Below are 115,343 nucleotides of genomic sequence, written 5' to 3' on the forward strand. Positions count from 1 at the left end.
TTGGCCGCAGGTTCGAGTCCTGCCGGGGGCGCATCTCTCCGCCCTCCCCTTGGGGAGGGCTTTTCGCTGGTCGGTCCAGGGTCGGCACCCAGAAGTCCCGGAGGTCCTCGACGACGAAGTCGGCGAGCTGCCCGTCCGTCAACGGCGGCAGGATCTCGGCCGGTGGCCGGCCGTGCGGGACGAGTCCGAACTCGCGCAGCCCACGCCGCGTCACCGGAGTGACGGGACGGTGCGTCAGCTCCCTGTGTCCCGCGACGCCTTCACCGACCCGCTGACGGAACCGGCCCCGGCCGCCTGACGCCCGGCCGGGCGCCCACCGGCGCCCGGCGCGGCAGGCGCGGCAGGCGGGGGCGGGCAGCGGCGGGCGGGCGTCAGCCGACCGGTTCCCCGTACAGGACCAGGTTGTCCGCGTAGGCGTGCGCGTCGGGGTCGAAGTCGCCGGCGCAGGTGACCAGGGCCAGACGCGGGGTGCCGCCGGAGGTGAACAGGCCGCTGGGCAGGGCGCTCTTGGGGTGGGTGCGGCGGGCCACGATGCGGTAGGTGTGACGGGTGCCGTCGGCCGCCGTGACCTGCGCGCGCGTGCCCATGGGTACGTCGTGGAGGGCTTCCAGGGGGCCCGCGCCCTCGTCGGCCGAGTCGAGGTGGCCGGCCAGCAGGACGGTGCCGTGCGCGGCGCCGGGCGGTGCGCCGAGGGCCCACCAGCCCAGGCGGTCGGGCGACTTCGGTACGGCCATGGCGCCGTCCGGGTCGGCGGTGACCGGGTCGACCGGTGTGCTGCGCAGATGCCCGGGGATCGTGAGGGACACGGGCGGGGAGTGCGCCGCCGCCCTCGCCGCGCCGGAGGTGGCGGCCGGCGTGGCGGCGGCCGGCCCCGGCAGGGTCCCCACGTCGGGTGCCCGCCCCGGGACCGGGAAGAACGGGAAGAGGTACGCCACGACGGCCGTGGCGACGGCCGCGAGCCCGGTCCGGACCAGTACGCGGTCCGGACCGGGCCCATGACGCGGTGACGCGCCCATCGGTGTCAGCGGCTGTCGTTGCGGCGCATGCGGGAGGCGGCCCAGAAGGCGCCCCCGGCCACCAGGACACCGCCGACCGCCACGGCGGGCACGGCGAGGGCCACCGGCACGCCGGCGGCCATGGACGTCGCGGCGACCTGGCCGCCGTTGCCGGCGTGGATGGCCTTCGGCGCGGCGGCGGCGTGGCACTCCCCGCCGCGCACCATGTCCAGGTGCATGGCGACGACCGGGCGGGCGGCCTTGGCGGCGGCGGTCACCTCGGCGTTCTTGCCGTGGGTGATCTGGTTGTCGATCCGGGCCAGGGTCTGCTCGTGGGCGGCGGCCTGGGCGTGGAGCCACGCCGTGTCGTAGGCCTTCGAGCCCGCCTTGGACATGACGTCCGCGAGCATGTCCTGCTGCTCCTTGGAGGGCGCGGCGGGCAGGTCGACGCCCTGCTTGTCCGCGAGGGCCCGGGTGTCCGCGTCGAGCTTGGTGTGGTCGCGGACGAGCACCTTGCCCACGTGCTTCACGCAGGAGGTGGTCGCGTTCTTCTGGGCGTCCTTGCCCGCCGCGATCTCCGTCAGGTTGCCCTGGTGGGAGGCGCGCAGGAACGCCGCGTCGGTGGGGAGGGACGTGGTGGCGCCGTCGGCGGGCGCCGAGGCGAGGGCGGGACCGGCGGCTATGCCGGTCAGGGCCAGGCAGGCGAAGGCCGTGGCGGCCCAGCGGTGGGTGCGGGTCACGTTTGGTCGTCCGTTTCTCGTCGGTCGGTACGCGAACCCCCACGCATGGGGGTCATGTGACCATCCGGACACGCCGGGGCGCCGCGCGCCACTTCCCGTACTGCAAACGGCTCACGCCAGGTCAGGTGAGCGAAGCGGTGACGAGCAGGGCGAAGGACGCCGTGATCAGCGTCGTGCGGAGCAGGCGGAAGGCGTTCCAGCGGGACTCGAACGCCTTCCTCACCGCGCCGGGCTCACCGTCCCGCGAGGCGGCGAGCGCGTTGTTGAGCGGGATGTTCCCGGCGACCGTGACCAGGTGGTTCAGCGCCGCGCACACCAGACCGGCGAGTATCAGCCACCGTCGGCCGCCGGACGCGGCCGTGGCGGGCAGGGCGAGCGCCAGGGCGGGGAAGAGCACCGCGCCCGCGAAGACGGTGAGGAACACCGCGCGGGGCACGTACTCGTTGACGCGCCGCATGACCGTCACGAACTCCTCGTCCGTCAGCCGGGCCAGCGCGGGCATGACGCCGGTCAGGAAGATCAGCATGAATCCCGCGTACAGGCCGGTGGAGAGGACCGCGAGGGCGAGCAGCAGCGTCGGCATACGGCCATGATGGCAGGTACACGACCAGGCAACCCCGGCTGCGGGCGGCCCGTGGAGGCGCCCGTGGAGGCGCCCGCGGACGGCGGGCGAACGGTGCGCGGCCGGTGTGCGGCCGATGTGCGGAGCGGCCGGGGGTCGGCCGGTGCGCGGACGGTGCGCGGACGGTGCGCGGACGGTGTGCGGACGGTGTGCGGAGCGGCCGGTGCGCGGCCGGTGCGCGGAGCGGCCGGTGGTCGGCCGGTGGTCGGCCGGTGGCCCGTGAACGGCCGGTGCGCGGTGACCGGCGGACGGCCCGCGGGCGGTGGGGGGTGGGTGGCGGGCGGACGTGGGGCGCGCGGGCGGTCACGTCCGGGACGCGCACGGATCGCGCGCGGCTCCCGCACGGATCGCGCGGCTCGCGGCGGGGCACGGGCGCGGGCCGGCGGGGGTGCCGGGGAGCCGGGAGCGGTGCGGCGGACCGGGCTCGTCCGGGGGCGGCGCGAGCCGGCCGGTGAGGCCCGGCGCAGGACTTGGCTTGGACTCGCCAACCGAGGAACACACCCTTGTCACCGTACGCAGTCGCATGCGTACATGGAGTTGCGTCTGTTCCCAGGGGATGGCGGGGGTGGTCAGCCGTGACGAACGTCCCGGGCTCCGTGCTCGGCCGAGCGGCATTAAGAGAGGCGAGACCGGTGCGTGCCGTGCCACAGCAGGCACCGCGCCCGGCGGGGCAGCCGGTGCGGGGGGTGAGACAGATCTGCGCGACGCTCGCCGCGCTCACCGAGTCCGCCCGCCATGAGCTGCTGACCTTCGACGACCCGGCCGCGTGCCTGGGCCTGCCGATCCCCGAGCCCTTCCTGGAGCTCGCCGGCACGTGTGTGCGCACGGCGACGCAGCGGGTGACCACGGTGCGTCAGATCGTGCCCCGGCACGCACTGTCCAGGGTCGCCGCCGCCGACGTCGCCGGGGCGGCGCACCTCCCGGGCCGGGCCAGGCTGACGCAGTCCATCCCCTTCAAGATGATCGTGGTGGACCGTGCGGTCGCGGTCGTCCCCCTCGACCTCGAACTGCTCTACAACGGGCTGCTGCTGATCCGCGACCCGGTCGTGGTGCAGGCCATGGTGCGGGCCCACCACGCCTGGTGGGAGACCGGCGACGAGGTCCCGGCGCGCCCGGCGCCCCCGGGGGCGTTGCCCACGCACCTGAGGCCGGTGCTGGAGGCCCTGCTGGCGGGGCTCACCGACGAGACGGCCGCCGCGCGGTTGGGCATATCGGGGCGCACGTACAGCCGTCGGGTGGGTGAGCTGCTCGCGGCCCTGGGCACGACGAGCCGCTTCCGGGCGGGAGCGGAAGCGGCTCGTCGCGGCTGGCTCTGAGGCCGGGCCCGGCGCCGGCGGCTAGGACACGATGTCCTTGCGGGCGAAGCCGCGGAAGGCGAGCGCGAACAGAATCAGGGCGTACGTCACGGACACCGCCGAGCCCTTGAGCATGCCGCTCCACTCCAGTTGCGGCTGGAGGGCGTCGGCCCATGCGAACTGCCAGTGCGCGGGCAGGACGTCGCGCCAGGAGCCGAGCGCCGTCACCGCGTCCAGGACGTTCCCGATGATCGTCAGGCCGACCGCACCGCCGACCGCTCCGAGCGGCGCGTCGGTCCTGGTCGACAACCAGAAGGCGAGGCCCGCCGTGACCAGTTGGGAGACGAAGATGAACGCGACGACCAGCGCGAGGCGCGGCACGCTGTCCGCCGGGGCGAGGGAGCCGCCCGTGGGCAGGCGCAGCGGTCCCCAGCCGTAGGCCACCGTCCCCGCGGCGAGGGCCACCAGCGGCAGCAGCAGCATCGCCGCCGCGCTGAACCCGAGCGCCACGGCCAGCTTGGACCACAGCAGCCGGGCCCGCGGCACGGGGGCGGCCAGCAGATAGCGGAGGGACGACCAACTGGCCTCGGACGCCACGGTGTCGCCACAGAACAGCGCCACCGGCACCACCAGCAGGAAGCCGGCCGACACGAACAGGCAGGTCGCGGCGAAGTTGGCGCCGGACGCGGTCGCCGTGTCCATCAGGGTGATCCGGTCGTTGCCGCGCCCGTCGGGGGTGCCACCGATCGCGAAGGCCGCGATCAGCACCAAGGGCAGAGCGGCCAGGATCGCCCCCATGACGAGGGTGCGGCGCCGCTTGAGCTGGCGTACGGCTTCGACACGCAGCGGCAGGGTGCGCCCGGCCCGGTAGCCGGGCGCGGACTGGACCGCTGCTTCCACCGGGGCGCTCATGCGGATCCTCCTCCGATCAGGGTGAGGAACGCGTCCTCGAGGCGGCGGTGCGGGCCGACACCGGTCAACGGCACGTCTAGCCGGACGAGTTCCGCGATCAGGCCGGAGGCGGTCGCGCCGTCCAGGCGTACCAGCAGACCGCCGTCGGCGGGCTCCACCGAGGCGACGCCGGGCATGGCGCCCAGCTTGTCGATCAGCGGTCCGGGCACCTCACCGGCCGTCGTGACGAGCAGCGTGTCGCCCGAGCCGGTGATCTCGGCGACCGGTCCGGCCTGCACGAGCCGGCCCCGGTCCATCACGACCAGGTGCGTACAGGACTGCTCGACCTCGGACAGGAGGTGGCTGGAGACGATGACGGTACGGCCTCCGGCCGCGTACCGGATCATCACGTCCCGCATCTCGCGGATCTGCGGCGGGTCGAGTCCGTTGGTCGGCTCGTCGAGGATGAGGAGGTCCGGGAGGCCGAGCATCGCCTGGGCGATGGCCAGCCGCTGCCGCATGCCCTGCGAGTAGGTCCGGACGGCGCGGGCCAGGGCGTCGCCGAGGCCGGCGATCTCCAGGGCCTCGTCGAGGTGCGCGTCGTCGGCGGGGCGGCCGGTGGCCCGCCAGTACAGCTCCAGGTTCTCCCGGCCGGACAGGTGCGGCAGGAAGCCGGCACCCTCGACGAAGGCCCCGACCCGCGACAGCACCGGCGCGCCCGGCCGGATCGCGTGGCCGAAGACACGGATCTCACCGTCGTCGGGGGTGATCAGGCCCATGAGCATGCGCAGCGTGGTGGTCTTGCCGGCACCGTTCGGTCCGAGGAGCCCGAGAACCTGGCCCTTCTCGACCCGGAAGGACAGGTCGCGCACCGCGTACCGGTCGGCGGACCGGGCATACCGCTTGGTCAGTCCGCTGATGGTGAGCGGTACGCCGGCGAGCGCCGGGTCCGGCGGGGGCGCCGTGGTGCGGCGCCGGGCGGTGAGCAGCAGGGCCGCGGCGATCAGCACCCCGGCGGCCGGCATGCCCCACACCCACCAGGGCAGCCCGGCGGCCTCGGTGCGCACGGCGGGCGCCGTCGGTACGGACAGCGCGCCGGTCACGCCGACGGTGTAGGACGCCGGGGTGGCCGGGGAGGCGTAGCCCAGGTCGGTCGCGGCGAGGACCAGGCGCAGCCGGTGCCCGGCCTCGACCTCGTGGTCGACGGCCGGCAGCGTCAGCTCGACCACCTTGCCCTCCTTGGCGCCCTCGACCCGGACCGGGGTGACCAGTTGGGCGGGCAGCACCTGGCGGCGGCCGTCGGGGCCGACGTCGTACACCTTGGCGAACAGGACCGCCTCGCCGGTGTCGGAGGCGACGGTCACACGGACCGTGGGCGAGCCGGTGACACGCAGCGGCTCGGTGAGGGGCGGGGACTCGAAGCGGGCGTGCTGCCCGGGGAAGTCGAGCGACAGTCCGACGCCGAGGGACGACAGCTGGGACAGGCCGCCGCCGACGCCCGGGACGGCGGAGATGGCGGGCGGGGTGGCCCCCGGGGGGTTGCGGAAGGTCTGCGGCCCGCCGGCGAGGGGGACGGTGCGGAGACCGGCCCGGAGGCCGGGGTAGCCGGCGCCGGTCGCGCCGCGCAGCCGGGCCTGCCCGTCGGTGGTGTCGACGCCGCCGGTGCGGCTGACGCGGAAGGCGGGGCCGGTGTCGGCGCCGGTGTCGCCCTTGAGGTACCGGTCGAACCAGGCGCCGATCCGTGCCTGGACGCGTGCGGTCTCCCGGTCGCCGCCGTCGTGCCCGCCGGCGATCCAGTCGACGGCGACGGGGGCGCCGTTGGCGCGGACGGCCTTGGCGATGGCGTCGGCGTGCGGCAGCGGGAAGAGGGAGTCGGTCTGCCCCTGGACGACGAGGGTGGGCACCTTGATGCGGTCGCCGACGGCGGACGGGCTGCGCTCCGCGAGCAGCGCGCGGGCGGCGGCGTCCGGCTTCCCGGCGACCCCCACCCGCTCGTACATGGCGCACAGCACGTCCTGGAACCGCCCGCACGCGACGGTGGGCGCGTCGGACGCCGCCGCCGGGGCGCCGCCCCTCGCCGGGGCGCCCGGCTTCCGGGCCTGGGCGTCCGCCGCTCGCGCCTCGTCCTGGCCGGGGGCGCGGCCCGGGGGCTGCTCGTTCTCGACGGGTGCGCGGTCGCGGGGCTGGTCCGACGACGCCGCCGTGCCGGTGGTGAAGAAGATGCCGGCCCACAGTTTCTTGTAGACCCCGTCCGGGAAGAGCGCGTCCGCCAGGTTCCAGTAGGTGATCTGCGGGGCGATGGCGTCCACCCGGCGGTCGTACCCGGCCGCCGACAGGGCGACCGCCCCACCGTACGACACGCCCGAGATGCCCACCCGCGGGTCGCCGTCCCCGTCCAGCCGGACCTCGGGGCGCCCGGCGAGCCAGTCGATGAGCCGGGAGACGTCCTTGACCTCGTGGTCCGGGTCGTTGAGCCCGATGCGTCCCGTCGAGGCACCGAAGCCTCGGGCGGACCAGGTCAGGACCGCGTACCCGTCACGTGCCAGCTGCTCGGCCTGGGCGCGCACGTCCTCCTTGCTGCCGCCGAAGCCGTGCCCGAGGAGCACGGCGGGGCGGCGGACGCCGTCGGGGCCGGCGGTGAAGAAGGAGGTGTCGATCCTCGCTCCAGGCATCTCCAGCACTCTGTCCTGGCGGCGCGTGGCGGGCCCGTGGTCGGAGGCCACGGCCGTCCATGTGCCGGCGCCCGCGAGCAGCACCACGGTCGCGGCCGCGGCGGCCGTCCAGCGGCGGGGGATTCGGATCTGCATGTCCCGACCCTAAGCGCCGCACCGCCGCCGCTCGGCTGCCGCACGGCGGAACTCGGGGGCCTTCCTGAGGTGTACGCCCCGCCCCCGCCGTACAGCATCCGCGGTACCCGGCGGGGCAGTGCGGGATGGGCCGGCACCGGGGGCGCCGTCGCGCTGGCACTCGGGCGCGCCGGCGCCGGCCCGCGCGCGATCGGGACGGTCGACGCGCCGACCACGGGCCGACCCGGAGAGGCGGCGCGCATCCGCTGCCCGGCGTGGGCCGGCGCCGGGTCGGATGACCCGGTCATGCCGGCCGCGCAACGGGACGCGTGCGCGGCCGAGACACAGGGCGCCGGCGTCGACCGGCGCCTCGTGGTCTGCGGCGGCGCCCCGCACGCCTTCCACCACCCGCCCGTCGACCGGACCGTGGTGCCCGGGGTGGGCACCACCCCCGGCACGCGGAACGGGCCCGGCGCGACGTCGTCGGCCTGCTCGCCGAGGGCCTGCCGCCGACGGAGTGACCGGCCGGCCGGCGCGCGTGCCGTTCCAGGGTCTGTCTTTCGGATCAGGCCGGATCAGGGAGCGGGGTCTGGCGCGTGCGATCGCAAGGCGGAGGAGGGAGCCAACGCGGAGCGTTGGCGACCGACGACAACGCGGCGAGCGTGCGTGCCAGGCCCCGCGAGCCCGGCATGATCCGAAAGACAGGCCCTAGGCGCCCGGCGGGACGAGGTGCCCGAGGAGGTCCGTGCCGGCCGGGTACGGGCGCTCCTCGGGCAGCAGCCGGGCCGCCGCGCCGAGGTCGCCCTCCCGCACCAGGGCATGGGCCTCGCGCGCGAGCGGGGTCACGTCCCGTATGGAGACCGTCCACTCGTCGGCGTACCGCGCGGACGCCTCGCCCGCGAGGCCCAGCTGGAGCGAGCGGTGCGGCAGCGGCGCCAGGCGCAGGTCGCGCTCGGGGTCCCACTGGACGCGGGCCGGGGACTGCCGCAACTGCCGCTTCCAGGCGTCCTGGTCGGGGTGGAAACCGGCCACGTAGTGCGAGAGGCAGGCGTGGCGCAGCGCCCACGCGAAGCCCTCGCGGGTGATCTCGACGGCCAGGACGGTCTCCTGATCCGGCTTGGTGGCCCAGCCGCAGCGGTACATCATCCACAGGAAGCTCGGCTTGATCCAGGTCATCCGGTCCCGCTTCCAGGCGGCCGGGAAGCGGCCCGTGCGGGCGGCGGGGCCGCCGATCCCGGGCGGGTACGCCTGGTAGACGGTCACCGTGTCGTCGGTGTACAGGGCCCGGATGCGGTACTTCGGTTCGTCGGCGTGCATGCCGGACAGGATCGACGGCCGGCCCCGGTCGGAGCCAGCCGTTTTCTCCGCCTCCCTCCGCCCGCCTCCCCGCCTCCCGGCCCCCGGCGGGCGGGGCCGCGGGCGGGCGGCGAGGGATGTCAGTGGTTGCGGGGGAAGCCCAGGTCCACGCCGGCCGGGGCCTCGGAGGGGTCGGGCCAGCGGGTGGTGACAACCTTGCCGCGGGTGTAGAAGTGCACGCCGTCGTTGCCGTAGATGTGGTGGTCGCCGAAGAGGGAGTCCTTCCAGCCGCCGAAGGAGTGGTAGCCGACGGGGACCGGGATCGGGACGTTCACGCCGACCATGCCCGCCTGGACCTCCAGCTGGAAGCGGCGGGCGGCGCCGCCGTCACGGGTGAAGATGGCGGTGCCGTTGCCGAACGGCGAGTCGTTGATGAGGCGGACGCCCTCCTCGTAGGTGTCCGCGCGCAGCACGCACAGCACCGGTCCGAAGATCTCGTCGCGGTACGCGTCGGAGTCCGTGGACACCTTGTCGAGCAGCGACAGCCCGATCCAGTGGCCGTTCTCGTACCCGTCGACGGTGTGGCCGGTGCCGTCGAGGACGACCTCCGCGCCCTGGGCGGCGGCGCCGGTGACGTACGAGGCGACCTTGTCGCGGTGGGCGGCGGTGATCAGCGGGCCCATCTCGGAGGCCGGGTCGTCGCCGGGACCGATCTTGATCTTCTCGGCGCGCTCGCGGATCTTCTCCACCAGCTCGTCGCCGATGGCACCGACCGCGACGACGGCCGAGATCGCCATGCAGCGCTCGCCCGCCGAGCCGTACGCCGCCGAGACCGCCGCGTCGGCGGCCGCGTCGAGGTCGGCGTCGGGGAGGACCAGCATGTGGTTCTTGGCGCCGCCGAGGGCCTGGACGCGCTTGCCGTTCGCCGAGGCGGTGGTGTGGATGTACCGGGCGATGGGCGTCGAGCCGACGAAGGAGACGGCCGCGACGTCCGGGTGCTCAAGCAGGGCGTCGACCGCGACCTTGTCGCCGTGGACGACGTTGAGGACGCCGTCGGGCAGACCGGCCTGGGAGGCCAGCTCGGCGAGCAGGTTGGCGGCGGACGGGTCCTTCTCGCTGGGCTTGAGGACGAAGGTGTTGCCGCAGGCGATGGCCAGCGGGAACATCCACATCGGCACCATCGCCGGGAAGTTGAACGGCGTGATGCCGGCGACCACGCCGAGCGGCTGGCGGATGGCGGCGACGTCGACCCGGCTGGAGACCTGGGTGGACAGTTCGCCCTTGAGCTGGACGGTGATCCCGCACGCCAGCTCCACGATCTCCAGGCCGCGCGCGACCTCGCCGAGCGCGTCGGAGTGGACCTTGCCGTGCTCGGCGGTGATCAGCGCGGCGATCTCGTCGCGGTGGGCGTCGAGCAGCGCGCGGTAGGCGAACAGCACGCCGGTGCGCTGGGCCAGCGAGGACGTGCCCCAGGTCGCGTACGCGGCCTTGGCGGCGGCGACGGCGGCGTCGACCTCCTCGGCGGAGGCCAGGGCGACCCGCGTGGTGACGGCGCCGGTCGCGGGGTCGGTGACCGGGCCCCAGTTGCCCGACGCGCCTTCGACGGTCTTGCCACCGATCCAGTGGTTGACGGTCTTCGTCATGACGAAAAACTCCTTCACAGATGGCGGCGCCGGGCTGCGACGTGCCGGTCGTACTCCTCGCGGGCCTTGACCGCCGACGTGCGGGTCGCCGTCTCGGCCACGGGCACATCCCACCATGCCTCGGAGGCGGGCGCGCCCGACACTGTGTCTGCCGTTTCGGTCTCCACGTAGACACATGTGGGAACGGTCGCCGCACGGGCATCGGCGAGGGCTTCTCGCAGGTCACGGACGGTGTGGGCGCGCAGGACGCGCATGCCGAGGCTGGCGGCGTTGGCGGCCAGGTCGACCGGGAGCGGGTCGCCGGTGTACGTGGTGTCGGCGGCCCGGTAGCGGTAGGCGGTGCCGTACCGTTCGGCGCCGACGGCTTCCGAGAGGCCGCCGATCGAGGCGTATCCGTGGTTCTGGAGGACGACGACCTTGATGGGGACGTGCTCCTGGACGGCGGTGACGATCTCGGTGGGGTTCATCAGGTACGTGCCGTCGCCGACGAGGGCCCAGACGGGGCGGCCGGGCGCGGCGAGGGCGGTGCCGATGGCGGCGGGGATCTCGTAGCCCATGCAGGAGTACCCGTACTCGACGTGGTACTGGTCGCGGGAGCGGGTCCGCCAGAGCCGATGGAGGTCGCCGGGGAGCGATCCGGCGGCGTTGATCAGGATGTCGTCCGCGGTGACCAGGGTGTCGAGCACCCCGAGGACCTGCGCCTGGGTGGGCCGGGCGTTCTCGTCGGCGGGGGTGTACGCGGCGGTGACGCGGGCGTCCCAGCCGGCCCTGAGCCGCGCGTACTCGGCCGCGTACGGCGCGGGGACGGTGTGGCCGGTGAGGGCCTCGGCGAGCTGCTCCAGCCCCTCGCGGGCGTCGGCGACGAGTGGGAGGGCGGCCATCTTGTGGGCGTCGAACCCGGTGATGTTGAGGTTCACGAAGCGGACGCCGGGGTGGGCGAACAGCGTGGAGGACGCGGTGGTGAAGTCGGTGTACCGGGTGCCGACGCCGAGGACCAGGTCGGCGGTGCGGGCGAGGCGGTTGGCGGTGGAGGTGCCGGTGTGGCCGATGCCGCCGACGTCGGCGGGGTGGTCGTACCGCAGGGAGCCCTTGCCGGCCTGGGTGGACGCCACGGGGATGCCGGTCGCGGCGGCGAACGCGTCCAGCGCGGCTTCGGCGGCGCTGTGGTGGACGCCGCCGCCGGCCACGACCAGGGGCCGCCGGGCCGCCCTGACGGCCCGCACGGCGGCGTCGAGTTCGGCCGTGTCGGGGCGGGGGCGGCGCACCCGCCAGACCCGTTCGGCGAAGAACTCCTCCGGCCAGTCGTACGCCTCCGCCTGCACGTCCTGCGGCAGGGCGAGGGTGACCGCGCCGGTGGCGGCCGGGTCGGAGAGGACCCGCATGGCGGCGAGGGCGGCGGGGACCAGCGCCTCGGGGCGGGTGATCCGGTCGAAGTAGGCCGACACGGGGCGCAGCGTGTCGTTGACGGACACGTCCCCCGCCCAGGGCACTTCGAGCTGCTGGAGGACCGGGTCGGCGGGCCGGGTGGCGAAGGTGTCGCCGGGCAGCAGCAGCACCGGGAGGCGGTTGACGGTGGCCAGGGCGGCGCCGGTGACGAGGTTGGTGGCGCCGGGGCCGATGGAGGTGGTGACGGCGTGGGCGGACAGGCGGTTCGACTGGCGGGCGTGGCCGACGGCGGCGTGGACCATGGCCTGCTCGTTGCGGCCCTGGAGAAAGGGCATCACGGGCGGTCCGGGCGGTGTTCCCGGCGGGGGCGCGGTGGCGTGCTCCACGAGGGCCTGGCCGATGCCCGCGACGTTGCCGTGGCCGAAGATGCCCCAGGTGGCGGCGACCAGCCGGTGACGCCGTCCGTCGCGTTCGGTGAACTGGCGGGCCAGGAAGGCGACGAGCGCCTGGGCGGTGGTGAGCCGTCGGGTGCTCATCGGTATCCCTCCGTGCGGTGGCCGGGGTGGAAGCGGATCTTCCATTCGCGTTCCCGGCCCGGCCCCGCCATGACGTTGAGGTAGTACATGGCGTGGCCGGGCTGGGCGATGGACGGGCCGTGCCAGCCGTCCGGTACGAGGACGGCGTCACCGCCGCGGACCTCGGCGAGGAGGTCGGCGCCGCCGGGGCGGGAGGGCGAGACGCGCTGGTAGCCCAGCCCGTCGCCGTCGATCTCGAAGTAGTAGATCTCCTCCAGTTCCGCCTCCTTCCCGGGCAGGTGCTCGTCGTGCTTGTGGGGCGGGTAGGAGGACCAGTTCCCGCCGGGCGTGACGACCTCGACGGCGATGAGCCGGTCGCACGCGAAGGTGTCGGCGGCGGCGAAGTTGCGCACCTCGCGGGCGCATCGGCCGCTGCCGCGCGCCTCGACCGGTACCTCCGGCGCGGGGCCGTAGCGGGCGGGGAGTCGTCGCTCGCACTTCGCTCCTGCCAGGGCGAAGCGGCCTCCCGCGCCGGAGGCGATCTGGGCGTGGGCGTCACGCGGTAGGTAGGCGAAGTCGGTGACGCCGCCGAACACGCCGTCGCGGCCCAGCAGTTCGATGCCCAGGCCGTCGACCAGAACCGTACAGCCGCCGGTGAGGGGAAGCAGGATCCACTCGCTGTCGCCGGTCGTGAGGTGGTGGGTTCCGCCGGGGCCGAGGTCCAGGACGCGCAGGGAGCAGTGGGTCCAGCCGGCCCGCTCCGGGTCGATGTCGAGGGCGTAGGGACCGCGGGCGGCCCCGCCCCTCGGTACGTGCAGCTGCTGGTCGGTCATGATCCTCTCCGTACCCTCCTGGAACGCCCCTCGCTCCTCAGAGCAGGCTCACGGCGGTGTCGACGGCGGCGGCGACGTCGCCGTCCGCCGGATAGAGCAGGGACCGGCCCACCACCAGGCCCTGGACGGTCGGCAGCCGCAGGGCCCCGCGCCACTTCTCGTACGCCGCGTCCTGGTCGGGCCCGACGTCGCCGCCGAGGAGGACGGCGGGCAGGGTCGTGGTCTCCATGACCCGCGCCATGTCGTCGGGGTGGTCGGTGACGGGGACCTTGAGCCAGGTGTACGCGGAGGTGCCGGCCAGCCCGGAGGCGATGGCCAACGACGTGGTCACCGCCTCGGGGCTCAGGTCGTTGCGGACGCGGCCGCCGGCCGGGTCGCGGCGGGAGAGGAACGGCTCGACGAAGACCGGGAGCCGCCGCTCGGCCATGGCGTCGATGGTGCGGGCGGCGGTGGTGAGGGTGGTGAGGGAACCGGGGTCGGTGGGGTCGATGCGCAGCAGCAGTTTGCCGGCGTCGAAGCCGAGCCGGGCGAGGTCCTCGGGGCGGTGGCCGGTGAAGCGGTCGTCGAGCTCGAAGGCGGCTCCCGCGAGGCCGCCGCGGTTCATCGAGCCCATGACGACCTTGTCCTCCAGGGCGCCGAGGAGCAGCAGGTCGTCGAGGATGTCGGCGGTGGCGAGGACGCCGTCGACGCCGGGGCGGGAGAGCGCGAGGCAGAGCCGCTCCAGCAGGTCGAGGCGGTTGGCCATGGCGAGCGGCCGGTCGCCCACGGCCAGCGCGCCGCGGGCCGGGTGGTCGGCGGCGACGATCATCAGCCGTCCGGAGGCGCCGAGCAGCGCCCGGCGCGCGCGGCGGGCGGCGGCCTCGGCGACGGCCTCCGGGTGGCGGGTGCGCACCGCGACGAGGTGCGCGAGGTCGACGGTCACGGCCGCGCGCCGTCCAGGAGGGCCGCCACCTCGTCCGGGAACGGCATGGCGGACGAGCAGGCGAGGCGGGAGGCGACGATCGCGCCGGCCGCGTTGGCGTACCGCACGGCCCGCTCCAGGTCCCACCCGGCCAGCAGCCCGTGGCACAGGGCTCCCCCGAACGCGTCGCCCGCGCCCAGGCCATTGACCACCTGCACCGGGACGGGCGGTACGCCGGCGGTGTCGCCGTCGGCCGTCATGGCGAGGACCCCCTCGGGGCCCTGCTTGACGACGGCGAGGCGGACACCCGTGTCGAGGAGGGCTCGGGCGGCGGCGTGCGGGTCGCGTTCCCCGGTGGCGATCTCGCACTCGTCGACGTTGCCGACGGCGACCGTGGCGTGCCGCAGCGCTGCGGCGTAGTGGGGCCGGGCCTCGTCGGCGCCGGACCAGAACATCGGCCGCCAGTCGAGGTCGAAGACCGTGACCCGCCCGTCCGGCCCGGCGGCGTACGCGGCGGGGTGGCTGCCCGGGCGCGCGGCGGGGCGCGGGCCGGTGGGGTCGCCCCCGTCGGTGCGGGCGCCCCCGCCCGAGGCGGCGGACCGGGGGCCTGCGGACCGGGCGGCGAGGGCGGCGAGTGTGGCGGCGCGGCTGGGTTCGGCGGACAGGCCCGTGCCGGTCATCCAGAAGACCCGGGCGCTCGCGACGGCCGCCAGGTCGAGCTCGTGCTCGTGGATCTCCAGGTCGGGGGCCTTGGGCTGCCGGTAGAAGTAGAGCGGGAAGTCGTCGGGCGGGAAGATCTCGCAGAACGTGAGCGGGGTGGGGTACGCCTCGACCGGTGTCACCCACCGGTCGTCCACGCCGAACGCGCGCAGCTCGCGGCGCAGGTACGCGCCGAACGGGTCCGCGCCGGTGCGGGTGATCAGCGCGGTGCGCCGGCCGAGCCGGGCCGCCGCGACCGCCACGTTGGAGGGCGAGCCGCCGAGGAACTTGCCGAACGTCTCGGCCTCGGCGAGCGGGACGCCGGTCCGCAGCGGGTAGAGGTCCACCCCGATGCGCCCCATGGTGATGAGGTCGTACGGATCGGTCGTCATCCGGTTCCCCTTCGCGTCGGCGCCGGGGTCAGGTCTAGCCGCCCCTGGGACAACCTGTCAACATTTTGTCCGGACATTCGGACCAAGCCTTGACGCTCCTGTCCGGCCCCCTCCAAGCTGGCCTCCATGACACCGCCGCCCTTCTCGCCGCCGCTGTCCCGCCTCCGGATCGGTTCCGCCCCCGACTCCTGGGGCGTGTGGTTCCCCGACGATCCGCGGCAGGTCCCCTGGCAGCGCTTCCTCGACGAGGTGTCCCGGGCGGGGTACGAGTGGATCGAGCTCGGCCCGTACGGCTATCTCCCCACCGACCCGGCCCGGCTCACCGAGGAGACGGCCCGCCGCGGGCTGAGGGTCTCCGCGGGCACGGTGTTCACCGGCCTGCACCACGGCGAGGCGGTCTGGGAGAAGACCTGGGCGCACGTCGCGGACAACGCCGCCCTCGCCCGCGCCATGGGCGCCGGGCACCTCGTGGTCATCCCGTCCTTCTGGCGCGACGACAGGACCGGCCGGGTGCTGGAGGACCGGAACCTGACGGCGGACCAGTGGCGCGACCTGACCCGCCTGACCGAGCGCCTCGGCCGGGAGGTGCGCGACCGCTTCGGCCTGCGCATCGTCGTCCACCCGCACGCCGACACCCACATCGACGGCGAGGAGAACGTCAGCCGGTTCCTCGACGCCACCGACCCCGACCTGGTCGCCCTCTGCCTGGACACCGGGCACTACGCGTACTGCGGCGGCGACAGCGTCGCACTGATCGAGAGGTACGGCGAGCGCATCGGCTACCTCCACCTCAAGCAGGTCGACCCCGGGATCCTGGCCGAGGTGGTCGCCCAGGGCATCCCGTTCGGGCCGGCGGTGGCCCGGGGCGTGATGTGCGAGCCGCCGGCCGGCGTCCCCGCCCTGGAGCCGGTACTGGCCGCCGCCCAGGCCCTGGACGTCGACCTCTTCGCCATCGTCGAGCAGGACATGTACCCCTGCCCACCGGACCGCCCCTTCCCCATCGCCCGGCGCACCCGCCGCTTCCTGCGCTCCTGCGGGGCCTGAGCACCCCTCGGCACCCCGCGGGCACCCGGGCACCGCCGTCCGCTTCGGGCCACAGTGATCCGTTTCGTGTCACACATGTCTCCATTACGCGGGCCTTCCGTCACAGGCGATCAACAGGCCCTTCCGCTCGTCACTGTGCGTCGTTCAACGGACACAGGCTGAGTGATCGCCAAGCGTCCGCGCCCCGGCTCCGCCGACGGTCCCCCCGGACCGCGCCGTGGCGCGCGCAGGGAGGTGCCACAGATGACGGACAGGACACTCTGGTCCTACAAGGAGATCGCCGCGCACATCCGGGTACAGCCGGACACCGTCCGCTCGTACCGGAAGCACGGCCTGCTCCCCCCACCCGACCACGTGGAGAAGGGAAAGCCCTACTGGCACCCGGACACCATCCGCGCCTGGGTGGCCAACCGGCCCGGCAACCGGTCCCGGGGGACCTGAGGTCCCCGCGGAACCGCGACCCGGCGTTCCCGGCCCCGCACCTCCCCGGTGCGGGGCCGGCCGCGCGACGCGCTTGCCCGCCGCCGCGACGGGCCCGGAGGATCACCGCATGAGCGACTTCTCCGTCAAGCCGACCCTCACCGGCGACCGCGTGGTGCTGCGACCGCCCACCGAGCAGGACGCCGACGTGGTCGCCGGAATCCTCGAGGACCCCGAGGTGCTGGCCTTCACCGGCACCCCGGCCGGCACGCCGCCACCCTCCCTGGACTTCCTCCGCACCTGGTACGGCACGCGCGCCGCCCAGAACGACCGGCTGGACCTCGCGCTGGTCGACCGGGCCTCCGGGGAGATGGTGGGCGAGCTGGTCCTCAACGAGTGGGACGAGCACAACCGCAGCTGCAACTTCCGCACCCTCATCGGACCGCGCGGGCGCGACCGGGGCCTGGGGACCGAGGCGATCAGGCTGCTCCTCGCCCACGGCTTCGGGCGGCTGGGCCTGAACCGGATCTCGCTGAGCGTCTACGCCTTCAATCCGCGCGCGATCCGGGTCTACGAGAAGGTGGGCTTCGTCCGGGAGGGCGTGGAGCGGGAGGCCCTGCTGCACGAGGGCCGGTGGATCGACGCGCTGACCATGTCGGTCCTGGCCCGGGAGTGGGCCGTCCACCGGGGCCGTCCCGGAACGAACGCCTTCCCCCGCACGCTCCCCGGAACAACGCCCTCCCCGGTGTCCTGACGACCGGCGCCACGCCTGCGACCCCACTGGCATTTATACCCCCTAGGGGTATAGAGTGAGGCGCATCAGGACGCCACGCCGTTCCCGCGAACCACGTGCGCCCCTGCCGCACCAGACTCCGACCACGCTTGCGATCGACGAGGAGAACACCATGACCGCCGAGACGAGGACCGACCTCCCCCAGGCGACCGGCTCCTGCTGCTCCCCCACCGGCTCCTGCCACGACGGCGCGGCCGAGGCGCCGGCCGGCGGGGTCACCACCGTCTACGAGGTCAAGGGCATGACCTGCGGCCACTGCGAGGGCGCCGTCTCCGAGGAGATCTCCGCCATCGCCGGGGTCACCTCGGTCGCGGCGGTCGCCGCCACCGGGCTGGTCACCGTCACCTCGGAGGCCGACCTGGACGAGGCCGCGGTGCGCGCGGCCGTCGACGAGGCGGGCTACGAGCTCGTCGGCCGGGCCTGACGCGCCGCGACGGGACCGCCGCCGGCCGACCGGGCCCTCACCGCCCCTGATCGGGCCACCCCCGGCCGGGCCGGACCGCACCGTGACACGGGGGGCCGGACCGGCCGTGGCCGTTTCCTCCCCGTTCGGCGGTGACTGTCCGTCCCCGGTCCCGTATCTCCACGTGATTTCACCTTCACGTGACTCACAGGACCTTCACAACGAGATCTAGATCACAGATATTTGGGGGTAACCATTTGGACGCCTCGCGAGTCTGAATGGGCGATGCCAAGAACGTCTTGGGGGACGTTCATGGGATGTCTTGGGGGACGTCCCAGGCAAGCGTTGGCCGGGGCACGTGCACCGGGGAGCTTTGAGCGGCCCTCCCGTACGTACCCCGGCAGATCGCATCGCGAGCTTCTGCCGGAATCCGGCAGACGCCCGGACCCGGATCCCGTGGGGGGAATCCGTTCCGGGGATATGGGGAGCGCCCCGCTCGCCGACCCGTGGGGGGATCGGCGGCGGGGCGCTCTCGTACGCGTTCGGGGGCGCCGGACGGGCGCCCTCACGGCATCGCGTCAGCGGCCCTCGACCGGGACGAAGTCGCGCAGGACCTCGCCCGTGTAGATCTGGCGCGGGCGGCCGATACGGGAACCCGGCTCCTTGATCATCTCGTGCCACTGGGCGATCCAGCCCGGCAGCCGGCCCAGCGCGAACAGCACCGTGAACATCTCGGTCGGGAAGCCCATCGCCCGGTAGATCAGACCGGTGTAGAAGTCCACGTTCGGGTAGAGGTTGCGCGAGACGAAGTAGTCGTCGGCGAGCGCGTGCTCCTCCAGCTTCAGCGCGATGTCCAGCAGCTCGTCGGACTTGCCGAGCGCCGAGAGGACGTCGTGCGCCGCCGCCTTGATGATCTTCGCCCGGGGGTCGAAGTTCTTGTAGACGCGGTGGCCGAAGCCCATCAGGCGGACGCCGTCCTCCTTGTTCTTCACCTTGCGGATGAAGGAGTCGACGTCGCCGCCGGTGGCCTGGATGCCCTGGAGCATCTCCAGCACCGACTGGTTGGCGCCACCGTGCAGCGGGCCCCACAGGGCCGAGATGCCGGCGGAGATCGAGGCGAACATGTTCGCCTGCGACGAGCCGACCAGGCGCACGGTGGACGTGGAGCAGTTCTGCTCGTGGTCCGCGTGCAGGATGAGCAGCTTGTCGAGGGCGGAGACCACGACCGGGTCCAGCTCGTACTCCTGCGCGGGGACCGAGAAGGTCATGCGCAGGAAGTTCTCCACGTAGGACAGGTCGTTGCGCGGGTAGACGAACGGGTGACCGATCGACTTCTTGTACGCGTACGCCGCGATCGTGGGCAGCTTCGCCAGCAGCCGGATCGTCGAGAGGTGACGCTGCTTCTCGTCGAACGGGTTGTGGCTGTCCTGGTAGAACGTCGACAGCGCGCTGACCACGGAGGACAGCATCGCCATCGGGTGCGCGTCGCGCGGGAAGCCGTCGAAGAACCGCTTGACGTCCTCGTGCAGCAGCGTGTGCTGCGTGATCTCGTTGCGGAAGGCCGCCAGCTCGTCGACCTTGGGCAGCTCACCGTTGATCAGCAGGTACGCCACCTCGAGGAAGGTGGAGCGCTCGGCCAGCTGCTCGATGGGGTAGCCGCGGTACCGCAGGATGCCCTGCTCGCCGTCCAGGTAGGTGATCGCGGATTTGTAGGCGGCGGTGTTGCCGTATCCACTGTCCAGGGTCACCAGACCGGTCTGGGCTCGGAGCTTCCCGATGTCGAAGCCCTTGTCACCGACGGTGCTCTCGACCACCGGGTAGGTGTATTCACCGTCCGCGTACCGCAGTACTACAGAGTTGTCGCTCACGTCATCCCTCACCGACGTAGTGCCTCTTCTTCGAGGTGCCCTGACTGTCTCTACCATCCCCCACTTGGCCCAGCAGAGTGCACTCGGGGTCGACCATTCGGCCAATTGGCGGCACTCAGTGCCGTCAACCTGCTCATCCTGCCCCCTTCGCCCCGGTTGCGAAAGTCCGGATGATCCCTAGGTGATGTTTCCCACCCGTACCTCACCTTTCAGCCGATACCGCAGTGAGGTAAAGCGCCGCCCCGAGGACACCGTGCGGACCGCCTGCCCGATGGCCTTGCGCGAGCCGACGAGGACGACCAGCTTCTTCGCCCGCGTGACCGCCGTGTAGAGCAGGTTCCGCTGGAGCATCATCCACGCGCCCGTGGTGACCGGGATCACCACGGCCGGATACTCGCTGCCCTGGGAGCGGTGGATGGTGACGGCGTACGCGTGGGCCAGCTCGTCCAGCTCGTCGAAGTCGTACGTCACCTCCTCGTCCTCGTCCGTCAGCACGGTGAGCCGCTGCTCGTCCACGTCCAGTGACGTGACCACCCCGACCGTTCCGTTGAAGACCCCGTTCGCACCCTTCTCGTAATTGTTGCGAATCTGCGTGACCTTGTCGCCGACGCGGAACACCCGGCCGCCGAACCTCTTCTCCGGCACATCCGGCCGCGACGGGGTGACCGCCTGCTGGAGCAGGCCGTTGAGCGTGCCCGCCCCGGCCGGGCCCCGGTGCATCGGCGCCAGGACCTGCACGTCCCGCCGGGGGTCGAGGCCGAACTTCGCCGGGACGCGGCGGGCCGCGACGTCCACCGTCAGCCGGCCGGCCTCCTCGGTGTCCTCCGTGGCGAACAGGAAGAAGTCGGGCAGCCCGGAAGTGAGCGGCTGCTGACCGGAGTTGATCCGGTGGGCGTTGGTGACCACACCCGACTGCCGGGCCTGCCGGAAGATCCGTGTGAGCCGCACCGACGGCACCGGGCCGTCCGGCGCCAGCAGGTCGCTCAGCACCTCCCCCGCACCCACGCTGGGCAGCTGGTCCACGTCCCCCACCAGCAGCAGGTGTGCGCCCGGCGCCACCGCCTTCACCAGCTTGTTGGCCAGCAGCAGGTCCAGCATGGACGCCTCGTCGACGACGACCAGGTCGGCGTCGAGCGGCCGGTCCCGGTCGTACGCCGCGTCCCCGCCCGGCTTCAGCTCCAGCAGCCGGTGCACGGTGGACGCCTCCGCGCCGGTCAGTTCCGCCAGCCGCTTGGCGGCGCGGCCGGTGGGAGCCGCGAGGATCACCTTGGCCCCCTTCGCCCGGGCCAGCTCCACGATCGACCGGACCGTGAACGACTTGCCGCACCCGGGGCCGCCCGTCAGCACCGCCACCCTCTCGGTGAGGGCGAGCCGCACGGCCTGCTCCTGCTCGGGCGCCAGCTCCGCCCCCGTACGGCCGGCGAGCCACGCCAGCGCCCTGTCCCACGCCACGTCCCGGAAGGCCGGCATCCGGTCCTCCTCGGCCCGCAGCAGCCGCCGGAGCTGCCCGGCCAGGGAGAGCTCGGCGCGGTGGAACGGGACCAGGTAGACGGCCGTCAGGGGCTGCCCCTCCGGGCCCGGCACCTGCTCACGGACGACCCCCTCCTCCTCGGCCGCCAGAGCCGCCAGGCAGTCGATCACCAGCCCGGTGTCGACCTGGAGCAGCTTCACCGCGTCGGAGATCAGCCGCTCCTCGGGCAGGAAGCAGTGCCCCTGGTCGGCCGACTGCGACAGGGCGTACTGCAAACCGGCCTTCACCCGCTCCGGGCTGTCGTGCGGGATGCCCACCGCCCGGGCGATCCGGTCGGCGGTGAGGAACCCGATGCCCCACACGTCGGCGGCCAGCCGGTAGGGCTGGTTCCGCACCACGGAGATCGAGGCGTCCCCGTACTTCTTGTAGATCCGCACCGCGATGGAGGTGGAGACGCCGACACCCTGGAGGAAGACCATGACCTCCTTGATCGCCTTCTGCTCCTCCCACGCGGCGCCGATCATCCTCGTCCGCTTCGGCCCGAGCCCCGGCACCTCGATGAGCCGCTTCGGCTCCCGCTCGATCACGTCGAGCGTCCCGACGCCGAAGTGCTCGACGATCCGGTCGGCGATGCGCGGCCCGATGCCCTTGATCAGGCCGGAGCCCAGATAGCGCCGGATGCCCTGGACGGTGGCGGGCAGGACGGTCGTGTAGTTCTCCACGGTGAACTGCCTGCCGTACTGCGGGTGCGACCCCCAGCGCCCCTCCATCCGCAGCGACTCCCCCGGCTGCGCGCCGAGCAGCGAACCGACCACCGTGAGCAGCTCCCCGCCACCGCGCCCGGTGTCGACCCGGGCCACCGTGTAGCCGTTCTCCTCGTTGGCGTACGTGATCCGCTCGAGGACCCCTTCGAGCACTGCCGGACTGGACATGCCCCGACGCTACCCCGCCCCTCCGACAGCCCGGCGGCCCTGTGGACGATCCCCCCGCTCACGGCCCGTCGCCCCCGGCCCGCGTCCCGGCCCGGCCAGGGCGGTGGCAGAGGGGCGGGAGGACGACGAAGGGGCCCGGTCCGTGGACCGGGCCCCGAGCGTTCCCCCCACAGGGCTTCGTGAATCCCCCCGGATCCCCCCCGGGAAGCCCTGATGACACGTAGGACACGCGTCGTGCCGGAAGGGTTGTACGGAAGCGGGGCGAATTCTCAGAGGGCGTGCCGGACGTAGCGCCTCGCCGTCTCCTCCAGGACCTCCAGCCCGTCGCGGGCCCACAGCCCGTCGTTGAAGAGCTCCACCTCGATCGGGCCCGTGTAGCCGGCCGCGTCGACGCGTTCGCGCCAGGCGCGGAGGTCGATGGAGCCGTCGCCGAGCTGCCCGCGGCCGGTGAGGACGCCGGCCGGGAGGGGGGTGGTCCAGTCGGCGAGCTGGAAGGAGTGGATGCGGCCCTGGGCGCCGGCGCGGGCGGTGGCCGCCGGGGCGCGGTCGTCCCACCAGATGTGGTACGTGTCGACGACGACGCCCACCTGGGAGGCGGGGAAGGGCTCCGCCAGCGCGAGGGCCTGGTCCAGGGTGGAGACCGCGCAGCGGTCGGCCGCGTACATGGGGTGCAGGGGCTCGATCGCGAGGCGGACGCCCCGGGAGGCGGCGTAGGGGGCGAGTTCGGTGAGCGCGTCGGCGATGAGGGACCGGGCCGCGGGCAGGTCCTTGCCGCCGGGCGGGAGGCCGCCGGAGACCAGGACCAGGGTGTCCGTGCCGAGCGCCGCCGCCTCGTCGACGGCCGCGCGGTTGTCGTCCAGGCCGCCGGCGGTGGTGAAGAAGCCGCCCCGGCACAGGGTGGTGACGGTCAGTCCGGCGTTCCGGACGAGCTCGGCGGTGGCCTCCAGGCCGTACGCGGCGACCGGTTCGCGCCACAGGCCGATCCCGGGGACGCCGAGGCGCACGCAGGCGTCGACGAGTTCGGGCAGCGAGAGCTGCTTGACGGTCATCTGGTTGATGCTGAAACGGGCCAGATCGTTCACTGTTCGACTCCGTACACCGACAGCAGGGACTTCATGCGGGACTCCGCCAGTCCCGGGTCGGGGAACAGGCCCAGCCCGTCGGCCAGTTCGTACGCCCGCGCGAGGTGCGGGAGCGATCGGGCCGACTGGAGGCCGCCGACCATGGTGAAGTGGTCCTGGTGGCCCGCCAGCCAGGCCAGGAGGACCACACCCGTCTTGTAGAAGCGGGTGGGCGCCTGGAAGAGGTGGCGGGACAGGGCGACGGTCGGGTCGAGGAGGGCGCGGAAGCCCTCCTTGTCGCCGGTGTCGAGGACCCGTACCGCCTCGGCCGCCAGCGGGCCGAGCGGGTCGAAGATGCCCAGCAGGGCGTGGCTGAAGCCGTGGTCGTCGCCCTCGATCAGCTCGGGGTAGTGGAAGTCGTCGCCGGTGTAGCAGCGCACGCCCTCGGGAAGGCGGCGGCGCAGCTCGACCTCGCGGCGGGCGTCCAGCAGGGAGACCTTGATGCCGTCGACCTTGTCCGGGTGCTCGGCGATGACCTTCAGGAACGTGTCGGTGGCGGTGTCCAGGTCGGCGGAGCCCCAGTAGCCCTCCAGCGCCGGGTCGAACATGGGCCCGAGCCAGTGGAGGACGACGGGCTCGCCCGCCTGGCGCAGGAGGTGGCTGTAGAGGGTCACGTAGTCGTCGGGGGACCGCGCGGCCGCCGCGAGGGCGCGGGAAGCCATGAGAACGGGCTGGGCGCCGCAGTCCTCGACGAGGGCCAGCTGCTCCTCGTACGCCGCGCGGACGGCGGCCAGGTCCGCCGGGGCGGTGAGCTGGTCCGTGCCCACCCCGGCCGCGATCCGGCCGCCGGCCGCCTTCGCCTCGGCGGCCGAGCGGCGGATCAGTTCGGCCGCGCCCGCCCAGTCCAGGCCCATGCCCCGCTGGGCGGTGTCCATGGCCTCGGCGACGCCCAGCCCGTGGGCCCACAGGTGGCGGCGGAAGGCGAGGGTGGCGTCCCAGTCGAGGGCCGCCGGGGAGTCGGGGGTGACGTCCGCGTACGGGTCGGCCACCACGTGGGCGGCGGAGAAGACCGTACGGGAGGCGAGGGGCGCGCCGCCGGGACCGCCGGGGCCGCCTGCGCCGCCGCCGAAGGCCGCCGGTTCGGTGCGCGGTTCGTACGTGCCGTGCGGGAGCCGGATCGTCACAGCGACAGCTCCGGGACGTCGAAGCGGCGGCCCTCCGCCGAGGACTTGAGGCCCAGCTCGGCTAGCTGCACGCCCCGCGCGCCGGCCAGCAGGTCCCAGTGGTACGGCTCGTCCAGCGCGACGTGGCGCAGGAACAACTCCCACTGGGCCTTGAAGCCGTTGTCGAACGCGGCGTTGTCGGGGACCTCCTGCCACTGGTCGCGGAACGCCTCGGTGACGGGGATGTCGGGGTTCCAGACGGGCTTGGGGGTGGCGGACCGGTGCTGGACGCGGCAGCCGCGCAGTCCGGCGACGGCCGAGCCGTGGGTCCCGTCGACCTGGAACTCGACCAGCTCGTCGCGGTGGACGCGGACCGCCCAGGAGGAGTTGATCTGTGCGACGGCGCCGCCCTCCAGCTGGAAGATGCCGTACGCGGCGTCGTCGGCGGTGGCGGCGTAGGGCTTGCCGTCCTCGTCCCAGCGCTGCGGGATGTGGGTGGTGACGTGCGCGGTGACACCGGTGACCCGGCCGAAGAGCTCGTGGAGCACGTACTCCCAGTGCGGGAACATGTCGACGACGATGCCGCCGCCGTCCTCCGCGCGGTAGTTCCAGGAGGGGCGCTGGGCCTCCTGCCAGTCGCCCTCGAAGACCCAGTACCCGAACTCGCCGCGCACGGAGAGGATCTCGCCGAAGAAGCCGCCGTCGATGAGGCGCTTCAGCTTGACCAGGCCCGGCAGGAAGATCTTGTCCTGGACGACGCCGTGCTTGATGCCCGCGGCGCGGGCGAGGCGGGCGAGCTCCAGGGCCCCGGCGGTGTCGGTGGCCGTGGGCTTCTCGGTGTAGACGTGCTTTCCGGCGGCGATCGCCCGGGTGAGGGCGTCGGCGCGGGCGGAGGTCACCTGGGCGTCGAAGTAGATCTCCGTGGACTCGTCGGCGAGGACGGCGTCGAGGTCGGTGGACCATTCGGTCAGCCCGTGGCGGTCGGCGAGTTCGCGCAGGGCGTGCTCGCGGCGGCCGACCAGGACGGGCTCGGGCCACAGGACCCGGCCGTCGCCGAGGTCCAGGCCGCCCTGGTCGCGGATGGCGAGGATCGACCGCACCAGGTGCTGCCGGTAACCCATGCGCCCCGTGACGCCGTTCATGGCGATCCGCACGGTTCTGCGTGTCACGAAGGTCCTCCAAGTGTGGTCGCGAAGTCGCCGGCCGGCACGGGAGTCATGCCCGCGTACCGTCGTAGCAAGCGCTTTCTATCGGTGATGACGCTAGCCTGCCGACAGCGGCCGGTACAAGGGCCCGGCCCGACTCTCCTCGGAGGAACGCGATGACAGTCACCCTGGCCGATGTGGCGGCGCGCGCCCGGGTGTCCCCGGCCACCGTCTCCCGCGTCCTCAACGGCAACTACCCGGTCGCGGCCTCCACCCGCGAGCGGGTGCTGCGCGCGGTCGACGAACTGGACTACGTGCTCAACGGCCCCGCCAGCGCGCTCGCCGCCGCCACCTCCGACCTGGTGGGCGTCCTCGTGAACGACATCGCCGACCCGTTCTTCGGGATCATGGCCGGGGCGGCGCAGCACGCGATCGGGGACGGCGCGCCGGGCCGGGCGGGCGGCGAGAAGCTCGCCGTCGTCTGCAACACCGGCGGCTCCCCCGAGCGCGAACTGACCTACCTCACGCTGCTCCAGCGCCAGCGCGCCGCCGCCGTGGTCCTGACCGGCGGGGCGGTCGAGGACGCGGACCACATCGCGGCGACGGCCGCGAAGCTGGCCAGGCTGGCGGACGCCGGCACACGGGTGGTGCTCTGCGGGCGCCCGCCGGTGCCCGCCGCCGGCGAGGCGGTCACCGCCGCGCTGACGTTCGACAACCGGGGCGGCGGGAAGCGGCTGACGGAGCACCTGCTGACGCTGGGCCACCGGCGGATCGGGTACATCGCCGGCCCGGCCGAGCGCACCACCACCCGCCACCGTCTGGAGGGCCATCGCGCCGCGATGGAGGCGGCCGGGCTGGGCGGCCGGGGCCTGGACCGGCTCACCGTGCACGGGCGTTACGACCGCCGCTCCGGGTACGACGCGACGCTGGAGCTGCTGCGGCGGGAACCGCGCCTGACCGCGGTGGTCGCGGCCAACGACACGGTCGCGCTGGGAGCCTGCGCCGCGCTGCGGGACCAGGGGCTGCGCATCCCGGACGACATCTCCGTGGCGGGCTTCGACGACCTGCCGTTCTCCGTCGACGCGGTGCCCGCGCTCACCACCGTACGGCTGCCGCTGTACGAGGCGGGGGCGCGGGCCGGGCGGCTGGCGACCGGCACGGAGGCCCCGCCGCCGGGCGGCATCGCCACGATCGGCGGCGAGCTGATGGTCCGCGCGTCCACCGGCCGGCCGGCCTCCTGACCGGCGCCCCGCCGCCCGCCGCTCGTACGGGGTGGCCCGGCGCGGCAATGACGGGGCGCCCGCGGGGTACGTTCCCCCGGGAACGCGCCCCGGGCCCACGCGGCGCCCGCACCGCACGAAGGAGCTCCAGACCGTGAAGTACGCCTTCTCCACCCTCGGCGTCCCCGGGATGCCGGTCCCCGACGTCGTCCGCCTCGCCGCCGAGAGCGGCTACCAGGGCGTGGAGCTGCGCGCCCACCCCGAGGAGCCGGTGCACCCGGGGCTCGTGGGCCACGAGCGGCGGGCCGTGGCCGAGGAGTTCGCGCGGGCGGGCGTCGAGATCCTCACGGTCGCCGGGTACGCCCGGGTGGCGGAGGCCGGTGACGACGAGCCCGTGTACGAGGAGCTGCACCGGCTCCTGTACCTCGCGGCCGACCTGGGCGCACGGCACGTGCGGGTGTTCCCGGGCGGCGGCGAGCAGGACCCGGCGGATGCGGACGCCACGGCGGCCCGGCGGCTGGGAGCGGCGGCGGAGGTCGCGGCGGACCTCGGCGTGCGGATCCTGCTGGAGACCCATGACTCGCACCGCACCGGCGCGGACGTGGCCAGGATCGTGGGCGCGGTCGGCCACAAGCACGTGGGCGCGCTGTGGGACGTGATGCACCCGTGGACGGCCGGTGAGGCTCCGTCGGCGACGCACGCGGTGCTGGCGCCGTACCTGGGATACGTCCAGGTCAAGGACATCGCGTCGGCGGAGGACACCGCGCCGCTGCCCCTGGGCGCCGGGACGCTGCCGCTGGCGGAGTGCCTGGCGCTGGTGGGCGGCGGGGACGGCGATGCGTGGGTCTGCTGGGAGTACGAGAAGCGGTGGTATCCGCGGGCCGCCGAACTGCCGCCCCTGCTGGCCGCGGGTCGCGAGCACCTGGCCGCGCTCGCCTGACCGACCGCCAGGCGGTGGGACGCCCCGGCGAGGGGGCGCCCGCCGGGGGTGACGCGGCGAGGCGTCCGGCGAAGGCGTCTGCCTGTCGTGGCGTTCGGGCGGGCTCCGGGCGACACGTCGCCGGAGGGGCCCGGACACGGGCGGCGGGGTGTGACCCTGTGCCGGAACCGGCCGGGGACCGTCCCGGCTCCGCCCGAAAGGGGTGCCCTCCCATGGTGTCCAGACGCGGTCTCGTACGAGCCGGCGGCCTGACCGCCGTCGCGTTGACGCTGGGCGGCCCCCAGCGGCTCGCCCTCGCGGTGACGAGGGAGCCTCCTCCGTCCGGGGACCACATCCCGGCCACGGAGCTGGGGAGCGCGGCGGCCTGTACGGTCCCTTCCGGCCACGACCCGGAGGTGATCAAGGTCGTGTACCGGGTGGGCGTCGAACTGGGCGTCAACGACAAGGTGATGCTCGCCGGCTTCGAGGCCGGGTGGGTCGAGTCGCACATGAACAACCTCGACTGCGGCCACCTCGACTCGGTCGGGGTCTTCCAGCAGCGCCCGAGCCAGGGCTGGGGCACCCGCGAACAGTGCATGGACGTGACGCACGCGTCCCACTCGTTCTTCGACCGGGCCGTCGAGACCGACCGCGCGCACCCGGAGTGGACGGCCGGTCAGGTGGCCCAGGGCGTCCAGCGGTCGGCCTTCCCCGAGCGGTACGACCAGGCGGAGGCCAAGGCCCGCGCGCTCCTCGACGAGGCACGGTCGGGCGCCGGCGGCCCGGCGACGGCGGCTCCCGGGACGGCATCCCCCGCGACCCCGGCCACGACCGTTCCCCCGGCCCCTCCCACGACAGCCACCCCCGCGCCGGGGGCACCGGAGACATGGGCCGACGCCCTGCGGGAGGCGTGGCCGCCCGCAGGCGACGCCATCGCCGCCCGGGCAGCGGACTGACTCCCCGGTGGCCCCGGCGGCGGCCCGCCTCCCGGCCCCTTTCCCGGCGCGGGCGTGCTCAGGTCCTTGACCTGGCAGTTACTTTCCGGCTATGCGTGACTCCTTGGCAGTTTCCTTCATCCGCATGGCCGGAAGGAGCACCGATGCACCACCGGGCCACCGCCACCACCCCCTCCAGACGCACCCTCCTGACCGTCACGGCCGCCGCCGCGGCGGTCGCCGTCACCGGGGCCGCCACCCCCGCCGGGGCGGCCTCCGACGAGCGCCGCCTCGAACGGCTCATCTCCCGCATGAGCCTGGAGGAGAAGGTCGGTCAGCTGTTCGTCATGCGGGTGTACGGGCACTCCGCCACCGCCCCCGACCAGGCCGACGTCGACGCCAACCTCAAGGAGATCGGCGTCCGCACCGCCGCCGAGCTGATCGCGAAGTACCACGTCGGCGGCATCATCTACTTCTCCTGGGCGCGCAACACCCGCGACCCGCACCAGATCGCCGACCTGTCCAACGGCATCCAGCGCGCCGCGCTCGACCGGTCCACCCCCGTGCCGGTCCTCATCTCCATCGACCAGGAGCACGGCATCGTCGCCCGGATAGGGGAACCCGCCACGCTCATGCCGGGCGCGATGGCGCTCGGCGCGGGCGGCTCGCGCTCCGACGCCCGGCGCGCCGCCCACGTCGCGGGCAGCGAGCTGGCCGCCATGGGCATCCGGCAGAACTACGCGCCGGTCGCCGACGTCAACGTCAACCCGGCCAACCCGGTCATCGGCGTACGCTCCTTCGGCTCCGACCCGAGGGCCGTCGCCGGGATGGTGGCCGCGCAGGTGAGCGGGTACCAGCGGGCGGGCATCGCCGCGACCTCCAAGCACTTCCCCGGGCACGGCGACACCTCCGTCGACAGCCACTACGGCCTGCCGACCATCACCCACACCCGCGAGCAGTGGCGGGCGCTCGACGCCCCGCCGTTCCGCGCCGCCATCGCCGCCGGCATCGACTCGATCATGACGGCGCACATCGTGGTCCCGGCTCTCGACCCCGCCGAGGACCCCGCCACCCTCTCCCGCCCCATCCTCACCGGCATCCTGCGACAGCAGTTGGGCTACGACGGCGTCGTCGTCACCGACTCGCTCGGCATGGAGGGGGTGCGCACCAAGTACGGCGACGACCGGGTCCCCGTCCTCGCCCTCAAGGCGGGCTGCGACCAGCTGCTCAACCCGCCGAAGCTGGACGTGGCGTGGAACGCCGTCCTGAAGGCCGTACGGAACGGGGAGATCAGTGAGGCCCGGGTCGATGAATCGATTCTCCGCATCCTGCGGCTGAAGGCGAAACTGGGGCTCTTCCACGAGCCCTACGTCACCCACGACACCGTCGACCGCACCGTCGGCACCCGCCCGCACCTGGCCACCGCCGACCGGATCGCCGAGCGGACCACCACCCTGCTGCTGAACGACGGCGGGCTGCTCCCGCTGCGCAGCGCCGACCGGCCGAACCTCCTGGTCGTCGGCGCCGACGCCGCCTCCCCGTCCGGGACGACCGGCCCGCCGACCGCCACGCTGGCCGGTGCCCTCACCGAACTCGGCTTCACCACCACGGTGCTGCCGACCGGTACGGCCCCGTCCACCGCGCGGATCGACGAGGCGGTGGCCGCGGCGGCCGGCAAGGACGCCGTGATCGTCGGGACGTACAACGTCACGGCGACCAGCAGCCAGCGCACGCTGGTGTCCCGGCTCGCCGCCACCGGCGTCCCCGTCGTCACGGTCGCCATCCGCAACCCGTACGACATCGCCCGCCTCAGCGGCCAGCGCGCCACGCTGGCCACCTACTCGTGGACGGACGTCGAACTGCGCGCCGCCGCCCGGGTCATCGCGGGCGAGGCGCGGCCGGAGGGGCGGCTCCCCGTCCCCGTGCAGCGGGCGGACGACCCGGCCCTGGTGCTGTACCCGGTGGGCTACGGCCTGACGTACGACTGACCCGGCCCGTCCTGTGTGACCGGTGGGCCGCGCGCGCCGCCCGTGAGCGGTGCGCGCGGCCCCCGTACGCCCTACGGACGCAGCGTCATCTCACGCCGCGCGTCCTGCTTGTCCAGGCGCGGGTCGTACGTCGACAGCGGCGCCGCGCGCTGCGGGTCGGCCGCCTCGACGCCCGCCCAGGCCAGGATGCGGGCGGTGGCCCTCGTCCGCTCGGCCTCGGGGAGGGCCGCGACGTTGGCGCCGTGGTTCGCGCCCGGCGCGGTCATCACGTAGGAGTCCCGGGCGCCCTTGTCGACGCGGAACCTCTCACTGCCCCACGGGTCGTTGCCGCCGTACACGAAGAGCATGCCGCGCCCCTGGGTGCGGACCCAGGTGTCGACGTCGCGCATCACCCACGGCTTGAACCGCACCGGGATGTCCCGCGGCACGAAGTCGCGGGCGGGCTGGTAGCCGTACCGGGTCAGGCCGTCGAGGTGGGGCATCCGCATGCTCGGCGAGCCGAGTTCGGTGGCGGCCTGGTAGTAGTACGGGGTGTACGGCTCCAGGCCCTGGTCGCTGTAGAAGGACCAGCCGGAGTACGTGTCGATGGTCTCGTACACGGCCTGGTCGGTGGCGGTGGCCGCGTCCGGGACGGAGGCGCAGTCGGCCTCGGTGTGGTACTGCCAGAAGCCCCAGACGAAGTCCAGGACGACCGCCTCGTACGCCTTGTCGAGGCTGCCAACCGTGGTGAAGGTCGCGCCCTCGGACTCGGCCTGGGCGCGGAACTTCTCCTGGAGCGGCGCTCGGCGGACCAGGGCCTCGCGCTGGAGCGCGTTCAGCCGGTCGCGGCACTCCTGGGTGGAGACGGTCGCGAAGAACCGGTCGTAGGCCGAGTCCTCCTTCTCCACCACGTCGTTGGGGGCGACGTAGGCGACGATGCCGTCCATGTCACGGGGGTAGAAGCGCTCGTAGTAGGTGGCGGTCATGCCGCCCTTCGAGGCACCGGTGGCGAGCCACTTGCGGTCGTAGATCCTCTTCAGCGCGGTGAAGATCCGGTGCTGGTCGGAGGCCGCCTGCCAGATGTCCAGCTTCGACCAGTCGGCGGGCTGGGGGCGGGACGGGGTGAAGAAACGGTACTCCAGGGAGACCTGGTTGCCGTCCACGATCCGGGTCGGCTCGGCGCGCCCGGGGCGGGTGCTGACGGCGTATCCGCTGGTGTGGAAGACGGTGGGGCGGGCGGTGTCCTTGTGAAGCAGGGTGAGCCGCTGCCGGAAGGTGCCCTTGGAGCGGTCACGGTGGTCGACGGGCTGGGTGTAGGTGAGGACGAAGTAGCGGTAGCCCGGGTAGGGCTTCTCCTCGACCAGGGCCATTCCGGGGATCGCCAGGATGCGGTCCTTGATATCGGTGGTCGTGCCGCTGCCGTCCGGGCCGGCGGCGGTTGCCGTGCCGGCCGCGCTCACGGTGCCTATGAGCACCATGAGGGACAGCAGCCATCTGAGCGCCTTGCGCATGCACCCTCCACGTGGGTTTGCGGTGGTCGCCGCGAACCTAGTGGGGGCAACGCGGTTGCCGCCACCCCTGGTTGGGACGGTTCAGCAGAGAATCCAGCCCGTGGAGGCCCCGCGGCCCGCCACGGCGCCGGACGCCCGGACGCAGCGGTTGAGGGCGTGCACGGTGACGGGCCCCGCCTGCCGGGTGAACGCGCCCGCGTCGACGGCGGCGCGTCCGCCGCGCGGCTGGACGGACACCGACATGGCGCGGCGGGCGCCGGGCTTCCTGGCGACGGTGACGGCGCAGGCGTACTGGCGGTTCTTGTACACGCGCAGCTCGCCGGTGGCGAAGGTCATCGTCTTGACGAGCCGCCCCGGGCAGGCGGTGGCCGCCGCGTCGGCGCGCGGGGTGCCCGGCCCGGCGAGGACGAGGAAACCGGCGGCCACCAGCACCGCGAGCACCTGCGTGAGCAGTCGTCTTGTCCTGGCCGCGGCCACCCGGTCGAACACACTTGCTCCTCTTCGCTCGGTGGGCGTACGTGCGTACGACGCACGGGAGCGCCGAACGGTTGCCCCGGACGCTGCGGGCCCGGCCGGACGCGCCGCGTCCGGCCGGGCCGCCGGGGGTCCTAGGCCGTCGCCGCGGGCGCTTCGGCCGGCTCCTCGCCGATGAAGGTGCGCCACAGCCGCGCGTACCGGCCGCCACGGGCCAGCAGCTCGTCGTGGGTGCCGTCCTCGGCGACGCGACCGTGGTCCATGACCACCACCCGGTCGGCGCGGGCGGCCGTGGTGAGCCGGTGGGCGACCACCAGGGTGGTGCGGCGGCCGGCCAGGCGGTCGGTGGCGGCGTTGACCTGCGCCTCGGTGGCCAGGTCCAGCGCGGCGGTGGCCTCGTCGAGCAGCAGGACGTCGGGGTCGACCAGCTCGGCGCGTGCCAGGGCGATCAGCTGCCGCTGGCCCGCCGACAGGTTCCGGCCGCGCTCGGCGACCTCGTGCAGGTACCCGCCGTCCAGCGTGGCGATCATGTCGTGGGCGCCGACCGCCCGGGCCGCCGCCTCCACCTCCGCGTCGGTCGCGCCGGGGCGCCCGTAGGCGATGGCGTCACGGACGGTGCCGGCGAAGAGGTACGCCTCCTGGGGCACCACGCCGAGGCGGTGCCGGTACGCGGTGAGGTCCAGGTCCCGCAGGTCGGTGCCGTCCGCGGTGACCCGGCCTGACGTCGGGTCGTAGAACCGGGCGACCAGCTTGACCAGCGTCGACTTGCCGGCGCCCGTCTCACCGACGAACGCGACGGTCTGCCCGGCCGGGATGCGCAGGTCCACGCCGCGCAGCGCGGGCTCGTCGTCCTTGTACGCGAACGACACGTCCTCGAAGGCGATCTCGCCCCGCAGCGAGGGCACCGGCAGCGGCTTCGCCGGGGCGGCCGTGGACGTCCTCTCACGCAGCAGCTCCTGCATCCGCCCCAGCGAGACGGCCGCCTGCTGGTAGCCGTCGAAGACCTGCGACAGCTGCTGCACGGGCGCGAAGAACAGGTCGATGTACAGCAGGTACGCCACCAGGGCGCCGGTCGTCAGCGTCCCGGCCTCCACCCGCCCGGCGCCCACGATCAGCACCGCCGCCGCGGCCACCGACGACAGCAGCTGCACGAACGGGAAGTAGACGGAGATCAGCCACTGGCCGCGCACCCGCGCCGCCCGGTACTCCTCGCTGTGCTCCGCGAACCGCTCCGCGCCCGAGCGCTCGCGCCGGAACGCCTGCACGATCCGCAGCCCGGACACCGACTCCTGGAGGTCGCCGTTGACGACGCTGATGCGCTCGCGGGCCAGCTCGTACGCCTTCACGCTGGACCGGCGGAAGAAGACCGTGCCGACCACCAGCAGCGGCAGCGTCGCGAAGACGACCAGCGCCAGCTGCACGTCGATCACCACGAGCGCGACCATGATGCCGAAGAAGGTCACCAGCGACACGAACGCCGTCACCAGGCCGGTCTGGAGGAACGTCGACAGGGCGTCCACGTCCGTGGTCATCCGGGTCATGATCCGCCCGGTGAGCTCCCGCTCGTAGTAGTCCAGCCCGAGGCGCTGGAGCTGCGCGAAGATCTTCAGGCGCAGCGCGTACAGCACCCGCTCGCCGGTGCGGCCGGTCATCCGGATCTCGCCGGTCTGCGCGATCCACTGGACCAGCACGGTCGCCAGCGCCAGCCCGCTCGCCGCCCACACCGCGCCCAGCGCGGCCTGCTCGACGCCCTCGTCGATGCCGTGCCGGATCAGGATGGGCAGCAGCAGTCCCATGCCCGCGTCGACGGCGACGAGCCCCAGGCTGACCAGCAGCACCGCCCCGAAGCCGCGCAGCAGCCGGCGCAGCCCGTACGAGTCCTCGGGCGCGACCGCCCGCGCCTCGTCGACGGCCGGGGTGTCGGTCGCCGGCGGCAGCGCCTCCACCTGGGCGAGCAGCTCGGGCGTGGCGCCGGGCGCCGCTGACTCGGCGGCCGGTTCGCCGCGCTCCCACAGGGCGGGCGTGATGCCCCGCTCCGCGTCGAACTCGGCGTCCAGCTCCTCCCGTACCGAACGGTCCTCGGGCAGGTCCATGGGCAGGGCGTGGCCGGGCGAGACGCCGCCCAGCTCGTCGGGGTCGGTCAGCAGCCGGCGGTAGAGCGCCGAACGCCGCTCCAGCTCCTCGTGGGTGCCGATGTCGGACAGCCGCCCCCCGTCGAGGACGGCGATCCGGTCGGCGAGGTTCAGGGTGGAGCGGCGGTGGGCGATGAGCAGGGTGGTGCGCCCGGCCATGACGGACCGCAGCGCCTCGTGGATCTCGTGCTCCACCCGGGCGTCCACCGCCGAGGTGGCGTCGTCGAGGACCAGCAGCCGCGGGTCGGTGAGGATGGCGCGGGCGAGCGCGATGCGCTGGCGCTGGCCGCCGGACAGGGTCAGGCCGTGCTCGCCGACCTTCGTGTCGTAGCCGTCCGGCAGGTCGCCGATGAACCCGTCGGCCTGCGCGGCGCGGGCGGCGGCGCGCACCTCCTCGTCGGTCGCGCCGGGCCTGCCGTACGCGATGTTGGAGCGGACGGTGTCGGAGAACAGGAAGCTGTCCTCCGGGACGAGGCCGATGGCGGCCCGCAGCGAGTCCATGGTCAGCTCGCGGACGTCGTGCCCGCCGACCAGGACGGCGCCGTGCGCGACGTCGTAGAAGCGCGGCAGGAGCAGCGATACGGTCGACTTGCCGCTGCCCGAGGAGCCGACGACGGCGACGGTCTCGCCGGGACGGATCTCCAGCGAGAACCCGTCGAGGACGGGCCGTCCGTCCTCGTAGGCGAAGGACACGTCGTCGAACTCGACGCTCGCGGGGGCGTCGGCCGGCAGTTCCCTGGTGCCGTCCTCGATCGCCGGCTCGGTGTCGATGAGCTCCAGGACGCGCTCGACGCCCGCGCGGGCCTGCTGGCCGACGGTCAGGACCATGGCGAGCATCCGGACCGGGCCGACGAGCTGGGCGAGGTAGGTGGAGAAGGCGACGAACGTGCCGAGGGTGATCTGGCCGCGGGTGGCGAGCCAGCCGCCGAGGGCCAGCATGGCGACCTGCCCGAGCGCGGGCACGGACTGGAGCGCCGGGGTGTAGCGGCTGTTCAGCCTGATGGTGCGCAGGCGGCCGGCGAACAGCTTGCGGCTCGCCTCGCGGATCTTGCCGGTCTCCTGGTCCTCCTGCCCGAAGCCCTTGACCACGCGTACGCCGGTCACGGCCCCGTCGACGACGCCCGCGACCTGCGCGGCCTGGGCCTGGGCGTACCAGGTGGCGGGGTGCAGGCGGGTGCGGCTGCGCTTGGCGATGAACCACAGGGCGGGGGCGACCGCGAGGGCGACGAGGGTGAGCGGCAGCGACAGCCACGCCATGACGACGAGGGAGATCAGGAAGAGCATGAAGTTCCCGATGGTCATCGGGAGCATGAAGAGCAGGCCCTGGATCAGCTGGAGGTCGCTGGTGGCGCGGCCGACGACCTGCCCGGTGGACAGCTCGTCCTGCCGCCGCCCGTCGAGCCGGGTGATCGTCCGGTACATCTCGGTGCGCAGGTCGTGCTGCACGTCGAGGGCGAGACGGCCGCCGTAGTAGCGGCGTATGTACGTCAGTACGTAGACGGCGACGGCGGAGGCGATCAGGAGCCCGGTCCAGACGGCGAGCGGACGCGTCCCGTCGCCGATGACGTCGTCGATGACGACCTTGGTGATCAGCGGGACGAGGGCCATCACGGCCATGCCCGCGAGGGAGGAGCCGAGCGCGAGCACCACATTGCGCCGGTACCGCCAGGCGTACCCGGACAGCCGCCGTGCCCATCCCTGCTCTGCCGCCGCCACGTGGTGCCTCCCGTGAGAACCGGTGATCGAGCCGATGATCCGATCTACCGGAAGGCACCAACGCGGGCGCGAACGGATTTCATCCCTCCGCGATGATCGGCCTTTGGTCCTAGGACCGGGGTCGGGCCCCGGTCGAGCCCCGGCCGGTCCCGGGGCCGGGGCCGCGGGGCGGGGTCAGCGGGCGGCGCTGACCAGGTCCTGCGCGGCGCGGCCGGGCACGGCCGGGAGGGCCTCCTGCGGAACGGCGGGCGGGACGAAGGAGTCGCTCCGGGCGGCCGTGGGGTTCAGGTCGGCGTGGACGACGCGGGCGACGGCCTGGATGGTGTTGATGCCGTCCTGCATCGTCGCGTTGTCGTGCGTGAGCACCGTGATCTGGTAGTTGTGCGCGGTGCCGGTGAAGGCGCCGATGGAGTGCACGCGCCAGCCGTGGGTGGCGCGCGACAGCCAGCCGTTCTTCACGTGGATCTTGGCGGTGGCGGGCGCGCCGGCCGGGGTGCCCCAGCGCTGCGAGGAGACGACGGCGTTCATCAGCTGGAGGATGTACGCGCGCGAGGCGTCGGTGAGCACGGTGTTCTTCGCGGTGACCAGCGCCAGCAGCTTCTGCTGGTCACGGGCGGTGATCTGGGTGAGACCCCAGTAGCCGCCGGAGCCCGGGACGGTCTTCGTCATGCCGGCCGCCGTGAGGAAGCCCTTGATCTTGGTGACGCCCAGCTGCTTCCACAGCGCGCTGGTGGCGTCGTTGTCCGACTTGGTGATCATGGCGGTGGCGCGGGACTTCTCGGTCGCGGTGAGGGCCCGGCCGGTCTTCTGGGCGTCCCAGAGGAGGGTGGCGAGCACGGTCGCCTTGACCACGCTGGCGGAGTCGTACGGCGTGTCCGGCCGCAGGACGCAGCTCGTCTTCGTGGTCCGGTCGTTCACCAGGATCGCGGTGGTGGACTTGCGGCCGGCGAGGGCGGCGGTGATGTCCTTGACCAGCTTGGCGGCGAGACCGGCCTTCTGGGAGGTGCACGCCACGGCCGGGGTGGCGGCGGTGGCGGGAGTGACGGTCGCGGCGGTCGGCAGGAGCACCCCGAGGGCGACCGCGACACACACCGCCCCGCGACGGCGGCGGGATATGGAAAGTCTGTTCACGCATTCGATGACTCGGCAGCGCGCGAAAAGTTGTACGCACGGGGCTCATCGGATCGATGAGCCCCGTGCGAAGTGCGTCACACGCGCGTCACCGGTGCGTCGGCGCGAACATCCTCAGCACGGCCGGCAGGACGACGACCGAAGGGCCGGGTTCGGCAAGGGACTTGGCGAGGTCCTCCCGCAGCGCCTCGGGGCTCGTGCGCAGAGCCGGGACGCCGAACGACTCGGCGAGCGCCACGAAGTCCGGGCGGCCCAGCTCGGTGCCGGTGGCCTCGCCGAACGCCTCGGTCATGTACTCGCGGAGGATGCCGTACCCGCCGTCGTCGACGATCAGCCAGGTGACGTTCAGCCCGTACTGCCGGGCCGTGGCCAGCTCGGCGATCCCGTACATGGCGCCGCCGTCGCCCGAGACGGCCAGCACCGGCGTGGAGGGGTCGGCCGCCGCCGCGCCGAGCGCCGCCGGGAAGGCGTAGCCGAGGCCGCCGGCGCCCTGGGCGGAGTGCATGGTGTTGGGGCGGCGCGCGTCGAAGGCGGACCAGGCCCAGTAGGTGAGGATCGTCATGTCCCAGAAACCGGGCGCCGCGTCCGGCAGGGCGTCGCGCACCGCGGCGAGGACCCGCTGCTCCAGGGCGAGGCCCTGGCCGTCGATGCGCTCCTGGACCCGGCCGAGGACGGCGCGCACCCGGTCGGCGGCGGCGGGGTCCTCGCGGGGCGGCACCGTCTCCAGGAGCGCGGACAGCGCCAGACGGGCGTCGGCGTGGACACCCAGGGCCGGGTGGTTGGCCTCCAGCTTGCCGAGGTCGGCCTCGATCTGGATGACCCGGCCGCGCGGGGCGAAGGTGTGGTAGTTCGAGGACAGCTCGCCGAGCCCCGAGCCGACCACCAGGAGTACGTCCGCGTCCTCCAGGAAGTCGGTGGTGTGCCGGTCCTCCAGCCACGACCGGAGCGACAGCGGATGCTCCCAGGGGAAGGCGCCCTTGCCTCCGAAGGTGGTGACGACGGGCGCGTCGATCCGCTCCGCCAGGGCCAGCAGCTTGCCGGACGCGTCGGAGCGCACGACGCCGCCGCCCGCGACGATCGCGGGCCGCTCGGCGTTCGCCAGCAGGTGCGCGGCGACGGCGGTCAGCTCGGGCCGGGGCGCGAGCTCCTCCGGGAAGGCGTCCACCGGCGTCACCACCGGCAGGGAGGCCGGTGCCGCCAGCACGTCCTGCGGGATCTCCACCCACACCGGACCGTGCGGCGCGGTCAGCGCGGACTCCCAGGCGGCGGCGATCGCGGACGGGATCTGCGACTGCGTGCGCACGGTGTGCACGGACTTGACGACGTCACGGAACGACGCCTGCTGGTCGCGCAGCTCGTGCAGGTGGCCGTGGCGCCCGCCGCCGAGCCCGGCCACCGGCACCTGGCCGGCGATCGCCAGCACGGGCGCGCTGGCGGCTGCCGCCTCCTGGAGCGCGGCCAGCGACATCAGGGCACCCGGACCGGCCGACAGCAGGAGCGGGGCGACCTCGCCGGTGACCCGGCCGTAGGCGTCGGCGGCGAACCCCGCGTTGCTCTCCACGCGCAGGCCCACGTACCGCAGCCTCGACCGGCGCAGCGCGTCGAAGACGGCGAGCACGTGCTGGCCGGGCAGCCCGAAGACCGTCGTGGCCCCCAGCCCGGCCAGTGTCTCGACGACGAGGTCCCCGCCGGTGCGCCCGGCCGGCGGGTCGAGCGCCGCCTCGGTCTGCGCAGCCGTGGGCCGCAGCACGAGGTCGTGGTCGTGGGTCACTGTTCTCCCCTTTTTCCCGAGGGCTCGGTTCGCCTCCGGGGCGCCTCAGGGCGCCCGGAGGGGCCACGCCCCACCACTCACCGTCGGCAGCCGCCCCCGCGCAGGTTACTTCGCGGACCGCTCCGCGCCCGAGGCGCGCTGGGCCGCGATCTGGCGGGACATGATCGTCGTCAGCTCGTACGCGGTGTGCGACGCGGCGACCGAGGTGATCTCGGCGTGGTCGTACGCCGGGGCGACCTCGACGACGTCGGCGGAGACCAGGTTGCAGGACGCCAGGCCGCGCAGGATCTCCAGCAGCTCGCGGGAGGTCATGCCGCCCGCCTCGGGGGTGCCGGTGCCGGGGGCGTGGGCCGGGTCGAGGCAGTCGATGTCGATGGAGATGTACAGCGGGCGGTCGCCGATGCGCTGGCGCAGCTGGTCGGCCACCTCGTCGGCGCCGCGCCGGTAGACGTCGGCCGAGGTGACGATGCCGAAGCCCATCTTCTCGTCGTCGGTCAGGTCCTGCTTGCCGTACAGCGGGCCGCGCGTGCCGACGTGGGACAGCGCCTCGGTGTCGAGGATGCCCTCCTCGACGGCGCGGCGGAACGGGGTGCCGTGGGTGTACTCGGCGCCGAAGTAGGTGTCCCAGGTGTCCAGGTGCGCGTCGAAGTGGAGCAGGGCGACCGGGCCGTGCTTCTTGGCGACCGAGCGCAGCAGCGGCAGGGCGATGGTGTGGTCGCCGCCCAGCGTCATCAGGCGGGCCCCGGTGCCGAGGAGGTCGTCGGCGGCGGCCTCGACCGTCTCGACGGCCTCGTTGATGTTGAACGGGTTCACGGCGATGTCGCCGCCGTCGGCGACCTGCGCGAGCGCGAAGGGGGACGCGTCCTGCGCCGGGTTGTAGGGGCGCAGGAGGCGGGACGCCTCGCGGATGGCGTTGCCGCCGAAGCGGGCGCCGGGACGGTAGGAGACGCCCGAGTCGAAGGGGACACCGACGACGGCGACGTCGGCGGTGCCGACCTCGTCGAGGCGCGGCAGCCGCGCGAACGTCGCCGGTCCGGCGTACCGCGGGACGCGGGACGAGTCGATGGGGCCGCGCGGCGTCTCGGGGGTGCTGCTCATGATCGGTTGGCCTTCTTTCGGTCGTCAGGTGCTGCTGTGTCCGGGTATGCGCTGCTTCGAGTGTGCATGGCCGGTCGGGACGACAGTAAGTGGCCGGGGCGCGGCACTGAAGTGTACGTTCCCTCCATTGTTCGCGCTTCGAATGGAGGAAGCGTCCATGACCCAGTCCGCCGCAGGACCGGTGCCCGCGCCCCCGGCGCCCCCGGTGCCGCTGAGCGCGCTGCTCTCCCGGGAGGACCTGGGTCTGCGGCTGCTCGCGGGGTCGCCCGGGACGGACGTGCACTGGGTGCACACCTCCGAGATGGCCGACCCCTATCCGTACCTGCTGGGCGGCGAGCTGCTGATGACGGCGGGCGTGCAGCTCACGGATCCCGAGCGGTACGTGGCGCGGGTCGCCGGGGCGGGCGCGGCGGCGCTCGGCTTCGGGGTGACACCGGTGTACGACACGGTGCCGGAGGGCCTGGTCGCGGCGTGCGTCCGGCACGGGCTGCCGCTGCTGGAGGTGCCGCCGAGGACGCCGTTCGCGGCGGTGGGGCGCGCGGTGTGGCGCCTGATGGCGGAGGCCCGGCACCGGGAGCTGCGCAGGGTGACGGACGCCCAGCAGGCGCTCGCCACCGCCGCGGCCCGCCCCGACCCGGTGCCCGCCGTGCTGCGGGCGCTGGCCTCCCGGCTCGCGGGGCGGGCCGCGCTGTACGCGCCGGACGGCTCGGAGCGGGCGGCGGCCGGCCGGCCCGTGGACCCCGCGGCCCTGGAGGCCCTGGCCCGCCTGGTGCGGGTGCTGCGCACCGGCGGTCACCCCGCCTCGGCGGCCGACACCGTGGACGGCGCCCACCTCGCCGCGTACGCCCTCGGCGGCGGCCGGGGCCTCGCGCTGGGCGTCGCGTCGGGGCACCGGGAGGCGGGCGACCACACGATCGCGGGCGTCGCGGTGGTCCTGCTGTCACTGCTCACCGCCCCGCACCAGGGCGCCGACGAGGCCACGCGTTCCGCGGCGCTGGTCCGGCTGCTGCTGGGCGCCGCCCCCGCCGACGTCGCCCCGCTCCTCGGGGACGCCCCGTGGACCGTGGTGCACGCGCGCGGTGAGGGCGCCCCGCCGCACGGCCCGCCGCCGCTGGGCACGCCGCTGGTGGACGCGCGGGAGGGCACCGTACGGGCGCTGCTGCCCGCCGGCCGGGACATCGCCCCGCATCCGGGCTGGACCCTCGGGGTCAGCGCCCCGGCGGCCCCCGACGGGCTGGGCGCGGCGGACCTCCAGGCCGCCCGCGCCCTGCGCCGCGCCGGGGCGGCGCACCTGCCGCTCGCCCGGCACCGCTCCGGCGGCATCGGCGCCCTGCTGGACCCGGACGAGGCCGCCGCGTACGCCCGCGCGCTCCTCGCCCCGCTGCCGGAGCCCCTGACCGAGACCCTGCGCACCTGGCTGTCCCTGCACGGCAGCTGGGACCGGACGGCCACGGCGCTGGGCGTGCACCGCAACACGGTCCGGCAGCGGATCGCCCGGTGCGCGGCGCTGCTGGGCACGGACCTGGACGACGCGGAGGTGCGGATGGAGCTGTGGTTCGCGCTGCGGTGGTTGTAGCCCCCGCCGGAAGCAGGACGCGAGCAGTGCGTCAGGGAGGCGCCCCACGGGCCCTGCGCGCTGTCCCCAGCGCGGTCCGGTCGGTGCCGTCGTACGAAGTCCAGCGAACCTGAGGGTTCCGCACCGCACCACGCAGGTCGGTCATGGCGGCGAGGACGTTCGACGTGCCCGAGGCGTTCGCCCCGAACGTCAGCCGGCTCGTCGCGCGGTGACCGCACATTGGCCGTGCGGAATCCCAGCAGCATGCCGGCCCCTCTCCGCCGCCGGCGTAGTAGGTGGGCACGACAGCGGCGCGGCCAGGTTCGGGCCGCGCCGCTGTCGATCCGTGGTGGGCCCTTGGGGAGCCCCCGGGTCAGTGGAGCTTGTTGACGGCGGTCTTCGTCGTGGTGCGGAAGGCGGTCAGCGGGGCGTCCTCGAGGTCGCCCATCTGGCCCCAGCGGACAAGGGTGACGGTGCGGCCGTCGCGGCCGACGGAGAACAGGTGGATGTCGTTGATGCCGATCTGCGGGTCGGCGGTGTCCAGGCTGTAGACCCAGGCGCCCTCCTCGACGGCGAGCTTGCCGTGGGAGGCGCTGAGGGCCTGCAGACCCGGGTTCTGCTGCTCCAGCAGGGGGCCGCAGCCGGCGAGGGCCTTGCGGAGGGTGTCGACCAGCTTCACGGCGTCGGCCTCGGTGCGGGCGACGGTGGTGACCTGGACGCCGTTGGTGTCCAGCTCGGTGCTGAACTCGCGGTAGCGGGTGTTCTGCGCCGGGATCTTGTACGGGGCGCAGAGGACGCCGCCGTTCTCCGGGACGCCGGTGAAGACCTGAGTGGCGGTCCACGGCGTCGACGACGGCGGCATCTGGGAGGCGTCGAGGAACGCGGGCTGGGCGGCGGCCTGCGCCGGGGCCGTGGCGAGGGCCGCGAGGCCCAGGGCGGCAGCGGCGGCGGTGGCGAGTGCGGTACGGAGCTTGTTCATGGTGGTGGATCCCCCGTCGGGTCTTTCGTTCGGTCGGTGCTCAACCAGCGTGGGGCCGGCGCCCGCCGCCTGCAACGATCAAGCGCCCACCATCCGTCCCGGAACCATTCCACCCCCGCTGACGTGCAAGGACGTGAAGGGTGGGACATGTGATCAAGGGGGATGGAATGCCGAAGGACGCCGCCGTCGAGGAGTTCGCGGGGCTCGTGCGCGCGCTCAAGGCGCGGGACGGGAGGAGTTACGAGGCGCTGGGCCGGCGGCTGAGCGTCAGCGCGTCCACCCTCCACCGCTACTGCTCCGGCGCGACCGTCCCGGAGGAGTTCGCCGTGGTCGGCCGCCTCGCCCTGCTGTGCGGTGCGGACGAGGAGGAACGGCGGGCCCTGGAGGCGGCCTGGACGGAGGCGGACCGCGCCCGCCGCCGAGCGGCCTCGCCCGTGCCCTCGCCTGCGCCTGTGCCGGCCGCGCCGGAACCGCACCCGGAACCGTCCGCGCCGGAACCGGGCCCCGCCCCGGCCCCGACCGCGCCGGAAGCGCCCCGCGTCCGCCCCCGTCGTGGCGCCCCCGCTCCCCTCCTCGTCGCCGCCGCCGTCGCCCTCGTCGTGCTCGCCCTCGCCGCCGCCCTGCTCGGCCGGCCCACCCGTACGCCTTCCGCTCCCGCTTCCACCCCTCCGGGGCGGGCCGCGGCCCCCCTCCCCTTCACCTGGACCATCGGCTCCGAGCTCTGGCAGGGCGGCTGCGGGCACACCTACCTCGTGGACCGGGCCCCCCGCGCGGTCGCCCCGCCGCCGGTCGCGGCCGACTCCGGGGCATGGGCCGGGAAACACGGTGCCGTGCACGGCGGGGAGGCGCTGGTGCGGATCACGCTCCAGGGCCGGTCGCCGTCCGACGCCGTCGTGCTCCAGGCCCTGCACGTGCGCGTGGTCGACCGGGCCGCGCCGCTGCCGTGGAACGCGTACCGGATGGACAACGGGTGCGGCGGCGCCGTCACCCCGCGCCACTTCGCCGTGGACCTCGACCGGCCGCGCCCGCTCGCGAGGCCCGTCGACGGCCTTGACGCCTCCGGCGCCGAGGTCCGGAGGATCCCGGCCGTCTCCTTCCCGTACAAGGTCACCTCCTCCGACCCCGAGGTCCTCCTCGTCTCCGCCCGGACGGCGGGCTGCGACTGCCGCTGGTACCTGGAGCTGGAGTGGAGCGCCGGGGGCCGTTCGGGGACGGTGCGGATCACGGACGGCGGAAAGCCGTTCCGCACGAGCGGGACCAAAGGGAGGCCGACGTACCTGTACGACTCCGCCGAAGGGCGCTGGATCACAGACGCGGAGTCTGGACAGACCGGGTGACCGATGAGTAACTTCGACTGACACAGGCTGAGCAAGCGCTTAGCCGGATGCGGCACAACCGCAGCGAACGACCGTAGCCAGCGACACCACGAGGAGGCGTCCGTGCGCCGTACCGTTTTCAACGAGGACCACGAGGCGTTCCGGGAGACCATCCGCGCCTTCATCGAGGCCGAGGTCGTCCCCGTCTACGACGAGTGGTTCGCGGCCGGTCAGGCGCCGCGCGACTTCTACTACAAGCTCGGCGAGCTGGGCGTCTTCGGCATCAACGTGCCCGAGGAATTCGGCGGCGCGGGTCTGGACACCCACAAGTTCGAGGCCGTCCTGTACGAGGAGACCGCCCGCGCGGGCGTCCAGTTCGGCGGCTCCGGCGTGCACGTGCTGCTGGCTCTGCCGTACCTCAAGATGCTCGCCACGGACGAGCAGAAGAAGCGCTACCTGCCGAAGTTCGTCTCCGGCGAGGAGATGTGGGCGCTGGCGATGACCGAGCCGGGCACCGGCTCCGACGTCGCGGGCATGAAGACCACCGCCAAGCTCTCCGAGGACGGCACGCACTACGTCCTCAACGGCGCCAAGACCTTCATCACCGGCGGTGTGCACGCGGACCGCGTGATCGTCTGCGCCCGCACCTCCGCCCCCACCGCCGAGGACCGCCGCTTCGGCATCTCGCTCTTCGCGGTGGACACCAGGTCCGAGGGCTACTCCATCGGCCGCAAGCTGGACAAGCTGGGCCTGCGCACCTCCGACACCGCCGAGCTGGCCTTCGTCGACGTCAAGGTGCCGGTCGAGGACCTCCTCGGCGAGGAGGGCAAGGGCTTCTCCTACCTCGGCCACAACCTGGCCTCCGAGCGCTGGGGCATCGCCTTCGGCGCCTACGCGCAGGCCGCGGCGGCGATCCGGTTCGCGCAGCAGTACGTGACCGACCGCACGGTCTTCGGCAAGCCGGTCGCCCACTTCCAGAACACCAAGTTCGAGCTGGCCGCCTGCCAGGCCGAGGTCGACGCCGCCCAGGCCGTCGCCGACCGCGCCCTGGAGGCCCTGGACGCGGGCGAGCTGACCCCGGCCGAGGCCGCCAGCGCCAAGCTGTTCTGCACCGAGGTCGCCCACCGCGTGATCGACCGCTGCCTCCAGCTGCACGGCGGCTACGGCTACATGAACGAGTACCCGATCGCCCGCCTGTACGCGGACAACCGCGTCAACCGCATCTACGGCGGCACCAGCGAGATCATGAAGACGATCATCGCGAAGTCGATGGGCCTGTAGCACCTGTGACCGAAAGCGCGAAGCCGCTGGACGACCTGCTCGATCTGCTCGACCTGGAGCGGATCGAGCAGGACATCTTCCGGGGCGAGTCCCGCTCGGCGATCGTCCCGCGCGTCTTCGGCGGGCAGGTCGCCGCGCAGGCGCTGGTGGCGGCCGGCCGGACCGTTCCCGAGGACCGGCACGCCCACTCCCTGCACGCGTACTTCCTGCGCCCCGGCGACCCCGGCGCGCCGATCGTCTACACCGTGGACCGCATCCGCGACGGGCGGTCGTTCACCACGCGCCGGGTCGTCGCCGTGCAGCACGGGCATCCGATCTTCCACCTGTCGGCGTCGTTCCAGGCGTACGAGGAGGGTCTGGAGCACCAGGCGGACATGCCGCCCGCCCCGGCTCCGGAGACGCTGCCGACGGCCGCCGAGCTCCTCCCCCGGTACGCGGACCGGTTCGCCCACCCCGACACCGTGGACCGCTTCCTGGAGGCCCGGGGCGCGGTCGACCTGCGGTACGTCGAGGAGCCGCCGTTCGGCACGGCGGGCACGGCCCGGGAGCCCCGCTCCCAGGTGTGGTTCCGCACCAACGGCAAGCTCGCCGACGACCCCCTGCTGCACGTGTGCCTGGCGACGTACGTCTCCGACATGACGCTGCTCGACTCGGTGCTCCTCGCCCACGGGCGCGGCGGCTGGGCGGTCGGCGACGTGGTCGGCGCCTCGCTCGACCACGCCATGTGGTTCCACCGCCCCTTCCGGGCGGACGAGTGGCTGCTGTACGACCAGGAGTCGCCGTCGTCCTCGGGCGGCCGGGGCCTGGGCCAGGCCCGGATCTACACGCAGGACGGCCGGCTGGCGATCTCCGTCATCCAGGAGGGCGTGGTGCGCGTCCCGCGCGGGTGATTTCCTTGGCGTCATGGAGACGTTGACGGGGGGAACGGCCCTGGCGCTGGCGGGTGTCCTGCTGGGAACGCTGGGCACGCTCATAGGCCAGCACCTGGCGACCCGGGTCGAGAGCCGGCGGCACCAGTGGGAGCGGGCCGCCACCGAACGCGCGGAGCGCAAGGCGGCCATCATGGACTTCCTCGGCTCGGCCCAGCGGATCGAGCTGGTGCTGGACCGGAGGACCCTGGGGCCGGCGGAACCGTGCGGCGCCGACGAGGAGGCGCTGCACGAACTCTGGCTGGCGAAGAAGTCCGTCGAACTGGTCTGCGGCCACGAGACGGCGCAGGCCGCGCAGGACTACGCGGAGGCGCTGCACATCCGCGTGCGCAACGGCGCCGCGGACGCGCCGCGGTCCGCCAAACGGGAACGGCGGCACGCCTTCATGGAGGCGGCGCGCGGCGAGCTGGGCAGCGGGGGCACCCGGCTGAAGCGCCGGGGAGCCACCCGCTGAGGCGCCGCACCCGTCAGAGCAGCCCGGCCGCGTCCAGCAGGTACGCCGTCATCGGCTCGTAGAAGCGCGGGTCGACGACATGGTCGTCGAGCGGGACCGTGACCTGGAGGGTGCCCTCCGCCTCGCCGATGAACAGGGCCGGGTCGTTGCAGTCGGCGTACCCGATGGAGTCGATGCCCCGCTGGCCGGCGCGGCCCGCCCAGCCGTGGTCGGCCACGACGAGGTCGGGCTGGACGTCCAGGCGGTCGAGGACGGCGTTCATCGGCTCCGGCGAGTGGGTGTGCCACAGGCTCGCGCCGCGCTCGAAGACCGCCACGTCCGCGAACTGCACGACGTACCCCTCGTCCGCCACGAGCCCGCCGGGGATGCGCACGATGTCGCACCCGGCAGCGCGCAGCGCGGCGGCGGTGCCGCTGTGCACGTCCAGCAGCGCCCCGGGGTGCCCGGTGGCGAACAGCACCCGCTGCCTCCCCGCGGCGGCCTTGCGCAGCCGCGCGGCCATCCGGTCCAGGGCGTCGACGGTCAGCTCGGGGTCGATGGTGTCCTGTCCGGCCCGGTGCGCCGGGTCGTCGTTCACCCCGCAGCGCTCCGCCATCACGGCGAGCACGTCCTGCTCGTCGGTCCACCGGTCGCCCAGCTCCAGGCCGAGCCAGTAGTGGCGGTCGCCGTTCGCCAGCTTGCGGTAGTGGGAGAGGTTGTTGTCGCGGGGCGTCGCGACGTTTCCGGCGATACGGGTGCGGAGGAGGTGCTCGACGAGGGCGGCGCGGCTGGGTATCGGCATGGCTCCATTGTGCCGCCCCGCCACCCTCGGTGGCGGCGTCATTCCGCCCCGTGGACGTGCCGGGCCTCGCCGGCGCCCGAGGCGGCCAGCGAGCCGAACGCCCCTTGCGCCAGACGGCGCAACAGGGACTCCATGGCGGTACGGCCGAGCAGCCCGATGTGCGGGGTGGAGTTGAGCAGGCCGAAGACGGCGTGGACGGTGGCCCGCGCCTCCGCCTCCGGGGGCGCCGGGTACAGCTCGCGGACGGCGGTGACCCACAGCTCGACGTACTGGCGCTGGAGCTGGCGCACCCTCTTCCGGTCGCTCTCCCGCAGGCGGTCCAGTTCGCGGTCGTGCAGGGTGATCAGGGGGCGGTCGTCGAGCGCGAAGTCGATGTGCCCGTCGATGAGCGAGCCGAGCAGCGCCTCGGGGTCGCCCGCCGCCTCCCGCACGCGTCGCCGGCCGCCGTCGAGGAGCCGTTCGCTGATGCCTACCAGCAGCTCGGCGAGCATGGCGTCCTTGCCGGGGAAGTGCCGGTAGAGGCCGGGGCCGCTGATGCCGACGGCGGCTCCTATCTCGTCGACGCCCACGCCGTGGAAGCCGCGCTCGGCGAAGAGGCGGGCGGCCTCCTTGAGGATCTGTTCGCGGCGCGTCGGGGCGTCGGTCCTGGTGCTCATGGATCGATTCTAGACAAGGCGGTTAGCGGTCGTTAACCTGTGGGGCATACGTTAACGCTCATTAACCTGGGGGCGACACGATGCAACAGGCACCGGTGCTGTCGAGCGCGGCGGATCCCGCGTCCGCGGCCTGGCAGGCCAACGAGGCGGCGCACCACGAGCTGGCCGGCGAACTCCGCGCCCGGCTGGCCGCCGCCCGGCTCGGGGGCGGTGAGAAGGCCCGTGCCCGGCACACCGCGCGCGGCAAGCTGCTGCCGCGCGACCGCGTCGACACCCTCCTGGACCCCGGCTCTCCGTTCCTGGAGCTGGCCCCGCTGGCGGCCGAGGGGATGTACGACGGCCAGGCGCCCGCCGCCGGGGTGATCGCCGGGGTGGGCCGGGTCGCCGGCCGCGAGGTGGTCGTCGTGGCGAACGACGCGACCGTCAAGGGCGGCACGTACTACCCGATGACGGTCAAGAAGCACCTGCGCGCCCAGGAGGTGGCCCTGGAGAACCGCCTCCCGTGCCTCTACCTCGTCGACTCCGGCGGCGCGTTCCTGCCCAGGCAGGACGAGGTGTTCCCCGACCGGGAGCACTTCGGGCGGATCTTCTACAACCAGGCCCGCATGTCCGGCGCGGGCATCCCGCAGATCGCCGCCGTCCTCGGCTCGTGCACGGCCGGCGGGGCGTACGTCCCGGCGATGAGCGACGAGGCCGTGATCGTGCGCAACCAGGGCACGATCTTCCTGGGCGGTCCGCCGCTGGTGAAGGCGGCGACCGGCGAGGTCGTCACCGCCGAGGAGCTGGGCGGCGGCGAGGTCCACTCCCGTACGTCCGGCGTCACCGACCACCTCGCCGAGGACGACGCCCACGCGCTGCGCATCGTGCGCAACATCGTGGCGACGCTCCCCGCCCGCGGCCCGCTGCCCTGGCCGGTGGAGCCCGTCGAGGAGCCAAAGGTAGACCCGGCGGGGCTGTACGGCGCGGTGCCGGTCGACTCGCGCACGCCCTACGACGCCCGCGAGATCGTCGCGCGGATCGTGGACGGGTCCCGGTTCCAGGAGTTCAAGGCGGAGTTCGGGCAGACCCTGGTCACCGGCTTCGCCCGGATCCACGGCCACCCGGTGGGGATCGTCGCCAACAACGGCATCCTGTTCGCCGAGTCGGCCCAGAAGGGCGCCCACTTCATCGAGCTGTGCGACCAGCGCGGTATCCCGCTGCTGTTCCTCCAGAACATCTCCGGCTTCATGGTCGGCCGGGACTACGAGGCGGGCGGCATCGCCAAGCACGGCGCCAAGATGGTCACCGCCGTCGCCTGCACGCGCGTACCGAAGCTGACGGTCGTCGTCGGCGGTTCGTACGGCGCGGGCAACTACTCCATGTGCGGCCGGGCCTACAGCCCCCGCTTCCTGTGGATGTGGCCCAACGCCAAGATCTCCGTCATGGGCGGCGAGCAGGCCGCCTCCGTCCTGGCCACGGTCAAGCGCGACCAGATCGAGGCGCGCGGGGAGTCCTGGTCCGCCGAGGACGAGGAGGCGTTCAAGGACCCGATCCGCGCCCAGTACGAACAGCAGGGCAACGCCTACTACGCGACGGCCCGGCTCTGGGACGACGGCGTGATCGACCCGCTGGAGACCCGCCAGGTGCTGGGTCTGGCCCTGACCGCATGTGCCAACGCCCCGCTGGGTGAGCCCGGCTTCGGCGTCTTCCGGATGTGAGGGACTGATGTTCACGACTGTTCTTGTCGCCAACCGGGGCGAGATCGCGGTCCGCGTCATCCGTACGCTGCGGGCCCTCGGCATCCGCTCGGTCGCCGTCTTCAGCGACGCGGACGCCGACGCCCGTCACGTACGGGAGGCGGACACGGCGGTACGGATCGGGCCGCCCGCCGCCACCGAGAGCTACCTGCGGGTCGACCGGCTGCTGGAGGCGGCGGAGCGGACCGGCGCCGAGGCCGTCCACCCGGGGTACGGCTTCCTGGCCGAGAACGCCGCCTTCGCGCAGGCGTGCGAGGACGCCGGTCTGGTCTTCATCGGGCCGCCGGCCTCCGCGATCGCCCTCATGGGCGACAAGATCCGCGCCAAGGAGACGGTGAAGGCGGCCGGTGTGCCGGTCGTGCCCGGTTCCTCCGGCAGCGGGCTGACCGACGACGAACTGGCGGCGGCGGCCCGGGAGATCGGCATGCCGGTGCTGCTGAAGCCCTCGGCGGGCGGCGGCGGCAAGGGCATGCGCCTCACCCGCGCCGAGTCGGCCCTGATGGAGGAGATCGCCGCCGCCCGGCGCGAGGCGCGGGCGTCGTTCGGCGACGACACCCTGCTGGTGGAGCGGTGGATCGACCGGCCCCGGCACATCGAGATCCAGGTGCTGGCCGACGGACACGGCAACGTCGTCCACCTCGGCGAGCGCGAGTGCTCCCTCCAGCGCCGCCACCAGAAGATCATCGAGGAGGCCCCCTCCGTCCTGCTGGACGACAGGACCCGCGCGGCGATGGGCGAGGCGGCCGTACAGGCGGCCCGTTCGTGCGGCTACCGGGGCGCGGGGACGGTGGAGTTCATCGTCCCGGGCGGTGACCCCTCCGCCCACTACTTCATGGAGATGAACACCCGGCTCCAGGTCGAGCACCCGGTCACCGAGCTGATCACGGGCGTGGACCTGGTGGAGTGGCAGCTGCGGGTGGCCGCCGGGGAGCCGCTCGGCTTCACCCAGGACGACATCACGCTCACCGGCCACTCCATCGAGGCCCGCCTCTGCGCGGAGGACCCCTCCCGGGGCTTCCTGCCCTCGGGCGGCACGGTCCTGGCGCTGGCCGAGCCCTCGGGCGTCGGGGTGCGGACCGACTCGGGGCTGAGCGAGGGCACCGAGGTGTCCAGCCTGTACGACCCGATGCTGGCGAAGGTCGTCGTCCACGGGCCCGACCGCCCCACCGCGCTGCGCAGGCTCCGGGCCGCCCTCGCCGGCACGGTCACCCTCGGCGTCCCGACCAACGCCGGCTTCCTGCGGCGGCTCCTCGCCCACCCGGACGTCGTCTCGGGCGACCTGGACACCGGCCTGGTGGAGCGGGACGTGGACGGCCTGGTCCCGCGCGGCGTGCCCGAGGAGGTGTACGAGGCCGCGGCGGCGGTGCGCGAGCACGGGCTGCGGCCCCGGCCGGACGCCGGCGGCTGGACGGACCCGTTCTCGGTACCCAGCGGGTGGCGGCTCGGCGGCGAACCGGCGCCCCTGACGCACTGGCTGCGCGTACCGGGCCAGGAGCCCGTCGCCCACCGGACCCGGGGGCACGCGCGCGTGACCGACGACCGGGTCACGGTCACCGTGGACGGCGTCACCCACACCTTCCACCGCGCCGGGACGTGGCTCGGCCGGGACGGCGACAGCTGGAACGTCCTGGACCACGACCCGGTGGAGGCCTCGCTCGGCCGGGCCGCGCACGGCGGCGCCGACTCCCTCACCGCGCCCATGCCCGGAACGGTCACCGTCGTGAAGGTGGCCGTCGGGGACGAGGTGACGGCCGGCCAGGGCCTCGTCGTCGTCGAGGCGATGAAGATGGAGCACGTCATCTCCGCCCCTCACGACGGCACCGTCACCGAGCTGGACGTCACGCCCGGCACCACCGTCGCCATGGACCAGGTGCTGGCCGTCGTGGCCCCGAAGGAGGAGCGATGACCACCGCACCCGCCGGTCTCCCCATGACCGTGCCCGAGGACGGGCTGCCCGCCCGTGTGCGGATCCACGAGGTCGGCGCGCGCGACGGGCTCCAGAACGAGCAGGGCGTCGTCCCCACCGAGGTGAAGGCGGAGTTCGTCCGGCGCCTGGCCGGCGCGGGGCTGACCACGATCGAGGCGACCAGCTTCGTCCACCCCAAGTGGGTGCCCCAGCTCGCCGACGCCGAGCGGCTGTTCCCGCTCGTCAGGGACCTGGAAGGGGTGCGCCTGCCGGTCCTGGTGCCCAACGAGCGGGGACTGGACCGGGCGCTGGCGCTCGGGGCGCGTGAGGTGGCGGTGTTCGCCAGCGCCACCGAGTCGTTCGCGAAGGCCAACCTGAACCGCACCGTCGACGAGGCGCTCGCCATGTTCGCCCCGGTCGTCACCCGCGCCGTCGAGCACGGCCTCACCGTGCGCGGCTACCTGTCCATGTGCTTCGGCGACCCCTGGGAGGGTCCCGTCCCGGTCGACCAGGTCGTCGCCGTCTGCCGGCGCCTGAAGGACATGGGCTGCGACGAGCTGAGCCTGGGCGACACCATCGGCGTGGCCACCCCCGGCCATGTGGGGCGGCTCCTGACCGCCCTGAACGAGGCGGGCGTGCCGACGGACACCCTGGCCGTGCACTTCCACGACACCTACGGCCAGGCGCTCGCCAACACCCTCACCGCCCTCCGGCACGGCGTCACCACGGTCGACGCCTCCGCCGGCGGGCTGGGCGGATGCCCCTACGCCAAGTCCGCGACCGGCAACCTCGCCACCGAAGACCTCGTGTGGATGCTCCACGGCCTCGGCATCGACACCGGGGTCGACCTCGGCCGGCTCACCGCCACGAGCGTGTGGCTGGCCGGACAACTGGGTCGTCCCAGCCCGTCCCGCACCGTCCGCGCCCTCGCCGGCGCGGCCTCCCACAAGGAGTCCTGAGTCATGCCCCTGGACCACCGGCTCTCCCCGGAACACGAGGAACTGCGCCGCACCGTGGAGGAGTTCGCCCACGACGTGGTCGCTCCCAAGATCGGCGACTTCTACGAGCGCCACGAGTTCCCGTACGAGATCGTCCGCGAGATGGGCCGGATGGGCCTGTTCGGCCTGCCCTTCCCGGAGGAGTACGGCGGCATGGGCGGCGACTACCTCGCCCTGGGCATCGCCCTGGAGGAGCTGGCCCGGGTGGACTCCTCCGTGGCCATCACTCTGGAGGCGGGCGTCTCGCTCGGCGCGATGCCGGTCTACCGCTTCGGCACCGAGGAGCAGAAGCGCGAGTGGCTGCCGCGCATGTGCGCCGGCGAGATCCTGGGCGCGTTCGGGCTGACCGAGCCGGGCGCCGGATCGGACGCGGGCGGCACCCGCACCACCGCCGTGCGCGACGGCGACGAATGGGTCATCAACGGCTCCAAGTGCTTCATCACCAACTCCGGTACGGACATCACCGGCCTGGTCACGGTCACCGCGGTCACCGGCCGCAAGGACGACGGCCGCCCGCTGATCTCCTCCATCATCGTTCCGTCCGGCACCCCCGGTTTCACGGTCGCCGCGCCCTACTCGAAGGTGGGCTGGAACGCCTCGGACACCCGTGAGCTGGCGTTCTCCGACGTCCGGGTCCCGGTGTCCAACCTGCTGGGCGAGGAGGGCCGGGGGTACGCCCAGTTCCTGCGCATCCTCGACGAGGGCCGGATCGCCATCTCGGCGCTCGCGACGGGCCTGGCGCAGGGGTGCGTGGACGAGTCGGTGAAGTACGCCAAGGAGCGGCACGCCTTCGGGCGGCCGATCGGCGACAACCAGGCGGTCCAGTTCAAGATCGCCGACATGGAGATGCGGGCGCACATGGCCCGGATCGGCTGGCGCGACGCGGCCTCCCGCCTGGTGAGCGGCGAGCCGTTCAAGAAGGAGGCGGCGCTGGCGAAGCTGTACTCGTCGACGGTGGCCGTCGACAACGCGCGTGAGGCGACCCAGATCCACGGCGGCTACGGCTTCATGAACGAGTATCCGGTGGCCAGGATGTGGCGGGACTCCAAGATCCTGGAGATCGGTGAGGGCACCAGTGAGGTCCAGCGCATGCTGATCGCGCGGGAGTTGGGCCTGTCCGCCTGACCGGCGCCGTACGACGCGGCCGCCACCGCCCGCCGGTGGCGGCCCTGCCGTGTCCGGCCCCCCGGCGCACCGTGGCCCATCGCACACCGGGGCACCCTCTGGACAACGCGTGAGGTTAGGCTAACCTACCCTCGAACTTGCCCAGTGGCCGAATACGGCCGTACGAAAGCGACTCCGCCATGCCCAGCACCGCCCGAGCCACTCATCTCACCCGTCGGGGCCTGCTCGCCGCGGGCGGCGCCCTCGGGCTCGGCGCCGCGCTCGTGGCGTGCGGTGGCGGAAAGGACGACAAGGGCTCCACCCAGGCCGCCGAGAAGTCCGGCCCCTGGAAGTTCACCGACGACCGCGACAAGGCCGTCGAGCTGAAGGTCGTACCGAAGAACATCGTCGCCTTCATCGGCACGGCCGCCGCGCTGCACGACTACGGCATCGAGGTCAAGGGCGTATTCGGCCCGACGACCGTCAAGGACCCGAAGACCGGCAAGGACAAGGCGGACATCCAGGCCGGCGACCTCGACGTGACCAAGGTGAAGAACCTCGGCAACGTCTGGGGCACCTTCAACATCGAGGAGTACCTGAAGCTCGAGCCCGAGCTGCTGGTCTCGGCGATGTGGGACAAGGACGTCCTGTGGTACCTCCCGCCGCAGTCCCACGACAAGATCGTCAAGCTGGCCCCGACCGTCGCGCTGTGGGCCGCCAACACCACAATGCCGAAGGCCCTGGCCCGTCACGCGGAGCTGGCCGAGTCGCTGGGCGCGGACCTGAAGGACAAGAAGACGGTCGCCGCCAAGGCCCGCTTCGAGAAGGCCGCCGGCCGGCTGCGCGCCGCCGCCAAGGCACGGCCCGAGATCCGCGTCATGATCGGCTCGGCCAGCGCGGAGCTGTTCTACGTCTCGCTCGCCAAGATGTCCGCGGACACCGCGTACTTCGAGGAGCTGGGCGTCAAGTTCGTCAAGCCGAAGGTGAACGCCCAGGGCTACTTCGAGGAGCTCAGCTGGGAGAACCTCGACAAGTACCCGGCCGACGTCATCATGATGGACAACCGCAGCCAGGCCATCCAGCCGGGCGACCTGAAGTCCAAGCCGACCTGGACCCAGCTCCCCGCCGTCAAGGCCGGCCAGGTGATCCCGCGCTTCACCGAGCCGATCTACTCCTACGACAAGTGCGCCGTCCTCCTGGAGGACCTCGCCGAGGCGATCGAGAACGCCAAGAAGGTGGCCTGACCCGATGACGACCGCCGAGACCGCCACGCCCGCCGTCCCGTTCGCGTTCTTCGCCCTGAAGGTGGTGCGGACGCGGCGGCTCGGCCCGTCGCTGGTGCGCGTCACCTTCACCGGGGCCACCGACGACGGGCTGGAGGGCTTCGCCTCCGGCGGACACGACCAGAGCCTGTCGCTGTTCCTGCCGCACCCGGGCCAGCCCGAGCCGGTCATGCCGCCCGTGGTGGACGGGGACCTGTACGGCGCGCTCGGCGCGTGGCGGGCCATGCCGGACGACGTGCGGGCGGTGATGCGCTCGTACACCGTGCGCGAGCAGCGGCGCACCGCCGACGGGACGACCGAGGTCGACATCGACTTCGCCCTCCACGAGGACGGCGGGCCGGCGTGCCGCTGGGCCCAGCGGGCCTCGGAGGGCGACCGGGTGGCCGTCCTCGGGCCGGCCGTCGCCGACAACACCGGAGTGCGTTTCCGGCCGCCCCGGGACGCGGACGAGGTGCTGATCTGGGGCGACGAGACGGCGCTGCCCGCCGCCTCGTCGATCCTGGAGTCGCTGCCGGCCGGGACGCGGGCGCAGGTGTGGCTGGACGTCCCGTACGCCGCCGACCGGCTGGAGCTGCGGACCGAGGCGGACGCGACCGTCACCTGGCTGGTCCGGGAGGAGGGCGCGCCCGCCGCCGTCGACGCGGTGCGTGCCGCCACGCTGTCCGGCACGGCTCCGTACGCCTGGATCGCGGGCGAGGCGGGGTCGGTCAAGGCGCTGCGCCGCCACCTGGTGAACGAGCGCGGGATCGACCGCCGGCGGGTCACGTTCGTCGGCTACTGGCGCAAGGGCCTGAGCGAGGACGCGCTCCGGGAGGCCCCGGACCAGACCGAGGACGAGTCCTAGGGCGTGTTCGCCCGTGACGACTGCGGCGGGCCGCGGTCGGGGCGCCCGTCCGGACGGCCTCGTGGCACCGCGCCACGGGGCCGTCCGGACGTCCTCCGCGGCTCGCGTCCCCTGCCCAGGGGCATGGGGCCGGGGCGCAACGGCCGGGCTGGGAGGGGCCGGTGTGGCCCCCGGGGGCCGTTGCAGTTTCAAATTAGGTTAGGCTAACCTTACTTACGCCACGGCGCCTCAAACCCCTCCTGTCCCCTGAGGGCCGTTCAAGTCCCCGTACCCGGGAGGACAATCGCATGCGCTCGCACCTGCTCAATGACGCTACCGCCGAGCAGTACCGGCGTTCCGTCACCGAAGGAGTCGAGCGGGTGGCGAGCCGGCTCGCCTCCACCCGACAGCCGTTCACCGGCGTCACCCCCGACGAACTGGCCCCCCTCGTGGCGGCCGTCGACCTCGACACGCCGCTCGGCGACGCCTCCGCCGCCCTCGACGAGCTGGAGCAGGTCTACCTCCGCGACGCCGTCTACTTCCACCACCCGCGCTACCTGGGCCACCTCAACTGCCCGGTCGTCATCCCCGCCGTCCTGGGCGAGGCGGTCCTCTCGGCCGTCAACTCCTCGCTGGACACCTGGGACCAGAGCGCCGGCGGCACCCTCATCGAGCGCAAGCTGATCGACTGGACCACCGGCCGCATCGGCCTCGGCCCGGCCGCCGACGGCGTCTTCACCAGCGGTGGCACGCAATCCAACCTCCAGGCGCTGCTGCTGGCCCGCGAGGAGGCCAAGACGGACGACCTGGCGAAACTGCGCATCTTCTCCTCCGAGTGCAGTCACTTCAGCGTCCAGAAGTCGGCCAAACTCCTCGGCCTGCCCCCGCAGTCCGTCATCTCCGTCCCCACCGACCGCGACAAGCGGATGCAGTCCGTGGCCCTCGCCGCCGAGCTGGAACTGTGCGCCGCCCAGGGCCTGACGCCCATGGCGATCGTCGCCACCGCCGGCACCACCGACTTCGGCTCGATCGACCCGCTCCCGGAGATCGCCGAACTCGCCGCCCAGTACGGCGCCTGGATGCACGTCGACGCCGCCTACGGCTGCGGCCTGCTCGCCTCCCCCACGCGCCGTCACCTCCTCGACGGCATCGAGCGGGCCGACTCGGTCACGGTCGACTACCACAAGTCGTTCTTCCAGCCGGTCAGTTCCTCCGCCGTACTGGTCCGCGACGGCGCCACGCTGCGCCACGCCACGTACCACGCGGACTACCTCAACCCGCGCCGCACCCTCGAGGAGCGCATCCCGAACCAGGTCGACAAGTCGCTCCAGACCACCCGCCGCTTCGACGCGCTCAAGCTGTGGATGACGCTGCGGGTCATGGGCGCCGACGGCGTCGGGCAGCTCTTCGACGAGGTGTGCGACCTGGCCGCCGCCGGCTGGGACGTGCTCGCCGCCGACCCCCGCTACGACGTCGTCGTCCAGCCGTCCCTGTCCACCCTGGTCTTTCGCTACATCCCCACCGCCGTGACGTCGCCCGCCGAGATCGACCGGGCCAACCTCCACGCCCGCAAGGCGCTGTTCGCGTCGGGCGAGGCGGTCGTCGCCGGGACGAAGGTCGACGGCCGCCAGTACCTCAAGTTCACCCTGCTCAACCCCGAGACGACCGTGCACGACATCACCGCCGTCCTCGACCTGATCGCCGGCCACGCCGAGCAGTACCTTGGAGAGAACCTTGTCCACGCCTCGTGACGTCCACGATTTCATCGGTATCGGACTGGGTCCGTTCAACCTCGGCCTCGCCTGCCTGACCGAGCCGATCGACGAGCTCGACGGCGTCTTCCTGGAGTCCAAGCCCGACTTCGAGTGGCACTCCGGGATGTTCCTCGAAGGGGCCCACCTCCAGACGCCGTTCATGTCGGACCTCGTCACGCTCGCCGACCCGACGTCGCCGTACTCCTTCCTCCAGTACCTCAAGGAGAAGGGCCGGCTGTACTCGTTCTACATCCGCGAGAACTTCTATCCGCTGCGGACCGAGTACAACGACTACTGCCGCTGGGCCGCCGGCAAGCTGAGCAGCATCCGTTTCTCCACCACGGTCGAGACGGTCGAGTACGACGCCGGCGAGGAGCTGTACGCGGTCCGCACGACGGCGGGCGAAACGTTCCGCTCCCGTCGCCTCGTCCTGGGCACCGGCACCCCGCCGTACGTCCCGGAGGCCTGCCAGGGCCTGGAGGGCGACGTCATCCACAACTCGCGTTACCTGCCGAACAAGGAAGCGCTGCAGAAGAAGAAGTCGATCACCCTCGTGGGCAGCGGCCAGAGCGCCGCCGAGATCTACTACGACCTGCTCGGCGAGATCGACGTCCACGGCTACCGGCTGAACTGGGTCACCCGCTCCCCGCGCTTCTTCCCGCTGGAGTACACCAAGCTCACGCTGGAGATGACCTCGCCGGAGTACGTGGACTACTTCCACGCGCTCCCGGAGGCCACCCGCTACCGCCTGGAGACCCAGCAGAAGGGTCTGTTCAAGGGCATCGACGGCGAGCTGATCGACGCGATCTTCGACCTTCTGTACCAGAAGAACCTCGGCGGCCCGGTCCCCACGCGCCTGCTCACCAACGCGTCGCTGAACTCGGCGGCGTACGCCGACGGCACGTACACCCTGGGACTGCGCCAGGAGGAGCAGGGCAAGGACTTCGAGATCGAGACCGAGGGCCTGATCCTCGCCACCGGCTACAAGTACGTCACGCCCGAGTTCCTGAACCCGGTCAAGGACCGGATCCGCTGGGACGGCCAGGGCCGTTTCGACGTGGCGCGCAACTACTCCATCGACACCACCGGCCGGGGCATCTTCCTCCAGAACGCCGGTGTGCACACCCACTCGATCACCAGCCCCGACCTGGGCATGGGCGCCTACCGCAACGCGTACATCATCGGCGAGCTGCTGGGCTCCGAGTACTACCCCGTCGAGAAGTCCATCGCGTTCCAGGAGTTCGCCGTATGAGCACCACCAGCACCACCGGTACCGCCACCGCCGTCGGGACCTTCACCTTCCGGCCGCTCGACCCGCTCACGGACGGCGAGCTGGTCCACTCCTGGGTGACCCACCCCAAGGCCGGGTTCTGGATGATGCAGAACCACACCGTCGCGGACGTGCGGCGCGAGTACTCGGCGATCGCCGCCCACGCGCACCACGACGCCTTCATCGGCCTGCGCGACGGCGAGCCCGCGTTCCTCATGGAGCGGTACGACCCGTCGGAGGTCGAGCTGGCCGGGCTGTACGACGCCCGGCCCGGCGACGTCGGCATGCACTTCCTGGTCGCCCCCACCGACACGCCCGTGCACGGCTTCACGCGCGCCGTGATCACCGCCGTGATGGAGGAGCTGTTCCGGGACCCGGCGACCGCGCGGGTCGTCGTCGAGCCCGACGTGCGCAACACGGCCGTCCACGCGCTCAACGAGGCCGTCGGCTTCGAGATCGTCGAGAAGATAGCCAAGCCGGAGAAGGACGCCTACCTGAGCGTGTGCACCCGGGAGCGGTTCCGCACGGCCGTGGGAGCCGCCCGATGAACCCCGTCGCCCACCTGACGCCCGACCGCTGGGCGCACGCCAACCGCCTGCTCATCCGCAAGGGCCTCGCCGAGTTCACCCATGAGCGGCTGCTGACGCCCGAGCACCTCGGCGGCGACGACTACCGCGTGCTCAGCGACGACGGCACGACCGAGTACCGCTTCACCTCCGAGCGGTTCGCCCTCGACCACTGGCAGGTGGACCCCGCCTCCATCAGCCGCCACCGCGACGGCGAAGAGCTTCCGCTGGACGCGCTGCGGTTCGTCATAGAGCTGCGCGGCTCCCTCGGGCTGAGCGACGAGATCCTGCCGGTCTACCTGGAGGAGATCTCCTCCACCCTCTCCGGCACGGCCTACAAGTCGACCAAGCCCCGGGTCCCCGCCGCCGAGCTGGCGAAGGCCGACTTCCAGGCCGTCGAGACCGGCATGACCGAGGGCCACCCCTGCTTCGTCGCCAACAACGGACGCCTCGGCTTCGGGATCGACGAGTACCACGCCTACGCGCCGGAGGCGGCCAGCCCCGTCCGGCTGATCTGGCTGGCCGCCCACCGCGACCGCACCACCTTCACGGCGGGCGCGGGGATCGACTACGAGACGTTCGTCCGCGCCGAGCTCGGTGACGCGGCCGTCGACGGCTTCGCCAAGACCCTCGCCGACCGGGGCCTGGACTTCGCCGACTACCTCCTGGTGCCCGTCCACCCCTGGCAGTGGTGGAACAAGCTGTCCGTCACCTTCGCCGCCGAGATCGCCCAGCAGCGCCTGGTGTTCCTCGGCGAGGGCGACGACCGGTACCTGGCGCAGCAGTCGATCCGTACGTTCTTCAACACGAACGACCCGTCCAAGCACTACGTCAAGACGGCCATCTCGGTCCTCAACATGGGCTTCATGCGCGGCCTGTCCGCCGCGTACATGGAGGCCACCCCGGCCATCAACGACTGGCTGGCGCACCTGATCGACCACGACGACGTCCTGAGGGCGGCCCGCTTCTCGATCATCCGCGAGCGGGCGGCGGTCGGCTACCGCCACCTCGAGTACGAGGCCGCGACGGACCGGTACTCCCCCTACCGCAAGATGCTCGCCGCGCTGTGGCGCGAGAGCCCGGTGCCGACGATCGAGGACGGCCAGCGTCTCGCCACGATGGCGTCGCTGCTGCACACCGACCACGAGGGCGCGTCCTTCGCGGGCGCGCTGATCGCCGAGTCGGGGCTCGCCCCCACCGAGTGGCTGCGCCGCTACCTGGACGCGTACCTGCTGCCGATCCTGCACACCTTCTACGCGTACGACCTGGTGTGGATGCCGCACGGCGAGAACGTGATCCTGGTGATAGAGGACGGGGCCGTCCAGCGGGCGATCTTCAAGGACATCGCCGAGGAGATCGCGGTGATGGACCCGGACGCGGTGCTGCCGCCGGCCGTGGAGCGCATCCGGGTCGACGTGCCCGACGACACGAAGCTGCTGTCCGTCTTCACCGACGTCTTCGACTGCTTCTTCCGCTTCCTCGGCGCGACGCTCGCCGCCGAGGGTGTGGTCGGCGAGGACGACTTCTGGCGGACGGTCGCGGAGTGCGTCAAGGCGTACCAGGAGTCGAAGCCGGAGCTGGCGGACAAGTTCGCGCAGTACGACATGTTCGCGGACGAGTTCACGCTGTCGTGCCTCAACCGCCTCCAGCTGCGCAACAACAAGCAGATGGTCGACCTGTCGGACCCGTCCGGCGCGCTGCAGCTCGTGGGCACGCTGGCGAACCCGATCGCGCGCTTCGCGTAGTCACGGACCGGCCGGGGCGCTGGGCGGAGTACGGTCCTCCGCTCGGCGCCCCGGCTTTCTCACCCGGCCTGCCCGGCCTGCCCGGTCCGCCACGGCACCTGCGGCGACCGGTGGAAGTCGACGCCCAGTGCCTCCAGGCGGGGCCCCTGCCCCGCGAGCCGCTGCCGGTACCCCTCCCAGTCGTGCGAGGCGGCCGGGGACCAGCCCAGCTCGGCCGCGCTCAGCAGCCGGGGGAACGCCATCCGGTCGATGTGCGCGTCGGTGGAGACGGTCTCCGTCCACAGCGGCGCCTCGACGCCCCTGACGGCGTCCGCCGGCACGCCCGGCAGGTAGGCGCCCGGGTCCCAGTCGTAGGACCGCCGGACCTCGACGTACCCGGCCCACGACAGGCCGAGCGGGGTGTCCTTGGCGTACTTCATGTCGAGGTAGAGCCGGTCGGCGGGCGACAGGATCAGCCCGGTGCCGTTCCGCGCGGCCTCCGCCACCCGCGCCTTCTCGGCGTCGCCGGTGCGGTCCAGGCCCCAGTACTGGGCGAGCGCGCCCCTCGCCGGCTTCGCGCCGGTGAGCTGGTGCCAGCCGACGACCGTCTTGCCGTACTTCGCCACGGTCGCCTGCGCCCGGTCCATGAAGGCGACGTAGTCGGCGTGGCTGGTGGAGTGCGCCTCGTCGCCGCCGATGTGGAGGTACCGGCCGGGGGTGAGCGCGGCGATCTCGCGCACCACGTCGTCGACGAAGTCGTACGTCACCTCCTTGTCCACGCACAGGCTGCTGAAGCCGACCTCGGTGCCCGTGTAGAGGGGCGGCGCCACGCCGTCGCAGTTCAGCTCGGCGTACGAGGCGAGGGCGGCGTTGGTGTGGCCGGGCATGTCGATCTCGGGCACGACCTCCAGGTGCCGGGAGGCGGCGTACGCGACGATGTCCCTGTACTGGGCCTTGGTGTAGTACCCGCCCGGTCCGCCGCCGACCTGGGTGGAGCCGCCGTGGGTGGCCAGGCGGGGCCAGGAGTCGACGGCGATGCGCCAGCCCTGGTCGTCGCTGAGGTGCAGGTGCAGCGTGTTGATCTTGTAGAGCGCCATCCGGTCGATGTAGCGCTTGACCTGCCCGACGGTGAAGAAGTGCCGGGACACGTCGAGCATCGCGCCCCGGTAGCCGTAGCGGGGGGTGTCGGTGATGGTGCCGCCGGCGACCTGCCAGGGACCGGGCTGCCGGGTGCCCGCCTCGACGGAGTCCGGGAGCTGCTGCCGCAGTGTCTGGACGCCGTGGAAGAGCCCGGCCGGTTCGCGGGCGGTGATGGTGACGCCCCGGCCGGTGGACTCCAGCCGGTAGCCCTCGTCGCCGAGTGCCGTCTCCCGGTCGCTGAGCCGCAGCCGGATGCCGCCGGCGCCGCCGGCGCCGGTGACCGGCAGCGGGTAGCCGGTGGAGGGGCGCAGCACCCGCGCGAGGTAGGTCCCGACGCGGCGGGCCTCGCCGGCGCCCGGGTCCACGTGGATCCGGGTCCGGGCGGTCAGTGTGTACGGGCTGCCGCCGGGGTGTACGGAGGCGGGCAGCGGCACGATGTCGCCGAGCGGCCGGACGCCGGGCGCGGTCGCGGTGGCGGCGGCACCGCCGGGCGCGGCGCCGGTCCCGGCGACCGCGGCCGCCACGACGAGCAGCAGGGAGCCGAGGAGGCGGAGGCGGGGGAACGTCCTGTGCTGTCTCACGAGCTGGTCCCTTCGACGGGCCTCGCAACTGTGGTGCAGAGCAACCGAACGGTCACCATGCGTACCGTGCGCCCCTTGCCGGGTCAAGGTGTAGACCAATTCCCGCGCCCGTGGGTGCCGGAATCCCCTCGGCGCCGGCGGACGGCTCGGACCCGTACCGGCTGGTGGTGGCGGGCGCTGGTCGGCGCGGCCGTGGTGGCCCGGCTGCCGCACCCGAACGCCCCGGCGGCGGACGGCCCCCGACGGCGGAGCCGCCGCCCGCAGCCGACGACGACGTCCTGCTGCGGCTGCGGGATCTGGCCGACCCGCTGCGGACGGGAATCCTCACCGACGAGGAGTCCACCGCCGCGAAACAGGCGGTTCTCAAGCAGCTCTGACCAAAAAGGACAGGACTCTGCCCGATATCGGGCAGGATTGTTGCCATCCGCATGCCGGTACTCCAATATCTACGAGTGCTCGAACATCGCCCGTCGCACGACGACCTCATCGACCACCTGGTCCGCAGCACCGCGCTCCAGCGCGGTGAGGCCGCCCGGGTGGTGCTCGACGTGCTGGCGTACTTCGACGAGACGACGGAGGAGTTCGTCCGCCGCCGCCACCGTGAGCTGCAGTCCGGCGGCGAGGTGAACGCCACGATCTTCGAGCGGATCGCGGCCGAGCTGCCGCACCGCGCCGTGGCGCCACCGGAGCTCACGCTCCGGCAGCTGCGCCGCATCGTCTACGGCTGAGCGTCCTGAGCCGTCAGGACCGGGCACCCCGGGCACACACCCGCAATCATTCGGAGGGGCAACACTTTATGTGCGGAATCGTCGGTTACATCGGTAAGCGCGACGTGGCTCCGCTGCTGCTGGAGGGTCTGGCGCGGCTGGAGTACCGGGGCTACGACTCGGCGGGCATGGTGATCACCAGCCCGAAGTCCACCGGCCTGAAGATGGTCAAGGCCAAGGGCCGGGTCCGCGACCTGGAGGCCCGTGTCCCCAAGCGCTTCACCGGCACCACCGGCATCGCCCACACCCGCTGGGCCACGCACGGCGCCCCGAGCGACGTCAACTCGCACCCGCACATGGACCCCGAGAACAAGGTCGCGGTCGTCCACAACGGCATCGTCGACAACGCCGCCGAGCTGCGCGCCAAGCTCGAGGCGGACGGCGTGGTCTTCGCCTCGGAGACCGACACCGAGGTGCTCACCCACCTGATCGCCCGCTCCCAGGCCGAGACGCTGGAGGAGAAGGTCCGCGAGGCGCTGAAGGTCGTCGAGGGCACGTACGGCATCGCCGTCATGCACGCCGACTTCAACGACCGCATCGTCGTCGCCCGCAACGGCTCCCCGGTCGTCCTCGGCATCGGCGAGAAGGAGATGCTCGTCGCCTCCGACGTCGCCGCGCTGATCGCCCACACCCGCCAGATCGTCACCCTCGACGACGGCGAGATGGCCACCCTGAAGGCCGACGACTTCCGCACGTACACCACCTCGGGCACGCTGACCACCGCCACGCCCGAGACCGTGGAGTGGGAGGCCGCCTCCTACGACATGGGCGGCCACGACACGTACATGCACAAGGAGATCTCGGAGCAGGCCGACGCCGTGGACCGCGTGCTGCGCGGCCGCATCGACGACAAGTTCTCCACCGTGCACCTCGGCGGCCTGAACCTGGACGCCCGCGAGGCGCGGGGCATCCGCCGGGTGAAGATCCTCGGCTGCGGCACCTCGTACCACGCCGGCATGATCGGCGCCTCGCTGATCGAGGGCCTCGCCCGCATCCCGGCCGACTCCGAGCCGGCCTCCGAGTTCCGCTACCGCAACCCGGTCGTGGACCCCGACACCCTGTACATCGCCGTCTCGCAGTCCGGTGAGACGTACGACGTGCTGGCCGCCGTGCAGGAGCTGAAGCGCAAGGGCGCCCGCGTGCTGGGCGTGGTGAACGTGGTGGGCTCGGCCATCGCCCGCGAGGCGGACGGCGGCGTGTACGTGCACGCCGGCCCCGAGGTCTGCGTCGTCTCCACCAAGTGCTTCACCAACACGGTGGTCGCCTTCGCCCTGCTCGCCCTGCACCTGGGCCGCATCCGCGACCTGTCGGTCGCCGACGGCAAGCGGATCATCGAGGGCCTGCGCAAGCTGCCCGGCCAGATCCAGGAGATCCTCGAGGGCGAGGAGGACATCAAGAAGCTCGCCGCCGAGTACGCGGACGCCAAGTCAATGATGTTCATCGGTCGCGTCCGGGGCTACCCGGTGGCGCTGGAGGCATCCCTGAAGCTCAAGGAGATCTCCTACATCCACGCCGAGGCGTACCCGGCCTCCGAGCTCAAGCACGGCCCGCTGGCGCTGATCGAGCCCGCCATGCCCACCGTCGCGATCGTCCCGAGCGACTCCCTGCTGGAGAAGAACCGGGCCGCGATGGAGGAGATCAAGGCCCGCAGCGGCAGGATCCTCGCGGTCGCGCACCAGGAGCAGGAGAAGGCGGACCACACGATCCTCGTCCCGAAGAACGAGGACGAGCTGGACCCGATCCTCATGGGCATCCCGCTCCAGCTGCTCGCCTACCACACGGCCCTGGCCCTGGGCCGGGACATCGACAAGCCGCGCAACCTGGCCAAGTCCGTCACCGTGGAGTAGTCCCCGCCCGCCGTCACGGCGGAACCGGGACCGGGCGGCCCCCGGCGCGTGTCACCGACGCGCCGGGGGCCGCCCCTCTCGTACGGCCGGTGCCGCCCCGCACCGGCCTCGTGGCCGCTCCAGCCGGTGGCCGTCACACCCCGGCCCGCGGCCCGCCCGGGAACGTGGGCCACCGGGCGAGCGACGCGGTCGCGCCGTACCGGACTCCGGGGGCCCGCGAGGGCGGCGGCCCCGCGGAGACGTCGTTGTCCACGGCGGCTTCCTTCGTGCTCGGGTGCGGTTGTGCTGCTTCCCCGCCACCTGGATATACCCTTCACAAGCGCACAATCCACCTGCCGGGCGTCCGGATTCCGCCTGGGGGACCGGAACTTGACGCTGCGTCACCGACGGCGCGTCGCCGGCGGCGGGGGCGGGCGGGGGCTAGGGGATGACGACGACCGGCCGCTGCGCGCGCCGCGCCAGCCGTCCGGCGACCGAGCCGAAGATGCGCCCGACGATGCCGTGCGTGGAGCCGACGACGATGGCGTCGGCCGAGTACTCCCGGCCGACCTCCTCCAGCTCGTGGCAGATGTCGCCGCCGCGCTCGACCAGGATCCACGGCACCTCGGCGAGGTAGTCCGCGCAGGCCAGCTCCAGTCCGAGCACCTCGGTGCGGTGATCGGGCACGTCGACGAAGACGGGCGGCTCGCAGCCGGCCCAGACGGTGGTGGGCAGCCGGTTGGCCACATGGACGATGATCAGACCGGAGCCGGAGCGGCGGGCCATGCCGATGGCGTACGCGAGCGCTCGCTCGCTGGAGGTCGAGCCGTCGAAACCGACGACCACCCCGTGCTGGAAGGCGGGGTCGCAGGAGTGGCGTGTCTGGTCCGCCGCGAGGGGGTCGACCGGGGAGTCGGCGACCTGCCTGCGGTCCGCGGGTTCAGGGATTTCGTGACCGGCCATCGGTGTCTCGACGAAGAACGTCCTCGTGGGAAGGAGCAGGGGTACGACGGTTGGCGGAGGAGCTCTGTCCGGGAATCATCTTCCCCTCCCCATACCCCCAAGGGTACGGCGACACTCTTCCACTGCCCAGTGCCCGCCACCCTGCCGCGGCGGCCACACGGCGTTCCAGGGAGCATGCACGAGCCCGTCCCGTATGGCAATGCCGGGTGCCCCTTACAGCCGTCCGCCGACCGCCCGATCCGGGCGCCCTCTCGACCCCGTACGCCGCTCCCACCTGCCGGAACGCCCTCTCGCGCGCCCCCCGGCGCGCCGGTGACACGAACCGGCGGGACGTGCCGGGCCCGGCCGCTCGCGCCGCGCCCCGGCCCCGGACGGGCCCCGGCGCCCCTCCCGCCGCCGCCGAGCCCGGTATCCCGGCGAGCAGCCCGGCGGCCGACACTTCCTCGCCCCCTCACCGGCCCACCGTGCCGCCCGTGCCGCCGCCGGGCCCGCCGGGCCCGCCGCCGCGCGTTCGTGCGTGCCGCGCGTCCGTGCGTGCCGCGCGTCCGTGCGTGCCGCGCGTTGCCGCCGGGCCGCCCTGCCGGGCGCGCGCCCGGCTGCACGCCGCCCGGCCGCGGGCCGCGGCGGCGACGGCGGAGGTGGCCGGGGTGCGCCGGCGACGGGGCGCCGTCCGGCCGGATGCGCGCCCCCGCGGAGCGCCCGCCCCGCCCCTCGTCACGCTGCGTAGCAATGGCCGGAAATTATGCCGACTGACCGGTACTCTCGACGGAACTCCCCCGGGCCGTGGCCGCCCGGCGGCACATTCCCGGCGATGCCGGGCACCCCGCCCGTCCGGGGGCGCCGGGCAGTGACCGGGGCGGTCGGCCGTCGTTGGCCACTCGGTCCGACCGGTCATACCGCAGCCCCCCGTCCGCGGTCCACAGCCCAGGGAGCGTCCCGTGCCCTCACCCCCCTCCACGCCCGCCCCGTCGTCCGCCTCGGAGTCGGCGAGCGACGTGGTGCGCTGGGCGGCGTTCAGCTGCGCCCTGGTCCCCGTGGTGCTCCTGGTGTACGGCACGTCCTTCGGCGGCGCCGCCGGCACCGCCGTGGGCCTGGCCGCCGTGACCGCCGCCTGCCGGGTGCTGCTGCGCCGCTCGGAGCGGGCCGCCGAGGAGGACGGGCGGCGGACCGCACCGCACCGGGCGGGCCGGCACTCGCGACCGGGCGCCGGGGCGCACCGCGGGGGCCGCCACAGCGCGGGGTGTACACCCCGCGACTGAGTATTCGCACATCCGCGCCCGTATGTTTTCGGCCAAGTTCGGCAAGGTGGCCATTCCTTGCCCAAATGGCCTGCCAACCCCCTTGTCACCAGGCGAGAAAGGACCGCGAGGGCGGCTCGCACCCTACGCGGATGGGCCATGCGTGTGAGGCGGCCTTCCCTGCGGGCCCCGTGAGTGGAACGCTTCGTGATCGAATGCTTCGCGCCAAGTTGCCTTGTCGACTTAGTGCCGGATGCGGAACTTGTCACTCCGGCGCCACGGGACACAGTAGATTCGATCATGACTATCGAAGACTGGGGACTCGTGCAAAACCGAGGGGAAACGTGCAGGAGCGACAGGACCTAGGAGACGCGAACACCGAGGGGGGCTTAGCGTCATGAGCCAGGACTCCGCCGCACCGGAAACCGGACGAAAACTGTCCGGACGGCGCCGCCGCGAGGTCGTCGCAGTACTGCTGTTCAGCGGCGGCCCCATCTTCGAGAGTTCCATCCCGCTCTCGGTGTTCGGGATCGACCGCCAGGACGCCGGGGTTCCGCGCTACAGGCTGCTCGTCTGCGCGGGCGAGGACGGACCGCTGCGGACCACCGGCGGGCTCGAACTCAGCGCGCCGTACGGGCTGGAGGCCATCAGCCGGGCGGGCACCGTCGTCGTACCGGCCTGGCGGTCGATCACCTCGCCGCCGCCGGCCGAGGCGCTCGACGCGCTGCGCCGCGCGCACGAGGAGGGCGCGCGCATCGTCGGCCTGTGCACCGGCGCGTTCGTGCTGGCCGCCGCCGGTTTACTGGACGGGCGGCCCGCCACCACGCACTGGATGTACGCGCCGACACTCGCCAAGCGCTACCCGTCGGTCCACGTAGACCCTCGGGAGCTGTTCGTCGACGACGGCGACGTACTGACCTCCGCCGGAACGGCGGCCGGGATCGACCTCTGCCTGCACATCGTGCGCACCGACCACGGGACGGAGGCGGCCGGGGCACTCGCCCGCAGGCTCGTCGTGCCGCCCCGGCGCAGCGGTGGACAGGAGCGGTACCTCGACCGGTCACTGCCCGAGGAGATCGGCGCCGACCCGCTCGCCGAGGTGGTCGCCTGGGCCCTGGAGCACCTCCATGAGCAGTTCGACGTGGAGACGCTCGCGGCCAGGGCGTACATGAGCCGGCGGACGTTCGACCGCCGCTTCCGTTCACTGACGGGCTCCGCCCCGCTCCAGTGGCTGATCACCCAGCGGGTGCTTCAGGCGCAGCGGCTGCTGGAGACGTCCGACTACTCGGTCGACGAGGTGGCGGGCCGCTGCGGCTTCCGGTCGCCGGTCGCGCTGCGCGGGCACTTCCGGCGCCAGCTGGGCTCCTCGCCCGCCGCGTACCGGGCCGCCTACCGGGCCCGCCGCCCGCAGGGTGAGCCGTCGGGACCCTCGGGCCCGTCGTCCCTGATGGAGTCCGTGATGCCGTCGCAGCTGCCGTCGGCCGCGCGCCGGGCGGCAGCGGCGTCCACCGCGGCCGGGGCGACGGCGGCGGCCGACCACGGGAAGACCCACGCGGACGCCTTCAGCGGCGGCCGGGCGGCCCTCCCGGGCCAGCGCAGCGCGCCGTAGCGGACGGGGGCACGACCCGCGTACCGCCACGGAGGGGCGGTCACCGGAGGGAGCGCTGAGGCGCGGCCCTCCGGTGACCGCCCCTCTAAGGTAGGACGCATGAACGATCGCATGGTGTGGATCGACTGCGAGATGACCGGGCTCTCGTTGACGGACGACGCACTTATCGAGGTGGCCGCACTGGTCACCGACTCGGAATTGAACGTACTCGGACAGGGCGTGGACATCGTGATCCGCCCGCCGGACGAGGCGCTGGAGACCATGCCGGACGTGGTGCGCCGGATGCACACCGCTTCGGGCCTGCTCGACGAGCTGGCGGCCGGCACCACCCTCGCGGACGCCGAGGAGCAGGTCCTCGCCTATGTGCGGGAGCACGTCAAGGAGCCCGGCAAGGCTCCGCTGTGCGGGAACTCGGTCTCCACCGACCGCGGCTTCCTGCTGCGCGACATGCCGACGCTGGAGGAGTACCTCCACTACCGGATCGTCGATGTCTCCTCGGTCAAGGAGCTGGCTCGCCGCTGGTACCCGAGGACGTACTTCAACAGTCCGGAGAAGGCCGGCAACCACCGGGCCCTCGCGGACATCCGCGAGTCCATCGCCGAGCTGCGCTACTACCGCGAGGCGATCTTCGTCCCGCAGCCGGGACCGGACTCGGACACGGCGAGGCGGATCGCCGCGCGCCACGTCCTGCCCGAGTAACCGGCCGGGCGGAGCGCCCACCCGAAAGGCGGGAGCGAGCACCCTCTCGGACCCTGTACACTTTTTCTCGGCCGGTCGGGAAAAAGACCGGTCGTGGTGGGTATAGCTCAGCTGGTAGAGCACCTGGTTGTGGTCCAGGATGTCGCGGGTTCGAGTCCCGTTACTCACCCTTGAGAGCCCGGCCCGTGACCTGCGAAAACAGGTTACGGGCCGGGCTTTTGTCGTACGGTCGCCACACTGCGGCCACACAGGGCCCGATGACCGGCCGTACAGTCCCGCCATGGCGGCATCAGGAAGCGGGAAAACGAGAACGGATCCGTGACCCACCAGGTCCGCCGGCTGGAAGGCGGGCGCCGCGGAACCTGGGAAGACGAGAAGTTCGGCGACGAGACGCAGGCGGAACAGTTCGGCGAGCTGGTCGAGGCACACGGCAACACCTGGCCGTACGGCTGGGTGAAGGGGCGCGGCTTCACCGAGCCCGACGAGGCACCCGGCGCAGGAAGACGAGACTCCCCCGCGTGGACGACCATGTGGAGGAGGAGATGACATTCCTTGAGCACGAGGAGTACCAGCGCATCGGCGCCGAGATCACCGACCCGGACGCCCGCGATCCGGCCGACTGGCTCGTAGGGACCGGCGTGCGCGGGAGCGAGGCCACCGCCCTGAAGATCAGCGACCTGACCCTCAACTCCGAACCGCCGGCGGTCAACATCCAGCGCGTCTGGAAGAAGGCGAAGAAGGGTAGCGCCGGCGGCGCGTTCTACCTCGGGCGGCCGAAGACGAAGAAGGCCCGGCGTCTGTTGCGTCCCTTCGGGCCGGGGATCGGCACGGGCACCTCAAGGCGCCGAGCTGGGACCCGGACGCATTGGTCTGCCGCCGGGACGGGGCGCCGTCGCCGTCACCCGCTCCGGGACCGCTCGCGCTGGATCCTGCCCGCCGCCAGTACCCGTGACGAACGTCCCCTGTCTGGCCTTCGGGCTGGGCAGGGGGCGCTTTCGTCGTGCCCCGGGTCATTTCTCCGGCGGTCGGACGGCACGCTCTACGGCGTCCAGGGCGACGCCCCACGGGTACGCCTTCGGGTTCCCCTGGCCTGGCTGGTTGGGTACGAACCCTCCCTCGCCATACAGCACCGTCACGCCGAGAGCGCGGAGCGTCTCGACGGACCGGTCCAGCGCCGAATGGTGCGCGTAGGCCGCATTCACGCACGGCATGGCCACGATGGGGATGCCCTTCCCGATCCCCTCCGCCACCACACCAACCGTCCACTTCGAGGTGAGTCCGAGCGCCCACTCGTTGACGGAGTTGAAGGTCATCGGCGCAAACAGGACCGCGTTGGCCTTGGGCCACACATCGGGCTGCCCGGGCGCAGCATGGTCGCCCGCATGCTGCGGCTGCTGTCCGTCGAGTCCGGTCACCGCGTGCTGGAGATCGGCACCGCGTCCGGGTACGTCGCCGCGCTCCTCTCCCGCCGGCTCGGCGACTCGTCCGTGTACAGCGTCGAGATCGACGAGGGCCTCGCCCATCACGCGGCCGCCGTCCTCCGCGCCGCCGGGTACCGGCCCAACCTCGCGCGCTCGGACGGCGAATGGGGCTGGCCCGATCAGGCCCCTTTCGAACGGATCCTCGCGGCGTGCGCGCTGCGGACCGTCCCGCACGCCCTGGTGCAGCAACTGCACCCGGACGGGATCCTGGTGGCGCCCATGGCTCGCGGCTTCTGGAGCGGCGCCGTGGTCCAGCTCACCGCCGACGGCACCGGCCAGGCGGCGGGCCGCTTTCAGGGGGGCGCCTCGTACATGCCGATGCGCTCCCACCGGGCGCCCGCCCCGATGCCCGTGGACACGACGACGTGCCGGACCACCACGGCGGGCGTCGACCCGCGCGAGCTGTTGACGCTCGGGTTCGCCCTGTACGCCGGCACCCGGCTTCCTCGGGTGCGCATGGTCCACGCGGACCAGGACGACGGTGCCCAGGTCTGGGTGCAGGACGAGGACGGCTGCGCGGCGACCGCCGTCACCGGTGAGGACGCCTACGAGTACGGCGTGCGGAACCTGTGGCAGGAGGTCGAGCGGGTGCACGAGGAGTACGTCGCCCTCGGCTCGCCCGAGGCCCGCGACTTCGGGCTGACGGTGACCGCCCGCGGGCAACAGGTGTGGCTGCACCACCCCGAGCGGATCATCGAGCCCGCGCCGCTACGCGAGCCTGCCGCATGAGACGCCCCGGCCGGCTGCGCACCGTCGCGGCCGGCCGGGTCCTCACGCCACCGCTGTGCGTTGCCGGAGCCCTGCTCTTTGTACTCGATGCCCTGGAGCACGCATTCCGGTTTGTCCGCGCCACGGGCGCATACGGCTTCCGGGCCCTCCCCCGCTCCCCGGCAACGTAACCCCGCTCGGCGGCGACTGTGGGGCACGCAATACGGCCCCGCTCCCCCCAGGAGGCATCGTGCCCCACCCCCACATCCGGATCCCCCGCGTGAGACGACGTACGGTTCTCACCGCCACCGCCGCCCTCGTGGCCGCCCTCTGTGCCCAGTTCCCGCAGTCCGCCGGCGCGGCGGAGGCCGCCGCCGCCAGGCAGGTGGAGCGGCTCGACCGGGGTGTCGTCAGCGTCCACACCGGGACGGGCAACCTGGTCGGCTGGCGGTGGCTCGCCACCGACCCGGACGCCGTGGCGTTCAACGTCTACCGGGGCGGTACGAAGGTGAACGCCGCGCCCCTCACCGGCGCCACCAGTTACTTCCACGCCGGCGCGCCCAGCCACGCCGACTACACCGTCCGCGCCGTCGTCGGTGGCGTCGAACAGGGCGACTCCGTACACGCCGTGCAGTTGCGCACCGGCTACCGGGACGTGCCCATCACCCCGCCCGCCGGGGGCACGACGCCCGACGGGGTCGCGTACACCTACGAGGCGAACGACGCCTCCGTGGGCGACCTCGACGGGGACGGCGCCCTGGACTTCGTCCTCAAGTGGCAGCCGACCAACGCCAAGGACAACTCCCAATCCGGATACACCGGCAACACCTTCGTCGACGGCGTCCGGCTCGACGGGACCCGGCTGTGGCGCGTCGACCTCGGGCGCAACATCCGCTCCGGCGCGCACTACACGCAGTTCCAGGTCTACGACTACGACGGCGACGGGCAGGCCGAGGTCGCCATGAAGACGGCCGACGCGACCGTGGACGGGACGGGCCGGGTCATCGGGAACGCCGGTGCCGACCACCGCAACGCCGGCGGGTACGTCCTGGCGGGCCCCGAGTACCTGACGATGTTCAACGGCCGGACCGGAGCCGCCATGGGGACGGTCGACTACGTACCGGCGCGCGGCTCCGTGGCGTCGTGGGGCGACGGTTACGGCAACCGCGTCGACCGCTTCCTCGCCGGGACCGCGTACCTGGACGGCACCCGGCCCTCGCTGGTCATGGCGCGCGGTTACTACACCCGCTCGGTGATCGCGGCCTGGGACTGGCGTGACGGGCGGTTCACCAGGCGCTGGACCTTCGACTCGGCGTCGTCCGCCAACGCGGGCAGGGGCTTCGACGGGCAGGGCAACCACAGCCTGTCCGTCGCCGACGTGGACGGCGACGGGCGGGACGAGATCGTGTACGGGGCGATGGCCGTCGACGACGACGGCGACGGGCTGTGGACCAACCGGCTCGGGCACGGCGACGCCGGGCACGTCGGGGACCTGAACCCGGCGCGGGCGGGGCTGGAGTACTTCAAGGTGTCCGAGGACGCCTCGAAGCCCGGCTCGTGGATGGCCGACGCCCGCACCGGTCAGGTCCTGTGGCAGACCGCCTCGGGCACCGACAACGGCCGGGGCGTCTCGGCCGACGTGTACGCAGGGTCGCCCGGCGCCGAGTCCTGGTCCGCCGCCGACACCGCCCTGCGCTCGCCCGCCGGCGCGGCGCTGGGGCGGGAGCCGTCGAGCGTCAACTTCGTCACCTGGTGGGACGGGGACACCACCCGCGAGCTGCTGGACGGCACGCGGATCGACAAGTACGGCACGGCCGGCGACACCCGGCTGCTGACCGGTGCGTCGGTCGCGTCCAACAACGGCACCAAGGCGACCCCGGCGCTGTCCGGCGACATCCTCGGCGACTGGCGCGAGGAGGTCGTCTGGCGCACGGCCGACAACCGGGCGCTGCGGATCCACTCCACCCCGTACGAGACGACCACGCGGATCACGACCCTGCTGCACGACACGATGTACCGCACGGCGCTGGCCTGGCAGAACACCGCCTACAACCAGCCGCCGCACCCGAGTTTCCCCATCGGGGCCGGGATGCCCGTGGCACCCCGGCCCGCGGTCAGGACCCCGTAGTGTCGCCGTAGACGATGCCTCGCCCGTTGGTCGCCACGTACACGCGGCCGTAGACGCGGGGGTCGCCCGTGATGGCGGCCCCCGTCCAGCCCCACTGGTGGGCGTAGTCGTTGATCCGCACCCAGCTCGCCCCGGCGTCGGTGGAGCGGAAGATGCCGCGTACGCCGCCGATCCTGGCACTGGAGTAGAGCGCCGGGTACGAGGCGCCCGGCGCGGCCTTGCCGAAGCCGATGGTGTCGGCCTGCTCGACGTTACCGAGCCGCGTGAAGGTCGCGCCCGAGTCGGTGGAGCGCCACAGGCCGTACGTGCCGGTGGGCGATCCGCCCGCGAGCCAGATGTCGCCGGCCCGGCCGGGTACCGCCTGGAAACGGACGCTCCCGGTGGCCGGCAGGCCGGTGGCCCTGGCCGTGAAGGAGACGCCGCCGTCCGTGCTGACGTAGAACGTGCCGCCCTTGAAGCCGTAGAACCTCCGCGGGTCGACGCGGTCGGCCTCGACGGTGGCGCCCGCCGGGATGCCCTGCGACGCCGTCCAGGAGCCGCCGAACCCGGCCGTGGTGTGCACGGCCGCGCCGTCCGGGCTCCACACGAACCGGCTGCCGTCGGCCGCCGCGGCGACCGTGCCGCCGCCGGAGACGCCGGGGGGCTCCTGGCCGGCCCACCAGTTGGCGCCGTTGTCGGTGGAGAAGGCGATGCGCGGGCCGCCGTCCAGGTTGCCGACACGCACCACGGTGTTGGGGTTCTTCTCCGCGTGGTCGAGGCTCGTGGTGGAGGTGAAGTTGGGCGAGGTGAACATCATGGCCGGCACCTTGGTGATGTCGGTGTGGCGGAAGCCGCCGATGTCACCCAGGGCGCTGATCAGCGGGGCGCCGGAGGCCGGCGAGGCCAGGTCGTTGACGGCGGTCTCCTCCAGGCCCTGGACCATGGGCTTGATGGTGATCTTGCCGCCGCTGTCCCACTGCGAGAGGTTCTCGGTGCCGTAGACCGTGGCGCCCGTGCCGTACATCATCCGGTTGGAGTCGAAGGGGTCGATCTCCAGCGCCTCGGTCATCCAGCCGAGTTTCGGCGTCTGTTCGGGCGGCGAGGGGTAGGTGCCCCAGGTGAGCCAGGGGGCGGAGGAGACGTCCATGGTGTAGCGGTTGGAGCGGTTGGGGTACGAGGTGTACTCCCAGGCCCGCGTCCAGGTGGCGCCGCTGTCCGTGGTGCGGAAGATCTGCGTGTCGGGCCACCAGGAGCTGTAGCCGGTCACCATGACGGTGCCGGGCTTCTGCCGGTCGGCGCTCAGTCCGCTGAAGCCGTAGTACGCCTGGGGGTCGGGCGTGATGTCCTGCCAGGTGCCGGTCCTGGTGGCGTACCGCCACACGGCGCCCTTGCCGCCGTCGTAGGGGCCGCCGGTGTCGCTGTACGCCAGGTAGAGGTGGCCGTTGACGCTGTCCAGGACGCCCTTGTGGGCGAGGAGGCCGGTGGGCTGGCCGGGCAGGCGGGACCAGGTGGCCCCGGCGTCGGTGGAGCGGTAGACGGAGTTGGCCTTGTCGGCGACACCCACGTAGATCGTCCTGGTGGCGTTGCCCCGGGTCCCGGTCGTCTCGTCGAAGGTGACCCAGACGATGCCCTGGTTGTCGGAGGCGTAGCCGCTGGTGTCGGACGGGTCCTGGGCGTAGTTGCCCGGGTTGGGGAAGGCGGTGACCTGCGACCAGGTGGCGCCCGCGTCGGTGGAGCGCCACAGGCCCTTGCCGCTGGGCGCGCCGAGGTAGAGCACGCTGTTGCGGTTCGGGTCGACCGCGAGGCGCTCGCCCATGCCGCGGCCGGGCATGTTGCCGCCCAGCTTGAAGGGAAGGCCGGTCCGGCGCCAGGTGGTGCCGCGGTCGGTGGAGCGCAGGACGGCGCCGTTGCCGGGGTCCCAGGCGTTGGTGTACGTGCCGACGGCGGCGTACACCCGGGCGGGGTCCACGGAGTCGGAGGCGAGGCTGACGACGCCGGTGTGGCCCCAGTCGTCCCAGCCGATGTGGTCCAGCAGCGGGGTCCAGGTCTTGGTGGCCTGCTGCCAGCGGTACGCGCCGCCGATGTCGGTGCGGGCGTAGGCGAGGTTCTTCTCGGTGCGGTTGAAGACGATGCCGGGGACGAAGCCGCCGCCGTCGATCCGGACGTTCTTCCAGGTGTAGGCGGTGGCGGGGGTCGCGACGGGTGCCGCGGTGGCGGGCTGTGCCGGTGGAGCGGCGGTCAGCAGGCCGGCGGCGAGCGCCAGGCCGAGGAGCAGTTTTCGCGTTCTGCGCACGGGTGCTTCCTCTCGGACGTGGGGGTGTCCGTGGCGGGCCGTGAGCAGCCCGGCCCGCCCGGCGTGACGCGTCGTGCACAAGCTGTGAACCAGTGGGAGCGCTCCCACTATGAGGAGAGGGGACCGGGGGGTCAAGGTGCTTGAAGAGTCGAAGAACTTCGACAATGAAAATTGACGAACACTCTGTTCCTTGACGGCACTTGCCGCTACGGTCTGCTGCACCAGTGGGAGCGGTTCCATTCAGTCGGCGCGTCGTCAGGTGCGCGCCCGAGCTGCAAGGAGTCGCTCATGCGACACCCCCGCACGTACGCCCCGAGGACAGGGCGCCTGCACGCGGCACGGGCCGCCCGGCGTTCGCCCCTCCCACCACCCGCCACCGTGCACGCCGTGGCGAGTGAGACCGGCGAAGCCGTACGCGTGATCCCCGCGCACCACCCCTGATCCGTACACCCGGGCATTCCGCCCTGTGATCAGCGACGACGGTACGACCCGCACATATCCGCACACGTCCGTCACCGGGCCGGGCGACCACCCGCACGTGCCCACGACCGAGAGGTAACACCGGAGATGAGCCGCACCATGAGCCGCACCCGAAGCGCCGCACCGCCCTCCCGCCGCCGTACCGCCCTCCTGGCCGCCTGCACCCTGATGGCCGCGACCGGTGCCACCGCCACCGCGCTGACCGCCCAGGCCGGCGCCGCCGCGCCCGGCTGCCGGGTCGACTACCAGGTCACCAACCAGTGGAGCACCGGCTTCGGTGCCAACGTCACCGTCACCAACACCGGTGACCCGGTGAGCTCCTGGGCCCTGGAGTGGACCTACGCGGGCAACCAGCGCATCGGCCAGGCGTGGAACGCCACCGCCACGCAGTCCGGCGCGACCGTCACCGCCCGGAACGCCCCGTACAACGGCAGCCTGGCCACCGGGGGGTCGACCTCCTTCGGGTTCAACGCCTCGTACAGCGGTACCAACGCCGTCCCCACGACGTTCAAGCTGAACGGCGTGACCTGCAACGGCGCGACGGACCCGGGCCCCGGCCCGACCGACCCGCCGCCGACCGGCAGCCGCGTCGACAACCCGTACGCGGGCGCCAAGGTGTACGTGAACCCCGAATGGTCCGCGAAGGCCGCCGCCGAACCGGGCGGCAGCCGGATCTCCAACCAGCCCACCGGTGTGTGGCTGGACCGGATCGCCGCCATCAACGGCGTGAACGGCGGCATGGGCCTGCGGGCACACCTCGACGAGGCGCTGCGCCAGAAGGGCACCGGCGAACTCGCCGTCCAGCTGGTGATCTACAACCTGCCGGGCCGCGACTGCGCCGCGCTCGCCTCCAACGGCGAGCTGGGCCCGACGGAGATCGACAAGTACAAGACCCAGTACATCGACCCGATCGCCACGATCCTCGCCGACCCGAAGTACGCGGGCCTGCGGATCGTCACGACCGTGGAGATCGACTCCCTGCCGAACCTGGTCACCAACGTGTCCCCGCGCGCGACCGCCACGCCCAACTGCGACGTGATGAAGGCCAACGGCAACTACATCAAGGGCGTCGGGTACGCGCTGAACAAGCTCGGCGCGATCGGCAACGTCTACAACTACGTGGACGCCGGCCACCACGGCTGGCTGGGCTGGGACGACAACTTCGGCCCGTCGGCCGAACTGTTCAAGCAGGCCGCGACCGCCGAGGGCTCGACGGTCTCCAAGGTGCACGGCTTCATCGTCAACACGGCCAACTACAGCGCGCTGAAGGAGGACCACTTCAAGATCGAGGACTCGGTCAACGGCGTGTCCGTGCGCCAGTCGAAGTGGGTCGACTGGAACCGGTACACCGACGAGCTGTCGTACGCCCAGGCCATGCGCGCCAAGCTGGTCTCGCTCGGGTTCGACCAGAACCTCGGCATGCTGATCGACACCTCCCGCAACGGCTGGGGCGGCACGGCCCGGCCGGCCGGTCCGGGCGCGACGACCAACGTCGACACGTACGTCAACGGCGGTCGCTACGACCGGCGCATCCACCTCGGCAACTGGTGCAACCAGGCGGGTGCCGGTCTCGGTGAACGCCCGAAGGCCGCGCCGGCGGCGGGCATCGACGCGTACGTGTGGATGAAGCCCCCGGGCGAGTCCGACGGGTCGAGCAGCCAGATCCCGAACGACGAGGGCAAGGGCTTCGACCGGATGTGCGACCCGACGTACACGGGCAACGCGCGCAACGGCAACAGCATGTCCGGCGCGCTGCCGAACGCCCCGGTCGCGGGCCACTGGTTCTCGGCCCAGTTCCAGGAGCTGCTGAAGAACGCCCACCCGGCGCTCTGATCACCTCCTTCGCTCCCTGAGCTCCGCCCCCGGTGCCGCCAAAGGGCCGCCGGGGGCGGAGACGTGCCGTCACTCACCGGACGGACGCGCCGGCCGTGCGGACGGGGCGGGTGTCCTGGTGAGCGGGCGGGGCGCTCGGTGTACGGAGGGACGGGCGTCCGGTCGTACGGGGCGACGGGCGCCGCCCGTACGGAGGAACGGACCGGCCGCGCACCCGTCGGCGGTGGGACCGCCGGCGCGAGGTGGGCGACCCGGCGCGACGGGGCGGCCAGCCGGGCGTCCGACCCGGCGGGCAACCGGCCGAGGGCGCCCCGCGGGGGCGGACCCTCACGCCGAGTCGCGGACCACCAGCTCCGTCGGCAGCACGACCCGGCAGGGCTCGGGGTCGGCGCCGGTGATCTCCCGGAGGAGGGCGCGGGCCATGCGGCGGCCCATCTCCTCGATCGGCTGGCGCACGCTCGTGAGCGGCGGGTCCATGAGGCGGGCCACCGCCGAGTCGTCGACGCCGATGAGCGCCACGTCGTCGGGGACGCGCCGGCCCGCCTCGCGCAGCACGCCCCGGGCGCCCGCCGCCATGACGTCCGACGCGGCGAAGACACCGTCCACGTCCGGGCAGCGATCCAGCAGCTCGCGCATGGCGCGGCGGCCGCCCTCCTCGGTGAAGTCGGCGGCGGCGACCAGCCGGTCGTCGGCCGGCAGCCCCGCCGCCTCGACACCCTGCCGGTAGCCGTCCAGGCGGCAGCGCGCCACGTACATGTCGAGCGGACCGGTGATCGTCGCGACCCGGCGGCAGCCGCGGCCGGTGAGGTGGTCGACCGCCGAGCGGCCGGCGCCCACGTTGTCGGAGTCCACGTAGGCGACGCGCTCACCGGCGGAGCGGCGGCCGTTCAGCACGGCGGGCACGCCCAGCTCCCGCGCCAGGTCGGGCAGGGGGTCGTCCCCGTGGACGGAGACCAGCAGGACGCCGTCCACGCGCTGGGCGGACAGGTACTGCTCGAAGCGCTGCCGCTCCTTGCTGGAGCGGATCAGGGTCAGCAGCAGTTGCATGTCCGCGTCCGCGAGTTCGGCGCTGACGCCCCGGATGATGTCGAGGAAGTAGGGCTCGGCGAACAGGCGGGACTCGGTCTCGGGGATCACCAGGGCGATGGCGTCCGTGCGGGCGCCGGCCAGCGCGCGGGCCGCGCGGTTGGGTACGTACCCCAGCTCGGCGATGGCCTGGCCGACGGCCTCCTTGGCCCGGTCGCTGACCCGGGGCGAGCCGTTGATGACCCGGGACACGGTCCCGCGCCCGACCCCCGCCCGGGCCGCGACCTCTTCCAGCGTGGGTCTGCCGGTCTGCCGTCCGCTCACCGCCATGGGTCTCCCATCGAACGCCGCACCCCGCAACGAGGTGGTGACTTGGTCACCGTCAACCTAGAGGGTGCCCCCTGGACCGGCCCAGGGGGAGTACCGGTGCCGGCAACCGGCGTGGGAGCGCTCCCACCGTAGAGGAAAACACCACCCGCCGCCACCTGTGATCCGGAGGGTCCGGGAACGCCTCCGGCGCCGGCCATTTTCCGCTCGTGTCTTGACACCCACCCCCGACAGGCAGCAACCTTCCGGGCATGGCGGTGTGGGAGCGCTCCCACCGCCCCGCACCGCTGTCCGACCCGGCCGCCGCCGAGCCGCTGAAAGCCGACCCGGACCTCCCTTCGCGCGCACACCAGCACCACCTGGACGAGGAGAGTGGAATGCGCACTTCCAGAATGACGGGCGGACGCCGCCGCCCCGGATCAGCGACCGTCGCGGCGCTGTCGGCGCTGACGGCCGGAGCGATCCTGCTGACCGGATGCAGCACGGACGGCACGGGGACGGACGGCGCCGCCGCCGACGGGAAGATCACCCTGCGCATCGGCACGTTCGGCTCGTTCGGCTACGACAACAAGAACGGCGCCAAGCTCTACGCCGAGTACGAGAAGCTCAACCCGAACATCAAGATCGTCGAGTCGAACGTGGCCGACGGCCAGAAGTACTGGGACACCCTGAAGCTGCGCCTGTCGCGCAACAGCGGCGTGGCCGACATCCAGGCCATCGAGGTCGGATACATCGCCGAGGCCATCGGCCCCACCATGGCGAACAAGTGGGTCGACCTGTCGAAGACGGGCGGCGCCGACACCACCGCCTTCCTGGAGTGGAAGGTCAAGCAGGCGACGACGGCCGACGGCAGGGTCATCGGCCTCGGCACCGACATCGGCCCCATGGCCATCTGCTACAACAAGGAGCTCTTCGCCAAGGCCAAGCTGCCCACGGACCGCACCAAGGTCGCCGGGCTGTGGGCGGGCGACTGGGCGAAGTTCGTCGCCACCGGCAAGACGTACCAGAAGAACGCCCCCGCGGGGACGGCCTTCCACGACTCCGCCAGCGGTCTGTTCAACGCCGTGCTCTCCAGCCAGCCGCAGCAGTACGCCGACGACAAGGGCGAGCTGGCGTACGAGACGAGCCCGGGCGTCCGCACGGCCTGGGACCTCGCCGTCGAGGCCGCGCGGAGCGGCATCACCGCGAAGCTGCGGCAGTTCGACGAGAAGGGCACGTGGAACGCCGGGTTCAAGAACTCGAAGTTCGCCACCGTGGCCTGCCCGAGCTGGATGACGGGCATCATCAAGGACCAGGCCGGCCCCGCCAACAAGGGCAAGTGGGACATCGCCCGCCCGCCGGTCGCCGGCAACTGGGGCGGGTCCTTCCTCGCCGTCCCGAAGGCCGGCAAGCACGCCGAGGAGGCCGCGAAGCTGGCCGCGTGGCTGACGGCACCGGAGCAGCACGCCAAGGTGTTCGGGGTGAACGGCAACATCCCCTCCACCAAGAAGACGCTCGCCTCGGCGACGGTCCAGACCGCCAAGATCCCGTACTTCGGTGACACCCCGGTCGGGCAGATCTACTCGGAGGCGGCGGCCGGGATCAGCCCCGCGCCGGTCAGCCGCTACGACGGCCAGGTGAAGACGTTCATCACGGACAACGGCATCCTCGACATCGAGCAGCGCGGGACCGCGCCGGACGCCGCCTGGGAGAACGTCAAGAAGCTGATCGACGACAAGATCGACCAGTAACGGCCGGGCCGGGTGCCGCCGGCGCTCCCCCGCCGGGCGGCACCCGGTACCGCCTGCGGGGGCGGCCCGGCGCGGGACCGCCGCCGGGTCACCCCGCCGGGCCCGCGCCGCGCCGGCGGACGGCACCCCGCCGAGCACCCGGGGCCCAGGGGCCGGCACCGGCGCACGGGCCCTCCCCAGACGGCCGGCCGCCCCGCCGGACCCGGCGCGCCTCCCCGCCGGGGCCGCCCGTCCGGGTCCCGGCGCCGCCCACGGAGTGGTCCCGGTCCACGCGCCGGACGGGGCCCCGGGCCCCGGCTCCTCGGGGTCGGCGGGGCAGCCACCCGGCCAGGTCGCCGGCACGGCCGACCCGCCCTCCCGGCAGGCGCCGTCGCCCGCCTGCCCGCCGCCGATCCGCCGCCGGGGCGCCTCTCGCGCGGTCCCGCACCGGCCCCCGGGGCCGGTCGGCACCACGGCCGGCTCCGCGGCACCTGACCCGCACCCGGCACCCCGCGCACCCCGAACCCGCCCCGCACACCCTTGTCACCACTCGCACCCGCCCGCCCACCCGCCTGGAAGGACGCCCTCGTGGCCACCTCCGCCCGCGCGACGACCGACGGCGCGTCGCCGCCCGATCCGCCCGCGCCCCCCTCCCCGCTGCCGCCGCCGACCCGTGGCCCGGGAGGCCCCAAGGGCTCCGGGAGCCGCAAGGGTTCCGGGGGCAGGGCCCCAGGGAGCTCCGGCACCTGGCGCAGCCGCCTCTACCGCTGGGACCTGAAGGCGACCCCGTACGCCTTCGTCGCCCCCTTCTTCCTCTGCTTCGCCGCCTTCGGGCTCTTCCCGCTCATCTACACGGGGTGGCTCTCGCTGCACCGGGTGGAGCTGGGCGGGGAGGCGCAGTGGCGCGGGTTCGACAACTACACGGGCCTGTGGGACAGCTCCTTCTTCTGGAACGCGCTGGCGAACACCTTCACCATCGGTGTCATCTCCACCGTTCCGCAGCTGCTCATGGCGCTTGGCCTGGCCCACCTGCTCAACTACAGGCTGCGCGGCCGGGGTTTCCTGCGGGTCGCCGTACTGGCGCCGTACGCCACGTCGATCGCCGCCGCGACGCTCGTCTTCGCGCAGCTGTTCAACAGCGACTACGGGCTGATCAACTCCGTCCTCGGCTGGGTCGGTTTCGACCCGGTCGACTGGGAGTCGTCCAAGTGGCCCGCGCAGATCGCGATCTCCGTGATCGTCATCTGGCGGTGGACCGGCTACAACGCGCTGATCTACCTCGCCGCCATGCAGGCCGTGCCCCAGGACCTGTACGAGGCCGCCTCGCTGGACGGTGCCTCGCGCTGGCGCCAGTTCATCAGCGTGACGATCCCGTCGATCCGGCCGACGATCCTGTTCACCGTCGTCGTGTCGACGATCGGCGCCACCCAGCTGTTCGGCGAGCCGATGCTCTACGGCGGCAGTCTCGGGGTCAGCGGCGGCAGCGGCAACCAGTTCCAGACGCTGAGCCTGCTGATGTACGAGAAGGGCTGGATCACCGGGGCGCTGGGACAGGCGTCCGCCATCGCCTGGGTGATGCTCCTGCTCCTGCTGCTGATCGGCGGAGTCCGGCTGCTCGTCGCCCGTCTGAACAGGGAGACCACGTGAAGATCAAGCAGACGGCGGGGCGCCAGCACCACGCGGGCCCGCTGACGTACGTCCTGCTGGGCCTGGCCGCCCTGGTCTCGCTCTTCCCGCTGTACTGGAACCTCGTCGCCGCCTCGCACACGGGCGAGCGGGTCGTGGAGGCCCCGGCGCCGCTGCTGCCGGGTCCGCACCTGTTCGACAACCTCACCTTCGCCTGGAACCAGGTGGACATGGGCGAGGCGCTGGTCAACACCACGGTGGTGGCAGGGCTGGTGGCGCTGTCGACGGTGCTGTTCTCGACCCTGGCCGGCTTCGCCTTCGCCAAGCTCCCCTTCCGGGGCCGCAACGTCCTGCTGGCCCTGGTCGTGGCGACGATGACGATCCCGCCGCAGCTCAGTGTGATCCCGCTGTACCGGATCATCACCGACCTGGGCTGGGTGGACCAGCTCCAGTCGGTGGTGCTGCCGTCCCTGGTGGCCGCCTTCGGGGTGTTCTTCATGCGCCAGTACCTGCTGGAGGCGCTGCCCGTGGAGCTGGTGGAGGCCGCGCGGGTGGACGGCGCGCACAGCCTGCGGATCATCTGGCACGTGGTCTTCCCGGTCGCCCGGCCCGCGATGGCCGTGCTGGGCATGCTGGTGTTCGTGCAGTCCTGGAACGACTTCTTCTGGCCCTTCATCGCACTCACGCCGGACGGCAACCCGACCCTCCAGGTGGCGCTCGCCGGTCTCGGCTCGGGCAACCACACCATCAACCAGGCGATCGTGCTCACCGGCGCGCTGATCTCCACCCTTCCGTTGCTGCTGGTCTTCGCCCTGCTCGGCAAGCACATCGTGGGGGGCATCACCTCGGGCGCGGTCAAGAGCTGACCGCGCACGACCGATCGCGTACACGACCGCACAGTCCGAAGTCCTGCACCCTCTTCCGCGTTGGGAGCGCTCCCGTATGACTGCGTCCGATTCCCTGCCGCTCACCGCCACCCGCCGGTTCCCGCCCGGCTTCCTGTGGGGCGCGGCGACCGCCGCCTACCAGATCGAGGGGGCGGCGACCGAGGACGGCCGAACCCCCTCCATCTGGGACACCTTCTCCCACACGCCCGGGAAGGTCTTCGAGGGCCACACCGGTGATGTGGCGGTCGACCACTACCACCGGTTCCACGACGACGTACGGCTCATGGCCGACCTGGGGCTGACCGCGTACCGGTTCTCCGTGTCCTGGTCGCGCGTGCAGCCGACCGGGCGCGGCCCGGCCGTCCAGAAGGGGCTGGACTTCTACCGCCGGCTGGTGGACGACCTGCTCGGGCACGGCATCGAGCCGGTGCTGACGCTGTACCACTGGGACCTGCCGCAGGAGCTGGAGGACGCGGGCGGCTGGCCGCACCGCGCCACGGCCGAGCGGTTCGCCGAGTACGCCGGGATCGTCGCGGGCGCGCTGGGCGACCGCGTCGGGCGCTGGACCACGCTCAACGAGCCGTGGTGCACCGCCTTCCTCGGGTACGGCTCCGGTGTCCACGCCCCGGGGCGTACGGACCCGGTCGCCGCCCTGCGCGCCGCCCACCACCTGAACCTGGGGCACGGGCTGGCCGTCCAGGCGCTGCGCGCCGCGCTGCCGCCGCGCGCGGAGATGTCCGTGTCGCTCAACCTGCACGAACTGCGGCCGCTCACCTCCGCGCCCGGGGACCTGGACGCGGTGCGCCGGATCGACGCGGTGGGCAACCGGATCTGGCTCGGCCCGATGCTGAAGGGGGCCTATCCGGAGGACCTGCTGCGGGACACCGCGCACCTCACCGACTGGGAGTTCGTCCGCCCCGGTGACCTCACCGACATCAACCAGCTCCTGGACAACCTGGGCATCAACTACTACACGCCGACCCTGGTGGCGGCGACCCGCGAGGGCGACGAGGCCCCGCGCAACGACGGACACGGCGCCAGCGCCTACTCGCCGTGGCCCGGCTCGGAGGACGTCGCCTTCCACCAGCCGCCCGGCGAGCGCACCGCGATGGGCTGGGCGATCGACCCGACGGGCCTGTACGACCTGCTGCTGCGGGTGGCCGGCGAGCACCCGGGGCTGCCGCTGCTGATCACCGAGAACGGCGCGGCGTTCGAGGACGAGGTCGGCGCCGACGGCACGGTGCACGACCCGCGGCGCCTGGCGTACGTGCACGGCCACCTGGAGGCGGTGCACCGGGCGATCGCCGACGGTGCGGACGTCCGCGGCTACTTCCTGTGGTCGCTGCTGGACAACTTCGAGTGGGCGTACGGCTACGCCAAGCGGTTCGGCGCGGTGCACGTCGACTACGAGACGCAGCGGCGCACCCCGAAGGCGACCGCGCACTGGTACGCGCGGGTGGCCCGTTCGGGTGAGCTGCCCGCCCTCGACGGGGCGTAACCGGCACCGGCGAGTACCGGCCGAGGCCCCGGTCCCGCACCGGGGCCTCGGCGCGTCGGGGCCCCGGGTGCGTACACAATCGGCTCATGCGCGCACTCTTCCGCGGGTTCCGCGGCCGGGCCCTGCTGGTCGCCGCCGTCGTGGCGCTCACCGCCGCCCCGGCCGCCGGGTGCGGCCCGGGCGGCGGCGACCCGGCCGGCCGGACCGTCCTGACCGTGGGTCTCTTCGGGTCGTTCGGCTACGAGGAGGCCGGGCTGTACGACGCGTACACGCGGCTCCACCCGGACGTGGTGATCAAGCAGACGTCCATCCAGCGCAACGAGAACTACTACCCGCAGCTCCTCACCCACCTCGTGAGCGACAGCGGACTCGCCGACGTCCAGGCGGTCGAGGCCATCAACATCGCGGAGGTCACCGCCACCCAGGCGGACCGGCTGGAGGACCTGGGCCGGGCCCCGGGGGTGCGCCGCGCGGACTTCCTGCCGTGGAAGTGGCGGCAGGCCACCACCCGGGACGGCCGCACGGTCGGCCTGGGCACCGACATCGGGCCGCAGGCCGTCTGCTACCGCAAGGACCTCTTCGCCCGGGCCGGGCTCCCCACCGACCGCGACGCGGTCGGCCGGCTGTGGGCGGGCGACTGGCGCCGGTACCTGGGGACGGGCAAGCGGTACCGGGACCGGGCTCCGGCGGGCACCTCCTTCGTGGACTCGGCCTCCGGGGTCCTGTCGGCCATCACCGGCGGCAGCGCCCGGCGGTACTACGACGAGGACGGCACCGTCGTCTACAAGTCGAACCCCGCCGTGCGGGAGGCGTGGGACATCGCCGCCGCGTTCGCCACCGAGGGCCTGACGGCCCGGCTCCAGCAGTTCACCCCCTCCTGGGACCAGGCGTACGCCAACGGGACCTTCGCCACCGTCTCCTGCCCGGCCTGGATGCTCGGCTACATCGAGGACAAGGCGGGCCCGGCCGCCGAGGACGTGTGGGACGTGGCCGCCGCGCCCCGGCCCGCCAACTGGGGCGGCTCCTTCCTCGTCGTACCGAAGTCCGGCCGGCACCGCGCCGAGGCGGCGAGGCTGGCCGCGTGGCTGACGGCGCCCGCGCAGCAGGCGCGGCTGTTCGAACGGCGCGGCAGCTTCCCGAGCGCTTCCGCCGCCCACGCCCTCCCGGCGGTCGCCGGCGCCCGGCACCCGTACTTCGGCGACGCCCCGATCGGCCGGATCTTCACCCGTGCCGCCCGGGGCGTCCCGGTCACGATCCTCGGCCCCAAGGACCTGGTCATCGCGCAGAACCTGGCCGACGTCGGGATGCTGCAGGTCGACCAGCGGGGCCGGCGGCCCGAGGACGGCTGGGACGCGGCCGTCCGGACCATCGACAACGCGCTGGACCTGTGACCGGCATGCTGAGCGGCACGACGGCCCCCGTGTCCGGCCCCCGTGCGGAGCGGACCGCCCGGCGCGGCCGGACGCACCGGTGGGCGGCGCGGTGGAGCCCGTACGCGTACCTCGCGCCGTTCTTCGTGTTCTTCGCGGCGTTCGGGCTCTTCCCGCTCCTCTACACGGGCTGGGCCTCGCTGCACCGGGTGGAGCTGACCGCGCCCACCGACATGGAGTGGGTGGGGCTGCGGAACTACTCCCGGCTGCTCACCGACGAGTTCTTCTGGAACGCGCTGCGGAACACGGTCACCATCGGCCTGATGTCGACCGTGCCGCAACTGCTCATGGCGCTGGGCATCGCGCACCTGCTGCACCACCGGCTGCGCGGCTCGACGTTCTTCCGGGTCGTCGCCCTCACCCCGTACGCCACCTCGGTCGCCGCCGCGACGCTCGTCTTCGTGCTGCTCTTCGGCAGGGACTTCGGGCTGGTCAACTGGGCGCTCGGGCTGGCCGGCGCCGATCCGGTCGACTGGCAGAACGGCCGGTGGACCTCGCAGTTCGCGGTGTCCACCATCGTCATCTGGCGGTGGACCGGCTACAACGCGCTGATCTACCTCGCCGCTCTCCAGGCCGTCCCCGGCGAGCTGTACGAGTCGGCGGCGCTGGACGGAGCCTCCCGCTGGCGGCAGTTCGCGCACGTCACCGTGCCGTCGCTGCGGCCGACGATCCTGTTCACGTGCGTCGTGTCGACGATCGGCGCCACCCAGCTGTTCGGCGAGCCGCTGTTGTTCAACGGCAGCGCGGGCGCGACGGGCGGCTCGGACCACCAGTTCCAGACGCTGGGGCTGTACCTGTACGAGCAGGGGTGGGTGAACCTGCACCTGGGCCGCGCCTCGGCGATCGCGTGGGCGATGTTCCTGATCCTGCTGCTCGCCGGGGCGGTCGTCGCGCTGGCGGGCGCGTACCGGAGGAGGACGGGGTGAGGCAACGGGCCCGCGCGGGGGTGCTGACGTACGCCGCGCTGATCGTGCTGACCGTGGTGTCGCTGTTCCCGCTCGTGTGGACGGCGGTCGCGGCGTCCGGCAGCAACGGCCGGCTGGCGCGGACACCGCCGCCCCTCTGGTTCGGGGACGACCTGCCGGAGAACCTGGCCGCCGCCTGGACGGACGCCGCCATGGGGACGGCGCTGCTCAACACGACGATCGTGGCGGGCACGGTCGCGGCGGGCACGGTCCTGTTCTCCACGCTCGCCGGCTTCGCCTTCGCCAAGCTGCGTTTCCGCTTCAAGGACCTGCTTCTGCTGCTGGTGGTCGGCACGATGATGGTGCCGCCGCAGCTCAGTGTCGTCCCGCTGTTCATGCTGGTCGCCGAGCTGTCCTGGACGGACCGGCTCCAGTCGGTCGTCCTGCCGGCCCTGGTGAGCGGCTTCGGGGTGTTCTTCATGCGCCAGTACCTGGTGACGGCGCTGCCCACCGAGCTGGTCGAGGCGGCCCGGGTGGACGGGGCGAGCGGCCCGAGGGTGATGTGGCACGTCGTCTTCCCGGCGGCCCGGCCGGCGATGGCGGTCCTGGCCATGCTGACGTTCGTGATGTCCTGGAACGACTTCTTCTGGCCGATCATCGCCCTCACCCAGAGCAACCCGACGGTCCAGGTGGCGCTGACCGGCCTCGGCCGGGGCTACATCCCCGACCAGTCGGTCATCATGGCGGGCGCCCTGCTGGGCACCCTGCCCCTGCTGCTGGTGTTCGTGGTGTTCGGCCGCCGGATCGTCGGCGGCATCATGCAGGGCGCGGTGAAGGGGTGAGCGCGGGGCGGGAGGAGGGGCGGGCCCGGCCGGATTGCCGGAGGGGTGGCCAGCGGTAGGCGGCGAACGCCTTGGTGAAGGCCGGCGGCTGCTGGAGGATCGGGCTGCGCGGCGTCGTCGACCGTGAAGACCTCGGTGGTGACGTCGTTGACGCCGATCATCGGCGTGACGGCGACCGTCTTCCACGCCGCCGCGTCCGGGAGCCCGAGTCTGAGGGGCGGTCGTTGCGAACCTTAGGCTCCGCTCAAGGAAGCCATGGGAGCCGATCAATGCGGGCGAGCGGTCAGTGCTGGACGAGCGGTCAGTGCTGGGCGCGGAGCCGCCGGCGCTTCACGCGGTGTCCGCGCCTGCGGCCCTCGGAGGGGCCGCGCCACCCGTCCAGCCCGATCCAGACGCGGACCTCCGTACCGCCGAGGACGGAGCGCCCGATGCGTACGTCCCCGCCGGTCGACTCGGCGACCCGGCGCACGATGTCCAGCCCGAGCCCCGTCGAACCGTCCCGCGCCCCGCTGTTGCCGCGCGCCATGGCGGCCTCCGGGTCGGCGATGCCGGGCCCCGCGTCCGAGACGAGGACGATGACGGCGTCGTCCCCGTTGTGCACGTCCACCGAGAAGGCGGTGCCCTCCGGGGTGTGGCGGAAGACGTTGCCGAGCAGGGCGTCGAGCGCGGCGACCAGCTCCGGGCGGGCGACGGGGATGCGGACGGGGCGGTCGACGCCCGCGAGGCGCACCGTACGGCCCTCGTCCTCGGCGAGCGCCGACCAGAACTCCATCCGCTCCCGCACCACTTCGGAGGCGTCGCACCCGGCACCGGGTCCGGCCGGCTGGGTCTGCGGCTTGGCCTCCCGGGCCGTACGGATGATGGTGTCGACCTCACGCTCCAGTTGCGCCACGGCCGCCCGCGTCTGTTCGGCGGCCGGCCCGTCGCCGAGCGATGCGGTGTTGAGGCGCAGCACCGTCAGCGGCGTACGGAGCCGGTGGGACAGGTCGGCGGCCAGCTCGCGTTCGTTGGCGAGGAGCTGGACGACCTGGTCGGCCATGGAGTTGAAGGCGATGGCGGCGGACTTCAGCTCGGTGGGCCCGTCCTCCGGGACGCGCGCGCCGAGCTTGCCCTCCCCCAGCTCGTGGGCCGCGTGCGCGAGCCGCTGGGCGGGCCGCACCATGCGGACGCCGAGCCGGTCGGCGACGGCGACCGAGCCGACGACCAGTCCGGCGCCCACGCCGGCGAGGATCAGCCACGCGGTGGCCAGGCCGTTGGTGACCTCGCCCTCGGGGACGAACACCTCGACGATCGCGATCTGGCCGGTGCTGATGGCGGTCGGCTGGAGCAGCGCGAAACCGCCGGGCACCTCGGTGAGGGAGGCCCTCGGTACGCGCTGGACGGTGGCCAGGTCCTTCGTGGCGGCCCGGCCCGTGCCGATCTCCGTGGGCCCGGCGCCCGGGGACGCCGGGATGTGCACGGCCAGGCGCCCGGCGGCGCCCGCCTGGGTGGAGGCGACGGCCCGGTCGAGCTGGGCGCGGTCGGTGGTGATGGACAGGGAGGTGCCGATGGCGGCGGCCTGCCGTTCGGCGTTGGTGAAGGCCCGGTCGCGGGCCATCTCCTTGATGACGAGCCCCAGGGGCACGGCGAACGCGACCACGACCATCACCGTGACGGCCAGCGCCACCTTCACCAGCGCCCACCTCACCGCGGCGGCTCCAGCTTCACGCCGACGCCCCGCAGGGTGTGCAGGTAGCGCGGGTCGGCGGCGGTCTCGCCCAGTTTGCGCCGCAGCCACGACAGGTGGACGTCGATGGTCTGGTCGTCCCCGTACGACTGCTGCCACACCTCGGCGAGCAGCTCCTTGCGGGGCACGACCACGCCGGGGCGGCCGGCCAGGAACGCCAGGAGGTCGAACTCGCGCCGCGTCAGGTCCAGCCGGACGCCGTCCAGTTCGGCCTGGCGCCGCAGCGGATCGACGGTGAGCCCGCCGACGCGCAGGACACTGCTGGGCGGGGCCTCGCCGGCGGCGCGGGAGCGGCGCAACACGGCGGCCATCCGCGCGGACAGGTGCTCCACGGAGAACGGCTTGGTGAGGTAGTCGTCGGCTCCGTCGTTGAGGAGCCGTACGATCTCGGCCTCGTCGTCCCGCGCGGTCGCGATGATCACCGGTACGTCGGTGATGCCGCGGAGCATCTTCAGCGCCTCTGACCCGTCCAGATCGGGCAGTCCGAGGTCCAGGATGACGACGTCGAAGCGGACGTGGGCGACCTCGCGCAGCGCCTCCAGTGCCGTGCCGACGCTCCGTACGGTGTGGGAGGCCTCGGTCAGGTGCCGGATGAGGGCGGAGCGCACGAACTGGTCGTCCTCGACCACGAGCACACTTGCCATGGGCGGCACCGTACGCCATAAGGCGGAATGAGGGGGACCGGTGTTGACCTCCGGGACGCGTGGTGCAGGATGACCCGGATGCGTAGAGGACTCCTGCACGCCGTGGCGTGGTCGCTCGCCACGGGCGCGGCGGTCACTCTGTCGTGGTGGGGCGTGCACACCGTGATGGCCGGGACGGCGTACGACCCGCCGCGCGCCCTGCCGATCACCGCCGACCGCCCGGCGACGACCCCGAGCACGTCGCCGCGGGTTTCGTCCACCCGGCGCCCGGAGCCTTCCCCGACGCCCACGGCACCGAGTCCCACGCCGCCCCCGGCGACCTCGTCCGCCCCGGACCGCGAGCCGCCGGCCGCTCCCTCGCGCCCGCCGGCCCCCGCGCCGCCGCCGTCGAGCACGCCGCCCGCGAGCGACGGCCAGGTGAAGAGCTACACCGTCGACGGCGGCCGGGTGGTGTTCGACATCGGCGCGGCGTCGGCGGAGCTGGTGTCGGCGACGCCCGCCCCCGGCTGGCAGATGCAGGTGTGGAAGCAGCCGACGTACATCCGGGTGACGTTCGGCCGGGACGGCAAGGAGATCGACGTCTTCTGCACGTGGCACGACCACGCGCCGATGGTGCAGATCGACGAGCGGTAGAGGCCCGGCCGCCGCCGGGCCGGCCGGCTCACCGGAACGCGGAGGCGGGCGGGGCGGGCGAGTCCTTGGCGCTCGCGTCGGTGACGACGGCCGCCCCGCCCGTGAAGTCGGTCAGCTCCCGGCCGTGCACCACGCGCCCCGGGTGCGGGTCGGTCGCGACCCGCCGGGTCAGCTCCGCGACGGGCAGCGCCGTGTGGGAGGCGAGGAGGACGGCGTTGCCGAAGAGGCGCCCGCGCAGCACGGCCGGGTCGGCGGCGAGCGCGAGTTCGGGGAAGACGGCGGCGGCGGTGGCGATCTGGCCGCGCAGGTGGGCCAGGGGCGGCCCGTCGGCGAGGTTGGCGGCGTAGTGCCCGCCGGGCGCGAGGACGCGCAGCACCTCGGCGAGGAACTCGGTGCTGGTGAGGTGCGCGGGGGTGCGGGCGCCGCTGAAGACGTCCGCGACGACCAGGTCCGCCCAGCCGTCCGGCAGCTTGCCGAGCCCGGCGCGGGCGTCGGCGGCGCGTACCCGGACGCGGGCGCCGGGGTCGAGCGGCAGCTCCCGGCGGACCAGGGTGACGAGGGCCTCGTCGACCTCGACGACCTGCTGGGTGGAGCGGGGCCGGGTGGCGGCGACGTACCGGGCGAGCGTGAAGGCGCCGCCGCCGAGGTGGAGGGCCTTCAGGGGGCGGCCCGGCGGGGCGACGAGGTCGATCACATGGCCGAGCCGCCGCTGGTAGGCGAACTCCAGCCGGTCCGGCTCGTCCAGGTCCACGTGCGACTGGGGCGCCCCGTCGAGGACCAGGGTCCAGGCCCTCGCCCGCTGGGGGTCGGGTATGAGCTCGGCGACCCCGCCGGCCACGGTCTCGACGACGGCCTCGGGCCCCGCCGCCCGCCCGCGCCGCTTGTTCCTTGCCATCCGGCCATTATCGGTCGTCCCGCCCGGCCCCTGCCCCACGGCGGCCGGCGGAGGACTCGCGACGGCGGCCGCGGGCCGGTGGACGCGGCGGAGGAGGCGCCGTCCACCGGCCCGCGGCCACCGCCCTCACCGGCAGTTGTCGGCGGCCTCGATCAGGCGGGCGGCCTCACCGAGGGCTTCGCGGAGCACCACCGGGTCGGTGACCGGGCCGGTGTCGTCCGGTGGGAGCAGCCAGCCGGTACCGGAGGCGGGGGGCTCCGGCTCGGACCCCGGGAGGGGCGGGATCCGCAGCCCCCGCCCGGAGGTCCGGGTGCAGGCGCTGCCGGGCATGTCCCAGCCGGCGGCGGTGCCCGGCGGCACCAGGAAGCCCAGGGTGTCGCACGAGCCGTCGTGCAGCACCGGCCCGACCAGTGGGGCGCCGCCGCGGCGCAGGATGTCGACGGCCTCCAGGCCCTGCCGGGCCGGGACGGTCACCAGATCGCAGGGTTCGCCCTCTTCGGGCGGGGCACTCGCGTCCGGCGTCGGCCAGTGCTCCGCGGTGGTACCCGACGCACCGCCGGACTGCGGGTTCGCCTGCATGCCGACCTCCAACAAGGGATCCCTCCTCGCTCGAGTCCCCGTGTGGAGACACGTGGCGTCTCTCCACATGGTTCAACGCTCCCGCGCGTCAACGGCTACGGCGGCACGCCGCCGCAAAGGATGGCAGTTCATGGCGGATCACGCGCGAGATATCCGATTTGCAGGCGAACTCTGTGTATCCGGCCTGTCACACCAGGTACGTTCTAGCCCCGCCGGAACAACGGCACGCGGTACGCGGGAGAGGGCTCGGCCATGGCGACGTCACGGGCAGTTCCCAACCTCGCCTTCCGCCGCCTGCGCGGACAGCGCTCACCCGGGGAGTTCGCGGCGGCGGTCCGCAGGGCCGCCCGGGAGATCGGCGAGCAGGTCGCCTGCGACGCGCGCTACGTCGGGCGTGTGGAGTCGGGCGAGATCCGCTGTCCCAACTACGCCTATGAACGGGTGTTCCTGCACATGTTCCCGGGCCTGTCCCTGACGGACCTCGGGTTCGCCGCCCGGGAGCACGTACGCGGCCGGCGGGCGCGGGCCGCGGCCGGCGCCCCCGTACCGGCGTCACAGATCACCATCCGGAACGATGAGGAGAGCGACGTGCTGCGTCGCGCATTCATGACGGGCGGCACCGCCACCGTGGCGGCCGCCTCGCTCGGTCTCGGCGCCACCGTCCCGGCGCCGCGCCCCGGGGGCAGGTTCGGCGAGACCGAGGTGCACGCCGTCGAGGAGACCGTCCGGCGGATCCGCCTGCTCGACGACCGGCACGGCGCCGACCGGCTGTACCGGATGGCCGCCGAGCCGCTGCGCACCGCGTACGCGCTGCTCGACACGGGCACGGCCGTCCGCCGGTCGACGGCCGACCGGATGCAGGTGGGCGCCGGCGAACTGGCGCTGTCGGTGGGGTGGCTGGCGCACGACTCCGGCCGCCTCGACGACGCCCGTTCCCACTACGCGGAGGCGCTGGCCACCGCGCGCGTGGCGGGCGATCCGGCCCTGGAGGCCCACGCCTTCTCCAACACCTCGTTCCTGGCCAGGGACACCGGCCGGTACCGCGAGGCGGTGCGGGCGGCGCAGGCCGGGCAGCGGGCCGCCCGGCACCTGCCCTCACCGCGCCTGCTCGCCCTGCTGACGCTGCGGGAGGCGGGCGGCTGGGCGGGGCTGGGCGACCGGGTGGCGTGCGAGGAGGCCCTCGGCCGGGCGCACCAGCGGTTCGGGCGCGGTCCGGGCGACGCGGATCCGGAGTGGATGTCCTTCTTCGGCGAGCCGGAGCTGGAGGCGCTGGAGGCGCAGTGCTGGTCGGCGCTCGGCGACTGGCCCCGCGCCGCCATGCACGCGCACCGCGCGGTGGTCCTCCAGGACCCGCGCTTCACCCGCAACCTGGCGCTGTACCGCGCCCAGTTGGCGGCGGACCTGGCGCGCGGCGGCGCGCCGGAGGAGGCCGCCGCGACCGGGGAACGGGTGCTGGACCTGCTGGTCCAGGTCCAGTCGAGCCGCATCCGCACCATGCTGGCCGGCACGGCCCGGCTGCTCGCCCCGTACGCCGGCGGCGCGGCGGTGACGTCCTTCCTGGACCGCCGCGCGGGCGCCGGGGCGGTGTGACGGACGCCGCTTCCGCCGAGCGCCACGGCTCCGGGACGCCGTGGCGTGAATCACCTGACGATTCATCCGATTGAGTGAGTAATGATCCGCTTGGCCGTCGAAAACAGGTCTGGACCCGCCTGGATTCGGACCGTAAAGTCGCTCCGCTTATCCGATCTTCACGTAATCCTCAGATTGTGAGTGCGGCAGAGTGACCAGAAGTAGGCACCGCGGTGGAGCGGTGCGGGGGGTAGCGGCAAGTGCGGTCGCCCTGCTGGCTGTCGGGGGCGTGTTCACCACGTCGCTCGCCGACGCCCGGGCCGCCACCACGCCGGACGACGCGGAATCCCGGGAGGTGACCTCACGCGTTCCCGCCGACGAGGCCGCGCGGGGCAAGGCGTTCTGGCAGGACGACGAGCTGCCCGCCAAGTCGGCGGAGCAGAAGGCGTCGGAGCAGGCCGTGGCCAAGGGGCAGCGGGTCGAGGTCGGCTCGCTGACGAACGAGACGAACCGGGTCTTCGCCAACAGCGACGGAACGTTCACGGTGGAGACCTCGCCCGTTCCCGAGCGCGTCCGCAAGGGCGGGGCGTGGGTGCCGGTCGACACCTCGCTGGTCGCCCGCGCGGACGGCAGACTGGTCCCGAAGGCGGCGCAGGACGTGGTGCTGTCCGGCGGGGGTGACGCCCCTCTGGCGACCATGACCCGCGACGGCAGGACGTACGAGCTGGGCTCGCCGTGGAAGCTGCCCGCCCCCCGGGTGGACGGCTCCCTGGCGGTCTACGAGTCGGTGCGCCCGGGGATCGACCTGGTGGTGCAGGTGCGTCCCGACGGCTTCACCCAGAACCTGGTGGTCCATTCGCGCCGGGCGGCGGCCGACCCGGCGCTGGCGAAGATACGTTTCCCCGTGCGGACCACCGGCCTGACGGTCAAAACCTCGCCGAGCGGCAGCGTCTCCCTCGTGGACGCCGGCGGGCACGCGGTCTTCTCCAGCAGCGCCGCGCTGATGTGGGACTCCGCACACGCCCCGGCAGCGCCCGCGGCGGCCACGGCCCGGCACGCCTCGCTCACCACGGCCGCCGCCGGGACGGGCGGCGAGGACGGCCCCCTGCTCGCCGACCCGGCGGCGAAGACCGCCGTCGCGGACGTCTCCATGGCCGGCGGCGCGCTCTCCCTGACACCCGACCGTTCGTTCCTGTCGGCGGCCGACACCACCTACCCGGTCGTCATCGACCCTCCGGCGGTGAGCGCCAGCCTGACCGGCTGGACGACCATCTGGTCGAGCTCGTCGGGCACGTCGTTCTGGAAGACCTCGCACGCTCTGGGCGTGGGGTACGACGCCTACGTCGACAACAAGAAGGCCAAGTCGCTCTTCCAGTTCGACACCCGCCGCGTGGCGGGCAAGAAGATCCTGAACGCGACGTTCACCGCGTACGAGATCTGGTCGGCGAACTGCGACAAGAGGGACGTCAACCTCTACCGCACCAATCCCATCTCCGGCTCCACGACGTGGAGCAACCCGCCGACCGGCTGGTCGTACGTCACCAAGGTGTCGGCGGCCAAGGGCTTCTCCTCCAGCTGCCCCGACGGCGACGTGGAGTTCAACGCCACCGCGGCGGTCGCGTACACCGCCAAGGCCAAGTCGACGACGACGACGCTGGGGCCTGACGGCCAGTGACAGCGACCCGATCGCCTGGAAGCAGTTCATGTCCCCGGCCGACGACCGGGCGACCTCCAGCCGCAAGCCGAGGCTGTCGATCACCTACGTCTCCCCGCCGACGGCCGCCCCGTCCTCGGTGAAGCTGTCGGAGCCGAACGTGGCGTGCTCGGCGTCCACGTCCCCGGCGCTGATCCGCGACACCACGCCCCGCGTGACGGGCACGCCCACCTCCGCCGACGGGTCCAACGCCAGTCTGCGGCCCAACTTCGAGCTGTACGCCGGTTCCAGCACCACCCCGGCCACCCTCGCGCCGAGCACCTGGACGGCCAGCGGAACGGCCGGGTCGGCCCCGACCGCGACGCTGACCAGCGGCACGACGTACAAGTTCCGTGCGCGTACCCAGTACCGCTACACCTGGGACGGTTCCACCGGCTACCTGTACGGACCGTGGTCGGGCTACTGCTACTTCAAGGTGGACGCCAGCGCCCCGCCCCAGCCGACGGTGACGTCGGTGGAGTACCCGGAGTGCGCGGGTACGACCTGCGAGGCCTCCCCCGAGACCGGCAGCGTCGGCCAGACCGGCACGTTCAAGATCAGCGCCGGTGCGAGCGACGTGCGCCGCTACGACATCTGGCTCAACGGCTCCCTGCTGGAGAGCAAGCGGTACACCGTCAACACCTCCAGCTACGAACGCAAGGTCACCCCGACCAAGCGGCTGACGAACACCCTGCGCGTCCAGACGTTCGACGCGGCGGGCAACCCCAGCGCGAGCAAGGACTACCTCTTCAAGGTCGCCGCCGCCTCCAGCCCGGTGGGTGAGTGGAAGCTGGACGCCACCGGCTACAACGCCGCCGGAAGCAACCACGCGCTGACCCTCGGCGGGGGCGCGGCCTGGACCCCGGCCACCCGCCTCGGTTCCGGCCTGCGCCTCAACGGCACCAGCGCCTACGCGGCCACCTCCGGACCGGTCGTGGACACCACGGCCAGCTTCTCCGTCTCGGCGTGGACGAAGCTGGGCAGCCGTGACGAGACCAACACCGTCGCCAACCAGAACGGCACGAACGTCGGCGCCTTCCAGCTGTACTACTCCAGCGCCTACGACCGGTGGATCTTCAACCGCTACACCTCCGACGGCAGCAGCCTCGTGCGGGCCATCTCCACCCGGCCGGGCGTCGTCGGCGCCTGGACCCACCTGCTGGCCGTCTACGACCGTGACGCCCAGCAGATCCGCCTCTACGTCAACGGACGTCTGGAGGCCACGACCGCGTACACCACGCCGTGGGCGGCGACCGGCCCCTTCGAGATCGGCCGGATGAAGGGCACCGACGGTGCTCCCAGCAGTTACTTCCGGGGCGACATCGACCAGGTCCAGGCGTGGAACCGCGTCGTGTTCCCGGACGAGATGTGGTCGCAGGCCAATGTGGAGAACCCCCAGACCGGCCACCCCCAGGCGGCCCTGCTGGCGCACTGGGACATGGACGGCGCCTCCGGCACCACGGCCCCCGACGCGTCCGGCCGGGGCAACGCCCTGACCCTCCAGCCGGGAGCGGGCTTCCTCGCGGCGGACGACCCCGCCCACGGCACGGTGCTGAACCTGCCGGCCGACCAGTCCGGCAGCGGCTCCGCCCCGGTGAAGCTGGACGAGTCGGGCAGCTTCACCGTGGCCGGCTGGGTCAACCTGAACCCGGACAGCCTGGAGAACACCACCGTGGCGCACTCCCCCTCGGTGTTCGCGCACCCGGGTCTCCAGCGCAACGCGTTCCGCCTGTGGTACCGCCAGGAGATCGGCGAGGCGGTCGGTGACTGGAACTTCGGCGTCTACGAGACCGACGTCCTGGAAGGCCCTGCCGCCACCATCACCTCCGAGCAGGTCAACCCGCCCGGCAACTGGATCCACGTGGTCGGCGTGTACGACTCGGCGAACCAGTCCGCCAAGCTCTACCTCGCGGGCTCACGCGAGGGCGCGGAGGACGGCGTCTTCGTCGACACCGTCTTCCAGTCCGACCAGCCCCTGACCGTCGGAACAGCCAGGCGCCACGACACCGGCGCCTGGGGCAACCTCCTGCGCGGCCAGCTCGACGACATGCGCGTCTACGCCGGCGTGCTCTCCGAGGCGGAGATCACCCAACTGGCGACCGTCGACGAGCCCCCCGTCGAGATCGGCTGACATCCCTCTTCACGCCAGTCCCCTGGTGTGATCCACACGCGGTGGTGGGCCGGGCCGCACGCCCGGCCCACCACCGCTGTCCAGAATGCGGAGAAACCCCTTGACCAGCACGAAAAGGGTGCTGCCGTCATGGTCGTGGAACAGAGCGAGCCGCCGCCGAATAGCGGCGGTCGCCCTTCCCGTGACCACGGCCATCGTCACCACCCTGCTGGGCGCGGCACCGGCCCAGCGGTTCGAACGCGACCACAGTGCCCTGGAGAAACCGGACTTCGGCAGAGCCGAGGCGTTCGAGGCCAGGCACAAGAAGATCCCCGACCCCACGCTCCAGGCCGCGACCAGGACGCGTCAGCAGGCGGCCCGCAAGGTCGTATGGCCCGCGGCCGGCGCCGCGAGCACCACCATCCCGGCCAAGCGGAACGCCGGGGCCAGGGCCGGTGGCCTGCCCGTCACCCTCGGCCGACCGCTGCCGGCGAAGACGGCCGGGTCCGCGAAGGCCCGCGCGTCAACGACGGGCAATCCGCCGCAGGCGGCGCCGGCGAAGGCCGAAGTGAGGATTCTGGACCGCGCCAGGACCGCCAGGCTCGGCATCGACGGTGTGGTCATGACCGTCCGCCGCGCGGACGGCGGAACCGACCCGTCCGGGCTGTCCGTCGCCCTCGACTACAGCGGCTTCGCCCACGCGTACAGCGGCAACTGGGCATCGCGCCTGCGTCTGGTCCAGCTCCCGGCCTGTGCGCTCACCACCCCCGATAAGCCCGCGTGCCGCACCACGACGCCGGTCCCGTCCGCGAACGACACGGCGGACCGGACCCTCACCGCCCAGGTGACCACACCGAAGGCCACCACGGACCGGGCCCGCAGCGCGAGCGCCTTCACGGTCCTCGCCGCCTCGGCCGGCACCTCCTCGGACCAGGGCACCTACGAGGCCACCCCGCTGTCGCCGTCGGCGACCTGGTCGGGCGGCGGCTCCAACGGTGACTTCACCTGGTCGTACCCCATGGACGTCGTACCGACCCCCGCCGGTCCCACGCCGTCGGTGGCGATCGGCTACTCGGCGCAGGGCGTGGACGGCCGCACCTCCTCGACGAGCGCCCAGCCGTCGTGGGTCGGTGAGGGATTCGACCTGCCGACCTCGTACATCGAGCGCTCGTACGGGTCGTGCGACGACGACGGCCAGGACGGCAAGCACGACCAGTGCTGGAAGGAGGACAACGCCTCCATCGTCCTGAACGGCAAGTCCAGCAGCCTGATCCTGCTCGACAAGGCCAAGGGCACCTGGCGCCTCCAGGGCGACGACGGCGAGCGCGTCGTCCGCACCACCGGCGCGGTCAACGGCGACGACGACGGTGAGCAGTGGACCGTCACGACCACCGACGGCACCCAGTACGTCTTCGGCAGGAACCGGCTGCCCGGCTGGGCCACCGGCAAGGCCGAGACCAACTCCGTGTGGACCGTGCCCGTCTTCGGCGACGACTCCGGCGAGCCCGGCTACGACGCGGGCACCAGCTTCTCCGCCCGTGCCAAGACGCAGGCATGGCGCTGGAACCTCGACTACGTCGTCGACCCGCACGGCAACGTGATGACGTACTGGTACGACAAGGAACTCAACTCCTACGCCAAGAACGGCACGACCGGGAACGGCACGGAGTACGTCCGCGGCGGCCACCTCAAGCGCATCGACTACGGCCAGCGCACCGACACGGTCTTCTCCACCACCCAGCCCGCCGCGGCCCGGGTGAAGTTCACCGTCGCCGAGCGCTGCGTACCGGTCAGCGGCGGGGAGACCTGCACCACGCTGACCGAGACCAACCGCAACGCCTGGCCGGACGTCCCGTACGACCAGATCTGCAAGAAGGACACCGTCTGCACCGACCAGCCGGCCCCGTCCTTCTTCTCCCGCAAGCGCCTCACCGGTGTGACCACCCAGGTCTACAAGGGCACGGGCACCGGCGCGGACACCGACTACCGGGACGTCAACCACTGGGCGCTCAGCCAGTCCTTCCCCGACCCGGGCGACGGCTCGAACGCCGGCCTGTGGCTGAAGTCCATCCAGCACACGGGCCGGGTGGGCACACCCATCGCCATGCCGGCGATCACCTTCTCCGGTGTCCAGATGCACAACCGGGTGGACAAGACCGGCGACGACGTACCGCCGTTCATCAAGTGGCGCGTTCGCACCGTGACCTCGGAGACCGGCTCCGTCCTCACGGTCAACTACTCCGACCCCGAGTGCGTCGCCGACACCAACATCCCGGCCGCGCTCGACAAGAACACCAAGCGCTGCTACCCGGTGAAGTGGATCCCGCCGTCCAACCCGACGCCCGGCGAGAACCCGGCGCCGCGCACCGACTGGTTCCACAAGTACGTCGTCACCCAGGTCACCGAGTCCGACCCGACCGGCGGCGCCCCGCTGAAGCAGACGGACTACACGTACCACGGCGGCGGCGCCTGGGCGTACGACGACCAGTCGCCCATCACGCCGGCCAAGTACCGCACGTGGGGCATCTGGCGCGGCTTCCAGAAGGTCACCACGAACACCGGTGAGGCCGCGGGGGTCCGGTCCAGGACGACCTCCCTGTTCTACCGGGGCATGCACGGCGACAAGCAGCTCGACGGCACCACCCGCACGGAGACGGTCACCGACTCCACGGGCACGGCGGTGAACGACGAGGAGCAGTACGCCGGGCAGGTGCGCGAGGCCATCACGTACAACGGCACCACCGGCGGCGAGGTGTCCGGCACCATCACCACGCCGTGGTCGCAGAACACCGCGACGGCGACGCACTCGTACGGCACGGTGCGGGCCTGGATGACGCGCACGGGCAAGGAGGTCAGGCGGACCCCGGTCACGGGCGCCGCGCCGATCACCTCCACCACGTCCACGACGTACGACACGCAGAGCGGTCAGCCGCTGACGGTGGAGACCGAGGGGGGCGGGGTCAAGGACTGCACGCGGACCGAGTACGCCAAGAACACGACGGACTGGCTGCTGACGTACGTCAAGCGCGCCGAGAAGGTCTCGGTCGGCTGCGGCGTCACGCCGAACCGCACCGGTGACCCGGCCACCACGCACGTCGTCTCCGACGTGCGCACGTCCTACGACGGGCAGGCGTACGGCGTCGCGCCCACCAAGGGCGACGTCACCACCCAGCAGCGCGTCACCGGCTACAGCGGCGGCACCGCCCAGACGCAGACCGTCGCCACGGCGAAGTACGACCTCCTCGGCCGTCTCACCGACCAGTGGGACACCGACGGGAACCGCACCAACCACATCGACTACACACCGGCCGCGGGCGGACCCCTGACGGCGAAGAAGGAGACCAACGCCCTCGGTCACACGGTGACGACCGAGCTCGCGCCCGACTGGGGCTCCAACACGGTCAGCACCGACCCCAACGGCAAGCGCACCGAGAGCGCCTACGACGCCCTCGGCCGCCTGACCGACGTCTGGCTCGCCGACCGCGACCGCGCGAACGGGCAGACGCCGAGCCGCACGTTCGAGTACAGGATCCAGAAGAGTGCCGCGTCCTGGGTGGCGACCAAGTCGCTCAACAACGACGGCACCACCTACCAGACCTCGTACGCGATCTACGACGCCCTGCTCCGGCCGCGCCAGATGCAGTCCCCGGCGGCGGTGGGCGGTGGCCGCGTCATCGCGGAGACCACGTACGACACCCGTGGCCTCGAGGTCGAGACCTCGGCGGACTACATCGACGGCACCGCTCCGTCGGGCCAGCTCGCCACGCTGCTGACCGCGTCGCCCGCGGGCTCCCGGAAGATCTACGACGGTGCCGGCCGGCCGACGGTCGACATCGTCCTCGCCCAGGGGAAGGAGCACTCCCGCACCACCACCACGTACGAGGGCAACGCGACGACCGTCGAACCGCCGGCCGGCGCGTCCGCCGTGCGCGAGGAGGTCGACAGCCGGGGCCGCCTCGCGGAGAAGCGGGAGTACGAGGGCAGCAGGGCGACCGGCGCCTACACCCGCCTCGCCTACACCTACGGCCGGGCCGACCTGCTCACCAAGGTGCAGGACAGCGACGGCAACGCGTGGGAGTACGGCTACGACTTCCTGGGCCGCCAGACCAGCGCCACCGACCCCGACGCCGGTGCGTCCAGGAAGGAGTACGACCACTTCGACCGGATCAACGTCACCGAGGACGCCCGCGGCAGCATCCTCAGCCACACCTACGACGTGCTGGGACGGCCGACCGGCCGGCTCCTGGGCCGCATCCCCGTCGTCAACGGCGTGCCGACGATCGACGACTCGAAGTACCTGGCGCGCTGGTCGTACGACAGCATCGCCCTGGGACAGCCGACGTCCTCCATCCGCTACGAGGGCGGCAAGAGCGGCAGGGTCTACGCGACCACCAACGCCGCCTACGACCCGCTCTACCGGGTGCTGAAGGAGCAGTACACCATCAGCACCGCCGAGGGCGCGGTGGCGGGCACCGGCACGTACACCATCACCAACGCCTACAACCTGGACGGTACGCCGCAGAAACGGACCATCCCGGCCATGGGCGGCCTGGCCCAGGAGGTGCTCACCTACGGCTACAACGAGCAGCGCCTGCCCACCACCCTCCAGGGTCTGACCGGCCTGGTCCGGGGCACGGACTACCTGCCGGCCGGTGAGCGCATCCGTCTCACCCTGGGCGTCTCGTCCACCTCCAAGTGGACCGAGATCAACACCTCGTACGAGGACGGCACCAAGCGCCTGGCGCGGCAGACGGTCGTCTCGGAGTCCAACAGCGGCACGGACGCGGACACCTACTACCGCTACGACCCGGCCGGCAACCCGGTCGAGATCGACGACCGCTCCACCGCCGCGGGTGACAAGCAGTGCTTCACCTACGACGGGCACCGGCGGCTGAAGAGCGCGTGGACCGCGACGACGGACTGCGCGACGGCGCCGACCACCTCGGGCGTCGGAGGAATCGCGCCGTACTGGAAGTCGTACACCTACGACACAGCCGGCAACCGCAAGTCGGTGACGGACCACCTGGCCACGGGCGGCCCCGCCACCACCACGTACACGTACGACCGGACCGCGGCCGACGGCAGGCTCCGTCCGCACCTGCTGTCCTCGACCACGACCAGCCCCGTGGACCCGGCGAGGCCGACCACGAACTACACCTACGACGCCTCGGGCAACACCCTGACGCGCACGATCGGAGGCAAGACCCAGAACCTCGACTGGGGCCCGGAGAACAACCTCGCCAAGGTGACCGAGGCGGACAGCACGGAGACGTCGTTCCTCAACGACGCCACCGGCAACCGGCTCATCCGGCGCGACGCCAAGGGCACCACGCTGTACCTCGGCGAGACCGAGCTGCGGCACGACAAGGCGACCGGCAAGGTCGAGGCCACCCGGTACTACAGCCACGGCGGCCAGGTCGTCGCCGTGCGCACCCCGCAGTCGCTGACCTGGATGTGCACCGACCACAACGGCACGTCCAACGTCCAGGTCGACGCGGCCACGCAGATGGTCACCCGCCGGCAGACGCAGCCGTTCGGTGAGACGCGCGGCGCCAAGCCGGCCAACTGGACCGGCGAGAAGGGCTTCGCCGGGGGCACGCAGGACCCGACGGGGCTCACGCACCTCGGCGCGCGCGAGTACGACACGACGACGGGGCGTTTCATCAGCGCCGACCCGATCGCGGACATGAAGGACCCGCAGCAGATCAACGGCTACGCCTACGGCAACAACAACCCCGTCACCTTCGCCGACCCGGACGGCAAGTGGTTCTTCTCGATGATCGTGGCCCTCATCCGGGTGATCCGGGCCATCATCCGGTACGTCGCCGCGGCCATCCACACGTACTACCGCCAGAGTTCCGGCTACCGGGCGTCCCGCAACGGGTCCCGTACCGGCCTGTCCGCCTCCGGCAGTGCGAGCTTCGCCTCCAGCAGTGGCGACAGCTGCCCCGCGATCCAGCGGAACTACGGGATCTGCAACAACAAGGAGCCGGAGAACCCCGAATCGCTCGGGCAGCAGGCGAAGGACGCGGCCGGAGCGGTCGGTGACTTCCTCGCCGGCACGGCGGACGCGATCGAGTACGCGACGGAGCCCTGGTGCTGGTTCGGCGCGGACTGCGGCGTCCAGGAGACCTACCGCGAAAAGGCCAAGGAAAAAGGCGTCGACGTGGGCTCCGAGACCTTCAAGGACACGGAGAAGGCCCTTGAGGTCGGCTCGTGGCTGACGGGTATCGGGGGCATCCTGAAGAGCATCATCAAGAGGGCCGTCAAGGGCGGTTCGAAAACCGCGGACGCACCGGACACACCGGCGGCACCCAAGAAACCCACGCCGCCGACGACGCCCGCCGAAGCCGCCCGCATGCTGAAAGACCTGCCCAGATGGGGATCGGGCCTCAAGCGTGACGGCGGGCACCGGGCCGCCGACTTCGCGATCGACGATGTCGCCGAACACGGATCGGTGTTCCAGCGCGTGGGCGGGGACAAGCGCCCCTTCACCATCGTCCAGGTCCCCGGAGAGATGAACGGCAAGGCGGGCCGATTCGAGTGGATCATTGAGGAGCGCAGCATCGGGCTCCTCGTGAGCCATCAGCGTTTCGTCAATGGCGGCACGATCAACGGGATCCCGAACAAGCGGTAGGCAATCCGAGACGGCACAAGAAGACTGGAAAGAGCCGAATGGAACACACGGACCCCAGCTGGGAGGAGCGCCTCGCGCGCGCGGTCAAGCAGTACGAGGAGGGCGATCTGCCCTTGAACAGCCTGGCCGAAATCCTGCTCGTCTCTGTATCCGAAGCAACGTCGAGCCGAGGCGACACCTACCGCCTCGCCTGCGACCTGGCTTCCGAGTTGGAGAGGCATCACGACCTCCGCACCTCTCCGTGGAACACACCGGATGATGTGGGACCGGAAGACGAAAGGGACCTGCAGAACACCCTGGCCGAGGTGCGAAAGCTGATCTCGCACTGAGCCTCGAACGGGCCTCCTCCCGACTCACGGGAGGAGGCCCGTTCCCGTTGGGGGCCACCCGGCCTCCGGAGCCCGCGGCACGCAGCACCGGGTGGGGACGCACCTGCGGCTCAGCCCTCCAGGTGGCCCGTGTCGTTCCAGCGCTCCAGCGCGGGGGCGCCGTAGGCCCAGCCCAGGGCGGAGAGGCTCGTCGGGTCGAGGCGGACGCGGGCCGCGAACGACACGGGCTCGCCCAGCCAGCGGGCGGCGATCGAGCGCAGGACGTGGCCGTGCGCGAAGACCAGCACGTCACGGTCGGCCGAGCGGGCCCAGGCGACGACCTCGTCCGCGCGGTCGGACAGCTGCGCCAGGGTCTCCCCGTCCGGCACGCCGTCCCGCCAGATGAACCAGTCCGGCTCGATGGCCTTGATCTCGGGCGACGTCATGCCCTCGTACGCGCCGTAGTCCCACTCCATCAGCGTGTCCCACGGCTCGGCGCGGTCGCCGAACCCGGCCAGCTCGCAGGTCTCCCGCGCGCGTGCCAGCGGACTGGTGCGGACCTCGACACCGTCCAGGCCGTTCCAGGGGCTCCGGTGGAGTCGCTCGCCGAGCAGCTTGGCGCCCCGGCGGCCCTCCTCGAGCAGCGGTATGTCCGTCCTGCCGGTGTGCTTGCCCAGCAGTGACCATTCGGTCTGACCGTGCCGGGCGAGCAGGATCCGCGGTGCCATGGGGGCTCTCCTGAAGTTCTCGCGTGGGTGTCCGTCCATCATCGCGCACCTGGACGCGGCGCCACGAAGCGGGCGACCCGCACGGCGCCCGGCCGGTCGGCGCTCCGGCTGTCGCCGAGGGGATGACGGGGATGACGGGGATCCGAACCCCGATTGTCAGTGGCGGATGCGAGACTTCCGCGGGTGAGCGAATCCCTGGGCAGCGGACCGGTTCCACGTCCGCAGACGACACTCCGGCACCGGCTCGCCGAGCTGCGCGGCCCGGCGTCCGCGCCGCATCCGCTGGACGCCCGGGCGCTGGCGGCGCTGGCCGCCAACCCCGGCTGCCGGCGGCGCGCGCTGCTGGACGGCGCCGGGGTGGACAAGGCCGCGCTGGCCTCCGCGCTCGGGGCGCCGTCCGGCTTCGGGCAGTCGCAGTTCGCGTTCATGCGGGGCCACGCCTTCGAGGCGAAGGTCAAGGCCGACGGCGGCGCGGAGCTGCTGCGGCTGCTGGGCGTGGACGACCGGGAGGACGTCCGCGTACCGGACCTGACGGCGGCCGGCCCCCAGGGCCGTGCGGCGCGCACGGCGCTGGCGCTGCGCGAGGCGACCGAGGCGGGGGCCGAGGGGGCCTGGACGCTGCTCGACCACCCGATGCTGGCCCTGGAGGTGGCCGGTTCGCCCGCGTACCTGGAGCCGGACGCGGTGGTGGTCGGGCCCGGCGGGCGGTGGACGGTCGTGGAGATCAAGTCGTTCCCGATGATCGACGGCTCGGCGGACGCGGCGAAGGTCGGCGCGGCGGCCCGGCAGGCCGCGGTGTACGTGCTGGCGCTGGAGCGGACCGCGCGGGTGACCGAGGGGGCGTCGGTGGCGCACTCGGTGCTGCTGGTGTGTCCCAAGGACTTCACCAACCAGCCGACCGGCTCGGTCGTCGACGTGCGCAAGCAGCTGTCGGTGACCCGGCGGCAGCTGGCCCGGCTGACCCGGGTCGAGGACATCGCGGCGGCCCTGCCCGAGGGGGTGTCCTTCGACGTGGCGGCGTGCTCGGCGGAAGAGCTGACCGCCGCGGTGGAGGCGGTCCCGCACGCGTACGCGCCGGAGTGCCTGGCCGCCTGCGAGCTGGCGTTCCACTGCCGGGACCGGGCGCGGGCGGCGGGCGCGGTGGAGGCGCTGGGCCGCTCGGTGCGCGGCGAGCTGGGCGGGCTGACGACGGTCGGCGCGGTGCTGGCGGCGGCGCGTGGGGAGGCGGGCGACCCGGACGACCCCGCGGTCGCCGCGTTGCGGCGGGCGGCCGCCCTCCGGGCGGAGTCCCTGGAGGAGGCGGCCGCATGTCGCTGATCTCCACGCTGGCGCGGCTGGAGGCCGTCGAGTCGGGGCGCGCCCGGCCGCTGGCCACGGTGCGGCACCGGCACGTGGCCGAGCGGCCGCTCGTGCTCGTACCGCTGACGACCGCCGGCGAGGCGGGCGCCCCGCTGGGGGCGCTGGTCGGGACGGACCCCGAGGAGCCGACGCTGCTGGTCGTGCCGCAGCCGCGCGACCGGGACCTGCGGTTCGCGTTCCTCGCCGACCTCGCCGAGGCGGTCCTGCCGTACGTGGACGGGTTCGCGGACGACGTCGAGGCCGCCGAGCGCGGCGAGACCGACCCGGAGACCGGGAAGAAGGTCAAGGTCGAGGTGGAGTTGTGCGCGGACGCGCCGCAGCTGATCGTGCCGAGCCGCGCGGGCGTGGAGTACGTCCGGCTGCTGGGCCGCTCGACGCGGTTCCGCCGCACGGCCGAGCAGGACCCCGAGACGCCGTTCCCGGCGCCGCCGCGCGTCCCGCTGCTCGGGCGGTGGCTGACGCACTACGGGGAGCGGGCGCGGGTGCCCGGTTCGTCGCTGCTGCTGGCGGCGACCGACCTGCTGAACCGGCACTGGGCCACCGGCCAGTCGTCGCTGGAGGACCAGCACCTGGGGGCGCTGCTCGCCTGGATCGACGCGCCGGAGGGGAGCTCGGGCGCGGAGGCGGCCCTGAGGGCCGAGCTGGCGCGCGACCGGGACGGGCAGCTGCTGTGCCCCCCGGCCGGTCCGGCGACCGACCCGGCGTTCGACAACCGGCTGCTGGCCCCCGCGGTCGAGCGGTACGACCGGGCCCGGCAGGCCCTCGCGGCGGCCGAGGACGGGCAGGCCGCCGACGAGCGGCTGGGCGACCTGCACCGGGCGGAGCGGGAGATCCGGCGGCTGATCCTCGCCCAGCTGCGGCCCACGTGGCACGCGGTGTGGCGGGCGATCGAGCTGGTGCGCGAGCTGCCGCCGGGCGCCCGGGTGGCGGACCGGTGGACGCGCGACCGCTGGTCGTTCACCGGCCACCGGGACCGGGTGCGGGCGGGCGAGCCGCCGCAGCCGCGCCGGGACGACGCCGTGACGGCGGCGAACAAGCTGGCCGCGCGGGAGAGCGCGCAGACGCAGCTGGAGGCGCAGGAGGCGCTGGACGACCCGCTGGTGATGGCCGGGCGGCGGCTGACGGGCGAGGCGTTCGTGGCCGAGGTGGTGGAGGTGACGATGGCGTGGTCGGAGTCGAAGCGGCCCGCGCCGCGCCCGCTGCTGACCGTCCGCACGGACGACCGGCCGCATCTGGGGGAGGGCGTGAAGGCGTACCGCTCGCTGGAGGGCAAGCCGCAGACCGCCCGGTTCGTGCGGTACGAGGAGGACGGGTCGCTGGTGCTGCGGGTGCTGGACCGGATGGGTCGTGGCAAGGAGCCGGCGGAGGGTTCGGTGCCGGAGAAGGGCGACCGCCTGGTGTGGACGCTGTTCGAGCACGACCAGCGGGTGGGCCCGAAGCTGCCCGACCCCGAGGAGACGCCCTGGACACACGGCGGTCCGCCCCGGGTGGACGCGGTGGAGGCCCCTGATGCCGTGACGCCGGAGGACTTGCTGTGACGTCCGTTCCCTTCGACCCGTCCGCCGAGGCGGCCGGGGCCACCCGCCGCATCCTGGACGACACGCTGCACGGGGACGCGCGGGGCGTCGTCGTGGACTCGCCGCCCGGCGCGGGGAAGTCCACGCTCGTGGTCCGGGCGGCGCTGGAGCTCGCGGCGGCCGGCCGGCCCCTGATGGTGGTCGCCCAGACCAACGCGCAGGTCGACGACCTGGTGCTGCGCCTGGCCGAGAAGGAGCCGGAGCTGCCGGTGGGCCGGCTGCACAGCAACGACCCGGACCCCTACGACAAGGCGCTCGACGACCTCGGCAACGTACGGAAGTCGGCCAGGGCGGCGGACCTCGCCGGGCTGGACGTGGTGATCTCGACGGCGGCGAAGTGGGCCCATGTGAAGGGCGTCGAGCCGTGGGGGCACGCCATCGTCGACGAGGCGTACCAGATGCGGTCGGACGCGCTGCTGGCGGTGGCCGGGCTGTTCGAGCGGGCGCTGTTCGTGGGCGACCCGGGGCAGCTGGACCCGTTCAGCGTGGTCGGCGCCGACCAGTGGGCGGGTTTGTCGTACGACCCGTCCGCGAGCGCGGTGACGACCCTGCTGGCCCACAACCCGGAGCTGCCGCAGCACCGGCTGCCGGTGTCCTGGCGGCTTCCGGCGTCCGCCGCGCCGCTCGTCTCCGGCGCGTTCTACCCGTACACGCCGTTCCGCAGCGGGACGGGACCGGGGGACCGGCGGCTGTCGTTCGGGGTGCCGTCGGACGGTTCGGGGCCGGACCGGGTGCTGGACGAGGCGGCCGAGTCGGGCTGGGGCCTGCTGGAGCTGCCCGCCCGGCACACCCCGCGCACGGACCCGGAGGCGGTACGGGCGGTCGCGCTGGTGGTACGGCGGCTGCTGGACCGGGGCGGGGCGGCGGTGTCGGAGCGGTCGGAGGACCCCGTGCCCCTGACGCCGGACCGGATCGCCGTCGGCACGGCCCACCGCGACCAGGCGGCGGCGGTCCGGGCGGCCCTGGCCGGGCTCGGTGTCGCGGGGGTCACCGTCGACACGGCGAACCGTCTCCAGGGACGGGAGTACGACGTGACGGTCGTCCTCCACCCGCTGTCGGGCCGCCCCGACGCGACGGCGTTCCACCTGGAGACCGGGCGCCTGTGCGTGCTGGCCTCCCGCCACCGCCACGCCTGCGTGGTGGTGTGCCGGGCGGGCGTGGCGGACCTGCTGGACGAGCACCCCTCGACGGAGCCGGTGCAGTTGGGCGTCACGGTGAAGTTCCCGGACGGCTGGGAGGCCAACCACGCGGTGCTCTCCCACCTCTCGGAGCACCGGATCGCGTGGTCGCCCCGGGTGTCGCCCTAGGTACGGCGCGGGGCGGGGGCGTACTTGCGCCGGGCGGGAGAATGGAAGGTGGTCCATCACGACGGGGGCGTCCCCGCGGGTGGGGGAAGACTCGTCGTGCGAAGAGGAGACGTTCATGGCGGAGACCGAGCGGAGCGAGCGGCGGCTGCGACCCGCGCCCCTGCTCTTCGAGCCGGCGGAGGCCGCCTCCGACCCGGAGCACTTCTTCGACCTGGAGTCGATGGAGGACCCCCGGGAGCTGCTCGCGCGCTCCACGGAGCTGGCGCTCGCGTTCCGGGCGGCGACCGACCGGGCGGTGGAGTTCCAGGCGGTCGCCGCCGCCCAGCTCGCCGATCCCAAACGGTTCGACCGGCTGACGGCGGAGGACATCGCCGAACGCGCCGCCTGGACCGAGGACTACGCCAAGAAGATGATCGAGTTCGGCCGGGACCTGCTGCGCACCGGCGGCCGGGCGGACGAGCGGTAGCCTCCCGCGGCCCCGGAGCCCGCCGCGCCCGGAGCCGTCGTCGTCCCTGGCTCCCCGGGGCCGCTCCCCGGCGTCCCCGGGCCGCCGCGCCGCCCGGCACGGGTCGCTTCGCCACCCTGGACCACCGGTCCCCGCGCCGGCTGCCGGACCGGCCCCGGGTCGGTCCCGCACCCTGCCGGCCGGTCCCGGCACCGGCCGGCACACCCGGTCCTCGTACCGGTCTCCGGACCGGTCCGGAGACCGGTACGTTCGCCGGTTCCCGCAGGGGTCCGGGGCGGGAACCGGACGACTATTTCCGGCCAGATTTTCGCGTTCCGGTGTCGGCCATCCGGCTCGCGGCGCAGCCGTCGCCGGGTTGCCGCGCAGGTGGTGACCGCACGCCGTGGCCGCGGCCGGACGGCTTTCTGCCAGCGGCCGAAAGGGCGCGACAGGGCCGAAGGTTGAACGTCGGAGTACCGCCTCGCGGCCGGGTCATACTTGCGCCTGCGGGCGGGGGCCAGGGGGAGACCGGGTGCCGCGCCCGTGCTGGGCGACGACCGTGTGCTTTCCAAGGGGGAACGATGAGTGGCGTACTGATCCACCTACCGCCGGGCGAGGGAACGGGGCCGGCCACCGGCCGGGAGGCCGGAGCCATGGCCCCCGGTCCGGTGACCCTGCGGCTCGGCGCGGGGGGCGTGGCCCGCTTCGGGCGGGGCTCCGCCTCCACCCCCGTCGAGCTGAGGCTGGCCGACCCGGCGGTGTCCCGGCTCGCCGGGGAGATCCGGGTGACGGACGACCACTGGCAGCTCAGCAACCTCAGCTCCGGCCAGACCTACCTGGTGGAGAACCCGGAAGGAGCCGGGGAGTACTTCAGGGTCCCGCCCCGGCGGGCCGGCGCCCCCATCCCCTTCGAGTTCGCACGCGTCGTGCTCCCCACCCGGGGGTCGGCCGTCAGCTTCCAGGTGTTCGCGCCCGACCACGTGTACATGGACCCCGACGGCATGGACGGCTGGGGCACCCGCACGCTGACCGCCTTCTCGCTGGACGAGACGGCCACCTACTTCCTGGTCCTGGTGGCGCTGTGCGAGCCACGGCTGCGCGACGAGTCGGCGGTGGCCGTGGCGACGACCCCGCAGATCGTGGACAGACTGCGGAGCCACCCGGAGTGCGGCCGGCTGACCGCCCGGGCGGTCAGCTCCCACATCGACTACCTGGCGGAGGAGAAGCTGCGGATCAGCGCCCCCGCGACGGCGGACCCCCGGCAGGGCGCCCGGCGCAACGGCAAACGGGAGGCGGTGGTGGGCCTCGCCCTGCGGTTCGGGCTCGTCCGCGAGGAGCACCTGGCACTGCTGCCGCCCAGGGCCCCCGCACCGCACCGGGTGGAGGTGGCGGGCCGGTGAGCGGCGGACCGGTGGAGGTGGTGCCCCCCGGCTACCGCGTCGGCGACTGGGAGGTGACCGAGCCGATCGGGGCCGGCGGCTGGGGCACGGTGTACGCCGCCCGGTACGTGGGGCCGCCGCGGGCCGCCGGGGACGGCGACGGCCCCCCGAAACCGGGACCGGAACCGGCACCGGAACCGGGCCGCGAACCGGGCCGGTCAGCGGAACCGGGCGGCGCCGGGCCGGTGCCGGACGTGGCTGACCTGGCGGAGGTGGCGCTCAAGTTCCTCCCCACGGCGGGGCTGGCCCCGCGCCAGGCACGGGGGCTCGTGGAGACCGCCCGGCGCGAGACCGAGCTGGGCCGGCGGGCCCGGCACCCGAGGCTGATCCGGCTGCTCGACTCCCTCACGCTCAGCGAGCCCGCGAACCCGGTGCTCGACGGGGCGGTCGTACTGGTCATGGAGCGGGCCCGGCACAGCCTGCGGGAGCGGCTGCACATTCCGTCCGCCCAGGGCCCCGCGGCCCCCGCACCGTCCGGCGAGCGGACCTCCGACCCGCCGGCGGAGGCGGAGGGCGCCCGGTTGCTCACGGAGATCTGCGAGGGGTTGGCGCACCTGCACGCGCTGGGCTGGGTGCACGGCGACCTCAAGCCGGACAACGTCCTGATCATGGCGGACGGCTCCGTGCGGCTCTCCGACTTCGGCCTCGCCGTGGAGCTGAACGGCACCCACGGCTACATCCCGCCGCTGGGCACCCCCGACTACCTGCCGCCGGAGCGCTGGCGGGCCCCGCTCGGCGAACGCGGCGTGCAGGTGCGGCCGAGCACCGACATCTGGGCCCTGGGCATCATGATCCACCAGGTGTTCACCGGAGGCGTGTCCCCCTTCCCGGGCGCCACGCCGATGGCGCGGGGGGCCGCCGCCCAGGAGTACGCCGAAGGCCGGGCGCCGCTCCGCATGGATCTGCGCGTACCGCCCTTCTGGCGCGACCTGGCGGCGGACTGCCTCACGCCCGCCCAGGAGGAGCGCGCCGTGCACACCGCCGCCGGCCTGCTGGCCCGCATCCGCGCCGCGCGGGAACGGGAACAGCAGCGACCCGCGGTCACCGCCCGGGCCCCGGTCCCCGCCCACGCCCCGGGCGCCGCATGGTGGCAGGGGCGCGCCGCGCTGCTCGGCGTCACCGTGACCACCGTGGTGTGCGGCGCGGCGGCCGCCGCCGCGGTGGCCCTCCTCGGCGGGGAGGACCGGTCCCCGCGGTCCGGCGCCGGCGCGACCGCCGGAATGGGGACGGCGGCGGGCGGCGAACGGACCGCGCGGATCGAGGTGTTCAACGCCGAGGAACCGTGCCGCCAGGCGGGCAACCGGGACAAGTTGTGCAGCCTCGGCCTGGCGATCGACCCCGTGAAGCCGTACACCCTCGACAACGTCGTCACGACCCGCGTGTGGCACGGCGACACCCTGGTCGCCGACTGCCAGGTCCCGCAGGGAGTGCCGATCGCCGACGAGGCGGGCGAGCGGTCCACCCAGTGGTTCAGGGTCCGGCTGCCCGCCGGTGAGGGCAGGGGCACGGCCTGGCTGCCCGCCGTACGGGCGAAGGACCGCCCCGCGCTCCCGGAGTGCGCGGGACGGCCCTCACCGGCCTGAAGCCGGGCCGGGCCGGCCGAAGCCGGGCTGAGCCGGGCCGGAGCCCGGCCGCGGCCCGGGCGGCGTCAGCACAACCGGATGTCCCGCCCGTCGTTGTCCTTCGCCTCGTCGTTCCCCCAGCGCTGGAGGTAGTACGCGGAGACGTAGGCACGGCCCGTGCCGCCGGGTGCGACCTCGTCCAGGTCGGTGAGCAGCCACCAGTGGTTGTACGAGTCGCCGACCCGCACCTCGTCGCCCCACTTCTTGCACAGGACGTAGTTGGTGCCCTTCAGCAGCCTGCCCTGCGGGGCGCAGCGCGGACTGCCGTCGCCGACGCAGTCGACCGCCGCGTAGCCGGTGGCGTCGGCGAAGGTGTCGACCCAGACCCGCGCCGGGTCGCCGCCCCCGCCGCAGGCGTTGGTGCTGGTGACGCGGGGGAACGGCCCGGCGGGCGAGAGCCGGTACTCGGTGCCCTGGATCACCGGGTGGACCATCTCGTCCGTCTCGCCGTCGTTGTCCCCGTTGGCGTCGTACAGCTGCTCGTAGTGCAGGTGCGCCGAGGTGGTCCCGACCAGCCCGAGCCGTCCGAGCGGCGTCCCCGAGGCGACCTGCTGTCCGAGCCGTACGTCGATGCGGTCCAGGTGCAGGTAGACCGTGAACCATCCGCCGCCGTGGTTGATCTCCAGGCCGCCCGGTGCGAAGAACTCGGTGACCGTGCCGGCCGCCGAGGCGGCGACCCCGGCGCCGAGCGTGTCACCGCCGACGCGGTACATGTCGAGTTTCTTGTCCTCGGGCGTGTGGCCCTGGTACGTCTGCAACTGCCAGGTCTGGCCACAGGCGAAGGGCAGCCGGAAGTCGGGCCGGGCGGCGGCGG

The 115,343-nt window shown here is 73.1% G+C and carries 88 protein-coding genes, 2 tRNA genes and 3 pseudogenes (2 of these 93 only partly in view); 56 read left to right on the top strand and 37 right to left on the bottom strand.

Annotation, left to right across the window (positions count from 1 at the left end):
- Positions 1-31 (top strand) — tRNA-Arg (locus IE109_RS15955); it begins 42 nt to the left of the window's first position.
- 340 nt (positions 32-371) lie between these two features.
- On the opposite strand, the gene IE109_RS15960 is transcribed toward IE109_RS15955, so the two are convergent.
- The 3 genes from IE109_RS15960 to IE109_RS15970 form a co-directional block, all read right to left on the bottom strand.
- Positions 372-1,016, bottom strand: coding sequence for a class F sortase (locus tag IE109_RS15960; protein WP_189551535.1), 645 nt, complete (start codon positions 1,014-1,016; stop codon positions 372-374).
- 5 nt (positions 1,017-1,021) lie between these two features.
- Positions 1,022-1,735, bottom strand: a complete 714-nt coding sequence (locus IE109_RS15965) for a DUF4142 domain-containing protein (RefSeq protein WP_229891095.1) — start codon at positions 1,733-1,735, stop codon at positions 1,022-1,024.
- Between the two features lie 121 nt (positions 1,736-1,856).
- On the bottom strand, positions 1,857-2,318 hold the full coding sequence (locus IE109_RS15970) for an anthrone oxygenase family protein (protein WP_189551536.1): 462 nt from the start codon (positions 2,316-2,318) through the stop codon (positions 1,857-1,859).
- A 725-nt stretch (positions 2,319-3,043) separates the two neighbouring features.
- Between IE109_RS15970 and IE109_RS15975 the strand changes: the two genes are divergently transcribed.
- Positions 3,044-3,673 carry a helix-turn-helix transcriptional regulator gene (locus IE109_RS15975; protein ID WP_229891097.1) on the top strand — a complete coding sequence of 210 codons (630 nt, stop codon included), beginning with the start codon at positions 3,044-3,046 and terminating at the stop codon, positions 3,671-3,673.
- A gap of 21 nt (positions 3,674-3,694) precedes the next feature.
- On the opposite strand, the gene IE109_RS15980 is transcribed toward IE109_RS15975, so the two are convergent.
- Entirely contained in the window at positions 3,695-4,564 is an 870-nt protein-coding gene (locus IE109_RS15980; protein ID WP_189551537.1) for an ABC transporter permease, read from the bottom strand.
- Entirely contained in the window at positions 4,561-7,350 is a 2,790-nt protein-coding gene (locus IE109_RS15985) for an alpha/beta fold hydrolase (protein WP_189551538.1), read from the bottom strand. Before IE109_RS15985 ends, IE109_RS15980 begins: the two co-directional genes overlap by 4 nt.
- Positions 7,351-7,482: 132 nt before the next feature.
- Here IE109_RS15985 and IE109_RS33170 point away from each other — a divergent pair.
- Positions 7,483-7,850, top strand: a pseudogene (locus tag IE109_RS33170) (dienelactone hydrolase family protein); the annotation flags it as partial.
- Between the two features lie 187 nt (positions 7,851-8,037).
- On the opposite strand, the gene IE109_RS15990 reads toward IE109_RS33170, so the two are convergent.
- The 6 genes from IE109_RS15990 to IE109_RS16015 all read right to left on the bottom strand — a co-directional run bounded on the left by IE109_RS15990 (position 8,038) and on the right by IE109_RS16015 (position 14,994).
- Entirely contained in the window at positions 8,038-8,646 is a 609-nt protein-coding gene (locus IE109_RS15990; RefSeq protein WP_189551539.1) for a DUF4291 domain-containing protein, read from the bottom strand.
- A gap of 119 nt (positions 8,647-8,765) precedes the next feature.
- Positions 8,766-10,268 carry a CoA-acylating methylmalonate-semialdehyde dehydrogenase gene (mmsA, locus tag IE109_RS15995; RefSeq protein ID WP_189551540.1) on the bottom strand — a complete coding sequence of 501 codons (1,503 nt, stop codon included), beginning with the start codon at positions 10,266-10,268 and terminating at the stop codon, positions 8,766-8,768.
- A gap of 14 nt (positions 10,269-10,282) precedes the next feature.
- Positions 10,283-12,190 carry a 3D-(3,5/4)-trihydroxycyclohexane-1,2-dione acylhydrolase (decyclizing) gene (gene iolD, locus IE109_RS16000; RefSeq protein ID WP_189551541.1) on the bottom strand — a complete coding sequence of 636 codons (1,908 nt, stop codon included), beginning with the start codon at positions 12,188-12,190 and terminating at the stop codon, positions 10,283-10,285.
- A complete protein-coding gene (gene iolB / locus IE109_RS16005; protein ID WP_189551542.1) occupies positions 12,187-13,002 on the bottom strand; it encodes a 5-deoxy-glucuronate isomerase in 816 nt (271 codons plus the stop codon). Before iolB ends, iolD begins: the two co-directional genes overlap by 4 nt.
- Positions 13,003-13,039: 37 nt before the next feature.
- Positions 13,040-13,924, bottom strand: a complete 885-nt coding sequence (locus IE109_RS16010; protein WP_189551543.1) for a Cgl0159 family (beta/alpha)8-fold protein — start codon at positions 13,922-13,924, stop codon at positions 13,040-13,042.
- Positions 13,921-14,994 (bottom strand): 5-dehydro-2-deoxygluconokinase, encoded by a 1,074-nt coding sequence (locus IE109_RS16015; protein WP_189551544.1) that lies wholly within the window; start codon positions 14,992-14,994, stop codon positions 13,921-13,923. Before IE109_RS16015 ends, IE109_RS16010 begins: the two co-directional genes overlap by 4 nt.
- Positions 14,995-15,120: 126 nt before the next feature.
- Between IE109_RS16015 and IE109_RS16020 the strand changes: the two genes are divergently transcribed.
- The 4 genes from IE109_RS16020 to IE109_RS16035 all read left to right on the top strand — a co-directional run bounded on the left by IE109_RS16020 (position 15,121) and on the right by IE109_RS16035 (position 17,675).
- A complete protein-coding gene (locus IE109_RS16020) occupies positions 15,121-16,038 on the top strand; it encodes a sugar phosphate isomerase/epimerase family protein (RefSeq protein WP_189551545.1) in 918 nt (305 codons plus the stop codon).
- Between the two features lie 243 nt (positions 16,039-16,281).
- Positions 16,282-16,479: a helix-turn-helix transcriptional regulator gene (locus tag IE109_RS16025; RefSeq protein WP_189551546.1), complete on the top strand. Its 198-nt coding sequence runs from the start codon at positions 16,282-16,284 to the stop codon at positions 16,477-16,479.
- Positions 16,480-16,588: 109 nt separating this feature from the next.
- Positions 16,589-17,212 (top strand): GNAT family N-acetyltransferase, encoded by a 624-nt coding sequence (locus IE109_RS16030; RefSeq protein ID WP_189551547.1) that lies wholly within the window; start codon positions 16,589-16,591, stop codon positions 17,210-17,212.
- 151 nt (positions 17,213-17,363) lie between these two features.
- Positions 17,364-17,675 carry a heavy-metal-associated domain-containing protein gene (locus IE109_RS16035; RefSeq protein WP_189551548.1) on the top strand — a complete coding sequence of 104 codons (312 nt, stop codon included), beginning with the start codon at positions 17,364-17,366 and terminating at the stop codon, positions 17,673-17,675.
- A gap of 557 nt (positions 17,676-18,232) precedes the next feature.
- Here the strand turns inward: IE109_RS16035 and IE109_RS16040 are convergent.
- The 5 genes from IE109_RS16040 to IE109_RS16060 all read right to left on the bottom strand — a co-directional run bounded on the left by IE109_RS16040 (position 18,233) and on the right by IE109_RS16060 (position 25,318).
- Positions 18,233-19,522, bottom strand: coding sequence for a citrate synthase (locus IE109_RS16040; protein WP_064069415.1), 1,290 nt, complete (start codon positions 19,520-19,522; stop codon positions 18,233-18,235).
- Between the two features lie 177 nt (positions 19,523-19,699).
- A complete protein-coding gene (recD2, locus tag IE109_RS16045; protein WP_189551549.1) occupies positions 19,700-21,925 on the bottom strand; it encodes an SF1B family DNA helicase RecD2 in 2,226 nt (741 codons plus the stop codon).
- Between the two features lie 269 nt (positions 21,926-22,194).
- Entirely contained in the window at positions 22,195-22,974 is a 780-nt protein-coding gene (locus IE109_RS16050; protein ID WP_189551632.1) for a sugar phosphate isomerase/epimerase family protein, read from the bottom strand.
- Positions 22,975-23,003: 29 nt separating this feature from the next.
- Entirely contained in the window at positions 23,004-24,170 is a 1,167-nt protein-coding gene (locus IE109_RS16055; protein ID WP_189551550.1) for a dihydrodipicolinate synthase family protein, read from the bottom strand.
- Positions 24,167-25,318, bottom strand: a complete 1,152-nt coding sequence (locus IE109_RS16060) for a Gfo/Idh/MocA family protein (protein ID WP_189551551.1) — start codon at positions 25,316-25,318, stop codon at positions 24,167-24,169. Before IE109_RS16060 ends, IE109_RS16055 begins: the two co-directional genes overlap by 4 nt.
- Before the next feature lie 152 nt (positions 25,319-25,470).
- Between IE109_RS16060 and IE109_RS16065 the strand changes: the two genes are divergently transcribed.
- The 4 genes from IE109_RS16065 to IE109_RS16080 all read left to right on the top strand — a co-directional run bounded on the left by IE109_RS16065 (position 25,471) and on the right by IE109_RS16080 (position 30,356).
- Entirely contained in the window at positions 25,471-26,535 is a 1,065-nt protein-coding gene (locus tag IE109_RS16065) for a LacI family DNA-binding transcriptional regulator (protein WP_189551552.1), read from the top strand.
- A 133-nt stretch (positions 26,536-26,668) separates the two neighbouring features.
- Positions 26,669-27,454, top strand: coding sequence for a sugar phosphate isomerase/epimerase family protein (locus IE109_RS16070; RefSeq protein WP_189551553.1), 786 nt, complete (start codon positions 26,669-26,671; stop codon positions 27,452-27,454).
- Positions 27,455-27,666: 212 nt separating this feature from the next.
- Complete coding sequence (locus IE109_RS16075) at positions 27,667-28,389, top strand: hypothetical protein (protein ID WP_189551554.1); 723 nt, start codon at positions 27,667-27,669, stop codon at positions 28,387-28,389.
- A gap of 143 nt (positions 28,390-28,532) precedes the next feature.
- Positions 28,533-30,356, top strand: coding sequence for a glycoside hydrolase family 3 protein (locus tag IE109_RS16080; protein ID WP_189551555.1), 1,824 nt, complete (start codon positions 28,533-28,535; stop codon positions 30,354-30,356).
- Between the two features lie 71 nt (positions 30,357-30,427).
- Here IE109_RS16080 and IE109_RS16085 read toward each other — a convergent pair whose 3' ends face one another.
- From IE109_RS16085 to speB, 6 genes are all read right to left on the bottom strand, one after another.
- Positions 30,428-31,846: a serine protease gene (locus IE109_RS16085; protein ID WP_189551556.1), complete on the bottom strand. Its 1,419-nt coding sequence runs from the start codon at positions 31,844-31,846 to the stop codon at positions 30,428-30,430.
- Between the two features lie 81 nt (positions 31,847-31,927).
- On the bottom strand, positions 31,928-32,335 hold the full coding sequence (locus tag IE109_RS16090; RefSeq protein WP_229891099.1) for a hypothetical protein: 408 nt from the start codon (positions 32,333-32,335) through the stop codon (positions 31,928-31,930).
- A 119-nt stretch (positions 32,336-32,454) separates the two neighbouring features.
- A complete protein-coding gene (locus IE109_RS16095; RefSeq protein ID WP_189551557.1) occupies positions 32,455-36,168 on the bottom strand; it encodes an ABC transporter ATP-binding protein in 3,714 nt (1,237 codons plus the stop codon).
- 174 nt (positions 36,169-36,342) lie between these two features.
- Positions 36,343-37,236 carry a serine hydrolase gene (locus IE109_RS16100; RefSeq protein ID WP_229891125.1) on the bottom strand — a complete coding sequence of 298 codons (894 nt, stop codon included), beginning with the start codon at positions 37,234-37,236 and terminating at the stop codon, positions 36,343-36,345.
- Positions 37,237-37,387: 151 nt separating this feature from the next.
- A complete protein-coding gene (locus IE109_RS16105; protein ID WP_189551559.1) occupies positions 37,388-39,070 on the bottom strand; it encodes a thiamine pyrophosphate-binding protein in 1,683 nt (560 codons plus the stop codon).
- A 105-nt stretch (positions 39,071-39,175) separates the two neighbouring features.
- The gene (gene speB, locus IE109_RS16110; protein WP_189551560.1) at positions 39,176-40,168 is read right to left on the bottom strand and encodes an agmatinase; all 993 of its coding nucleotides are present in this window, start codon (positions 40,166-40,168) and stop codon (positions 39,176-39,178) included.
- A gap of 157 nt (positions 40,169-40,325) precedes the next feature.
- Here speB and IE109_RS16115 point away from each other — a divergent pair, with 157 nt between their 5' ends.
- Positions 40,326-41,744 (top strand): PucR family transcriptional regulator, encoded by a 1,419-nt coding sequence (locus IE109_RS16115; RefSeq protein ID WP_229891101.1) that lies wholly within the window; start codon positions 40,326-40,328, stop codon positions 41,742-41,744.
- Between the two features lie 352 nt (positions 41,745-42,096).
- Here the strand turns inward: IE109_RS16115 and IE109_RS16120 are convergent, their stop codons facing one another.
- Positions 42,097-42,702: a hypothetical protein gene (locus tag IE109_RS16120; protein WP_189551561.1), complete on the bottom strand. Its 606-nt coding sequence runs from the start codon at positions 42,700-42,702 to the stop codon at positions 42,097-42,099.
- Positions 42,703-42,869: 167 nt separating this feature from the next.
- Between IE109_RS16120 and IE109_RS16125 the strand changes: the two genes are divergently transcribed.
- From IE109_RS16125 to IE109_RS16140, 4 genes are all read left to right on the top strand, one after another.
- A complete protein-coding gene (locus tag IE109_RS16125) occupies positions 42,870-44,039 on the top strand; it encodes a helix-turn-helix domain-containing protein (RefSeq protein WP_189551562.1) in 1,170 nt (389 codons plus the stop codon).
- A 102-nt stretch (positions 44,040-44,141) separates the two neighbouring features.
- Positions 44,142-45,299, top strand: a complete 1,158-nt coding sequence (locus IE109_RS16130) for an acyl-CoA dehydrogenase family protein (protein WP_189551563.1) — start codon at positions 44,142-44,144, stop codon at positions 45,297-45,299.
- A gap of 5 nt (positions 45,300-45,304) precedes the next feature.
- The gene (gene tesB, locus IE109_RS16135; protein ID WP_189551564.1) at positions 45,305-46,189 is read left to right on the top strand and encodes an acyl-CoA thioesterase II; all 885 of its coding nucleotides are present in this window, start codon (positions 45,305-45,307) and stop codon (positions 46,187-46,189) included.
- 13 nt (positions 46,190-46,202) lie between these two features.
- The gene (locus IE109_RS16140) at positions 46,203-46,682 is read left to right on the top strand and encodes a hypothetical protein (RefSeq protein ID WP_189551565.1); all 480 of its coding nucleotides are present in this window, start codon (positions 46,203-46,205) and stop codon (positions 46,680-46,682) included.
- A gap of 13 nt (positions 46,683-46,695) precedes the next feature.
- Here the strand turns inward: IE109_RS16140 and IE109_RS16145 are convergent, their stop codons facing one another.
- Together IE109_RS16145 and IE109_RS16150 are read right to left on the bottom strand one after the other, a co-directional pair.
- Positions 46,696-47,463, bottom strand: coding sequence for a phosphatase (locus IE109_RS16145; RefSeq protein ID WP_189551566.1), 768 nt, complete (start codon positions 47,461-47,463; stop codon positions 46,696-46,698).
- Between the two features lie 38 nt (positions 47,464-47,501).
- Entirely contained in the window at positions 47,502-48,119 is a 618-nt protein-coding gene (locus tag IE109_RS16150) for an SACE_7040 family transcriptional regulator (protein WP_189551567.1), read from the bottom strand.
- An 80-nt stretch (positions 48,120-48,199) separates the two neighbouring features.
- On the opposite strand from IE109_RS16150, the gene IE109_RS16155 reads away from it, so the two are divergent.
- The 10 genes from IE109_RS16155 (at position 48,200) to IE109_RS16200 (ending at position 61,304) form a co-directional block, all read left to right on the top strand.
- Positions 48,200-49,816, top strand: coding sequence for a carboxyl transferase domain-containing protein (locus IE109_RS16155; RefSeq protein ID WP_189551568.1), 1,617 nt, complete (start codon positions 48,200-48,202; stop codon positions 49,814-49,816).
- A gap of 7 nt (positions 49,817-49,823) precedes the next feature.
- Positions 49,824-51,761: an acetyl-CoA carboxylase biotin carboxylase subunit gene (locus IE109_RS16160; RefSeq protein WP_189551569.1), complete on the top strand. Its 1,938-nt coding sequence runs from the start codon at positions 49,824-49,826 to the stop codon at positions 51,759-51,761.
- Complete coding sequence (locus IE109_RS16165) at positions 51,758-52,720, top strand: hydroxymethylglutaryl-CoA lyase (RefSeq protein ID WP_189551570.1); 963 nt, start codon at positions 51,758-51,760, stop codon at positions 52,718-52,720. The genes IE109_RS16160 and IE109_RS16165 overlap by 4 nt, the downstream gene beginning before the upstream one ends.
- 3 nt (positions 52,721-52,723) lie before the next feature.
- Positions 52,724-53,884, top strand: a complete 1,161-nt coding sequence (locus tag IE109_RS16170) for an acyl-CoA dehydrogenase family protein (protein ID WP_189551571.1) — start codon at positions 52,724-52,726, stop codon at positions 53,882-53,884.
- A gap of 179 nt (positions 53,885-54,063) precedes the next feature.
- Entirely contained in the window at positions 54,064-55,107 is a 1,044-nt protein-coding gene (locus IE109_RS16175) for an ABC transporter substrate-binding protein (protein ID WP_189551572.1), read from the top strand.
- 4 nt (positions 55,108-55,111) lie between these two features.
- The gene (locus tag IE109_RS16180; protein WP_189551573.1) at positions 55,112-55,990 is read left to right on the top strand and encodes a siderophore-interacting protein; all 879 of its coding nucleotides are present in this window, start codon (positions 55,112-55,114) and stop codon (positions 55,988-55,990) included.
- Positions 55,991-56,277: 287 nt separating this feature from the next.
- On the top strand, positions 56,278-57,720 hold the full coding sequence (locus tag IE109_RS16185; protein ID WP_189551574.1) for a pyridoxal phosphate-dependent decarboxylase family protein: 1,443 nt from the start codon (positions 56,278-56,280) through the stop codon (positions 57,718-57,720).
- The gene (locus tag IE109_RS16190) at positions 57,704-58,975 is read left to right on the top strand and encodes a lysine N(6)-hydroxylase/L-ornithine N(5)-oxygenase family protein (protein ID WP_189551575.1); all 1,272 of its coding nucleotides are present in this window, start codon (positions 57,704-57,706) and stop codon (positions 58,973-58,975) included. The genes IE109_RS16185 and IE109_RS16190 overlap by 17 nt, the downstream gene beginning before the upstream one ends.
- Positions 58,972-59,541: a GNAT family N-acetyltransferase gene (locus IE109_RS16195; RefSeq protein ID WP_189551576.1), complete on the top strand. Its 570-nt coding sequence runs from the start codon at positions 58,972-58,974 to the stop codon at positions 59,539-59,541. Before IE109_RS16190 ends, IE109_RS16195 begins: the two co-directional genes overlap by 4 nt.
- Complete coding sequence (locus IE109_RS16200; RefSeq protein WP_189551577.1) at positions 59,538-61,304, top strand: IucA/IucC family protein; 1,767 nt, start codon at positions 59,538-59,540, stop codon at positions 61,302-61,304. Before IE109_RS16195 ends, IE109_RS16200 begins: the two co-directional genes overlap by 4 nt.
- 59 nt (positions 61,305-61,363) lie before the next feature.
- Here the strand turns inward: IE109_RS16200 and IE109_RS16205 are convergent, their stop codons facing one another.
- Positions 61,364-63,004, bottom strand: a complete 1,641-nt coding sequence (locus tag IE109_RS16205; RefSeq protein WP_189551578.1) for a beta-N-acetylhexosaminidase — start codon at positions 63,002-63,004, stop codon at positions 61,364-61,366.
- A 110-nt stretch (positions 63,005-63,114) separates the two neighbouring features.
- On the opposite strand from IE109_RS16205, the gene IE109_RS16210 reads away from it, so the two are divergent.
- From IE109_RS16210 to glmS, 3 genes are all read left to right on the top strand, one after another.
- Positions 63,115-63,381: a hypothetical protein gene (locus IE109_RS16210; RefSeq protein ID WP_189551579.1), complete on the top strand. Its 267-nt coding sequence runs from the start codon at positions 63,115-63,117 to the stop codon at positions 63,379-63,381.
- A 75-nt stretch (positions 63,382-63,456) separates the two neighbouring features.
- Positions 63,457-63,732: a hypothetical protein gene (locus IE109_RS16215; RefSeq protein ID WP_189551580.1), complete on the top strand. Its 276-nt coding sequence runs from the start codon at positions 63,457-63,459 to the stop codon at positions 63,730-63,732.
- Between the two features lie 68 nt (positions 63,733-63,800).
- Entirely contained in the window at positions 63,801-65,618 is a 1,818-nt protein-coding gene (gene glmS / locus IE109_RS16220; RefSeq protein WP_189551581.1) for a glutamine--fructose-6-phosphate transaminase (isomerizing), read from the top strand.
- Positions 65,619-66,038: 420 nt separating this feature from the next.
- Here the strand turns inward: glmS and IE109_RS16225 are convergent, their stop codons facing one another.
- On the bottom strand, positions 66,039-66,560 hold the full coding sequence (locus IE109_RS16225; protein WP_189551582.1) for a universal stress protein: 522 nt from the start codon (positions 66,558-66,560) through the stop codon (positions 66,039-66,041).
- A 938-nt stretch (positions 66,561-67,498) separates the two neighbouring features.
- Between IE109_RS16225 and IE109_RS16230 the strand changes: the two genes are divergently transcribed.
- The 5 genes from IE109_RS16230 (at position 67,499) to IE109_RS16250 (ending at position 70,652) form a co-directional block, all read left to right on the top strand.
- Positions 67,499-67,819 carry a hypothetical protein gene (locus tag IE109_RS16230; RefSeq protein WP_189551583.1) on the top strand — a complete coding sequence of 107 codons (321 nt, stop codon included), beginning with the start codon at positions 67,499-67,501 and terminating at the stop codon, positions 67,817-67,819.
- A gap of 376 nt (positions 67,820-68,195) precedes the next feature.
- Entirely contained in the window at positions 68,196-69,407 is a 1,212-nt protein-coding gene (locus IE109_RS16235) for a helix-turn-helix domain-containing protein (protein ID WP_189551584.1), read from the top strand.
- Between the two features lie 99 nt (positions 69,408-69,506).
- Positions 69,507-70,106 (top strand): oligoribonuclease, encoded by a 600-nt coding sequence (gene orn, locus IE109_RS16240; RefSeq protein WP_189551585.1) that lies wholly within the window; start codon positions 69,507-69,509, stop codon positions 70,104-70,106.
- A gap of 96 nt (positions 70,107-70,202) precedes the next feature.
- Positions 70,203-70,275 (top strand) — tRNA-His (locus tag IE109_RS16245).
- A 149-nt stretch (positions 70,276-70,424) separates the two neighbouring features.
- Positions 70,425-70,652, top strand: a complete 228-nt coding sequence (locus tag IE109_RS16250; protein WP_189551586.1) for a hypothetical protein — start codon at positions 70,425-70,427, stop codon at positions 70,650-70,652.
- Positions 70,653-71,116: 464 nt separating this feature from the next.
- On the opposite strand, the pseudogene IE109_RS16255 reads toward IE109_RS16250, so the two are convergent.
- Positions 71,117-71,470 (bottom strand): annotated as a pseudogene (locus IE109_RS16255) (flavoprotein); the annotation flags it as partial.
- 18 nt (positions 71,471-71,488) lie between these two features.
- Here IE109_RS16255 and IE109_RS16260 point away from each other — a divergent pair.
- Both IE109_RS16260 and IE109_RS16265 read left to right on the top strand, forming a co-directional pair.
- The gene (locus tag IE109_RS16260; RefSeq protein WP_189551588.1) at positions 71,489-72,316 is read left to right on the top strand and encodes a methyltransferase domain-containing protein; all 828 of its coding nucleotides are present in this window, start codon (positions 71,489-71,491) and stop codon (positions 72,314-72,316) included.
- 298 nt (positions 72,317-72,614) lie between these two features.
- Positions 72,615-74,423: a rhamnogalacturonan lyase gene (locus IE109_RS16265; RefSeq protein ID WP_229891127.1), complete on the top strand. Its 1,809-nt coding sequence runs from the start codon at positions 72,615-72,617 to the stop codon at positions 74,421-74,423.
- On the opposite strand, the gene IE109_RS16270 is transcribed toward IE109_RS16265, so the two are convergent.
- Positions 74,410-76,695, bottom strand: coding sequence for a sialidase family protein (locus IE109_RS16270; RefSeq protein ID WP_308431364.1), 2,286 nt, complete (start codon positions 76,693-76,695; stop codon positions 74,410-74,412). The genes IE109_RS16265 and IE109_RS16270 overlap by 14 nt on opposite strands.
- Before the next feature lie 579 nt (positions 76,696-77,274).
- Here IE109_RS16270 and IE109_RS16275 point away from each other — a divergent pair.
- A complete protein-coding gene (locus tag IE109_RS16275; RefSeq protein ID WP_189551589.1) occupies positions 77,275-79,008 on the top strand; it encodes a glycoside hydrolase family 6 protein in 1,734 nt (577 codons plus the stop codon).
- Between the two features lie 327 nt (positions 79,009-79,335).
- On the opposite strand, the gene IE109_RS16280 is transcribed toward IE109_RS16275, so the two are convergent.
- A complete protein-coding gene (locus tag IE109_RS16280; RefSeq protein WP_189551590.1) occupies positions 79,336-80,364 on the bottom strand; it encodes a LacI family DNA-binding transcriptional regulator in 1,029 nt (342 codons plus the stop codon).
- A 374-nt stretch (positions 80,365-80,738) separates the two neighbouring features.
- On the opposite strand from IE109_RS16280, the gene IE109_RS16285 reads away from it, so the two are divergent.
- From IE109_RS16285 to IE109_RS16315, 7 genes are all read left to right on the top strand, one after another.
- Positions 80,739-82,091, top strand: coding sequence for an ABC transporter substrate-binding protein (locus IE109_RS16285; protein ID WP_189551636.1), 1,353 nt, complete (start codon positions 80,739-80,741; stop codon positions 82,089-82,091).
- Positions 82,092-82,658: 567 nt separating this feature from the next.
- Positions 82,659-83,717 (top strand): carbohydrate ABC transporter permease, encoded by a 1,059-nt coding sequence (locus tag IE109_RS16290; protein ID WP_189551591.1) that lies wholly within the window; start codon positions 82,659-82,661, stop codon positions 83,715-83,717.
- Positions 83,639-84,562: a carbohydrate ABC transporter permease gene (locus tag IE109_RS16295; RefSeq protein ID WP_373297717.1), complete on the top strand. Its 924-nt coding sequence runs from the start codon at positions 83,639-83,641 to the stop codon at positions 84,560-84,562. Before IE109_RS16290 ends, IE109_RS16295 begins: the two co-directional genes overlap by 79 nt.
- 76 nt (positions 84,563-84,638) lie before the next feature.
- A complete protein-coding gene (locus IE109_RS16300; protein WP_189551593.1) occupies positions 84,639-86,081 on the top strand; it encodes a GH1 family beta-glucosidase in 1,443 nt (480 codons plus the stop codon).
- An 86-nt stretch (positions 86,082-86,167) separates the two neighbouring features.
- Positions 86,168-87,472 carry an ABC transporter substrate-binding protein gene (locus IE109_RS16305; RefSeq protein ID WP_189551594.1) on the top strand — a complete coding sequence of 435 codons (1,305 nt, stop codon included), beginning with the start codon at positions 86,168-86,170 and terminating at the stop codon, positions 87,470-87,472.
- Positions 87,473-87,477: 5 nt separating this feature from the next.
- Positions 87,478-88,437 (top strand): carbohydrate ABC transporter permease, encoded by a 960-nt coding sequence (locus IE109_RS16310; RefSeq protein WP_189551637.1) that lies wholly within the window; start codon positions 87,478-87,480, stop codon positions 88,435-88,437.
- Entirely contained in the window at positions 88,359-89,258 is a 900-nt protein-coding gene (locus tag IE109_RS16315; protein ID WP_189551595.1) for a carbohydrate ABC transporter permease, read from the top strand. The genes IE109_RS16310 and IE109_RS16315 overlap by 79 nt, the downstream gene beginning before the upstream one ends.
- 104 nt (positions 89,259-89,362) lie before the next feature.
- Here IE109_RS16315 and IE109_RS34030 read toward each other — a convergent pair.
- The 3 genes and pseudogenes from IE109_RS34030 to IE109_RS16325 form a co-directional block, all read right to left on the bottom strand.
- Positions 89,363-89,467, bottom strand: a pseudogene (locus IE109_RS34030) (chitinase); the annotation flags it as partial.
- A 92-nt stretch (positions 89,468-89,559) separates the two neighbouring features.
- On the bottom strand, positions 89,560-90,945 hold the full coding sequence (locus IE109_RS16320) for a HAMP domain-containing sensor histidine kinase (RefSeq protein WP_189551596.1): 1,386 nt from the start codon (positions 90,943-90,945) through the stop codon (positions 89,560-89,562).
- Complete coding sequence (locus tag IE109_RS16325; protein ID WP_189551597.1) at positions 90,942-91,628, bottom strand: response regulator transcription factor; 687 nt, start codon at positions 91,626-91,628, stop codon at positions 90,942-90,944. Before IE109_RS16325 ends, IE109_RS16320 begins: the two co-directional genes overlap by 4 nt.
- A gap of 69 nt (positions 91,629-91,697) precedes the next feature.
- Here IE109_RS16325 and IE109_RS16330 point away from each other — a divergent pair, with 69 nt between their 5' ends.
- Positions 91,698-92,261, top strand: coding sequence for a hypothetical protein (locus IE109_RS16330; RefSeq protein ID WP_189551598.1), 564 nt, complete (start codon positions 91,698-91,700; stop codon positions 92,259-92,261).
- Between the two features lie 28 nt (positions 92,262-92,289).
- Here the strand turns inward: IE109_RS16330 and IE109_RS16335 are convergent, their stop codons facing one another.
- On the bottom strand, positions 92,290-93,156 hold the full coding sequence (locus IE109_RS16335) for a spermidine synthase (protein WP_189551599.1): 867 nt from the start codon (positions 93,154-93,156) through the stop codon (positions 92,290-92,292).
- A 126-nt stretch (positions 93,157-93,282) separates the two neighbouring features.
- The gene (locus tag IE109_RS16340) at positions 93,283-93,735 is read right to left on the bottom strand and encodes a hypothetical protein (RefSeq protein WP_189551600.1); all 453 of its coding nucleotides are present in this window, start codon (positions 93,733-93,735) and stop codon (positions 93,283-93,285) included.
- Positions 93,736-93,987: 252 nt separating this feature from the next.
- Here IE109_RS16340 and IE109_RS16345 point away from each other — a divergent pair, with 252 nt between their 5' ends.
- From IE109_RS16345 to IE109_RS16360, 5 genes are all read left to right on the top strand, one after another.
- On the top strand, positions 93,988-95,325 hold the full coding sequence (locus IE109_RS16345; protein WP_189551601.1) for an NsdA family TPR-like regulatory protein: 1,338 nt from the start codon (positions 93,988-93,990) through the stop codon (positions 95,323-95,325).
- Between the two features lie 268 nt (positions 95,326-95,593).
- Positions 95,594-96,979, top strand: coding sequence for a hypothetical protein (locus IE109_RS33185; RefSeq protein ID WP_229891105.1), 1,386 nt, complete (start codon positions 95,594-95,596; stop codon positions 96,977-96,979).
- A gap of 28 nt (positions 96,980-97,007) precedes the next feature.
- Positions 97,008-99,128 (top strand): LamG domain-containing protein, encoded by a 2,121-nt coding sequence (locus IE109_RS16350; RefSeq protein ID WP_229891107.1) that lies wholly within the window; start codon positions 97,008-97,010, stop codon positions 99,126-99,128.
- A gap of 100 nt (positions 99,129-99,228) precedes the next feature.
- A complete protein-coding gene (locus tag IE109_RS16355; protein ID WP_229891109.1) occupies positions 99,229-105,744 on the top strand; it encodes an RHS repeat-associated core domain-containing protein in 6,516 nt (2,171 codons plus the stop codon).
- Positions 105,745-105,782: 38 nt separating this feature from the next.
- Entirely contained in the window at positions 105,783-106,073 is a 291-nt protein-coding gene (locus tag IE109_RS16360; protein ID WP_189551603.1) for a hypothetical protein, read from the top strand.
- Between the two features lie 110 nt (positions 106,074-106,183).
- Here IE109_RS16360 and IE109_RS16365 read toward each other — a convergent pair whose 3' ends face one another.
- Positions 106,184-106,780: a histidine phosphatase family protein gene (locus tag IE109_RS16365; RefSeq protein ID WP_189551604.1), complete on the bottom strand. Its 597-nt coding sequence runs from the start codon at positions 106,778-106,780 to the stop codon at positions 106,184-106,186.
- Positions 106,781-106,963: 183 nt separating this feature from the next.
- Between IE109_RS16365 and IE109_RS16370 the strand changes: the two genes are divergently transcribed.
- From IE109_RS16370 to IE109_RS16395, 6 genes are all read left to right on the top strand, one after another.
- The gene (locus tag IE109_RS16370; protein WP_189551605.1) at positions 106,964-108,097 is read left to right on the top strand and encodes a hypothetical protein; all 1,134 of its coding nucleotides are present in this window, start codon (positions 106,964-106,966) and stop codon (positions 108,095-108,097) included.
- Positions 108,088-109,677, top strand: coding sequence for a hypothetical protein (locus IE109_RS16375; protein ID WP_189551606.1), 1,590 nt, complete (start codon positions 108,088-108,090; stop codon positions 109,675-109,677). Before IE109_RS16370 ends, IE109_RS16375 begins: the two co-directional genes overlap by 10 nt.
- Positions 109,674-111,023 carry an AAA family ATPase gene (locus IE109_RS16380; protein ID WP_189551607.1) on the top strand — a complete coding sequence of 450 codons (1,350 nt, stop codon included), beginning with the start codon at positions 109,674-109,676 and terminating at the stop codon, positions 111,021-111,023. The genes IE109_RS16375 and IE109_RS16380 overlap by 4 nt, the downstream gene beginning before the upstream one ends.
- A 115-nt stretch (positions 111,024-111,138) precedes the next feature.
- Positions 111,139-111,489 (top strand): DUF8844 domain-containing protein, encoded by a 351-nt coding sequence (locus IE109_RS16385; protein WP_189551608.1) that lies wholly within the window; start codon positions 111,139-111,141, stop codon positions 111,487-111,489.
- 560 nt (positions 111,490-112,049) lie between these two features.
- Positions 112,050-112,868: an FHA domain-containing protein gene (locus IE109_RS16390; protein ID WP_189551609.1), complete on the top strand. Its 819-nt coding sequence runs from the start codon at positions 112,050-112,052 to the stop codon at positions 112,866-112,868.
- Positions 112,865-114,490, top strand: a complete 1,626-nt coding sequence (locus IE109_RS16395; protein ID WP_229891112.1) for a serine/threonine-protein kinase — start codon at positions 112,865-112,867, stop codon at positions 114,488-114,490. Before IE109_RS16390 ends, IE109_RS16395 begins: the two co-directional genes overlap by 4 nt.
- Positions 114,491-114,555: 65 nt before the next feature.
- Here the strand turns inward: IE109_RS16395 and IE109_RS16400 are convergent, their stop codons facing one another.
- Positions 114,556-115,343, bottom strand: partial view of a M23 family metallopeptidase gene (locus IE109_RS16400; RefSeq protein WP_189551610.1) — the 3' portion only. It continues 118 nt past the right edge of the window; the window shows 788 of its 906 coding nt (coding positions 119-906); its start codon lies off the right edge, out of view; the stop codon is at positions 114,556-114,558.

The organism is Streptomyces lavendofoliae (assembly GCF_014649735.1).
Classification (GTDB): Bacteria; Actinomycetota; Actinomycetes; order Streptomycetales; family Streptomycetaceae; genus Streptomyces; species Streptomyces lavendofoliae.

What these genes read in the sequence shown, in the direction of transcription:
- IE109_RS15990 (WP_189551539.1), bottom strand. Translation starts at nt 8,646, where the DNA reads ATGCACGCCGACGAACCGAAGTACCGCATCCGGGCCCTGTACACCGAC.
- IE109_RS16150 (WP_189551567.1), bottom strand. Translation starts at nt 48,119, where the DNA reads ATGAGCACCAGGACCGACGCCCCGACGCGCCGCGAACAGATCCTCAAG.
- IE109_RS16115 (WP_229891101.1), top strand. Translation starts at nt 40,326, where the DNA reads ATGACCCAGTCCGCCGCAGGACCGGTGCCCGCGCCCCCGGCGCCCCCG.
- IE109_RS15985 (WP_189551538.1), bottom strand. Translation starts at nt 7,350, where the DNA reads ATGCAGATCCGAATCCCCCGCCGCTGGACGGCCGCCGCGGCCGCGACC.
- IE109_RS16235 (WP_189551584.1), top strand. Translation starts at nt 68,196, where the DNA reads ATGAGCCAGGACTCCGCCGCACCGGAAACCGGACGAAAACTGTCCGGA.
- IE109_RS16195 (WP_189551576.1), top strand. Translation starts at nt 58,972, where the DNA reads ATGAGCACCACCAGCACCACCGGTACCGCCACCGCCGTCGGGACCTTC.
- IE109_RS16330 (WP_189551598.1), top strand. Translation starts at nt 91,698, where the DNA reads ATGACCCGGATGCGTAGAGGACTCCTGCACGCCGTGGCGTGGTCGCTC.
- mmsA (WP_189551540.1), bottom strand. Translation starts at nt 10,268, where the DNA reads ATGACGAAGACCGTCAACCACTGGATCGGTGGCAAGACCGTCGAAGGC.
- IE109_RS16050 (WP_189551632.1), bottom strand. Translation starts at nt 22,974, where the DNA reads ATGACCGTCAAGCAGCTCTCGCTGCCCGAACTCGTCGACGCCTGCGTG.
- IE109_RS16375 (WP_189551606.1), top strand. Translation starts at nt 108,088, where the DNA reads ATGTCGCTGATCTCCACGCTGGCGCGGCTGGAGGCCGTCGAGTCGGGG.
- IE109_RS16340 (WP_189551600.1), bottom strand. Translation starts at nt 93,735, where the DNA reads ATGCAGGCGAACCCGCAGTCCGGCGGTGCGTCGGGTACCACCGCGGAG.
- IE109_RS15970 (WP_189551536.1), bottom strand. Translation starts at nt 2,318, where the DNA reads ATGCCGACGCTGCTGCTCGCCCTCGCGGTCCTCTCCACCGGCCTGTAC.
- IE109_RS16275 (WP_189551589.1), top strand. Translation starts at nt 77,275, where the DNA reads ATGAGCCGCACCCGAAGCGCCGCACCGCCCTCCCGCCGCCGTACCGCC.
- speB (WP_189551560.1), bottom strand. Translation starts at nt 40,168, where the DNA reads ATGAGCAGCACCCCCGAGACGCCGCGCGGCCCCATCGACTCGTCCCGC.
- IE109_RS16065 (WP_189551552.1), top strand. Translation starts at nt 25,471, where the DNA reads ATGACAGTCACCCTGGCCGATGTGGCGGCGCGCGCCCGGGTGTCCCCG.
- IE109_RS16015 (WP_189551544.1), bottom strand. Translation starts at nt 14,994, where the DNA reads ATGACGACCGATCCGTACGACCTCATCACCATGGGGCGCATCGGGGTG.
- IE109_RS16180 (WP_189551573.1), top strand. Translation starts at nt 55,112, where the DNA reads ATGACGACCGCCGAGACCGCCACGCCCGCCGTCCCGTTCGCGTTCTTC.
- IE109_RS16305 (WP_189551594.1), top strand. Translation starts at nt 86,168, where the DNA reads ATGCGCGCACTCTTCCGCGGGTTCCGCGGCCGGGCCCTGCTGGTCGCC.
- IE109_RS16120 (WP_189551561.1), bottom strand. Translation starts at nt 42,702, where the DNA reads ATGAACAAGCTCCGTACCGCACTCGCCACCGCCGCCGCTGCCGCCCTG.
- IE109_RS16185 (WP_189551574.1), top strand. Translation starts at nt 56,278, where the DNA reads ATGCGCTCGCACCTGCTCAATGACGCTACCGCCGAGCAGTACCGGCGT.
- IE109_RS16085 (WP_189551556.1), bottom strand. Translation starts at nt 31,846, where the DNA reads ATGCGCAAGGCGCTCAGATGGCTGCTGTCCCTCATGGTGCTCATAGGC.
- IE109_RS16280 (WP_189551590.1), bottom strand. Translation starts at nt 80,364, where the DNA reads ATGGCGGTGAGCGGACGGCAGACCGGCAGACCCACGCTGGAAGAGGTC.
- iolD (WP_189551541.1), bottom strand. Translation starts at nt 12,190, where the DNA reads ATGAGCACCCGACGGCTCACCACCGCCCAGGCGCTCGTCGCCTTCCTG.
- IE109_RS16365 (WP_189551604.1), bottom strand. Translation starts at nt 106,780, where the DNA reads ATGGCACCGCGGATCCTGCTCGCCCGGCACGGTCAGACCGAATGGTCA.
- IE109_RS16385 (WP_189551608.1), top strand. Translation starts at nt 111,139, where the DNA reads ATGGCGGAGACCGAGCGGAGCGAGCGGCGGCTGCGACCCGCGCCCCTG.
- IE109_RS16165 (WP_189551570.1), top strand. Translation starts at nt 51,758, where the DNA reads ATGACCACCGCACCCGCCGGTCTCCCCATGACCGTGCCCGAGGACGGG.
- IE109_RS16260 (WP_189551588.1), top strand. Translation starts at nt 71,489, where the DNA reads ATGCTGCGGCTGCTGTCCGTCGAGTCCGGTCACCGCGTGCTGGAGATC.
- IE109_RS16140 (WP_189551565.1), top strand. Translation starts at nt 46,203, where the DNA reads ATGGAGACGTTGACGGGGGGAACGGCCCTGGCGCTGGCGGGTGTCCTG.
- IE109_RS16035 (WP_189551548.1), top strand. Translation starts at nt 17,364, where the DNA reads ATGACCGCCGAGACGAGGACCGACCTCCCCCAGGCGACCGGCTCCTGC.
- IE109_RS16335 (WP_189551599.1), bottom strand. Translation starts at nt 93,156, where the DNA reads ATGGCAAGGAACAAGCGGCGCGGGCGGGCGGCGGGGCCCGAGGCCGTC.
- IE109_RS16285 (WP_189551636.1), top strand. Translation starts at nt 80,739, where the DNA reads ATGCGCACTTCCAGAATGACGGGCGGACGCCGCCGCCCCGGATCAGCG.
- IE109_RS16225 (WP_189551582.1), bottom strand. Translation starts at nt 66,560, where the DNA reads ATGGCCGGTCACGAAATCCCTGAACCCGCGGACCGCAGGCAGGTCGCC.
- IE109_RS16310 (WP_189551637.1), top strand. Translation starts at nt 87,478, where the DNA reads ATGCTGAGCGGCACGACGGCCCCCGTGTCCGGCCCCCGTGCGGAGCGG.
- IE109_RS15980 (WP_189551537.1), bottom strand. Translation starts at nt 4,564, where the DNA reads ATGAGCGCCCCGGTGGAAGCAGCGGTCCAGTCCGCGCCCGGCTACCGG.
- IE109_RS16200 (WP_189551577.1), top strand. Translation starts at nt 59,538, where the DNA reads ATGAACCCCGTCGCCCACCTGACGCCCGACCGCTGGGCGCACGCCAAC.
- IE109_RS16080 (WP_189551555.1), top strand. Translation starts at nt 28,533, where the DNA reads ATGCACCACCGGGCCACCGCCACCACCCCCTCCAGACGCACCCTCCTG.
- IE109_RS16300 (WP_189551593.1), top strand. Translation starts at nt 84,639, where the DNA reads ATGACTGCGTCCGATTCCCTGCCGCTCACCGCCACCCGCCGGTTCCCG.
- IE109_RS16345 (WP_189551601.1), top strand. Translation starts at nt 93,988, where the DNA reads ATGGCGACGTCACGGGCAGTTCCCAACCTCGCCTTCCGCCGCCTGCGC.
- IE109_RS16075 (WP_189551554.1), top strand. Translation starts at nt 27,667, where the DNA reads ATGGTGTCCAGACGCGGTCTCGTACGAGCCGGCGGCCTGACCGCCGTC.
- orn (WP_189551585.1), top strand. Translation starts at nt 69,507, where the DNA reads ATGAACGATCGCATGGTGTGGATCGACTGCGAGATGACCGGGCTCTCG.
- glmS (WP_189551581.1), top strand. Translation starts at nt 63,801, where the DNA reads ATGTGCGGAATCGTCGGTTACATCGGTAAGCGCGACGTGGCTCCGCTG.
- IE109_RS16325 (WP_189551597.1), bottom strand. Translation starts at nt 91,628, where the DNA reads ATGGCAAGTGTGCTCGTGGTCGAGGACGACCAGTTCGTGCGCTCCGCC.
- IE109_RS16175 (WP_189551572.1), top strand. Translation starts at nt 54,064, where the DNA reads ATGCCCAGCACCGCCCGAGCCACTCATCTCACCCGTCGGGGCCTGCTC.
- IE109_RS16170 (WP_189551571.1), top strand. Translation starts at nt 52,724, where the DNA reads ATGCCCCTGGACCACCGGCTCTCCCCGGAACACGAGGAACTGCGCCGC.
- IE109_RS16020 (WP_189551545.1), top strand. Translation starts at nt 15,121, where the DNA reads ATGACACCGCCGCCCTTCTCGCCGCCGCTGTCCCGCCTCCGGATCGGT.
- IE109_RS15960 (WP_189551535.1), bottom strand. Translation starts at nt 1,016, where the DNA reads ATGGGCGCGTCACCGCGTCATGGGCCCGGTCCGGACCGCGTACTGGTC.
- IE109_RS16125 (WP_189551562.1), top strand. Translation starts at nt 42,870, where the DNA reads ATGCCGAAGGACGCCGCCGTCGAGGAGTTCGCGGGGCTCGTGCGCGCG.
- IE109_RS16160 (WP_189551569.1), top strand. Translation starts at nt 49,824, where the DNA reads ATGTTCACGACTGTTCTTGTCGCCAACCGGGGCGAGATCGCGGTCCGC.
- IE109_RS16390 (WP_189551609.1), top strand. Translation starts at nt 112,050, where the DNA reads ATGAGTGGCGTACTGATCCACCTACCGCCGGGCGAGGGAACGGGGCCG.
- iolB (WP_189551542.1), bottom strand. Translation starts at nt 13,002, where the DNA reads ATGACCGACCAGCAGCTGCACGTACCGAGGGGCGGGGCCGCCCGCGGT.
- IE109_RS16025 (WP_189551546.1), top strand. Translation starts at nt 16,282, where the DNA reads ATGACGGACAGGACACTCTGGTCCTACAAGGAGATCGCCGCGCACATC.
- IE109_RS16145 (WP_189551566.1), bottom strand. Translation starts at nt 47,463, where the DNA reads ATGCCGATACCCAGCCGCGCCGCCCTCGTCGAGCACCTCCTCCGCACC.
- IE109_RS16360 (WP_189551603.1), top strand. Translation starts at nt 105,783, where the DNA reads ATGGAACACACGGACCCCAGCTGGGAGGAGCGCCTCGCGCGCGCGGTC.
- IE109_RS16350 (WP_229891107.1), top strand. Translation starts at nt 97,008, where the DNA reads ATGTCCCCGGCCGACGACCGGGCGACCTCCAGCCGCAAGCCGAGGCTG.
- IE109_RS16030 (WP_189551547.1), top strand. Translation starts at nt 16,589, where the DNA reads ATGAGCGACTTCTCCGTCAAGCCGACCCTCACCGGCGACCGCGTGGTG.
- IE109_RS16155 (WP_189551568.1), top strand. Translation starts at nt 48,200, where the DNA reads ATGCAACAGGCACCGGTGCTGTCGAGCGCGGCGGATCCCGCGTCCGCG.
- recD2 (WP_189551549.1), bottom strand. Translation starts at nt 21,925, where the DNA reads ATGTCCAGTCCGGCAGTGCTCGAAGGGGTCCTCGAGCGGATCACGTAC.